The sequence below is a fragment of the Pseudomonas sp. TE31087 genome (genome assembly GCF_057284075.1).
Window position 1 is genome coordinate 5,666,525 of the sequence record NZ_JBXVNN010000001.1, and the last position, 111,894, is coordinate 5,778,418.

At 64.0% G+C, this 111,894-nt stretch carries 99 protein-coding genes, 2 tRNA genes and 6 pseudogenes (2 of these 107 only partly in view); 55 read left to right on the top strand and 52 right to left on the bottom strand.

Going from position 1 to position 111,894, the window contains the following annotated elements; genetic code table 11:
- Positions 1-364, top strand: the 3' portion of a protein-coding gene (gene queC / locus ACZ899_RS25725; protein WP_234560219.1) for a 7-cyano-7-deazaguanine synthase QueC. 311 nt of this gene lie to the left of the window's left edge; only the last 364 of its 675 coding nucleotides appear in the window; its start codon lies off the left edge, out of view; it ends in the stop codon at positions 362-364.
- A 61-nt stretch (positions 365-425) separates the two neighbouring features.
- A tRNA-Lys gene (locus ACZ899_RS25730) sits at positions 426-501 on the top strand.
- A gap of 427 nt (positions 502-928) precedes the next feature.
- Here the strand turns inward: ACZ899_RS25730 and ACZ899_RS25735 are convergent.
- The 11 genes and pseudogenes from ACZ899_RS25735 to ACZ899_RS25785 form a co-directional block, all read right to left on the bottom strand.
- A pseudogene (locus tag ACZ899_RS25735) lies at positions 929-1,269 on the bottom strand (site-specific integrase); the annotation flags it as partial.
- Between the two features lie 3 nt (positions 1,270-1,272).
- Complete coding sequence (locus tag ACZ899_RS25740; protein WP_234560220.1) at positions 1,273-1,866, bottom strand: TetR/AcrR family transcriptional regulator; 594 nt, start codon at positions 1,864-1,866, stop codon at positions 1,273-1,275.
- 117 nt (positions 1,867-1,983) lie between these two features.
- A complete protein-coding gene (locus ACZ899_RS25745) occupies positions 1,984-2,994 on the bottom strand; it encodes an alpha/beta fold hydrolase (RefSeq protein WP_234560221.1) in 1,011 nt (336 codons plus the stop codon).
- 70 nt (positions 2,995-3,064) lie between these two features.
- On the bottom strand, positions 3,065-5,419 hold the full coding sequence (locus tag ACZ899_RS25750) for a membrane-bound PQQ-dependent dehydrogenase, glucose/quinate/shikimate family (protein WP_234560222.1): 2,355 nt from the start codon (positions 5,417-5,419) through the stop codon (positions 3,065-3,067).
- Between the two features lie 195 nt (positions 5,420-5,614).
- On the bottom strand, positions 5,615-6,835 hold the full coding sequence (locus tag ACZ899_RS25755; RefSeq protein WP_234560223.1) for an MFS transporter: 1,221 nt from the start codon (positions 6,833-6,835) through the stop codon (positions 5,615-5,617).
- A gap of 211 nt (positions 6,836-7,046) precedes the next feature.
- On the bottom strand, positions 7,047-7,760 hold the full coding sequence (locus ACZ899_RS25760) for a 4'-phosphopantetheinyl transferase family protein (RefSeq protein WP_234560224.1): 714 nt from the start codon (positions 7,758-7,760) through the stop codon (positions 7,047-7,049).
- Entirely contained in the window at positions 7,757-9,451 is a 1,695-nt protein-coding gene (locus ACZ899_RS25765; protein ID WP_234560225.1) for an aldehyde dehydrogenase family protein, read from the bottom strand. The genes ACZ899_RS25760 and ACZ899_RS25765 overlap by 4 nt, the downstream gene beginning before the upstream one ends.
- Positions 9,448-10,329, bottom strand: coding sequence for an SDR family oxidoreductase (locus ACZ899_RS25770; protein ID WP_234560226.1), 882 nt, complete (start codon positions 10,327-10,329; stop codon positions 9,448-9,450). The genes ACZ899_RS25765 and ACZ899_RS25770 overlap by 4 nt, the downstream gene beginning before the upstream one ends.
- On the bottom strand, positions 10,326-11,534 hold the full coding sequence (locus ACZ899_RS25775) for an FAD-dependent monooxygenase (protein WP_485627945.1): 1,209 nt from the start codon (positions 11,532-11,534) through the stop codon (positions 10,326-10,328). The genes ACZ899_RS25770 and ACZ899_RS25775 overlap by 4 nt, the downstream gene beginning before the upstream one ends.
- Positions 11,531-16,093, bottom strand: coding sequence for an amino acid adenylation domain-containing protein (locus ACZ899_RS25780; RefSeq protein ID WP_485628019.1), 4,563 nt, complete (start codon positions 16,091-16,093; stop codon positions 11,531-11,533). The genes ACZ899_RS25775 and ACZ899_RS25780 overlap by 4 nt, the downstream gene beginning before the upstream one ends.
- A gap of 4 nt (positions 16,094-16,097) precedes the next feature.
- Positions 16,098-18,698 (bottom strand): annotated as a pseudogene (locus ACZ899_RS25785) (amino acid adenylation domain-containing protein); the annotation flags it as partial.
- 267 nt (positions 18,699-18,965) lie between these two features.
- Between ACZ899_RS25785 and ACZ899_RS25790 the strand changes: the two are divergent.
- The gene (locus tag ACZ899_RS25790) at positions 18,966-19,586 is read left to right on the top strand and encodes a TetR family transcriptional regulator (protein ID WP_234560229.1); all 621 of its coding nucleotides are present in this window, start codon (positions 18,966-18,968) and stop codon (positions 19,584-19,586) included.
- A gap of 370 nt (positions 19,587-19,956) precedes the next feature.
- On the opposite strand, the pseudogene ACZ899_RS25795 reads toward ACZ899_RS25790, so the two are convergent.
- From ACZ899_RS25795 to ACZ899_RS25825, 7 genes and pseudogenes are all read right to left on the bottom strand, one after another.
- Positions 19,957-21,060 (bottom strand): annotated as a pseudogene (locus ACZ899_RS25795) (carbohydrate porin).
- On the bottom strand, positions 21,053-22,339 hold the full coding sequence (locus ACZ899_RS25800) for an NAD(P)/FAD-dependent oxidoreductase (protein WP_234560230.1): 1,287 nt from the start codon (positions 22,337-22,339) through the stop codon (positions 21,053-21,055). Before ACZ899_RS25800 ends, ACZ899_RS25795 begins: the two are co-directional and overlap by 8 nt.
- Positions 22,340-22,392: 53 nt before the next feature.
- Positions 22,393-23,946, bottom strand: a complete 1,554-nt coding sequence (locus tag ACZ899_RS25805) for an amino acid permease (protein WP_442799867.1) — start codon at positions 23,944-23,946, stop codon at positions 22,393-22,395.
- A 484-nt stretch (positions 23,947-24,430) separates the two neighbouring features.
- Positions 24,431-26,200: a phosphoethanolamine transferase CptA gene (locus tag ACZ899_RS25810; protein WP_234560232.1), complete on the bottom strand. Its 1,770-nt coding sequence runs from the start codon at positions 26,198-26,200 to the stop codon at positions 24,431-24,433.
- Positions 26,201-27,112: 912 nt separating this feature from the next.
- Complete coding sequence (locus ACZ899_RS25815; protein WP_442799872.1) at positions 27,113-27,868, bottom strand: methyl-accepting chemotaxis protein; 756 nt, start codon at positions 27,866-27,868, stop codon at positions 27,113-27,115.
- A gap of 102 nt (positions 27,869-27,970) precedes the next feature.
- Positions 27,971-29,239, bottom strand: a pseudogene (locus ACZ899_RS25820) (methyl-accepting chemotaxis protein); the annotation flags it as partial.
- 56 nt (positions 29,240-29,295) lie between these two features.
- Positions 29,296-30,649: pseudogene (locus tag ACZ899_RS25825) on the bottom strand (APC family permease).
- Positions 30,650-31,076: 427 nt separating this feature from the next.
- Between ACZ899_RS25825 and ACZ899_RS25830 the strand changes: the two are divergent.
- The gene (locus ACZ899_RS25830; protein ID WP_203651279.1) at positions 31,077-32,588 is read left to right on the top strand and encodes a YdgA family protein; all 1,512 of its coding nucleotides are present in this window, start codon (positions 31,077-31,079) and stop codon (positions 32,586-32,588) included.
- A 280-nt stretch (positions 32,589-32,868) separates the two neighbouring features.
- The gene (nadA, locus tag ACZ899_RS25835; protein ID WP_234560235.1) at positions 32,869-33,927 is read left to right on the top strand and encodes a quinolinate synthase NadA; all 1,059 of its coding nucleotides are present in this window, start codon (positions 32,869-32,871) and stop codon (positions 33,925-33,927) included.
- 75 nt (positions 33,928-34,002) lie between these two features.
- On the opposite strand, the gene ACZ899_RS25840 is transcribed toward nadA, so the two are convergent.
- Positions 34,003-35,439, bottom strand: coding sequence for a M48 family metalloprotease (locus ACZ899_RS25840; protein ID WP_203651283.1), 1,437 nt, complete (start codon positions 35,437-35,439; stop codon positions 34,003-34,005).
- A 107-nt stretch (positions 35,440-35,546) separates the two neighbouring features.
- Here ACZ899_RS25840 and ACZ899_RS25845 point away from each other — a divergent pair, with 107 nt between their 5' ends.
- Together ACZ899_RS25845 and ACZ899_RS25850 are read left to right on the top strand one after the other, a co-directional pair.
- The gene (locus ACZ899_RS25845; protein WP_028692991.1) at positions 35,547-35,786 is read left to right on the top strand and encodes a sulfurtransferase TusA family protein; all 240 of its coding nucleotides are present in this window, start codon (positions 35,547-35,549) and stop codon (positions 35,784-35,786) included.
- Between the two features lie 20 nt (positions 35,787-35,806).
- Positions 35,807-36,877 (top strand): AI-2E family transporter, encoded by a 1,071-nt coding sequence (locus ACZ899_RS25850; RefSeq protein ID WP_232857170.1) that lies wholly within the window; start codon positions 35,807-35,809, stop codon positions 36,875-36,877.
- Between the two features lie 112 nt (positions 36,878-36,989).
- Here the strand turns inward: ACZ899_RS25850 and ACZ899_RS25855 are convergent, their stop codons facing one another.
- Positions 36,990-37,463, bottom strand: a complete 474-nt coding sequence (locus ACZ899_RS25855) for a peroxiredoxin (RefSeq protein ID WP_203651287.1) — start codon at positions 37,461-37,463, stop codon at positions 36,990-36,992.
- Between the two features lie 10 nt (positions 37,464-37,473).
- A complete protein-coding gene (locus tag ACZ899_RS25860) occupies positions 37,474-38,034 on the bottom strand; it encodes a glycine cleavage system transcriptional repressor (RefSeq protein ID WP_028692994.1) in 561 nt (186 codons plus the stop codon).
- A 261-nt stretch (positions 38,035-38,295) separates the two neighbouring features.
- Here ACZ899_RS25860 and dapA point away from each other — a divergent pair, with 261 nt between their 5' ends.
- The 5 genes from dapA (at position 38,296) to ACZ899_RS25885 (ending at position 41,996) form a co-directional block, all read left to right on the top strand.
- Positions 38,296-39,183, top strand: a complete 888-nt coding sequence (dapA, locus tag ACZ899_RS25865; protein ID WP_203651288.1) for a 4-hydroxy-tetrahydrodipicolinate synthase — start codon at positions 38,296-38,298, stop codon at positions 39,181-39,183.
- A 17-nt stretch (positions 39,184-39,200) separates the two neighbouring features.
- A complete protein-coding gene (gene bamC / locus ACZ899_RS25870; protein ID WP_232857173.1) occupies positions 39,201-40,316 on the top strand; it encodes an outer membrane protein assembly factor BamC in 1,116 nt (371 codons plus the stop codon).
- A complete protein-coding gene (locus tag ACZ899_RS25875; protein ID WP_232857174.1) occupies positions 40,317-41,075 on the top strand; it encodes an MBL fold metallo-hydrolase in 759 nt (252 codons plus the stop codon). It abuts the gene before it with no gap.
- Between the two features lie 29 nt (positions 41,076-41,104).
- Positions 41,105-41,815 carry a phosphoribosylaminoimidazolesuccinocarboxamide synthase gene (gene purC, locus ACZ899_RS25880; protein ID WP_016392503.1) on the top strand — a complete coding sequence of 237 codons (711 nt, stop codon included), beginning with the start codon at positions 41,105-41,107 and terminating at the stop codon, positions 41,813-41,815.
- A gap of 91 nt (positions 41,816-41,906) precedes the next feature.
- Positions 41,907-41,996, top strand: a tRNA-Ser gene (locus ACZ899_RS25885).
- Positions 41,997-42,100: 104 nt separating this feature from the next.
- Here the strand turns inward: ACZ899_RS25885 and ACZ899_RS25890 are convergent.
- On the bottom strand, positions 42,101-42,583 hold the full coding sequence (locus ACZ899_RS25890) for a hypothetical protein (protein ID WP_234560236.1): 483 nt from the start codon (positions 42,581-42,583) through the stop codon (positions 42,101-42,103).
- Positions 42,584-42,895: 312 nt separating this feature from the next.
- Between ACZ899_RS25890 and ACZ899_RS25895 the strand changes: the two genes are divergently transcribed.
- Both ACZ899_RS25895 and ACZ899_RS25900 read left to right on the top strand, forming a co-directional pair.
- Entirely contained in the window at positions 42,896-43,375 is a 480-nt protein-coding gene (locus ACZ899_RS25895) for a hypothetical protein (RefSeq protein ID WP_186715496.1), read from the top strand.
- 11 nt (positions 43,376-43,386) lie between these two features.
- Positions 43,387-43,629 carry a hypothetical protein gene (locus ACZ899_RS25900; protein ID WP_234560237.1) on the top strand — a complete coding sequence of 81 codons (243 nt, stop codon included), beginning with the start codon at positions 43,387-43,389 and terminating at the stop codon, positions 43,627-43,629.
- A gap of 190 nt (positions 43,630-43,819) precedes the next feature.
- Here ACZ899_RS25900 and ACZ899_RS25905 read toward each other — a convergent pair.
- A protein-coding gene (locus ACZ899_RS25905; RefSeq protein WP_234560238.1) for an IS5-like element ISPsp10 family transposase occupies positions 43,820-44,673 on the bottom strand; the annotation gives its coding sequence in 2 pieces (ribosomal slippage) (positions 43,820-44,329 and positions 44,332-44,673; 852 coding nt in all).
- A gap of 93 nt (positions 44,674-44,766) precedes the next feature.
- Positions 44,767-45,000: pseudogene (locus tag ACZ899_RS25910) on the bottom strand (helix-turn-helix domain-containing transcriptional regulator); the annotation flags it as partial.
- Positions 45,001-45,473: 473 nt separating this feature from the next.
- On the opposite strand from ACZ899_RS25910, the gene ACZ899_RS25915 reads away from it, so the two are divergent.
- Together ACZ899_RS25915 and mqo are read left to right on the top strand one after the other, a co-directional pair.
- On the top strand, positions 45,474-45,665 hold the full coding sequence (locus ACZ899_RS25915; RefSeq protein WP_234560239.1) for a DUF4223 family protein: 192 nt from the start codon (positions 45,474-45,476) through the stop codon (positions 45,663-45,665).
- Positions 45,666-45,992: 327 nt separating this feature from the next.
- On the top strand, positions 45,993-47,630 hold the full coding sequence (mqo, locus tag ACZ899_RS25920; RefSeq protein ID WP_198744485.1) for a malate dehydrogenase (quinone): 1,638 nt from the start codon (positions 45,993-45,995) through the stop codon (positions 47,628-47,630).
- 267 nt (positions 47,631-47,897) lie between these two features.
- Here the strand turns inward: mqo and ACZ899_RS25925 are convergent, their stop codons facing one another.
- Positions 47,898-48,233: an ArsR/SmtB family transcription factor gene (locus ACZ899_RS25925; protein ID WP_052896291.1), complete on the bottom strand. Its 336-nt coding sequence runs from the start codon at positions 48,231-48,233 to the stop codon at positions 47,898-47,900.
- A 53-nt stretch (positions 48,234-48,286) separates the two neighbouring features.
- Between ACZ899_RS25925 and ACZ899_RS25930 the strand changes: the two genes are divergently transcribed.
- Positions 48,287-49,378: an NADH:flavin oxidoreductase/NADH oxidase gene (locus ACZ899_RS25930; RefSeq protein WP_232857177.1), complete on the top strand. Its 1,092-nt coding sequence runs from the start codon at positions 48,287-48,289 to the stop codon at positions 49,376-49,378.
- Positions 49,379-49,497: 119 nt separating this feature from the next.
- Here the strand turns inward: ACZ899_RS25930 and ACZ899_RS25935 are convergent, their stop codons facing one another.
- The 5 genes from ACZ899_RS25935 to ACZ899_RS25955 form a co-directional block, all read right to left on the bottom strand.
- Entirely contained in the window at positions 49,498-50,736 is a 1,239-nt protein-coding gene (locus ACZ899_RS25935) for an NAD(P)/FAD-dependent oxidoreductase (RefSeq protein WP_234560240.1), read from the bottom strand.
- Positions 50,737-50,739: 3 nt separating this feature from the next.
- Complete coding sequence (locus ACZ899_RS25940) at positions 50,740-52,317, bottom strand: aldehyde dehydrogenase (NADP(+)) (RefSeq protein WP_234560241.1); 1,578 nt, start codon at positions 52,315-52,317, stop codon at positions 50,740-50,742.
- 107 nt (positions 52,318-52,424) lie between these two features.
- Positions 52,425-53,372: a dihydrodipicolinate synthase family protein gene (locus ACZ899_RS25945; protein WP_234560242.1), complete on the bottom strand. Its 948-nt coding sequence runs from the start codon at positions 53,370-53,372 to the stop codon at positions 52,425-52,427.
- 40 nt (positions 53,373-53,412) lie between these two features.
- On the bottom strand, positions 53,413-54,339 hold the full coding sequence (locus ACZ899_RS25950) for a 4-hydroxyproline epimerase (RefSeq protein ID WP_234560243.1): 927 nt from the start codon (positions 54,337-54,339) through the stop codon (positions 53,413-53,415).
- A 112-nt stretch (positions 54,340-54,451) separates the two neighbouring features.
- Positions 54,452-56,068, bottom strand: a complete 1,617-nt coding sequence (locus tag ACZ899_RS25955) for an APC family permease (protein ID WP_234560244.1) — start codon at positions 56,066-56,068, stop codon at positions 54,452-54,454.
- 322 nt (positions 56,069-56,390) lie between these two features.
- Here ACZ899_RS25955 and ACZ899_RS25960 point away from each other — a divergent pair, with 322 nt between their 5' ends.
- Together ACZ899_RS25960 and ACZ899_RS25965 are read left to right on the top strand one after the other, a co-directional pair.
- Positions 56,391-57,161, top strand: coding sequence for an AraC family transcriptional regulator (locus tag ACZ899_RS25960; RefSeq protein ID WP_234560245.1), 771 nt, complete (start codon positions 56,391-56,393; stop codon positions 57,159-57,161).
- Between the two features lie 104 nt (positions 57,162-57,265).
- On the top strand, positions 57,266-58,114 hold the full coding sequence (locus ACZ899_RS25965; RefSeq protein ID WP_050704303.1) for a tail fiber protein: 849 nt from the start codon (positions 57,266-57,268) through the stop codon (positions 58,112-58,114).
- Here ACZ899_RS25965 and ACZ899_RS25970 read toward each other — a convergent pair whose 3' ends face one another.
- Complete coding sequence (locus tag ACZ899_RS25970) at positions 58,115-59,002, bottom strand: LysR family transcriptional regulator (protein ID WP_234560246.1); 888 nt, start codon at positions 59,000-59,002, stop codon at positions 58,115-58,117.
- A gap of 201 nt (positions 59,003-59,203) precedes the next feature.
- Between ACZ899_RS25970 and moaB the strand changes: the two genes are divergently transcribed.
- On the top strand, positions 59,204-59,743 hold the full coding sequence (moaB, locus tag ACZ899_RS25975; protein ID WP_203651311.1) for a molybdenum cofactor biosynthesis protein B: 540 nt from the start codon (positions 59,204-59,206) through the stop codon (positions 59,741-59,743).
- 93 nt (positions 59,744-59,836) lie between these two features.
- On the opposite strand, the gene ACZ899_RS25980 is transcribed toward moaB, so the two are convergent.
- The gene (locus ACZ899_RS25980; RefSeq protein WP_267967032.1) at positions 59,837-60,736 is read right to left on the bottom strand and encodes a bestrophin family protein; all 900 of its coding nucleotides are present in this window, start codon (positions 60,734-60,736) and stop codon (positions 59,837-59,839) included.
- Positions 60,737-60,757: 21 nt separating this feature from the next.
- On the bottom strand, positions 60,758-61,762 hold the full coding sequence (gene moaA, locus ACZ899_RS25985; protein WP_234560247.1) for a GTP 3',8-cyclase MoaA: 1,005 nt from the start codon (positions 61,760-61,762) through the stop codon (positions 60,758-60,760).
- A gap of 255 nt (positions 61,763-62,017) precedes the next feature.
- Between moaA and ACZ899_RS25990 the strand changes: the two genes are divergently transcribed.
- The gene (locus ACZ899_RS25990) at positions 62,018-64,348 is read left to right on the top strand and encodes an FdhF/YdeP family oxidoreductase (protein WP_234560248.1); all 2,331 of its coding nucleotides are present in this window, start codon (positions 62,018-62,020) and stop codon (positions 64,346-64,348) included.
- A 134-nt stretch (positions 64,349-64,482) separates the two neighbouring features.
- Here the strand turns inward: ACZ899_RS25990 and ACZ899_RS25995 are convergent, their stop codons facing one another.
- Entirely contained in the window at positions 64,483-64,941 is a 459-nt protein-coding gene (locus ACZ899_RS25995; RefSeq protein WP_050704309.1) for an Lrp/AsnC family transcriptional regulator, read from the bottom strand.
- Between the two features lie 152 nt (positions 64,942-65,093).
- Between ACZ899_RS25995 and ACZ899_RS26000 the strand changes: the two genes are divergently transcribed.
- Positions 65,094-66,275, top strand: coding sequence for a trans-sulfuration enzyme family protein (locus ACZ899_RS26000; RefSeq protein ID WP_203651326.1), 1,182 nt, complete (start codon positions 65,094-65,096; stop codon positions 66,273-66,275).
- Between the two features lie 121 nt (positions 66,276-66,396).
- Here ACZ899_RS26000 and ACZ899_RS26005 read toward each other — a convergent pair whose 3' ends face one another.
- Complete coding sequence (locus ACZ899_RS26005; protein WP_081100331.1) at positions 66,397-66,636, bottom strand: HP1242/YdcH family protein; 240 nt, start codon at positions 66,634-66,636, stop codon at positions 66,397-66,399.
- A 116-nt stretch (positions 66,637-66,752) separates the two neighbouring features.
- Between ACZ899_RS26005 and ACZ899_RS26010 the strand changes: the two genes are divergently transcribed.
- From ACZ899_RS26010 to ACZ899_RS26030, 5 genes are all read left to right on the top strand, one after another.
- On the top strand, positions 66,753-67,118 hold the full coding sequence (locus tag ACZ899_RS26010; RefSeq protein ID WP_050704312.1) for a 5-carboxymethyl-2-hydroxymuconate Delta-isomerase: 366 nt from the start codon (positions 66,753-66,755) through the stop codon (positions 67,116-67,118).
- 164 nt (positions 67,119-67,282) lie between these two features.
- Positions 67,283-68,920 (top strand): phosphoethanolamine transferase, encoded by a 1,638-nt coding sequence (locus tag ACZ899_RS26015; protein ID WP_234560249.1) that lies wholly within the window; start codon positions 67,283-67,285, stop codon positions 68,918-68,920.
- A gap of 93 nt (positions 68,921-69,013) precedes the next feature.
- Positions 69,014-70,147 carry a ribonuclease D gene (gene rnd / locus ACZ899_RS26020; protein ID WP_234560250.1) on the top strand — a complete coding sequence of 378 codons (1,134 nt, stop codon included), beginning with the start codon at positions 69,014-69,016 and terminating at the stop codon, positions 70,145-70,147.
- On the top strand, positions 70,144-70,437 hold the full coding sequence (locus tag ACZ899_RS26025; protein ID WP_234560251.1) for a YcgL domain-containing protein: 294 nt from the start codon (positions 70,144-70,146) through the stop codon (positions 70,435-70,437). The genes rnd and ACZ899_RS26025 overlap by 4 nt, the downstream gene beginning before the upstream one ends.
- Before the next feature lie 75 nt (positions 70,438-70,512).
- On the top strand, positions 70,513-71,445 hold the full coding sequence (locus ACZ899_RS26030) for a D-2-hydroxyacid dehydrogenase (protein WP_234560252.1): 933 nt from the start codon (positions 70,513-70,515) through the stop codon (positions 71,443-71,445).
- 120 nt (positions 71,446-71,565) lie between these two features.
- On the opposite strand, the gene ACZ899_RS26035 is transcribed toward ACZ899_RS26030, so the two are convergent.
- Complete coding sequence (locus tag ACZ899_RS26035) at positions 71,566-72,159, bottom strand: nitroreductase family protein (RefSeq protein ID WP_203651331.1); 594 nt, start codon at positions 72,157-72,159, stop codon at positions 71,566-71,568.
- Between the two features lie 145 nt (positions 72,160-72,304).
- Here ACZ899_RS26035 and ACZ899_RS26040 point away from each other — a divergent pair, with 145 nt between their 5' ends.
- Both ACZ899_RS26040 and ACZ899_RS26045 read left to right on the top strand, forming a co-directional pair.
- Positions 72,305-72,754 (top strand): YcgN family cysteine cluster protein, encoded by a 450-nt coding sequence (locus ACZ899_RS26040; RefSeq protein WP_203651332.1) that lies wholly within the window; start codon positions 72,305-72,307, stop codon positions 72,752-72,754.
- Between the two features lie 25 nt (positions 72,755-72,779).
- Positions 72,780-73,988: a hypothetical protein gene (locus ACZ899_RS26045; RefSeq protein ID WP_234560253.1), complete on the top strand. Its 1,209-nt coding sequence runs from the start codon at positions 72,780-72,782 to the stop codon at positions 73,986-73,988.
- Between the two features lie 93 nt (positions 73,989-74,081).
- On the opposite strand, the gene ACZ899_RS26050 is transcribed toward ACZ899_RS26045, so the two are convergent.
- Positions 74,082-74,405 (bottom strand): YgaP-like transmembrane domain, encoded by a 324-nt coding sequence (locus tag ACZ899_RS26050; protein ID WP_232857193.1) that lies wholly within the window; start codon positions 74,403-74,405, stop codon positions 74,082-74,084.
- Positions 74,406-74,655: 250 nt separating this feature from the next.
- On the opposite strand from ACZ899_RS26050, the gene ACZ899_RS26055 reads away from it, so the two are divergent.
- A complete protein-coding gene (locus ACZ899_RS26055; protein ID WP_485627958.1) occupies positions 74,656-74,922 on the top strand; it encodes a hypothetical protein in 267 nt (88 codons plus the stop codon).
- 268 nt (positions 74,923-75,190) lie between these two features.
- On the opposite strand, the gene ACZ899_RS26060 is transcribed toward ACZ899_RS26055, so the two are convergent.
- Positions 75,191-75,661: an RNA methyltransferase gene (locus ACZ899_RS26060; protein ID WP_016711941.1), complete on the bottom strand. Its 471-nt coding sequence runs from the start codon at positions 75,659-75,661 to the stop codon at positions 75,191-75,193.
- A gap of 73 nt (positions 75,662-75,734) precedes the next feature.
- Positions 75,735-76,100: a YajD family HNH nuclease gene (locus ACZ899_RS26065; RefSeq protein WP_050704320.1), complete on the bottom strand. Its 366-nt coding sequence runs from the start codon at positions 76,098-76,100 to the stop codon at positions 75,735-75,737.
- A 132-nt stretch (positions 76,101-76,232) separates the two neighbouring features.
- Here ACZ899_RS26065 and ACZ899_RS26070 point away from each other — a divergent pair, with 132 nt between their 5' ends.
- The gene (locus ACZ899_RS26070) at positions 76,233-76,508 is read left to right on the top strand and encodes a hypothetical protein (protein ID WP_234560255.1); all 276 of its coding nucleotides are present in this window, start codon (positions 76,233-76,235) and stop codon (positions 76,506-76,508) included.
- Here the strand turns inward: ACZ899_RS26070 and ACZ899_RS26075 are convergent.
- On the bottom strand, positions 76,505-76,978 hold the full coding sequence (locus tag ACZ899_RS26075) for a cyclic nucleotide-binding domain-containing protein (RefSeq protein WP_050704322.1): 474 nt from the start codon (positions 76,976-76,978) through the stop codon (positions 76,505-76,507). The genes ACZ899_RS26070 and ACZ899_RS26075 overlap by 4 nt on opposite strands.
- 183 nt (positions 76,979-77,161) lie before the next feature.
- Positions 77,162-79,204 (bottom strand): S9 family peptidase, encoded by a 2,043-nt coding sequence (locus ACZ899_RS26080; protein WP_234560256.1) that lies wholly within the window; start codon positions 79,202-79,204, stop codon positions 77,162-77,164.
- Between the two features lie 185 nt (positions 79,205-79,389).
- On the opposite strand from ACZ899_RS26080, the gene ACZ899_RS26085 reads away from it, so the two are divergent.
- Genes ACZ899_RS26085 through ACZ899_RS26095 form a run of 3 tightly spaced genes read left to right on the top strand, consistent with a single transcriptional unit; the run spans position 79,390 to position 81,219 of the window.
- Positions 79,390-79,899 (top strand): hypothetical protein, encoded by a 510-nt coding sequence (locus tag ACZ899_RS26085; protein WP_062360569.1) that lies wholly within the window; start codon positions 79,390-79,392, stop codon positions 79,897-79,899.
- Positions 79,900-79,914: 15 nt separating this feature from the next.
- Positions 79,915-80,688 (top strand): class II glutamine amidotransferase, encoded by a 774-nt coding sequence (locus tag ACZ899_RS26090; protein ID WP_234560257.1) that lies wholly within the window; start codon positions 79,915-79,917, stop codon positions 80,686-80,688.
- A 9-nt stretch (positions 80,689-80,697) separates the two neighbouring features.
- On the top strand, positions 80,698-81,219 hold the full coding sequence (locus tag ACZ899_RS26095; protein ID WP_234560258.1) for a DUF2937 family protein: 522 nt from the start codon (positions 80,698-80,700) through the stop codon (positions 81,217-81,219).
- 160 nt (positions 81,220-81,379) lie between these two features.
- Here ACZ899_RS26095 and ACZ899_RS26100 read toward each other — a convergent pair whose 3' ends face one another.
- The 3 genes from ACZ899_RS26100 to ACZ899_RS26110 all read right to left on the bottom strand — a co-directional run bounded on the left by ACZ899_RS26100 (position 81,380) and on the right by ACZ899_RS26110 (position 86,491).
- Positions 81,380-82,183, bottom strand: coding sequence for a DUF6708 domain-containing protein (locus ACZ899_RS26100; RefSeq protein ID WP_234560259.1), 804 nt, complete (start codon positions 82,181-82,183; stop codon positions 81,380-81,382).
- Between the two features lie 2 nt (positions 82,184-82,185).
- A complete protein-coding gene (locus ACZ899_RS26105) occupies positions 82,186-85,344 on the bottom strand; it encodes a T6SS effector BTH_I2691 family protein (protein WP_485627962.1) in 3,159 nt (1,052 codons plus the stop codon).
- Positions 85,345-85,579: 235 nt separating this feature from the next.
- The gene (locus tag ACZ899_RS26110; RefSeq protein WP_050706836.1) at positions 85,580-86,491 is read right to left on the bottom strand and encodes a LysR family transcriptional regulator; all 912 of its coding nucleotides are present in this window, start codon (positions 86,489-86,491) and stop codon (positions 85,580-85,582) included.
- Between the two features lie 129 nt (positions 86,492-86,620).
- Between ACZ899_RS26110 and ACZ899_RS26115 the strand changes: the two genes are divergently transcribed.
- The 5 genes from ACZ899_RS26115 (at position 86,621) to ACZ899_RS26135 (ending at position 91,325) form a co-directional block, all read left to right on the top strand.
- Positions 86,621-87,907 carry an MFS transporter gene (locus ACZ899_RS26115; protein WP_050706835.1) on the top strand — a complete coding sequence of 429 codons (1,287 nt, stop codon included), beginning with the start codon at positions 86,621-86,623 and terminating at the stop codon, positions 87,905-87,907.
- A 10-nt stretch (positions 87,908-87,917) separates the two neighbouring features.
- Positions 87,918-88,697, top strand: a complete 780-nt coding sequence (locus ACZ899_RS26120; protein WP_198745408.1) for a 5-oxoprolinase subunit PxpA — start codon at positions 87,918-87,920, stop codon at positions 88,695-88,697.
- Positions 88,694-89,389 carry a 5-oxoprolinase subunit PxpB gene (pxpB, locus tag ACZ899_RS26125; RefSeq protein ID WP_203651345.1) on the top strand — a complete coding sequence of 232 codons (696 nt, stop codon included), beginning with the start codon at positions 88,694-88,696 and terminating at the stop codon, positions 89,387-89,389. The genes ACZ899_RS26120 and pxpB overlap by 4 nt, the downstream gene beginning before the upstream one ends.
- Positions 89,386-90,309 (top strand): 5-oxoprolinase subunit C family protein, encoded by a 924-nt coding sequence (locus ACZ899_RS26130; RefSeq protein WP_234560261.1) that lies wholly within the window; start codon positions 89,386-89,388, stop codon positions 90,307-90,309. The genes pxpB and ACZ899_RS26130 overlap by 4 nt, the downstream gene beginning before the upstream one ends.
- 119 nt (positions 90,310-90,428) lie before the next feature.
- Positions 90,429-91,325 (top strand): RHS repeat-associated core domain-containing protein, encoded by an 897-nt coding sequence (locus ACZ899_RS26135; RefSeq protein ID WP_485627965.1) that lies wholly within the window; start codon positions 90,429-90,431, stop codon positions 91,323-91,325.
- A gap of 61 nt (positions 91,326-91,386) precedes the next feature.
- Here the strand turns inward: ACZ899_RS26135 and ACZ899_RS26140 are convergent, their stop codons facing one another.
- Both ACZ899_RS26140 and ACZ899_RS26145 read right to left on the bottom strand, forming a co-directional pair.
- On the bottom strand, positions 91,387-92,565 hold the full coding sequence (locus ACZ899_RS26140) for a vWA domain-containing protein (RefSeq protein WP_050706827.1): 1,179 nt from the start codon (positions 92,563-92,565) through the stop codon (positions 91,387-91,389).
- 13 nt (positions 92,566-92,578) lie between these two features.
- On the bottom strand, positions 92,579-93,424 hold the full coding sequence (locus tag ACZ899_RS26145) for an AAA family ATPase (protein WP_011535085.1): 846 nt from the start codon (positions 93,422-93,424) through the stop codon (positions 92,579-92,581).
- Between the two features lie 294 nt (positions 93,425-93,718).
- On the opposite strand from ACZ899_RS26145, the gene cysK reads away from it, so the two are divergent.
- The 3 genes from cysK to ACZ899_RS26160 all read left to right on the top strand — a co-directional run bounded on the left by cysK (position 93,719) and on the right by ACZ899_RS26160 (position 97,154).
- Complete coding sequence (gene cysK / locus ACZ899_RS26150; protein WP_203651363.1) at positions 93,719-94,693, top strand: cysteine synthase A; 975 nt, start codon at positions 93,719-93,721, stop codon at positions 94,691-94,693.
- 261 nt (positions 94,694-94,954) lie between these two features.
- Complete coding sequence (locus tag ACZ899_RS26155; RefSeq protein WP_234560263.1) at positions 94,955-95,890, top strand: aspartyl/asparaginyl beta-hydroxylase domain-containing protein; 936 nt, start codon at positions 94,955-94,957, stop codon at positions 95,888-95,890.
- 382 nt (positions 95,891-96,272) lie between these two features.
- Entirely contained in the window at positions 96,273-97,154 is an 882-nt protein-coding gene (locus ACZ899_RS26160; protein WP_234560264.1) for a DMT family transporter, read from the top strand.
- Between the two features lie 39 nt (positions 97,155-97,193).
- Here the strand turns inward: ACZ899_RS26160 and ACZ899_RS26165 are convergent, their stop codons facing one another.
- On the bottom strand, positions 97,194-98,069 hold the full coding sequence (locus ACZ899_RS26165) for a DMT family transporter (RefSeq protein WP_110739181.1): 876 nt from the start codon (positions 98,067-98,069) through the stop codon (positions 97,194-97,196).
- 224 nt (positions 98,070-98,293) lie between these two features.
- On the opposite strand from ACZ899_RS26165, the gene aceK reads away from it, so the two are divergent.
- The gene (gene aceK / locus ACZ899_RS26170; RefSeq protein ID WP_234560265.1) at positions 98,294-100,009 is read left to right on the top strand and encodes a bifunctional isocitrate dehydrogenase kinase/phosphatase; all 1,716 of its coding nucleotides are present in this window, start codon (positions 98,294-98,296) and stop codon (positions 100,007-100,009) included.
- A gap of 170 nt (positions 100,010-100,179) precedes the next feature.
- Here aceK and ACZ899_RS26175 read toward each other — a convergent pair whose 3' ends face one another.
- Entirely contained in the window at positions 100,180-101,040 is an 861-nt protein-coding gene (locus ACZ899_RS26175; protein WP_234560266.1) for a DUF6279 family lipoprotein, read from the bottom strand.
- Positions 101,041-101,170: 130 nt separating this feature from the next.
- Between ACZ899_RS26175 and ACZ899_RS26180 the strand changes: the two genes are divergently transcribed.
- Positions 101,171-102,007, top strand: coding sequence for a CvfB family protein (locus ACZ899_RS26180; RefSeq protein ID WP_110739178.1), 837 nt, complete (start codon positions 101,171-101,173; stop codon positions 102,005-102,007).
- Here the strand turns inward: ACZ899_RS26180 and ACZ899_RS26185 are convergent, their stop codons facing one another.
- On the bottom strand, positions 102,008-102,388 hold the full coding sequence (locus ACZ899_RS26185; protein ID WP_050706820.1) for a hypothetical protein: 381 nt from the start codon (positions 102,386-102,388) through the stop codon (positions 102,008-102,010).
- 212 nt (positions 102,389-102,600) lie between these two features.
- Here ACZ899_RS26185 and ACZ899_RS26190 point away from each other — a divergent pair, with 212 nt between their 5' ends.
- The 3 genes from ACZ899_RS26190 (at position 102,601) to def (ending at position 104,438) form a co-directional block, all read left to right on the top strand.
- Positions 102,601-102,780, top strand: coding sequence for a CsbD family protein (locus tag ACZ899_RS26190; RefSeq protein WP_050706819.1), 180 nt, complete (start codon positions 102,601-102,603; stop codon positions 102,778-102,780).
- A gap of 165 nt (positions 102,781-102,945) precedes the next feature.
- Positions 102,946-103,902, top strand: coding sequence for a YihY/virulence factor BrkB family protein (locus tag ACZ899_RS26195; protein WP_234560267.1), 957 nt, complete (start codon positions 102,946-102,948; stop codon positions 103,900-103,902).
- Positions 103,902-104,438 (top strand): peptide deformylase, encoded by a 537-nt coding sequence (gene def, locus ACZ899_RS26200; RefSeq protein WP_186733041.1) that lies wholly within the window; start codon positions 103,902-103,904, stop codon positions 104,436-104,438. The genes ACZ899_RS26195 and def overlap by 1 nt, the downstream gene beginning before the upstream one ends.
- On the opposite strand, the gene ACZ899_RS26205 is transcribed toward def, so the two are convergent.
- Positions 104,393-104,842, bottom strand: a complete 450-nt coding sequence (locus ACZ899_RS26205; protein WP_234560268.1) for a GNAT family N-acetyltransferase — start codon at positions 104,840-104,842, stop codon at positions 104,393-104,395. The two genes, def and ACZ899_RS26205, sit on opposite strands and share 46 nt — an antisense overlap.
- Positions 104,843-105,174: 332 nt before the next feature.
- Here ACZ899_RS26205 and ACZ899_RS26210 point away from each other — a divergent pair, with 332 nt between their 5' ends.
- Positions 105,175-105,432 carry a DUF2790 domain-containing protein gene (locus ACZ899_RS26210; protein ID WP_028693053.1) on the top strand — a complete coding sequence of 86 codons (258 nt, stop codon included), beginning with the start codon at positions 105,175-105,177 and terminating at the stop codon, positions 105,430-105,432.
- 126 nt (positions 105,433-105,558) lie between these two features.
- On the opposite strand, the gene ACZ899_RS26215 is transcribed toward ACZ899_RS26210, so the two are convergent.
- Positions 105,559-106,920 carry an aminotransferase-like domain-containing protein gene (locus ACZ899_RS26215; RefSeq protein ID WP_234560269.1) on the bottom strand — a complete coding sequence of 454 codons (1,362 nt, stop codon included), beginning with the start codon at positions 106,918-106,920 and terminating at the stop codon, positions 105,559-105,561.
- Between the two features lie 75 nt (positions 106,921-106,995).
- Between ACZ899_RS26215 and ACZ899_RS26220 the strand changes: the two genes are divergently transcribed.
- The 7 genes from ACZ899_RS26220 (at position 106,996) to ACZ899_RS26250 (ending at position 111,528) form a co-directional block, all read left to right on the top strand.
- On the top strand, positions 106,996-107,961 hold the full coding sequence (locus tag ACZ899_RS26220) for a threonine dehydratase (protein ID WP_203651375.1): 966 nt from the start codon (positions 106,996-106,998) through the stop codon (positions 107,959-107,961).
- A gap of 48 nt (positions 107,962-108,009) precedes the next feature.
- A complete protein-coding gene (locus tag ACZ899_RS26225) occupies positions 108,010-108,264 on the top strand; it encodes a type II toxin-antitoxin system HicA family toxin (RefSeq protein ID WP_203651377.1) in 255 nt (84 codons plus the stop codon).
- Complete coding sequence (locus ACZ899_RS26230; RefSeq protein WP_203651385.1) at positions 108,261-108,593, top strand: type II toxin-antitoxin system HicB family antitoxin; 333 nt, start codon at positions 108,261-108,263, stop codon at positions 108,591-108,593. Before ACZ899_RS26225 ends, ACZ899_RS26230 begins: the two co-directional genes overlap by 4 nt.
- 78 nt (positions 108,594-108,671) lie before the next feature.
- On the top strand, positions 108,672-109,313 hold the full coding sequence (locus ACZ899_RS26235) for a LysE family translocator (protein WP_234560270.1): 642 nt from the start codon (positions 108,672-108,674) through the stop codon (positions 109,311-109,313).
- A 122-nt stretch (positions 109,314-109,435) separates the two neighbouring features.
- The gene (locus tag ACZ899_RS26240) at positions 109,436-109,861 is read left to right on the top strand and encodes a YybH family protein (RefSeq protein WP_234560271.1); all 426 of its coding nucleotides are present in this window, start codon (positions 109,436-109,438) and stop codon (positions 109,859-109,861) included.
- A gap of 42 nt (positions 109,862-109,903) precedes the next feature.
- Positions 109,904-110,248 (top strand): YciI family protein, encoded by a 345-nt coding sequence (locus tag ACZ899_RS26245; protein ID WP_203651392.1) that lies wholly within the window; start codon positions 109,904-109,906, stop codon positions 110,246-110,248.
- 41 nt (positions 110,249-110,289) lie between these two features.
- Positions 110,290-111,528 carry an RNA polymerase sigma factor gene (locus ACZ899_RS26250; protein ID WP_203651394.1) on the top strand — a complete coding sequence of 413 codons (1,239 nt, stop codon included), beginning with the start codon at positions 110,290-110,292 and terminating at the stop codon, positions 111,526-111,528.
- 164 nt (positions 111,529-111,692) lie between these two features.
- Here the strand turns inward: ACZ899_RS26250 and ACZ899_RS26255 are convergent, their stop codons facing one another.
- Positions 111,693-111,894 carry the 3' end of a MaoC family dehydratase gene (locus ACZ899_RS26255; protein ID WP_062574831.1) on the bottom strand. 269 nt of this gene lie beyond the right edge of the window, so only the last 202 of its 471 coding nucleotides appear in the window; its start codon lies beyond the right edge, outside the window; its stop codon occupies positions 111,693-111,695.

Consider the following 111,894-nt stretch of genomic DNA (forward strand, 5'->3'; position numbering starts at 1 on the left):
CCTGGCCCTGGGCTGGGCGGAGGTGCTCGAAGCCCGTGACATCTTCATTGGTGTCAATGCCGTGGACTACTCCGGTTATCCGGACTGCCGCCCGGAATTCGTCGAAGCCTTCGAGCGCATGGCCAACCTGGCCACCAAGGCCGGCGTGGAAGGGCAGGGCTTCCGCATCCAGGCGCCGTTGCAGAACCTGAGCAAGGCGCAGATCGTCCAGGCGGGTATCGCCCGTGGCGTGGACTACAGCCTGACCGTTTCCTGCTACCAGGCCGACGACGACGGGCGTGCCTGCGGCAAGTGCGACAGCTGCCGCCTGCGTGCCGACGGCTTCAAGGCGGCCGGCGTAGAGGACCCCACCCGGTATTTCTGAAAAATTTCGCGATGGGGTGTTGATTTCCTCTGAGAAATCAGTAATATACGCGCCATCCAACGGGTCGTTAGCTCAGTTGGTAGAGCAGTTGGCTTTTAACCAATTGGTCGTAGGTTCGAATCCTACACGACCCACCATATTCACAGCGGTTCGTGAGTGCTAGAGAGGGGGCTTACCACAGCCATGTCTAGTCTTGCAGCCGTATGGAGCGAACCTTAGGCACGCTTCAACGTGATTTCTATATGAAATAGCCCACCGCTTATGGTGGGTTTTTTCGTTTTTGGGTAAAAAAACTCAAAGACTTAGCGCATTTTCGAGCTGCAACAGCTCATCCAAAGGATCACTAGAACGGATCCCAAATCCCGCGCAGCCAAAGGCATGACATCATCACCTGGGGCAGAGCTTTGCTGCTTGAAGCTGTTTCAGTTATTCGTGCGGTGGCTGATTGCCATTCGTCGTTTTATCTCAATGGGGATGCCCGCGCGCTGTACGCGCATCCTGCTCCAGTTGCTGTAGAGCGCATGAAAGGTTTGGCACACATGCCCGTGGCCATCAGGCTGAACAACAGGGTGTGAGGTGGATGTTCCTTTCGGGCTGCTTCATCAGATCGGTCGCCAGCGTGTGCCGGAAGCGATGCGGCGTCAAGCGAACCCCGAGCCTGTCAATCAGCTTCTTGTACATCGCTTCGACCTGATCGGAATTCATCTCTCGACGTTTGTAATATCGAGAGATGCGATTGACGTTGAGCAGTTGGTCTTCGGCGGCGAAGTCAGCTCGGCCAGCCTCTTCCACGAGCCGTAGAATGTGCGGCGCTAACCCATCCATGATGGGGCGCGAAACTCGCGGGGTGTTTTCTCAGTCTCGCCGCGGACTAAGATCAGCTGCCGGTCCCAGTCCACATCCTGAAGTCAGGCGTGTGGTTTGAGCAACAACCCGGCGAGCAGTAGGTCTAGCGCGGCCACGCTTTCCGTGAGTCGCGGCATGCCGTCGTCGGTCTCGGCGATCCAAAAGGCCGCCTCAGCCAGGCTGCCATAAATCAGCGCGGCCAGTGCTTGTGGATTGACAGGGGCTACGATCCCCTGGCGAATCAAGTTGGCAACCAGCAGTTGCATCGAGTCCACGCAATAGCGCTGCGCGTCTGGCGATGCCCCTCCCAGAATTGCGCGGGCGTCGCGCAATACGATTCGCTGGATGGGCGGTTCCGTTGCCATCTCCAGATAGGCGCGGCAACGCTTGCAGAAACCCTCCCAAGCATCGTCCGCGGTGTCGGTGATCGCACGCAGGCGTGCGTCCATTTCCGCATCCAGCTGCTCGACCACCGCCGCCAACAGCCCTTGCTTGTCGCCGAAGTGGTGGTACAGCGCCCCTCGGGTGAGTTGCACCTGGGCTGTCAGGTCGTCCATCGATGTCTGCGCGTACCCGCGCTCACTGAACATCTTGCGCGCTATCGCCAGGAGTGTGGCGCGGGTTTCTTCCATTTCGGCACGGGTACGGCGGGCCATCAGGCATTTCCTTTTTCAGAAGGGACAGGGCGGTGAACAACTGCCGCCACTGACGTGATCCGTGCATTTTCCGGTGCCGGGTTTGCAGAGACAAGTCCAGCGCCGTAGTGGGTCGCATCAGCGCGCGAGCAGCTCGCCGATGGCCCTCTCGATGGCCTGGGTATCCCTGTCATTCAAGCCTTCACCGGCAACGTGTCCCCAGTCGGACTCGAGCACGCGCAATTCGGCCCGGGCGATGCTCCTGGCTTCCTGCTCGGCATCCTGCACCGGGAAATACATATCGCTGGAGGAGGGCATGATAAGGGTCTGGGCCTTGATCGATGCCAGCGCTTTGTCGATATCTCCCTGGTAACGGGCATTGGCGCTGATGTCGGCATGCTGACCGGTCCATAGCTGGGCGAGCAGGTTGTTTGCGTCGCGCTTGAGGAACCAGCCTTCCCAGAAGTCGATCAGGAAGTCTTCGATCGACGCATAACCCAGCACCCGTTGATCCAGGCGTTCGCGATAGAACGCCTGGGAGAATCCCCAGCCCGCGTAGATCCGTGCCGCCACGCGCAGGCCGCGATGCGGGGGCTGTGCGTAGAATCCTTCCTTGAAGTCAGGGTCGAGCTCAATCGCCGCGCGCACGCTGTCGAAGAACACATGGAAGTGTCGCGAGGTCCGCGCTGCGCTTTGGAAGGTGAACAGCCGTTCCACCTGCTCAGGATAGGCCGCCGCCCATTCGAACGCTTGGGAGCCCCCCAGAGACCAGCCGATTGCCAGCCTGATCCGATTGATCCCGAATTTCTCGGTCAGCAGGCGGTGTTGCTGAATCACGTTGTCATGCACCGTGATGCGCGGAAAGCGATTGCCGTTCTGTGGTGCCGGAGTGTTGCTGGGCGAGCTCGACAGACCATTGCCGAAGGCATCAGGCACGATTATGAAGTACTTGCATGGGTCAAGCGCCCGACCTTCGCCGATTAGCCAGGCGGTATCGTCGTGGGTGGCAGCGAACGAGGTCGGGTAGATGATGACGTTGTCCTTCGCAGCGTTGAGCTTGCCGTAGGTCTGGTAAGCGAGCTTGGCCTGGCGCAGACAGCGGCCGGACTGCAACTGGATGTCACCTAGTTCGAAGATTTCGTGGGGCATGGAGTTTTCTCTTGGTCGGAGCGAATAGCGGTTGATGATCTAGGGCCAGATGATCGACCCCTGCAGTCAATCAAGGCAGTCGATAGGCGATTACGTAATCGCCACGTGTTTTGCCTGGGCCTTGCGCGCCACCTGCCGTGACAACAACGTACTGGCGTCCGGTGCTGTTTCCCTGGTAGCTGATCGGGGTCGCTTGGCTGCCCACCGGCAGGCGGCTTTTCCACAGCACCTGGCCAGTGCGGCTGTCCATTGCCCGCAGGTAGTAGTCCATGGAGCCCGAAAAGAAGACCAGGCCTCCTTGGGTCACCAACGGCCCGCCCATGGTCGGCATGCCAATCGGCATAGGTAGACCGGGAACGCCGCCGGGCAGAGTGGTGTCCTCTGTGCTTCCCATGGGGACTTGCCAGACGATCTGTCCCGACTTGAGATCGATGGCGGTCAGGGTGCCGTAGGGGGGGGCGGTGCACGGCAAGCCGAGCGGTGAGGTGAACATGCCGTGGATGACGCCGAACGGCGCGCCGCGCTGCTCGGCATAGTTGCCTGAAGCCCCTGTTGGGTTGTAGCCGGCAGCCATGGCTTGCTCGTGCTTGATGAACTGTGCCCAGTGGGCGATACGGATATCATTGACCACCAGCAGGCCAGAAGCCTCGTCGATCGCGCCACCGCCCCAGTTGATACCGCCGTAGTAGCCGGGGTACATGAGTGTTCGGCGAGTGCTGAGTGGAGTGAAGTCGCCGACGTAGTGCATGCGCTTGAACTGGATGCGGCAATACAGTTGGTCGAGAGCCGTCATTCCCCACATGCCTTGCTCGGTCAGTGGCGAATACCCGAGTGATACGCTGGAGTAAGGTTGCGTCGGCGCCGGTTGTTGGCCAGGTGGCGCGCCTTCGGCGCTGACACTGCGCGTCTCGATCGGGAAGACAGGTCGACCGTCACGCCGGTCGAGGACAAAAACCTGGCCGGTTTTGGTAAGCACGATCACGACAGGGGTCGTGTCGCCATTTCCCGTGGGAAGATCGTGAAGGATGGGCTGCGCGGCTACGTCGTAGTCGTGCAGATCATGGTTGACGGTTCTGAAGTGCCAGCGGTCGATACCAGTCTTCACGTCGATGGCGACCACCGAGGCGTTGTACGTTTCAGACGCCTCCAAGCGATTGGCCCCCCAGAAGTCCGGCGTCTGGTTGCCGGTGGGGATATAGACCAGCCCAAGTTCAGGATCGTATGAGGCTGTTCCCCAGAAGTTCGGGGTCTGGTCCGGATAGGTTTCGCCTGGCGGCAGTGGCTGCCCGCGTTTCGGTGCGGCTGGATCCCAGGCCCAGATCAGCTTACCGCTGCGTACGTCCCAGCCGCGCACCACGCCCGAAGGTTCGCCGCTCGCGGCCCAGTCTTGCATGCGTGCGCCAGTGACGATCACGTCCCCAGCCACCAGCGGCGCCGAGGTAGGATAGTAGGAGTCTTTGGCCCGTTCGCTTAAGCCGTTGAGAAGGTTCACTTCGCCCTTTTCGCCGAAAGTCGGGCAGACAGTGCCGCTGTGAGCGTCCAGGGTGATCAGACGGGCATCGAGGGTCGTGAGGACTATACGTGTGTGGCAAAGTCCGCTGGCTTGCACTGAGGAGACTCCTGGCTCGCTCCAGGATGCAAGGCCGCGACACCTTTGCCACTCCTTCGATTTCACCTTTGGGTCAAAGGCCCATTTCTGCTCGCCTGTTTCGGCATCGACCGCCACTACTTTGCTGTAGGGGGTACAGATGTACAACATGTCGCCCAGTTTGATTGGCGTTCCTTGGAATGCAGCCTCGCCGCTGGGTACATCCCCTGTTCGGTATTGCCAAGCCACTTCTAGGCCAGCGACATTCGACGTATCGATCTCGCTCAACGAAGAATAACGGCTGCCACGCGTATTTTGGCCATACTGTGGCCAGTCGGGGTTGCCGCTTTCCTTGGTGTCGCTGCTCGCTGCTGCGAGCGCGTCCTGGAAAGCGGGACGCGGCGCGGCGCCAGAGTGGGGGTAAAAGCCGGCGATCGTGCCGGCCACGATCATCGCCAGCAGTACCGGCAGTGCCAGCTTGCGGACTCCACGCGACCCGGATCTGCCCTTGCCGTCCTTCAGCCGCGGGTAGAGTGTGGCTACGATGCATGCCACGACCAGAAACATCGAGACGCGCGGTACCCACTGCCAGTAGTCCAGCCTGACTTCCTGCCAGGCCCACGCCATGCTCAGGACCAGCAGCGCCATGGCAACGCCGAACGCGTAGCTGCGTTGCCACCACAGGCCAGTGGCGACTGCCGCAAGCAGCAGCCCCGCCACCAGGTAGAAGCCACTGCCACCGAGCAGCACCAGCCAGGTGCCGCCAACCAGCATCGCCAGGCCGAGCAGTGCCAGGCAGGCCCCGGCTATGCGCATCAACATCCGTGTACCACTCATTGCGGCCATCTCCCTAGCCATTCAGAAACCGACACGGGTACATACCGGCCGCCCGTACGGCCCGCCATGACAGCGCAGTTAGGTGAAGCGCAACCCATTCTTCCCAAGCAGGTGCGACCAAGCCTGCGCCTTGTGCGGGAGCGTGATCGTTCAGGGGAGCGAACGCCCGGGCGTGGAACCGCCCGGGCAAATCTTTCATTTTGCGGCGTTGGCCTGCGCGGACAGGTCTTGCTGCTTCTGCCCGGAAATGCCCATGCCCAAGGCCAACAGCAGCCCTAGCGCGGCAAGGCCGGCGGCCAGCCACAACGTGGTGGGCAGGCCGAGGATATCCACGGTCTGTCCACCGGCCCATGAGCCCAGCGAGATACCGACGTTGAATACACCGACATAAAGCGCGGTGGCGACCTCCACGGCCTTCGGCGCGGCTTTCATCATCCAGGTCATCAGACCCACCGACACACCGCCGTAGGCCAAACCCCAGGCAATAAGTACCACGGCGCCGCCAACTGGCGTGTCGCCGACTGTCAGGAACAGTATCGGCGTCAGCAACAGGCCCAGGGCGATGGTGGTCAAGGTCAGTGTGGTGCGCCGCGCCGCACTGATGCCAGCCAGGAAATTACCAATGATACCGGCGATACCGTAGGTGAATAGCAAGGCGCCGATCCATTGCGGGTCGAAACCGGACACCGACAGCAACAGTGGGCGAACGAAGGTGAATGCCATGAAGTGCCCGGCCACCAGCAACAGGGTCAACAGCAAGCCGGCCTGTACGCCGCGGTTGGCGAACTGCGCGACGAACTGGCGCACGGTAACCGAACTGTGCACCGGCAGGGACGGAATCACAGCCAGGTGAATCAACAGAACCACGCCACTGAGTATGGCCATGCTGCCAAACGCCCAACGCCAGCCGGCAAACTCTCCGATCAGCGCCCCCAGCGGCACGCCGAGCACGGAGGCTGCCGCCACGCCGCCGAAGATGATTGAGGTGGCCAAGCCGATCGAGTGCCCAGGGACGAGTCGCGCGGCCAGGCCGCCCGCGATGGCCCAGACGCCACCCATGCAGAAACCGACCAACACCCGTGCGGCTAGCATCCAGGCCATGCTCGTGGCCATCGCCGAGGCAACGTTGGCGATCACCAGCAGGCCCAGCAAACCACACAGAATCCAGCGCCGGTCGAGGTTGCCTGCCGCAATCACGACCAGCGGCGCGAAGATGGCCGCCAGCAGTGCCGGCAAGGTGATCATGAGGCCTGCGCTACCGGTAGTGGTGCCCAGTGCCTCGGCGATGGTCGTGAGCAGGCCGACCGGCAGCATTTCAGTCGTTACCACGGAGAACGTGGCAAGCCCTGCGGCTATTACCGCCAGCCAGGGGTGGCGGGCGGTCGTTGCATTGGCAGCGTTTGCAGATGAGCTCATGGTTGCAAATCCCTTGAATGATAATCAGACGTCGCCGGTTCCACGAGGTCCCCGTGGCGCCACGGATCATTGAAACTTCCCTACGGCCAAGCATGGCCGCTCACTTTAATTATACATTCAGAATGTATAAAAATAGAACGCTATCATTGACCGCTCACACCGACAATCGGTGCGTACTGTCAGGCACAGACGTTCAGCTGAATTCAGGCGGTCAACCTGTTTTTTCGAGCGGGATGATAGTTAACAAGGTGCCTTCCTCCATTGCCCAGAAACCATGGAAGTTATGGCCATCGGCAAAGTACTCGCTCAACCGCTCGGAGCGCAGGGTCAACACGAAGTGGCCCTGATTATCCCAAATAACGAGTTCTGCCTCGCTCATCTCCAAATCGACATGGCACAGAGGAAACAACGCCTTGTATAAAGACTCCTTGGCACTGAAGCATAAGTAAAAGAACTGCAGCGCCGGAATGCCTTCCATGTTCTGGAAACGTTTGTGCTCCTCCGGGCGCATAACGTGCGCGGCCAGAGCCCCCAACTCGGGGTGCCAGATGACTTCCTCGATGTCGATACCCACGCCGATGAAACAGGCGGCATCGGCCGCGCATGCTAGCGCCTGGCTCCGGTTGTGCGAGATGGATCCTACGGCTCCCGCTGGAAACAGGGCATAACGGTACGGCCGCGCGATCGGCAGCCAGTCGTCGAGGAGGCCAAGCGCTGTGAGTGCGGCCGCGGCGCACACCCGGCCGCCGGCGAACTCGCGGCGCCGCAGCGGCAGTGCCTGGCCCAGCCAGCGACTGTCCATGAGCACCGCGTCACACGGCGGCTCGTAACCGTCGAGGGGCAGGGCGAACATCGCCAGGCCAGGCAGCGCCTTCTGTCGGAACGGCCACATGGGCGTCGGTTGGGCCACGGTCCGGCAGTTCACAACAGCTTCCTCTGCTCGGTCACACGCAGGCGGGCATGGTAGAACGCAGGCGCGCCATAGGTGACGTTCGCCGCCGCTCCTGTGCTGCCTCCGTGGATGTCGGTGAACACCGCGCATTGGCTGATGTAGAAGTTCTTGCTGAAGTTGATCGACAACAGCACGCCCATCTCCTGGGATACCTGGCGCAGGGCATGCTCCACCCCTGAATCGAGGGTATAGAGGCCCAGGCCGAGCGCGCCGTGGTGTTGGCCAACCTCGCGCAGTTCGGCGAGCAGGGCGCGCAGGTCGGGTTTCTGAATGATGAACGAAACCGGCCCGCGTATTTCCCGGGCGTAGTGATCGACGCTGCTGGCAAACCCCTGGCGGACGGCGATCACCGAAGGCGTGACGATGCAGGCCTGTGGATAGTCGGGGTCGTGCACCTCCTCGGCATGACGCAGCACCCTGGCGAAGCGCGCTGTTTCACAGGCTCGGATTTCGCTCAGGCTCGTCGGTGCCACCAGGGCCCCCAGCAGTTCGCGTGGGCTGGAGAAGCGCCCGAGCACCTGGTCGATCCGTGCGACCAGGTCGCGTTCGAACTGCTCAACCGGTACCACGCCGTCGACCAGGCCGATGCCCTCGGGCAGCACATACAAGGTCTGCGGTGACGTGCACAGCTGCGCGGAATAGGAGCACAGGCCAAAGGCCAGATTGTCGAGCATGCCGTCGTAGTCTGCCGTCGAATGCAGTACCACCGCCGTCTGCGCGCTCTGTTGGGTCATGACCTGCGCCTGCCACGCATGCTGACGCAGCCAGCCGCCGAATTCAGCGCCGCCCATGTAGTCGATCAGGCGCACGTCGGGGTGCAGCGCGGCTTGTCGATAGGCAGCCAGCTCATCGCTGTAGAACAGGTTGACGATATCGTGCGGTACACCCGCCTGCGCGCATGCGGCCTTGATTGTCTTGATGGTCAGGGCCATCGGCAGCACGGCATTGCCATGGGGGACGACAATTGCCGCGCAGCCCGCCGCGAGGGAAGCGAACAACCCAGGGTAGGCGCCCCAGGTCGGTACCACCTGGCCCGCGAAGACCAGCGACAGCCCCGTGGGCATGGCCGCGAAGTCCCGTGACAGTGCTTGTCGCTCTCCTTGCCCCACCACCAGTGGCGCTTCGAACTGGCAGGTCAGTTCGCGAGACACTGCCAGCACACCGGCAACCGACTCCAGCGCGCGAGCCTGGGCATGCACGGCGTTGGCGTGGAAGCCCATGAACAGGCCATGTCCACTGGTATGCATGCCGACATGGGCGAACAGGAAGGTGTCGGCATGCAACCTCGCGATCACCTCGCAGAGCAAAGCGCTGCGCAGTTCGACGTCGACCTGGCGCCACTTGCGCATGGCCTTGTCCGCCTTGCTCGCCAGCACCTCGAATTCTTCGACCCGGTAGCTGATGCCCAGGTCGAAGCCGTATGGCGAGCGCTCGGCGCCAGCCCAGCGCGCCTGGCCCCCGGACGGTGGCTCGGGTTCGATGTGCAATGGCGCGCCCAGCAGACGCTTGAAACGGTAGGCGCCTTGTTCGACCTGTGCGTTGTCGTAGTCGACCATCTCATCGGAATAGGGTTGGTAAGGCTGGCGTGTGCGCGTCGCTTCGACCGCCTGGCGCAGCATGGCGGCATGCTGCGCCTGCCATGCCTTGAGCTTGCGCGCATTCATGGCGCGTCGCTCGTTTGCGCAACCTCGGCAAAGGCTTGCGCTGTTGGCATCTGGGCGATGAACAGCGCGTCAAGATCGCCGGTGCTCAGGGTTCGCGCCATCTGGACGAATTCGGCGGCATCGGCGCCGACGCAGTAGTGGGTGTCCGGGCTGGCGCTGCTGAGCACGGCGAGAATGGTGCGGGCGAAATCCGTTTCGCTGGTGCTGGCCTGGCTCGCCAGCGCCTCGCTCTGCTCGAGGAAGGTGCTGAACGACGGTCCGTAGATCTTCCGGGTCTCGCCGTCGGCCTGGGCCAGCACCTGCTGCCCGGTGCTGCTGAACTTGCCCCAGATCGGCGTATTGATCGCACCGGGCTGGACCACGCTGACGCTGACCCCGGAGTGTGCCAGCTCACGACGAAGGGCATCGCTGAAGGCCATCTTGGCGAACTGGGCGATGGAATAGGCGCCCAGGTAGGGCACCGCGATACTGCCCAGGCCCGACGTGACGTTGACGATCCGGCCACCGCTGCGGCGCAGATGCGGCAAGGCCGCCTGGGTGACCAGCAGCTGGCCGATCACGTTGGTGTCCAGCTGGCGCCGCAGTTCCTCGGCGCTCAGCAGTTCCAGGGGGCTGGGCACGCAGATCCCGGCGTTGTTCACCAAGCCCCACAACGGCTGTTCGGCGCAGGCCTGGTCGATACGTTCGAACGCGGCAGCGACCGAAACACTGCAGCTGACATCCAGGCTGATCGGCTCGATACCTTCGACATTGGCGAATACGCCCTCGATGTTGCGTGCCGCGGCGAAGACGCGAAAGCCGTTGTCCGCCAGCATCAGGGCGGCGGCATGGCCCAGGCCGCTGGAGGCGCCAGTAACGAGTACGGTTTTCTTGCTCATGACAGTTCCTTGTCTGGTGATGGCTGGATTACTGGCTCAGCACGGCGCGGTCGTCGAACAGCAGCGAGGCCTGCAAGCGCTCGCGCATGCTGTTGGCCGGCGCCAGCAGCATGCCGATGTCGCGTTTCAGGCGTGGAACGAAGCGATCGTATTGCTCCACTTCGCTCAGCGCCGCGCGAGGCATCGACGATGGTCCGGGCCCGGGGCTGACGGAGGGTCTGGTAACGCCCCAGGGCGGCTACGGGATCGGCTCCGTCCGCGAGCACATGCCCCAGCACCGCGGCATCCTCGATCGACAGCCCGGCGCCCTGACCGAGGCTGGTCAGCATCGGATGGGCGGCATCGCCAAGCAGTGTCACGCGCCCTTGCGACCAGGTGTCCGGGAACGAGCGGTCCTTGGCATCGACGGTGATAATCGACTCGCTCGGTGTGCTGTGGATGATGTCTGCGACGATCGGCGGCCAGCCGCTGTAGACCTTGGCGACATCCGCGCTCGATCCTTGCCAGCACTGGGCCTGATGGTTGGGCATGTTGGCCGTGCCCCACCAGTAGACCCAGCCACCACCGATATCGATGATGCCGACCCGCTTGCCCTTGCCCCAGTAGTGCACGACATAGCCTGGGGTGATCTGTGGATGGCTGTACTTCACCAGCGCCAGCCAGCAGATGTATCCAGCCTCCTGGACCACGCTGTGCACCCCCATGGCCTGGCGTACGGGGGAGTGGTAGCCATCGGCGCCCACCAGGATGTCGCCGCGCTCGATGCTGCCGTCCTCGAAGCGCACCTGCACCTCGTCATCCTGCTGAGTGAAGTCCATGAAGCGCTTGCCCAGGTGGATCGGTGTTTCGCCCAGCTTGTCCAGCAATGCCTGCTGCAGTTGCTGGCGCGAGATGCAGACGCTCGGCGCACCCTGCGCCTCGGCGATCTCCTGGAACGGCAGGCGCTTGAGCAGCAACCCGGAACTGTGGCGAATCTCGAAGTTCAGGATCGGTGCGCCGTAGCGCTCCAGGCCCAGGTCGATATCCAGCAACTTCTTCATGGCCGCGCTCGCGTTCGACATGACCGACAGGCCCGATCCGGATGCACGCAGCGTCTGCGACTTCTCGAACAGCCTGACCGCCCAGCCCGCCTTCTTCAAGGCGATGCCGGCGGACAGCCCGCCGATACCGGTGCCGATGATCAGTGCGACAGGTTTATCGCTCATTGCTCGTTCCCTCGTTGAATTTCATCCATGATTGCCTTGACCAGAGGCCCGACATAGGGCTCCTCCATGATGGTCAGATGGTCACCGTCGACCTCTACCAGGCGTACCTTGCCAGAGGTCTTGCCGGTCCAGCCATTGAGCGGGTCGTTGTACTCGCTGCGAATGGTGTCGTGCATATCCCGCAGAATCCTTGGCAGTGGCTCGCGGGCACGCACCAGGGTGATGTCCAGGGCCGGGCGCTTGGACTGGTAGTTGTACTCCGTGGCCGCATCCCAGTTGTTGCGATACACCGCGAACAACCGCTGCATCACGGCCTTGGTGCTGCCCTCGGGGATTGCGCCGATCGAGATCGCGTGGTCGGTGATGAAGTCGAAGCGCTCCTGCAGGCTTTCGATATGAGCCGGTACCAGTTGCACGGGGAGCTCCGAACCACGCGACGTCCATAGCAGTTCCCAGAAGAACCAGCTGAGCAGGCCGTCGTCACTGGCCTTGCCCTTGGCCTGGTCGCTCAGTGCCATGGTGTCGAGCACCAGCACGTTGTCCACCTGCTCGCCGGCAGCGATCAGCTGGTTGGCGATCTCGAACGCGACGAAGCCGCCATACGACCAGCCACCGATCAGGTACGGCCCCTGCGGCTGGACGGCGCGCATAGAGGCGATGTACAAGGCCGCCTGCGCCTCGACGCTGGGAATCGGCTGCGAGCCCAGGTCCACCCCGGACGCCTGTAGGGCATACAACGGTTGGTCTTCCGGCAAGTGCGGCAGCATCCGCAGATAGGACAGGATGTTGCCGCCCATGGGGTGGACCAGGAACAGTGGCTTGCGAAGGCCCGTTCGACGCAGCGGCACCAGAGGGTCGAACTTGAATTCGCCGCCGTGGCGTTCGATCAGCAGCGCCAGTTTCTCCATGGTCGGGGCGCTGACGAACGCTGACAGTGGCACGTTGATCCCGTACAGCTTCTCCACCAGCACCACCAGGCGCATGGCCGTCAGTGAGGTGGCTCCACAGTCGAAGATGCTCTGCTCGGGAGCGATGCGCGGGATCTTCAGCAGCTCGGCCGCCAGCTGGCACAGCCGCGCTTCGTACTCGCCCTGCGCCTCGCGGTAGTCCTGGCCGTTGTCCACCTGCAACGGCAGCGCGCGCAGGGCGGCGTCGTCGCGTTTGCCGCTGGGGGTGGTGGGCATGCGTTCGATGGCCACGATATGGGTCGGTACCATGTAGGCGGGTAACTGTCCGGCGAGTTCGCCGCGCAATGCGTCCAGATGCTCGGGCCGCTGTGCCGCCTGGCCCACCAGATAGGCGACCAGGTAGGCATCGAGCTGGTCGCGCGGGCGAGCGATCACCGCCACTTCGACCGGCGCGCCAAGGGCCTGGAAGAAACCGAGTATCTTCAGTTCGATCTCCGAAGGTTCCACCCGATAGCCGCGCACTTTCACCTGGCTGTCGTTGCGGCCCAGGCTGATGACGTCCCCCCCCAGCGAGCGGATGCCGATGTCGCCGGTACGGTAATAGACACGGCCGGGCACATGGGGCTGCGCGACAAACTTCTCGGCGCTCATTTCCGGCGCGCGATGGTAGCCGGTGGCCAATGCCTGGCCGTACACGCAGATCTCCCCTGGCACGCCATCCGGCTGGACCTCGCCCGCGCTGTCGAGGATGAGCAGGCCGACGCCGTCGATCGGCCGCCCGATCGGTGGCAGCGTCGGGAAATGCTGTGGGTCGCCGCTCATGGTGAAGCGGGTGACCACGTGGGTCTCGGTCGGGCCGTACTGATTCTCCAGCAGGCTGGCCGGCAGTCGTTTCATCAGCGCGCGAATCTCCGGCGTGACGCGCAACTGCTCACCGGATGAACCGACCACCCGCAGGCGGCCTGGGTACAGGTCGAGGGTGGCGGCGGTCTCGGCCAGTTGCTGCAGCGCCACGTAAGGCAGGAAGACCCGCTCCACGGCATGTTCGTCAAGGTAGCGCAGCAGGACCGCCGGATTGCGGCGCTCGGCCTCGCCGATCACGTGCAGGGTGGCACCGGCGCTGAGCGTCGCGAAGATCTCCTGGAACGACACGTCGAAGCTCAGCGGCGCATACTGCAGGGTCGATGCCACGGCGCCACTGCCCGTCCGGTTCTGCCAGTCCACCAGGTTGCCCAGCCCACGGTGGGGCATGGTCACGCCCTTGGGGGTGCCGGTGGAGCCGGAGGTAAACAGGATGTAGGCCGGATCCTGGGCTTCGATCGATGCGACCTGGGTCCAGGGCGCGAGCCCAGCGGGGACGGCTGCGTCGAGCGCCAGGCGGGGCACCAGGTCGGGCAGCCCGTCGACATCGGCCATGGTGACCAGCAGCTTCGGCGTGGCCATGCGCAGGATCAGCTCGATGCGGTGAGCGGGGTAAGCCAGGTCGATCGGCAGGCACACCGCGCCCACGGCGCTGATCGCAACGACCGTGGCAATCTGCTCGAACGATCGGGGCAGGGCCACACCGATCACATCCCCCTGGGCCACACCTTGCTCGACCAGGCGCGCGGCCAGCGTCTCCACCGAGCGCCACAGCTTGGCATAGTCCCACTGTTCGCCGGCGCTCGCCAGCGCAATGGCCTGCGGCGCGCGACGTGCCGCCGCGGCGATGCGTTGCGGCACCGCCTCGAACGTCTCCTCGCGGCTTGCGCCGAGCCACTGGCCAGCCTGGGAAATCGCTCGTCCCACGCCCACGGCTGCCTGCGGGGTATGGGCCATGCCCGCCAGCGCCTGGTTGAACAACCCGGCATACACCTGCGCCTGTTCGCGGGCATAGCGGGAGGCGTCCATGTCGACGCGCACGCTCACCCCCTCGCCGGAGAAATCACGCATCACGTTGGCCAGGATGGCAAAGCTGGTTTCTTCCAGCGGGTCGAACTCGCTGATGTGGATACCGGCCTTGTCCAGCACGTCGTGCAGGACATGGAAGTGGATGTAGTTGAAGGCGGTGCCCAGGGTCACCGACGGGCTGTCTTCCTGGATGACGCTCAGCGGCAAGCGACGGTGCTTGTGGCTGCGCTTTTCGAGCAGGTGCAGACGCTCAACGAACGCCTGCCAGCTGCCCTCCAGTTCGGCACGCAGCGGCAGGGTGTTGAGGAACAGGCCCAGGATATGTTCCGAATGCTCGATTTCCGGCCGCGCGTGGGTTACCACGCCGGTGGTCACCTCGGGCAGGCCGCTCATGGCGCCGATCGCCAGGCAGTGGGCAGCCAGGTAGTACAGCTTGATCGGCAGGTGCGCAGCGCGGGCCGCCCGCGCCAGGGCGGCGTCCAGCTGCCTGTCGATCTCGAAGCGGTAGGAGAACACGCCGGATGCCGGCGCATCGAGGTGACCGGCGAGGCCGACCGGCAAGGTATTGCCCGCGCCTTCGAGGTAACCGCGCCAGTACTGACGGTGCTCTTCGCCGCTCATGGCGTTGCGTTCGTCCTCGACGAACAGCGACGGGTTGGGCAGCGCTTGCGGCGGGTATTGCAAGTCAGGGCGGCCGCCGTTGGCATAGGCCAGCAGTAGTTCGCGCATCAGGTTGGCCACGCTGCCGCCATCGAGGATCGCGTGGTGGAAGCTCAGGATCAGGTCGATGCCGCCTGCCGGCGCGTCCGGGAACACCGTTATGTTGAACAGCGGCCCCTCAGCGAATCGATAGTCGTGGCAGGCCCATGCCTGCATGTGCCGGGCTATCTCGAGTTCATGCCGCCCTGGTGCGCAGGTGGCCACCGCCATCACGTCATCCACGGGCAACGACTTGCCGATCAGTTGCAGCGGGCGACCAAGATCGTTGAGGTTGAAGCGTGTGCGCAGTGCCGGGTGACGCTCGATCACACCGGCCAAAGCCAGGCGCATGGCGGCTTCATTCCAGGCACAGTCGAGGCTGTAGCGGAACACGTCCTTGTAGGTCCTGGCCCGTTGGGTCTCACGGCTGTGAAACAGCAGGCCCAGCTGCAACTGCGAAATCGGGTAGGCGTCGACGCAGGTCTCGCCCAGCCGCTTGCGCTCCACCTCGCTCACCAGGGCGAATGGCGCCAGCGCCTGGCGCGCATGGACGGCGCCATGGGCATGCTGCTCGAGCAGCTGCGCAAGGGTCTCGAGCATGGTGTGTTCAGCCAGCGTGGACAGGTCGATCTCGTAGCCATGGCGCTCCAGCTCGGAGCGCACCTTGAGCATCAGGATGGAGTCGCCGCCGAGTGAGTAGAAGTCGTCATCGCAGGCGATGTCCTGCTGGCCGAGAATTCTGCGCCAGATATCGGCAACCAGTGCCTGATGCTCGCCGTGCAATTGCGTCGGTGCGGTGACCGTCTCGCCGACGGTTACCTGCAAGGCCTGGGCACGGTCGAACTTGCCGTTGGGGGTAAGCGGCATATGTTCCAGGGCCACGAAGCGCGCCGGGACCATGAAGGCGGGGAGGGTGGAGGCCAGTTGTCGGCGCAGAGCGCGTTCGTCCAGGGGCTGGCGGCTCACGTAGACGGCGACCAGGTGCTTGCCACGCACTTCATCGTCTTCCACCAGTACTTCGGCATTGAGGATCTGCGCCTGGGCCAGCATGGCGCTCTTGATTTCACCCAGCTCGATTCGGTTGCCACGAATCTTCACCTGCCCGTCCATGCGTCCCAGGTACAGGATCGAGCCGTCCTCGGCCCAGCAGGCCAGGTCGCCGGAGCGGTACCAGCGGCGGTTGTCATGGGTGTCGGTGATGAAGCGCTCGGCAGTCAGCTCGGCGCGGTTGAGATAGCCGCGAGCCAGCTGCACGCCGCCGATCTGCAACTCGCCTGGAATACCAATCGGCTGGCGCACGCCGTGCTGCGAGACGATACGGATCGAGGTGTTGTTGATGGGGTAGCCGATGGGCACCGCGTCGATATCGTTCGGGGCGCCCAGGTCGAGCTCGTAGTAGGTCACATCGACCGTCGCCTCTGTCGGCCCGTACAGGTTGATCAGCCGCGGCGCAGGGGCGCCCTTGCGGAACAACGCGCGGAAGCGATTGACCACCGCCGGGCTGAGCGCCTCGCCGCTGGTGAACAGGCAACGCAGGCTGCGAACCGAATCCATCAGCCGGCGATCGTCCAGCAAGGCCTGGACATAAGGTTCGAGCATCGATGGCACGAAATGGGCGATCGTCACATCCTGCTGGCGAATTGCCTCGATCAAGGCCCTGGGGTCCCGTTGCGCGCCGGGTGCCAGCAGCGCCACGCTGGCGCCGGTCATGCTCCACCAGAACAGTTCCCAGACCGAAACGTCGAACGAGACCGGCGTCTTCTGCAGGATGACGTCGCTGCTGTCCAAGGGGTGGGCCTGCTGCATCCACTCCAGCCGGTTGACCACGCTGTGATGCTCGATCACCACACCTTTTGGGCGGCCCGTGGAGCCGGAGGTATAGATGACGTAAGCCGGATCGCGAGGCCGTGCCTTGCTGGTGCCGGCGCCGGAGGACGGGCGCTCGGTGGACACCGCATCGATGTCGAACCAGCCGGGGATCGTCATGGGCGATGACTTGCGGCAGATCGGAAATGATCCGCTTCGCCTGGCTGTCTTCAAGCATGTACTGAATGCGGTCCTGCGGGTACTCGCTGTCGATCGGCAGGTACGCCGCGCCGGTCTTCAGCACGCCGAAGATCGCGGCGAGCATGCGCGGCGAACGCGCCAGCGACACCGCGACAATGTCGCCACGGCCAACGCCGCAGTCTTCTAGTGCCACGGCCACTGCAGAGGCCCAGGCATCGAGCTGGGCATAGCTGAGTACCTCGCCATCATGCGAAACCACGGCCTTTTGCCCGGGATGACGGGCTGTGGTGGTTTCGAACAACGACATTAAGGTTTCTTGCTCCTGGTACGGTACGCACGGGCCATCCTCGAAGCGCGCCAGGGTCTCGGCCTGATCTTGGGTCAGCAGGTTCATGGCCGCCACAGGCTGGTCAAGATGGTCCCTGAAGCATTCGACCAGTAGCATGAACGTATCGAGGAACTCGGTGGCGCAACGTTCATTGGCGAACGCGCTGCTGTTCAGGCACACCTCGCCACACACTTCGGCGCAATCGCCGTAGGTGTGAAGATGGATCGCCACGGCATCCTGCTCATGCACGTGGGCGATGCTGCGCAGGTCATCCACCCCCAGGCCGTCGATGTTGTGAGCCGGGTAGCGCAGGTAGGAAATAGTGGCGTCGAACAGTTGCCGTGGCTGACCCGAGCGAGCCAGTGCCGACACCAGCCGACCATACGGCAGCGACTGGTGTTTCTGAAGGCACGCCGCCTCGTGCTTGATCGCGTTGGCGATCTCGCGGAAGGTCTGCTGCTCGGTGACTTCGACCGCGAGCGCCAGGGTGTTGGCGCGCTGTTCGATGTCGGTGATGCTATCGCTGTCGCGGTTGAGGAACGGCACACCGATGAAAAACCGCTCGCTGCCGTACTGGCAGGACAGCAGCACGGCCAGCGCCGCCGAGACGCTCATGAACGGCGTGATACCGCCCTCCAGCGCATGTTGCACATCGGCCGCGGCCAGTCGGAACGCGCGGCGATAGGTCCGTGCAGTGGAGCAGCTGGCACCGGTCTTGGCGAACAGCATCGGCACCGTCTCACCGTGACGGCCAGCCAGTTGCTCGATGGCTTGGTCGTACTCGGCGGGCGCGAGCGATGCTGTGCTGCCGGCATGCCGCGCAGCCTGACGTAGCCGATGACTGTCGCCATCGCACGCATCGAGAATCTTGCGAGCCAGTACGTCCAGCGCCCAGCTGTCAGCCACCATGTGATGGGCGCGCAGCATCAGCCAGGTGTGATCCGGCGACTGACCCAGGGTGACGTTGACCAGCGGTTCGCCGGACAGGTCCCAGACCTTGCGCGCCCACTCCTCGAAGAAGGCTTGCGCGCCGGCCTGATCGACGAATTCGAACTGCTCTACGACGCACGGCCCGGCCTGCAGCAGCGCTTCGGCGAGCCCTTCGCGCTCGATGTGCAGGCGGGTGCACACAGGGTTGTCCTGCATCACCTGGTGGGCGGACTGGCGCAGCGTTTCCAGGCCCACCGCCCGCGGCAGACGCAGACTCAGTGCCACTGTGAATTGATGGTTCGGCAGCCCACGTTGCGCTTCCACCCAGACATCAAGGGCGAAGGGGCTCAATGACACCGATTCGTGGAGGGCCGGATTGCTGGCATTGATCGCGACGTTCATGAATAACCCTAACTCCCTTTAGATGGTTGATTCCTACGGAGGACTGCACCGTGTAGCTCCCTTGCCCAGCAAATCCGCCGGGTTGATCCGGCTCGCTTCCTGAGATCGCGCGAATAATGTCGCTCACTGACAATTTGTGTCAAGAGGCATATTTTCTTTAGTGATATTTAATAAAATTGCGCGAATGTCATAAAGGGGAAATAATGTTCAATTGTCCAAAGGTCTTAGACCGAATGCGGGGGAGCGGGTGTGCCGGGAAAAGAGGAAGTGGGTCGTCGCGAACGGAAGAAGCTGCAACTGCGTGAAGCGCTCATAACCGCGGCTTATGAGCTCTTTGCCGTGAAAGGTTTCGATGAGACCCGCGTCGAAGACATCACGGAGAAGGTCGACGTGTCCACGCGTACCTTCTTTCGCTATTTCGCTTCCAAGGAGGATGTGGTGCTCGACTACCAGGAGGCCGAGCATCAGGACTTCATGACCGCCTTGTCGAAGAGGCCCCCTCACGAGCCCGCGCTGACTGCCCTGCACCATGCGGCGGTCGAGGTGGTCCGCGGGTGTGAGAACGGATCGTACGGTTTCAACGCGGATCGCTTCATGACGCTGCAGGAGTTGCTGCGCAGCCACCCGTTGGTCAGGGCCAAGAACCTTCAGAATTGCGTCGGCAAGCGTGACTCGGTCGTCGCGCTGATCGCCCGGCGAATGGGCACGGATCCGGCGCAGGACATTCGCCCGAATGTGCTTGTCTGGGCCTTGGACTATGCGCACGTCGCGGCTCACGACCTATGGAAGAGGAACGCTTCGGCGGCTTATTCAGATTTGCTCGATGAGATTTTTCGAATCATCGAACAAGGTTTGAATTTTCCGGTGTGTGATGATGGACGGGAGTAAGCGTCCGCCCAACTCACCTTGCTACGGACGCCTTGCCGACCTCTACATACCTAGTGTCCTGTCTCGGAAATACGTTCTCTATTGGCGAGTGGCTTGGGTGTTCGGGCAAGGCGCCACGACGAGTCATAGCAGGGCTATGGCGAGGAGTGGCAACGCAGGCCGGGCGCCCAAGACGCCGCCAAAAGTGAACAGCTTATTTCCGAGACAGGACACTAGACCCAGAAATGCACATCCTTACCCTGGAGTTCGCTTCGCGTCACGTACCCAAGGCAGGAGTCGCATGCGGTAGTTCCGCACATTCGGATCTGTGCAGGGGGCGGCAGGCAACTGCCGTTCCTGCCGCGACCTTCCATTATCGGCTGGCAAGTGGTTAAAACGTTGCTTTGACCTGTAGACCCACGACCAGGGCATTACCGTTTCTCTTTCCGGAAAATGCGCCGGGTTCGATGTAGTACTGCAAGTCCGGTCGAAGAAGTAGTCAGGGCGTCACCTGTGCGCCGTAGTTCAGTTCAAGTACTTGTTCACCGTAATCGAGGCTGGCGATCATATGGGCCTCGTCGAGGCTGGGTGCCTTGGCTTGTTGCACGTCCCGCATGCGCGGGTTGGGCACGGCGCGGCCATACCCCAGCGAAATGGTGTCATTCGCACGGCTCGCGAAGGGTTTTTTCTTGACCAGCCCTACCGAATACCAACGGCGCATCGGCGAGGTCGCAGCGTTGCTGGTGGCCGCTTGGCCAAACAGGCGCAGCATGTTGGCAGGGTCTTGCGCGTCCCGCCAGATGGCTTGATCCACCAGCATGTATGCGCCGGTACGTCCGCTGCTTTTGCCATCACTGCCGATTTTCGGGTAGTCAGAGCTATCGTAATACCAGCCTGCCTTGTACTGGCCGTTCAGAAAGGCGTTGTTATTGATGATCGCCTCCACAGGCATGATCGCCCCGGTACTGCCGTTGATGGGCATGGCGAAGGCCTTGGACGAACGCATGTTGTAGTCCGGATTGACCTGGAACAATGCGGTTTGCAGTGTCAGCGAAGGGGTGGCGTTGTAGCGCAACCGACCACCCCAGTGTGCCGTTGGGTAGTTGCCCCAGCCGCTACCGCTGGCCATTGTCAGCGGGTGGGCGCAAAAGCCGGCACTGACGAAGTTGGCCAGGATCGGCATGCCGCCGAAGTCGGTACCCATCACCATGAAGCCGATCTTCGAGGAAAGGTCTGGCGAGAACAGATTGCGCTCATAGCTGAGCTCGGTCAGCCGGGTGTACTCGCCACCATAAATCTCCTGCGCCGACATGCGATTGCCGAGCAGATCTTCCGTGGCGGAGTGCCCACGGCGGTCATTGATGAGCACCTGCACCTGTCCTGCATCCGGGCTATCGAGCAGTTTTTCCAGATCAAACCGGGTGCCGAGGCGTATCTGCTGCGCGTAACGGGTACCGCGTTTGAGGCCACCGCGCAGGTGAGATGGCTTACCGATTCAGCCGCCGGGCATCGAAGGCATCGCGCGCCTGGTAGGCGGTATAGGTGGCTTGCGCAGCCACCAGGCCGGCCAGGCCAAAGGTGCGGTCGAGGCCGAACTGGCTGAAACCGCTCGGGATCGGCAGGCGGCGGGCGATGGCGTCCGCCAGCACTTCGCCGGCGACCGTGGTCGGCGCCATGCCATGGCCGCCGAAGCCGACCGCGTGCCAGATGCCGTTACCGTCCTGGCCGATCTGCGCCATCTGGTGGCGCCCATAGCTCATCAGGCCGCCCCAGGAATACTCCAGCTCCACGTCCTCGAGTTGCGGGTAGACGCTTGCCAGGTCGGCCTTGAGCAGCTTGGCGATGGCCTGCGGCCCGCGATCGAGGATGGATATGCGTCCACCCCAGAGGATCCGGGTGTCTTTCAGTGGACGGTAGTAATCGAAGGCGAAGCGTGTGTCGTAGATGGCCGACTGGCAGTTGATGGTCTCCGACAGGCGATCGCCCAATGGTGGGGTGGTCACCACGTAGGTGGCGATCGGCAGAACGGCGCGTTCGATTGGGGCGTAGACGCCGCGGGCATAGCCGCCTGCGCTGAACACCACCTCCTCGGCATGGACTTCGCCCTGGCCGGTGCGCACGATGTAGCCGCCGGCCGTCTTCTCGATGCCGGTCACCGGCGACTGCTCAAAGATCGTCACCCCGGCCTGGGACGCGGCCTGGGCGAGGCCGCAGACGTACTTGAGCGGGTGGAAGTGGAAGGCGTTGCGCTCCAGCAACCCGCCGTAATAGCGCTCGGTCCTGAGCTGTTCCTTCAGCTCGCCGGGTGCGATGTATTCCCAGTCGACGCCATAGGCCTGCTTCATCAGCTGGCGCGGTTTCTCCAGGCGCGACGGGTCGTTGAACCAGTTGGCGAGGATCACGCCCTGGTCGACCAGGTCGCAGTCGATGGTGTAGCGGCGGGTGCGTTCGCGGATCAGGTCGACGGCGTCGAGTGTCAGTCGATACAGCTTGCGGGCCTCATGGGCGCCCAGCGCCGACAGCAGGTCGGCGTTGCCGAGGCTGTAGCCGCCGAAGACAAAGCCGCCGTTGCGTCCCGAGGCGCCATGGCCGACACGTTGCGACTCGAGGAGCGTCACATCGCTCACCCCGCGCTCGGCCAGCCCTATCGCGGTCGACAGACCGGCCAGGCCGCCACCGAGGATGCATACGCGGGTATCGGTGCGGCCGCTTTGGGCGGGGTAGAAGGTTCTGCTGGCGGTGGCTTCGTAGTAGGAGTCGAAGGTGCTGTTCATCAGGGTCCCGGAGCAGTGATGGGCGGACCGGGGCGAGTCCGCCAATGGAGTGTTCAGGCGGGCTGCTGGCTGGTCGCGAGCGCATCGCCGGCGGGCTCTGCCTTGCTGCGTTGGGTCTTGCGCATCTCGATACTGGAGAAGTCCATTTCCCTGTAGCGCACCACCCTGGAGCCTGTGACCAGCTTGTGGCCGAACCAGACCACTACGAACAGCACCAGGCCGACGTAGGTGGCGAAGGCGCCGATCCAGTCGATCTGCCCGCCGATGAACGCCTGGTAGTTCTGTCCGAGCATCACCACCATGCACAGGCCGAAGGCGAACAGTGGGCCGAACGGGAAGTACTTCGACACATACGGCAGTTTCGCCAGGTCGTTGCCATGGAACAGGTAGCCGCGGCGGAAGCGGTAATGGCTGATCGCGATACCCAGCCAGGCGATGAAGCCAAGCATGCCGGAGGTGTTCAGTAGCCACAGGTAGAGCTTGCCGGGGCTGAACAGGAAGCTCAGCAGGCACAGGCCGGCGACTGCGGCGGTGGCCAGCAGCGCCCAGACCGGCGTGCCGCTGCGAGTTACCCTGGCGAAGATGGCCGGCGCCTTGCGCTCCAGCGCCAGGCTGTAGAGCATGCGCGAGGAGGCGTACATGCCCGAGTTGCCGGCGGACAGCACCGAGGTCAGGATCACCGCGTTCATCACGGCGGCGGCGGCAAGCATGTCGGCCTTGGTGAAGATCAGGGTGAACGGGCTGATGGTGACGTCCGACAGTCCGTCCTTGAGCAGTCGTGGGTCGGTGTAGGGGATCAGCAGGCCGATCACGACGATGGTCAGCACGTAGAACAGCAGGATGCGCCAGAAGATCTGGCGTACGGCCTTGGGAATGTTGCGCCCCGGGTTTTCCGTTTCGCCAGCAGCGATGCCCACGAACTCGGTGCCCTGGAACGAGAAGCCGACGATCATCGCCACGCCGATCAGCGCCGGCAGGCCGCCGGCGATGGGCGCGTCGCCGATCTGCCAGAGGTGGGCGCCGCCGTCCTGGCCGCCTTCGAGGATGCCCAGCAGCATCAGCACGCCCACGGCGATGAAGATGATGATGGTGATGACCTTGATCAGGGCGAACCAGAACTCGGCCTCGCCGAAGAAGCGCACCGAGGCGACGTTGAGGGCGAACAGCAGCACCAGGAAGGCCGCGCTCCAGATCACCCCGGGCGTGTCCGGGAACCAGTAGAGCATGATGATCTGCACGGCCACCAGGTCCACGGCGATGGTCACGGCCCAGGAGTACCAATAGTTCCAGCCCAGGGCGAAGCCGAAGCTTTCTTCCACGTAGCGCGAGGCATAGGTGGAGAACGAGCCGCTGACCGGCATGCACGCGGCCATTTCGCCGAGGCTGGTCATCAGGAAGTACACCATCAGGCCGATCACCGCGAAGGCCAGCAGCGCGCCGCCGGGGCCGGACTGGGCGATGGTGGCGCCGGAGGAGACGAACAGGCCGGTGCCGATGGAGCCGCCGATGGCGATCATGTTCAGGTGGCGGCTGGTGAGCGTGCGTTTGAGGTGTCCGGAAGGCGGGGTTGCGGCAGTCAAACTTGCATTGTTGTTCGAATGGGTCATGGGCAACCTATTGGATCTGCATTCGGGTGAGTTGTTGTTTTTGTTGTGATCTGACCACTTCCAGTTGCAGGTGACGGGCGCGGGCTGTGCGCCGGTCGGCCGGCGGCTTCTCCAGTGCCGCGGCGGTCGCGATTGCATTGATTGAAATCAGTATTGGCGTTGAAAGGCGTTCTCAACAAACGACAATTAGTTGCTACATCATTCCTTTTTGGAATGTTTAATTTCGTCGTTTTGATTGTGTGCCTAAGCGGTTGTTTGCACGTGTTCATTTGAATTGCCCATGATTACTGGGGTGTATTGACGTCATTCTGGAGTGGAATATTGTCGTTTTGTAATTGTCATGAAATGTACGAAACAATATGGCAGAAATTTATTCATCATTGATGCAGCAAAAAACCGATACCTGGGGGCCAGATATCGGTTCTTGGGGGCGTGTCCCTTCAAGCGGAGGGACTGGTGTGAGGGGTGGCCTTGTCGCGGGCCGTCAGCCTTCGTCAGGGCGAACCGTGCTGCTGCTGGCGGTCCGCTGTTGCTGTTTCGCCAGGGTGTCGGGCAGGTTGTCGAACGCGTGCAGCCCGTTTTTCGCGTACGGGTCGCCGATCCAGCGTGGGCTGGCGGTGAACGCTTCGTTGACCAGGCTCTTGGCCGGCTCGTAGCGGTCGTAGCTCAGGCCCGCCAGGTCGGACAGGGTGTGGATCAGGTGTGCGCTACTATAGGGGCGGATGGCCATCGATTGCAGGTCGCGCGGGTGCGCCGCCTGCCAGCTGGGCGAGGTCCAGAGCAGGAAGGGGATGGTGTACATCGGCCGGGTCGGGGCGGCCTCGTTGCGGCCGAGGCGATCATGATTGCCGGAGCTGTAGACGTCCTCGCCATGGTCGGAGAGGTACAGCAGGAAGCCGTTCGGTGTGCTGGCCGAATAGCGCTTGATCAGGTCGGACACGACGAAGTCGTTGTAGCGCACGGCGTTGTCATAGAAGTTGTAGGTTCGTACCTGGTCGGGGGACAGCGCCGCCGGCGCGCCGGTGTTGTCCTTGAAGTGGTCGAAACCGGCCGGATAGCGGTAGCGGTAATCCATGTGCGTGCCGAGCAGGTGGACGATGATCAGCTTCTTGCCGGCCGGGTCCTGCAGGGCTTTTTCGAAGGGCTCCAGCACCACGCTGTCGTACTGGCTGGCGTTCTGGTTGCGCTGGTTGTTCAGGTAGACCGGCACGTCCGTCTGCTGCGAGAAGGTGGTGAGCATGGTGTTGCGCTTGGTCATCGTCTGCTGGTTGGTGATCCAGAAGGTCTTGTAGCCGGCCTGTTTCATCAGGTTGATCAGCGATGGATCGGTGAGGAAGCGGTCGGGGTGCTGTTGATCGCCGAAGGTGAGGATCTGCTGCATCACCTCGATGGTGTACGGGCGTGGCGAGACGACGTTGCGGAACACGGTGAGGCCCTTGTCGCGGGCGGCCAGGGCATCGAGGTTCGGTGTGGTGTCGCGGTTGTAGCCGTACAGGTGCATGTGTTCGCGGGTGGTGGACTCGCCCAGTACCAGCACCAGGGTGCGCGGCGCGTCGCCGCTGTTGTCCTTGAGGTCCTGCAGCGGCGGCAGGGCGGCATTCTGTTCCAGCAGGGCCTGCATGTTGTCGAGCTGCTGGCGGTACTGCCGGTAGCCGACCACCAGTTGCCAGGGCACCGCGGCCGCCATGCGCTGTTCGACCTTTTCCTGGGCGTCGGCGAAGCTGCGTTGCTGGGAGACCATCTGTTTGTAGAACGGGTAGCCCAGGGTCGCTGTCAGCAACAGGACGACCACCGGCAGGCGGCTGTACCGTGGCAGGGTGACCGGGCGTATGCGTCGCCACAGCAGCACGGCGATCGCGCTGTAGAGCAGCAGCCCCAGGCACAGCCAGATACTGAAGTACTGGCTGAAGTATTCCCCGGCTTCGGCGGTGTTGGACTCGAACATCACGAAGATGACGCTTTGCGAGAACTCCTGGCGGTAGATGCCGAAATAGCTCAGGCCTACCAGCGAGCTGGCCCACAACACCAGCCCGATCAGCGCGGCGAGGGGGCGGGTCAGGCGTGGCAGCAGCAGTACTGGGGCCAGCCACAGGCTGCTGAGGAACAAGGCGTCGCGAAAGCCGGCAAAGCCGGTGGTGCCGCTGAACAGCAGCAGGGCCTGGGTGACGCCGGAGAAGTACCAGAAGAACAGCAGGAGCCAGCCGAGGCCAGACCAGTCGATGGATTTGCTAGCGGGGGGAGTTGTACGGGACACGTGTGCCTCAGAGAGCGGTTGCCTGCCGGATCGGTTGGCAGGCGACGCTAAAGGGGGGAGCGTGAAAAGATCGTCAACAATTCATGAAAGTCCCGGAGAGACCGACGAGTGAGATACAAGTAACTTGCTCTTGTTGTTCGCTCTTGTTGTTCGCTCTTGTTGTTCGCTCTTGTAGTTGCTGTTTGCTTTTGCTTCTAAGCGCGCGGTAGATCAGGCAACACCAATTGCGACTTCAGGAGGCCGAGCGGAGTTCTTGCGAAGGGAGGTGACGGGCATGGATGCCCGTCAAGCGCTGCGCCCCAGGATGGGGCGTTCAGCGCGGTCCTCCCGGGAGCAAGAACGGAGCGAGGGAACCCCGGAGCGAAGCGTAGGGGCCGGATGATGGAGCGAGGATTTTTTGGTTCCTTTTTGATCCTTCAAAAAGGGACCCGCCGTAAGGGCGGAAAGGTGACTATGCGTCACCATCGCAAATGAATGCGCATATAGATTTCAAAACAGACTATTTAAAAGTCAAAGTCAAAGTCAAAGTCAAAGTCAAATGCGGTCGGCGTCGGTTTTAATAGTTGTAAGTGCATTCATTTGCGATGTCGACGCATAGTCACCTTTTCGCCCTTACGGCGAGTTCCTTTTTGAAGAAGGATCAAAAAGGAACCAAAAAATCCTCGCTCCATTCATCCGGCCCTACGCTTCGCTCCGGGTACCCTCACTCCGGCCTTGCTCCCGGGAGGGCCGCGCTGCAGGGCCCATCCTGGGCCCCAGCGCTTGACGGGCATCCATGCCCGTCACCTCCCTTCGCAAGGCCTGCGTTCGGCCTCCTGAAGTCGCGAAGTTACGGGCGGCGCCTGGGCTGACGCAGCTGTCGCTAGTGGGGAAGGGGTTAACCTTGCGATCAAGATCAAGATCAACCAACGGCTACACTCGGAACTGCTCCATCAATACCTGCTGCTGGTTGGCCAAACGGTTCAGTGCCTGGCTGATCCGCGCCGACTCATCGGCCTGACCTGCCAACGACTCGGTCACATCACGTATCCCCGCCACGTTACGGTTGACCTCCTCGGCCACGGCGCTCTGTTCCTCGGCCGCCGAGGCGATCTGCAGGTTCATGTCGGTGATCACCGCCACCGCCTCGCCGATCCGCTGCAGCGCCGGCAACGTCTGCTCCATCTGCGCGGCGCTGTCCTGGGCCTGACGCTGGCCGGCGTGCATCGCGCCGACCACGTCCTGGGTACCTTGCTGCAGCCCCTCGATCACCTGGCGGATCTCCTCCACCGAGACCTGCGTACGCTGGGCCAGGTTGCGCACCTCGTCAGCGACCACCGCAAAACCACGCCCGGCTTCGCCCGCGCGGGCAGCCTCGATGGCGGCGTTGAGCGCCAGCAGGTTGGTCTGCTCGGCGATGGCGCGAATCACCTCGAGCACCGAGCCGATCTGCTCGCCACGGCTTTCCAGGGCGCGGGCCTCGTCCATGGCCGCATTCATGCCGCCGGCCAGCTCGCCGATCGCCTCGCGGGTGGCGGACACTCGCGCCAGGCCATCACGGGTTGCCTGGTCGGCGCCGCGCGCCGCTTGTGCCGCCTGGGCGGCATTGTGGGCGACGTCGTGGGCCGTGGCGCTCATCTCGTTGGCGGCGGTGGCCACCTGCTCGATCTCGCGGTGCTGTTGCTGCATGCCGTCACTGGTCTGGCTGGCGATCAGCGCCGACTGGTCGGCGGTGCCGCGGGCCTCCTGCAAGGAGCCCTTGAGCTGGGCGATCACCGGCTGGAGCTTGTCGAGGAAACGGTTGAACCAGCCGGTCAGCTGGCCCAGTTCGTCGTTGCGGGCATAGTCCAGGCGTCGGGTCAGGTCGCCTTCGCCACTGGCAATGTCCTTCAGGCGCGCGGCCACGGCCAGGATCGGCCGGGTCACGCCACGGGCGGTCAGCCACACCAGCAGCAGCCCCAGCACGGCAGCGCCCAGGCCGATCAGCAGGCTGACCAGGTTGGCGCTCTGGTTCTGGCTGTCCAGGCGTTGGTTGAGGGCGACGGCGGGGGCCTGCAGCACCTGTTCGGGCAGCTCGAGCAGGACCTGCCACGGCGCCGCGCCGGGGATCGGGGCGAAAGGCCGGGAAATGCGCATGGTGCCGCCGTCCAGACGCTCGACCGCCTGCCCGGCGTGCAGCGAGTCGGCCAGGGCGGTGGCGCTGGCGCCGAAGGCCTGCTGCACGGTCTTGCTCAGCTGGCTGGCGTCCTGGCTGTGGCCGGCGAGCAGGCCCGAAGGGCTGACGATGCTGACCTGGCCCTGGCCATCGAACAGCTCCTGGCGGCCGGCCAGGCTCAGTTGCTGCAGATTGTCCAGGCCGATGTCCAGGCCGACCACGCCCACCACCTTGCCGTTTTCCAGCAGCGGCAGGGCGATGCTGGTCATCAGCACCTGGTGGCCGTTGACCTCGTCGAAGTACGGGTCGAGCACACAGGCCTTGGCGGTCTCCAGCGGGCAGGTCAGCCAGCGGTTGTAGGGCGAACCGTTGGCGCCGATGCTGGTGTCGGCGAGCATCGACTCGGGCATCGCCTCCACCTCGAGGTTGCCGGTGCCGGGCTGCGACCAGTACAGGGAGAAGCGGCCGCTGTCGTTGCTGCCGTTGTCGACCTGGCCGACGAAGCGGGCGTCCTGCTGGTCCAGGGCATTGGGCTGGAACACCAGATACAGGCCGATCAGGTCGGCGTTGCCAGCCAGGGCGGCACGGGCCTCGCGGCTGAGTTCCGTGCGCAGGTCGGCGCCGCCACGGGCCTTGAGTGCCTGCACCAGGCGGGCGAAGCCGTTGCCGTACTGGTAGGCGTCCATGAAATAGCGCTGGATTCGCAGGGCCTGGGTCTCGCCGTGGGCCTGCAGGCGCAGACGGGCGCTGTGGTCGAGCAGCTCGGTGTTGGCCTGGAACACCTGCTCGGCGCTGCGTCGGGCCTGGGTGAGCGAGGTGGCCACCAGCAGGGCGACGATGGCCAGCAGGCACAGGCCGGCAAGCAGGGTGATCTTCCACTGGATGGAGAGACGGCGCAGCAACATGGGCTTTTCCTTCTCGGGCAAACAGGACGCCCGCGGTCAGGCGGGCGTCGGCGGGGTCAGTCGGCGATGCAGTTCGGTGGCGCTACCCTGAAGGCCTTGGTCAGCCAGGCCAGGTAGAGCACGCCAAGCAGGGCCCAGACACCGCCGAACAACAACGAGTGTTCGTTCAGGTCCAGCCACAGCGAGACGATGATGCAGAAGCCTATCGTCGGCGCCACCAGATACTTGAGGTTGTTCGTCAGGCCCTTGTTCCGGCCCTCGCGGATGTAGCAATGGTTGATCACCGACAGGTTGACGAAGCTGAAGGCCACCAGCGCGCCGAAGTTGATCACCGAGGTGGCGGTGACCAGGTCGAAGAAGATCGCCGACAGCGAGATCAGGCCGACCACGGCAATGTTCAGCACCGGGGTCTTGTAGCGCGGGTGCAGGCGGGCGAATACCCCGGCCGGGATCACGTTGTCGCGGCCCATCGCGTATAGCAGGCGCGACACGCTGGTCTGCGAGGCCAGGCCCGAGGCGATGGTGTTGATCACCGTGCAGGCGATGAACACCGATTGGAACAGCTTGCCGCCGACGTACAGGGCGATTTCCGGCAGGGCCGCTTCCTGGTCATGGAAGCGCGCCATGGTCGGGAAGTAGGCCTGGATGAAGTAGGACACGCCGATGAACACCACGCCGCCGATCAGCGCGGTGAGGAAGATCGCCCGGGGGATGGTCTTGCCCGGGTCGCGGGTCTCTTCCGACAGGCAGGTCACCGCGTCGAAGCCCAGGAACGAGAAGCACAGGATGGTCGCGCCGGCGGCCAGGGCGGCGAACTGGGTCTGGTCGTCGGCGAACGGCACCAGGCTCCAGGCGGTGCCCAGCCCTTCGCCGTGGTCCAGGCCACGCCAGCACAGGTAGATGAATACACCGATGATCGCCACCTGCACGGCGACGAACAACAGGTTGAAGTGCGCCACCAGGTTGACGCTGCGCATGTTGATCAGGCTGATCAGGGTGACGAAACCGGCCACCCACACCCAGGCCGCTACCTCGGGGAACATCGCCGAGAGGTAGAGCTTGGCCAGCAGCGCGTTGACCATGGGCAGCAGCAGGTAGTCCAGCAGCGACGACCAGCCCACCAGGAAGCCCACGTGCGGGTTGATGGCGCGCTGGGTGTAGGTATAGGCCGAGCCCGATTGCGGGAAGCGCCGCACCAGGGTGCCGTAGCTCACGGCGGTGAACAGGATACCGGCCAGGGCCAGGAGGTAGGCGCTGGGCACGTGCCCCGGCGGTGATGCCGGAGACGATGCCGAAGGTGTCGAACACGGTCATCGGGGTGAGGTAGGCCAGGCCGATGATCACCACATGCCAGAGACGCAGGGACTTGCGGAATTGGGCGTTGCCGGGGGCGCTGTGGTCAGGCTGCATGCGGGCGCTGCTCCTTGATCGAAACAACGGGCACGGCGTATGACGGGCACGACAAGGTCGAGCGGATGGGCTCCATGTTGTTCACCTTTTATGTTGGAGCTGCGGGGTGCGCGAAATAAACAACGATGGTCGTTTGAGTGTCAAGTTAAACATGACAGAGTGCCAAGTGGATGGAAGGTGAATCGGTTTATTTGGCCGTTATGCATTGCTTTTGGCCGATTGAGCAGATCGTAAGTCGATTTTGATGTTCGTAAAAATTGACAATTTTTCTTTGGCAAACCAAGTGCCAGGCTGTGCGTCGACACACAAAATGCCTCACGCATTACCGCGTGGGCCGGGTGCCAATGGTATTCTTGCCATCTGCGCGCGACCTCGTTTCCGTGGACCGCTCAAACGACCTCCTTATGGACAGCAATCGGTTCTATTCATGAAGAAATCAGTAGGCATCCTTTCCGGTCTGGCCGTGGCCATCGCCGTCGCAACCACCACTGGCGCCTGGTACACCGGCAAGCAGTTGCCCGCGGAGCTGGAGCGTTCCGTCGCCCGCGGCAACGAAGAGCTGAAGAAAGCCCTGGCCGGCAACGGCGGCAGCATGACCATCGAGCTGGTCTCGCTGGACCAGCACTTCTTCACCAGCACCGCGCACTACCGCCTGAAGGCCGAGAATGTGCAGCTCGGCGAAGCCGAGGCATTGAACTTCCAGGTGGGCGTGACCGACCAGATCGAGCACGGCCCGTTCCCCTGGTCGCGGGTCAAGGCCTTCAAGTTGATGCCGGTCATGGCCACCAGCAACAGCACGCTGGACAAGGATGACTTCACCAGCGGTTGGTTCGCCGCCGCCGGCGACAAGCCGCCGGTCACCGCCCAGGTCAGCCTCGGCTATGGCGGCAGCGTCGACAGCGACATCCGCCTGGCGCCAGTCACGATCAAAGAGGACGGCGGCAATGTCCTGGACTTCTCCGGCCTGCAGCTCGCGCTGCGCGGCGACCGCGAAGGCAAGGCAGTGGAGATCCACAGCAGCGCCGAGCACCTCGAGCTGAACTTCGTCGACGAGCAGCAGGCGCCGGTGAAGATCCTGCTCAACGGCTTCAAGGCCGGTGGCAAGCTCACTGAGACCGCCCACGACATGGTCTATGTCGGCAACTTCGACCTGGCCCTGGCCGACACCCAGGTGACCTTCGGGCCGAAGCAGGAAGTGCTGGTGCTCAAGGGCCTGCAGCAGAACAACTTGTACAACGCCGAGGGCGAGGCCAAGGACAAGCTGGCCGGGCGCCTGGAATACAAGGTCGACGACATCAGCTACGCCGGCCGCAAGGTGGGCAGCGCAGAGATGGTCCTGACCATGAAGTCCATCGACATTCCGGCCATGCAGGCGCTGATGGAGTGGTACCAGACCCAGCTGCCGCAGATGCAGCAGGCCGCCGCTGATGGCGAGGCTCCAGCGCTGGAGATGAGCCCCGAGGAGCAGGCCAAGGTCCAGGGCGACCTGCAGAAGCTGCTGGTGGCCAAGCCGCAGGTGGCGGTGGAGAAGCTGGCGTTCAAGACCGCCAATGGCGAGAGCCACTTCAATCTGGCGATGGATTTTGCCAGCCCGAGCTCGTTCGACCTGCCGCCTGACCAGTTGGGCAAGCAGCTGCTGACGCAACTGAAGGCCAAGCTCAGCGTTTCCAAGCCGATGGTCGCCGACCTGGCCACCTTGCAGGCGCTGCTCGAGGGCGAGACCGATGCCCAGGCCATCGCCCAGCAGTCCAGCCAGGCCGGTGAGATGGTCGGCATGATGGCGCTGCAGAGCGGCATGGCCACGGTGCAGGGAAGTGATGTGGTGTCGAGCCTGCAATACGCCGACGGCATGGTCGACTTCAACGGCAAGAAGATGACCGTCGAAGAGTTCGCCATGCTGATCAGCGGCCACCTGGCGGCACTCCAGCCGCAGGGCTGATCGCTGGCTCGCGGTCCCTTTCGCGGGGCAAGCCCGCTCCCACGAAGTCGCCATGAACTGGATGGCTTCGTGGGAGCGGGCTTGCCCCGCGACTGCATTGGGGCGGCCAACGCAAAAACCCCTTTTGCATCCCTCCGATTGCCTGTAGCCTTCGCGTCCGATAAGAATCCGCGCCCGCAGAGGGGCCGAGACGCTGGCCGTCCGGCACCATTAGCCGATCTGCCAGGGCCGGGTGATACACTCGACTGACGCGCTCAAGCGCCCCGCAGGTCCAGCGATCATGACCCAGATTTCCGAACGCCTGTTGGTCCAGGCCCACCTCGATGCCAAGCAGCCCAACCCGCTGACGCCCGCGCAGGAGGCCGAATACCGTGCGGCCATCGCCGCCGAGCTGAAAAAGCAGAACGCCGTGCTGGTAGCCCACTACTATTGCGACCCGGTGATCCAGGCCCTGGCCGAGGAAACCGGCGGCTGCGTGTCCGACTCGCTGGAGATGGCGCGTTTCGGCAAGAACCACCCGGCGCAGACCGTGGTGGTGGCGGGTGTGCGTTTCATGGGCGAAACCGCGAAGATCCTCACCCCGGAAAAACGTGTGTTGATGCCCACCCTGGAGGCGACCTGCTCCCTCGACCTGGGCTGCCCGGTCAAGGAGTTCTCGGATTTCTGCGACCAGCATCCCGAGCGCACCGTGGTGGTTTACGCCAACACTTCCGCGGCGGTGAAAGCACGAGCCGACTGGGTGGTGACCTCCAGCTGCGCCCTGGAGATCGTCGAAAGCCTGATGGACAACGGCGAGACCATCATCTGGGGGCCGGACCAGCACCTGGGCCGCTATATCCAGAAGCAGACCGGGGCCGACATGCTGCTGTGGGACGGTGCCTGCATCGTTCACGAAGAGTTCAAGTCGCGCCAGCTGGCCGACATGAAGGCGCTGTACCCGAACGCGGCGATCCTGGTTCACCCGGAGTCGCCGGAAGCGGTGATCGAACTGGCCGACGCGGTGGGTTCCACCAGCCAGCTGATCAAGGCGGCGCAGACCCTGCCGAACAAGACCTTCATCGTCGCCACCGACCGCGGCATCTTCTACAAGATGCAGCAGCTGTGTCCGGACAAGGAATTCGTCGAGGCGCCGACCGCCGGCAACGGCGCGGCCTGCCGCAGCTGCGCGCATTGCCCGTGGATGGCGATGAACACCCTGGAACGCACGCTCGACTGCCTGCGCAAGGGCAGTAACGAGATCTTCGTCGAGCCTGCGCTGATTCCCAAGGCGATCAAGCCGCTGAACCGCATGCTCGACTTCACCCAGGCGGCGCGGTTGAAGTTATCAGGCAACGCCTGACATCACCTTGTAGGAGCGGCCTTGCGCCGCGAAAGGGCCGCAAGGCCGCTCCTACAGGGTTATCGGTTCTGACGCCTAGCGGCCCATCATCTCCTTGACCATCCGCTGCTGCTCCATGATCTCGCGCTGGCGCTGGTCGATCTGCGAGGCCAGCGGGAAGTTGCTGCCCGAGCGGCGCTTGGCGTAGTCGAGCTGCTGGATCGCCTGGTCGAAGTCGCCAACCAGGGTGAAGTACTCGGCGCGGGCGCGGTGCAGGCCGATGGTGTTGCCCGACAGCCCTCGCACTTCGGCGACGTCGTACCACACGTCCGGGTCGTCCGGGCGGTTCTTGACCAGGTCGTCCAGCACCTTCTCCGCCTCGGCCGGCTTGTTCTGCTTGATCAGCAGGTCGGCGCGCACCTGTTTCAACGGATAGTTGGCCGGGTACAGCGCCTGCATGCGCTGGGCGCGTTGCTGAGCGTCGGCCAGGCGGTTGTTGGTGATGTCCAGGTCGATCTGCGCGAGGTTGTAGGTAATGTCGTTGGGCGCCTTGGCCAGCAGCGGCTTGAGGTTCTCCCGCGCTTCGTTGAGCTGGCCACCCTTGATCTGTGCCAGCGCCAGGCCATAGCGCGCGGCGTCCATCTGGGGATTCTCGTCGAGCTGGGCGCGGAAGCGCTTGGCGGCCAGGCCCGGGGTGCCTTCATAGGTGAGCTGTACCCGTGCACGAATCAGCTGGTAACGCAGGCTGTCCTCGACGCCCCCCTTGGGCGCCTGCTCGGCACGGTTACGGGTATCGGCTACCCGCGACTCGGTCACCGGGTGGGTAAGGAGGAATTCAGGCGGCTTGGCGTCATAGCGGTACTGGCGCGCCAGGCGTTCGAACATGCTGGGCATGTTGCGTGGGTCGTAACCGGCCTTTTCCAGGTTCTGGATACCAATACGGTCGGCTTCCTGTTCGTTCTGTCGGGAGAAGCGCCGCTGCTCCTGGATCGCCGCCGCCTGGGTGCCGGCAATCACACCGATGCCGGCATCGCCGCCACCGCCGGCGGCCAGGACGATACCGGCAAGCAGCGCGGCCATCATGGGCAACTGCATGCGCTGCTGGGCTTCGACGCCACGGGCGAAGTGGCGCTGCGACAAGTGCGCCAGTTCGTGAGCCAGCACCGAAGCATACTCGCCTTCGGTCTGCGCATTGAGGAACAGACCGCCGTTGACCCCGACGATGCCGCCGGGCGCGGCGAAGGCGTTGAGTTCCTTGCTGTCGATGAGGATGAACTCCAGGCGCCGGTCCTGCAGCTGGCTGGTCTCGGCCAGTTTGTACACGCTGGTCTCGACGAAGTCTTTGAGCTGCGGGTCGTTCAGCTGGTTGACCTGGCCGCGCAACAGGCTCAGCCAGGCGCGACCGAGCTGGTGTTCCTGTTGCGGCGAGACGATCGCGGAGCTGGCGTCGCCCAGTGACGGCAGGTCGTCGGCGTGGCCGGGAAGGGCCATCAGGCAGGCCAGCGTCAACAGGGTAGGGCGCAGTAGATTCATGCAGAAGCTCGCGTCGGTCAAAAGCCTTACTGTAGCCGGGTCGCGCGATGCCGACCAGTGGCGGTATCCTACCAGACCTTTCTGTCCATACCCCGGAGACGCGCCCGATGAGTGACACCCCGACCAGCGACGCCGAGCTCGACGCCAGCGGGCTGAACTGCCCGTTGCCGCTGCTCAAGGCCAAGATGGAACTCAATCGCCTGGCCAGTGGCGCGGTGCTCAAGGTGATCGCCACCGACGGCGGCTCCCAGCGCGACTTCCGCACTTTCGCCCAGCTGGCCGGTCATACGCTGCTGCACGAAACGGCCGAGGCCGGCGTGTACACCTACTGGCTGCGCAAGGCCTGAGTCTTTCCCAAGGATCGTCAATGTTCAAAGTGCTTCGCGACTGGATGCAGCGCTACTTCTCCGACGAGGAGGCCGTGGTGCTGGCGGTCCTGCTGTTCCTGGCCTTCACCGTGGTGCTGACCCTGGGCGGCATGCTTGCGCCAGTGCTGGCGGGCATGGTCCTGGCGTTCCTCATGCAGGGGCTGGTCAATGCCCTGGAGCGTTTGAGGGTGCCCTCCAGGCTGGCGGTCTGGATGGTGTTTGCCCTGTTCATGGGCGCCCTGGCGGTGTTCATGCTGGTGCTGGTGCCGCTGCTCTGGCATCAGCTGATCACCCTGTTCAACGAACTGCCGGGGATGCTTGGCAAGTGGCAGTCGCTGTTGCTGCTGCTGCCCGAGCGCTATCCGCACCTGGTGTCGGACGAGCAGGTGCTGCGCGCCATCGAATCGGTGCGCGGCGAGATCGGCAAGTTCGGCCAATGGGCGCTGACCTTCTCGCTGTCGAGCCTGCCGTTGCTGGTCAACGCCATGATCTACCTGGTGCTGGTGCCGATCCTGGTGTTCTTCTTCCTCAAGGACCGCGAACTGATCGGGCGCTGGGTCAGCGGCTATCTGCCGCGTGAGCGCACGCTGCTCAACCGGGTGGGCGATGAGATGAACCGGCAGATCGCCAACTATATCCGCGGCAAGGGCATCGAGATCCTGATTTGCGGGATCGCCACCTATATCGCCTTCATCAGCCTGGGCCTGAACTATGCCGCCTTGCTGGCGCTGCTGGTGGGCCTGTCGGTGGTGGTGCCCTATGTCGGCGCGGTGGTGGTGACGGTGCCGGTGACGCTGATCGCGCTGTTCCAGTGGGGCTGGGGCGACCAGTTCATCTACCTGATGGCGGTGTACGCAATCATCCAGGCGCTCGATGGCAACGTGCTGGTGCCGCTGCTGTTCTCCGAGGCGGTGAGCCTGCACCCGGTGGCGATCATCTGCGCGGTGCTGCTTTTCGGCGGGCTGTGGGGGTTCTGGGGGATCTTCTTCGCGATCCCGCTGGCGACGCTGTTCAAGGCAGTGCTGGACGCGTGGCCGCGGCAGGACAGGTCTGTGGCGCCGATGTTGTAGGTCTGGGGCTGCTTTGCAGCCCTATCGCGGCACAAGGCCGCTCCTACAGGGGAACGCGATTCCTGTAGGAGCGGCCTTGTGCCGCGATAGGGCGCAAAGCGCCCTCAAGATCTCAAGCCTTATCGAGATTTTGCGCCGCCGCCAACACCGCATCCACATGCCCCGGCACCTTCACCCCGCGCCATTCCTGGCGCAGCACACCGTCCTTGTCGATCAGGAAGGTGCTGCGGTCCACGCCCAGGTATTCCTTGCCGTACAGCTTCTTCAGCTTGATCACGTCGAACAGTTGGCACAGCGCCTCGTCCTTGTCGCTGATCAGCTCGAAGGGAAACGCCTGCTTGGCCTTGAAGTTCTCGTGCGACTTGATGCCATCGCGCGACACGCCGAACACCACAGTGTTGGCGGCCCGGAACGCCGCGTGCTGGTCGCGGAATCCCTGGCCCTCGGTGGTGCAGCCCGGGGTGCTGTCCTTGGGGTAGAAGTACAGCACCACCTGCTGACCCTTCAGGTCAGCCAGGCTGACGGTCTGGCCGCTGGTGGCCTGGACCTGGAAATCGGCGACGGGTTGGTCGAGTGCTACGGCCATGGGGGCTTCCTTACATGGGGTTCTGTGGGCGCCACGGTTCGATCAGCGCGTCCAGGTTCAGAGCGTCGGCGAAGTCGAGGAACTGGTCGCGCAGCCAGCTGATCTGGGTGCCGGCCGGCAGGATCACGGTGAACTGGGCGTTGAGCATGCTGCTGCCGGTTTGCGGCGCGAGGTAGGTGTCGCAGGTCATCGCTTCGAGCTCGACGCGGTGGTCGAGGAAGAACTGGCACAGCTCGTTGATGATGTCCGGGCGATAGGCGGCGCTGACGTAGGCCACGTAGGGCAGGGCCTGCGGGCGCACTTCCTGATCGGCGCTGCGCACCACGTCCAGGGTCAGGCCGTGCTTCTTGCCCAGGCCCGGCAGGGTGGCTTCGAGGCGGGCCAGGGCATCCCAGCTGCCGCCGACCTGCAGCACCAGGGCGCTGGTCTCGCCGTGGCGCGACAGGCGCGAGGTGACCACCGCACAGCGGTTGTCGAAGGCCGCGCGGCTGAGAACGTTGGCCAGCTCCATGGGGTTGGGGCCCAGGGCGCTGATGACGAGGAATTGTTCGCGAACGGTGGGGGTGGACATGCAGCATTCCTAAAGCGATGAGCGGTCGATGCAGGACGGGGGCAAAGCCTCCTTTTTCAGCAGGGCCCGGGCCGGTTTTGGCGGCTGTGGACGCAGGCCGGGAGCACTGTCGACGGCCCGGCGGGCCGTGCTGCACCGATCAAAGGATCAAGGGTAGCGAAAAGCGGCGCGAAGGGGAATGCTCCGCCCGCCTGCTTCGCTTGTGCAAGGCCGATGGCGCCAGTACCATTACCGCTCTCTTTTTCCGGCAGGAGCAGTTACATGATTGCGGGCAGTATGGTGGCATTGGTCACTCCCATGGATGCACAAGGGCGTCTGGACTGGGACAGCCTCGACAAGCTTGTAGACTTCCACCTGGAAAACGGCACCCACGCGATCGTAGCTGTCGGCACCACCGGCGAGTCCGCCACGCTGGATGTCGAAGAACACATCCTGGTCATCAAGCACGTGGTCGAGCGGGTCAAGCACAGCAAGAAGCGGATCCCGGTGATCGCCGGTACCGGTGCCAACTCCACTGCCGAAGCCGTGCACCTGACCAAGAACGCCAAGAATGCCGGCGCCGACGCCTGCCTGCTGGTGGTCCCGTACTACAACAAGCCGACCCAGGAAGGCCTGTACCAGCACTTCAAGCACATCGCCGAAGCCGTCGACATCCCGCAGATCCTCTACAACGTGCCCGGCCGCACCTCCTGCGACATGCAGGCCGACACCGTGATCCGTCTGTCGAAGGTCAAGAACATCATCGGCATCAAGGAAGCCACCGGCGACCTGGTCCGTGCCAAGGCCATCCTGGACGGCGTCGACAAGGACTTCATCGTCCTGTCCGGCGACGATCCGACCGCCGTCGAGCTGATCCTGATGGGCGGCAAGGGCAACATCTCCGTCACCGCCAACGTCGCCCCGCGCGAAATGGCCGACCTGTGCGAGGCCGCCCTTGAGGGCAATGCCGAGAAGGCCCGCGCGATCAACGAAAAACTCATGCCGCTGCACAAAGACCTGTTCTGCGAAGCCAACCCGATTCCGGTGAAATGGGCGCTGGTGCAAATGGGCCTGATGCAGCAGGGCATTCGCCTGCCACTGACCTGGCTGAGCGAAGGCTGTCACGAAAAAGTCCGTACTGCCTTGCGCCAGTCCGGCGTACTGGTTTAATCGAGGAAGTACACCGCATGAAGCGACTGGCTGGTCTTTCCGCTCTCGCCCTGATCATCTCCAGCACCAGCGGGTGCGGCTGGCTGTGGGGCGAGGATGGCTATTTCCGCGACCGTGGCAGCGACTACCTGCAGGCGCAACCGACCGCGCCGATGCAGCTGCCGCCGGACGCCAGCAACGTCAAGCGCCTGGATCCGCTGCTGCCGATCCCGCGCAACGTGGCCGATGATCGCGCCACCGGCGAGTTCGAGGTACCCCGTCCACAGCCGCTGTCGGCCACCGCCGGCATCAGCGATTTCAGCCTGCAGCGCAGCGGCAACAGCCGTTGGGTGCTGGCCCAGCGCTCGCCCGCCGAAGTCTGGCCGGTGACTCGCCAGTTCTTCGAGGACAACGGTTTCCGCATTGCCGAAGAACGTCCGCAGACTGGCGAATTCAACACCACCTGGCAGCGTTTCGATGAGCTGTCGGCCTCCCTCGGCCAGCGCCTGGCCAGCACCTCCAGCAGCCCGGACAGCGAAGTCCGTGTGCGGGTGCGCATGGAGCCCGGCGTGCAGCGCAACACCTCCGAGGTGTATGTGGTCAGCGTCGAGCGTCCGGCCGGCAGCACTGCCGAGCCTGACTTCCCGTCCGCCTCCAGCAACACCGGCACCGACGCCCTGCTGGTCGACGAAATGCTTGCCAGCATGAACCGCAGCGCCGAGAAGGGCGGTTCGGTCTCGCTGCTGGCCGCGCGCGACTTCGATGCCCCGAGCCAGGTCAGCCTGAGCGAGGACGGCAGCGGCAACCCGGTGCTGTTCCTGGGTTCGGACCTGGACCGCGCCTGGTCCGGCGTCGGCCGCGCCCTGGAACAGGGCGAGTGGCGTGTCGAGGACATCAACCGCAGCCTGGGCCTGTATTACATCAACCTGTCCGAGAAGCCTGACGACAAGCAGAAGGAGCCTGGCTTCTTCAGCCGTCTGTTCGGCAGCGAGCCGAGCAAGGAAGAGCGTGAAGCCCGTGCCGAGCGCTACCAGGTGCGCCTGAGCAAGGTCGGCGACAACGTCCAGGTGACCGTCGAGAAGAACATCAACACCGTGGCCCCGGCCGATGTCGCCCGCCGCGTGCTGAGCGCGATCCAGGACCACCTGGGCTAAGTGCGCTTCGCGGTTCTAGGAAGCGGTAGCCAGGGAAACGGCACGCTCATCGCCAGTGGTGAAACCTTCATCCTGGTCGACTGCGGCTTTTCCCTGCGCGAGACCGAGCGGCGCCTGGCGCTGCTCGGGGTGTCGGCCGCGCAACTGAGCGCGGTGCTGGTGACCCACGAACATGCCGACCACGTGCATGGGGTGGGGTTGCTCTCGCGCCGCTACAATGTACCGGTCTACCTCAGCCAGGGCACATTGCGCGGCATGCGCAAGCCGGTCGAGGTGGCCGGTTTTCTCGGTTGTGGCGATGTGTTGCAGATCGGCGATCTCAAGGTCAGCGCGGCACGGGTCGAGCATGATGCCTACGAGCCGCTGCAGTACGTGATCAGCGATGGTCGTCGACGTTTCGGCATGCTCACCGACCTGGGCAGCTACGACGCCCGGCTGTTGGAGCGCTATCAGGGGCTCGATGCCCTGCTGATCGAGGCCAACCACTGCCGCGACCTGCTGGCCCGTGGGCATTACCCGCATTTTCTAAAGCTGCGGGTCGGCGGCAGCCAGGGACATTTGAACAACCACCAGGCCGCGAGCCTGGTGGCCGAGTTGGGCTGGCAGAACCTGCAGCACCTGGTGCTGGCCCACCTCAGCAGCAAGAACAACCTGCCACATCTGGCCCGCCAGTGCTTCGTCGACGCCCTCGGGTGCGATCCGGACTGGCTCCAGGTGGCGAATCAGGAACATGGGCTCGACTGGCGCCAAATCGCCTAGCCCACCCACTCAAGCAAGCGGAGCCCATCATGGAAAAACGCGACGAACTCTACCGCGGCAAGGCCAAATCGGTTTACCAGACCGACGACGCCGACCGCTTGATCCTGCTGTTCCGTAACGACACCTCGGCGTTCGACGGCAAGCGCATCGAACAACTCGACCGCAAGGGCATGGTGAACAACAAGTTCAATGCCTTCATCATGCAGAAGCTCGAAGAAGCCGGCGTGCCGACTCAGTTCGACAAGCTGCTGGGCGACAACGAGTGCCTGGTGAAGAAGCTCGACATGATCCCGGTCGAGTGCGTGGTGCGTAACTACGCCGCCGGCAGCCTGGTCAAGCGCCTGGGCGTGGAGGAGGGCATCAAGCTGGAGCCGTCCACCTTCGAGCTATTCCTGAAGAACGACGAGAAGGGTGATCCGTTCATCAACGAATCCCACGTTGTCGCCTTCGGCTGGGGCACCGCCGAGCAACTGGTCGAGATGAAGAAGCTGTCGCTGAAGGTCAACGAAGTGCTGAGCAAGCTGTTCGACGACGCAGGCCTGCTGCTGGTCGACTTCAAGCTGGAGTTCGGCGTGTTCCACGGCCAGATCGTCCTGGGCGACGAATTCAGCCCGGACGGCTGCCGCCTGTGGGACAAAGAGACCCGCAAGAAGATGGACAAGGACCGCTTCCGCCAGGGCCTGGGCGACGTGATCGAAGCCTACGAAGAAGTTGCCAAACGCCTGGGCGTGCCGCTGTAAGCGGCGCGTTCACGCAAGCGCCTGATACCACGCGAATTTTTTTCAAAAAAGGTTTTCCAGAAACGAAATCGCTGGTATGATGCGCGCCATTGGAGAGATGCCGGAGTGGTCGAACGGGACGGATTCGAAATCCGTTGTACTGGCAACAGTACCTAGGGTTCAAATCCCTATCTCTCCGCCATATGCGAAGTAGTCGAAGCCCCCGAAAACGTTGAGTTTTCGGGGGCTTCGTCGTTTCAGGGGGGCGCATGAGGGCAGTTTTAGGGCAGATGGAGCGGTTTGCCTTTACTCGTCGGCAGCGATGTGAACTGAGCCGGGGGCCTCTATCGCGAGTGATGACAGGGGCGGGATAGCGATGTCGCCTTTACCTGTTTGATAGAACGTCACGCTCAGAGCCGCCACCGTTACGCCCAGCGCAACAGCGGTAAGCATGGCTCCCCAGATATTCAGCTTCAGACTCCCCAATCGATCGATGTCGCGGCGCACACCTGCGATCGAGTCGTCCAAGCGCTTGTCGCGCTCACTCTGGGCAACGAGAAAACCATCGATTTTCGACGCGATGGCTTCTACCCGCGCGTCCATCTTGATCTCGATGGTCTCGAGCTTGGCGTTGAGTTCGTCACGGGGCAGGTCATTCATGGTTGCGGTATCAATCTTCTCTGATGGCGAGTCATGTCTACCCAGGCTCATGCCTGCTGCATAAAGCCGTTGAAAATAGTTGGCCCAGGGCGCCTGCAGCCGGCTGTCTGGCATATCGTTTTGAGACATCTACGCCCTCCGCTTCGAATAGCGCCTGAAGCACCACGCTCTGCTCGTCCATGGTCTTCGATGCTGTTGGGCATCGTCCATACGGCTTGTGGGGCATCTGCAATGTTCTTGATGGTGCTGTCGATGTGGCAGCGATGAACAGAGCCTAGAGCGGTACCTGGTCAACGGCAATGCTTCGGCGGGCCTGGAAGCCCGATTCGGAAATGGACTACTCGCAACAGGGCGATAGGCTGGTATAGCCAAATGCCACCGTTTGCGTACCTGCCGCGCCTTGTAGAGAATCGCACCCTTTGCCTCGAAAGGATGCGTGCAATGAAGTTCGAAGGGACTTTCCAATACATGGGCAATCACGGGATCGTCTTCAACGTCTCGCAGATCACCCTGACCGACAGCGAGCGTGGACGCTTGCGCGAGCTGCATTTCGGTGAGGCGAGAAGCGCCCATTACGAGGTCAACAGCAAGGTTGTCGAGACCTACGACAGGATGCTGGCCAAGGGGCTGCCTTGCGTGATGAAGATCGGTATCTCCAAGCCGCTGACCCGCCAGCAGGGCGATACCCTCAATGCCCAGCGCACCAAGGTCGCCAACCTTGCCGCCTCGGCGTTCGCCGCCGCCGCGAGTTCTGTGGCATCGCCCTATGTTGGCGTGCCGGTGGGCGCTGGGGTGCGTGCCTATGCCAATGACATCCTGCCCACCTACCATGCCGGCGATGTACTGGTCAGCATCGAGGCGCAGGTCAATGGCGGCATCGGGCCGCAGCACACCACCTCGACCCTGATCATCAAGACCTGAGGGAGACGCCTGTGTCCGAAATTACCTATGCGGTCATCGCCCTGGTGCTTTACGGCTTGCTAGATCGTTTTCTCAGGCCTTACGCGCTGCGCAAGTGGCTCGGGGTGGCGTTGGCGGTGGTCGGTGTCGTTGGTTGCATCGTTGTCAGCCAGGCCCGTTCGTTCGGGTTGGACCTGGGATTGCTGTCGGTGCTTGCCACGGGGTTGGGCGTGGGCCTGTTCGTGAGGCGGCGACGATTCGAGCAAGTTGGTTGATACGATAAAGATCCTTGCCGGTATCTTGGTTGAGGTTTTTCAAGATGTTCGACGTTAGCGTTGCAGCGCCTATCAGATCGAGCGCCGCCCGCGCGGCGCATCGCGACGCAAGGTGTCGCGAAAGGGCTGCAAAGCAGCCCCGGCAAGTCCAAGCCGAACGCCAATTATCAACACCTTAAAAGGGTTGCTCCTAGGCACTGTACGAAAAGTAATGTCGTAAACACCGCCGCCAGCAAGCCAACGTGACCATTGCAGCAAAGCTTTCCGCTAGCTTGCAATAGCGTGTACCCAGGCGGCGGTGCTCCTTCAACCAACCAAATAGCCGTTCGATAGCGTTCCGCTGCCGATACTTGGGCTTGTCAAACAGGCGCGGTAAGCCCGGCTTCGGCTTGCGCTTCATGTCACGCAGCGGAATCACCGGCTGCATCCGATAGCGGTCGCAGTATTGCCGCAAGGATTCTGCGTCATAGCCTTTGTCGGCCAGGAGCCAGCGGCAGCGCTTGCGTGGCCTACCTCGATTCGAAGGGATGCGGACACCGTCCAGCAGTCGCTGAGCATGGGAGATGTCGCTGGCGTTACCACCTGAGAGCGTGAAGTGGAGTGGGATGCCACGGGCGTCACTGACCATGTGAATTTTCGTCGTCAACCCGCCCCGGCTTCGTCCAAGTGCGTGGTCCGTTGGTTCTTCAGCCCCCCTTTTTTGCCTGCTCCGGCAGAGGCACGGGTGGCCCTCACGGCGGTTGAGTCGATGCACCAGGTGGTCAAGTCAATCTGGCCCTGTGCATTGAGTTTGAGGTGTAACCGCTTGAGCATCTTGTTGAAGGTTCCTTGGTTTCGCCAGTCTCGAAATCGTTGATAGACCGTCGACCAAGGCCCGAATCGTTCAGGCATGTCCCGCCAGGTTGCACCAGAGCACAGCACCCACAACACGCCGTTGAGCATCAAGCGATCATCGACTCTTGGGCGTCCTGTACGTCGATGTGCGGTGAAGAGGTCCGCGACTATTTCCCATTCTTCGTCGGAAAGTTCGTATCGCTTGGACATGGCAGAATCCTTCGCCTAAAAAGCGAGAACTCTACGGAAAATCAGGCCTCCAGAGGCTCCGGTGAGGTTTCAAAGGTTTTCATACAGAACCTAGAGCGACTCGCGGTTGCCGCTTGCATCTTGGGTAAGCTGATTCGCATCGATGGTCTTGGCGACTTCGCCGATGGCCTGTGTCAGCGCCTGGGCATCATTGCTCTGCATGGCTTCTGCCAGGAAAGCGGCAATTGTTTTGGGGTGGTCGAGGAAGCGGGAGGCCTCGAAGCGGGTGGTGTTGCTCAGTTCCAGGTCAAGGATTGGCATAACGCTAGAATCGGCTTTTCTACTCATCTTCTTTTACCTCGCAGTGCGCATCGAGAATGTCTTCCGCACGCGTGATGTCTTGATCTGCCCGGTGTGGGAAGGTGATTGGACCAAGCGTCAAGCCTGGCGGCACTAAGCTTCGCTTCAAAGCCGTGTCGCCCTGAGGCTAGAGAGCGATTCGGGCGGTTGCAATGCTTTGAAGGAAGGGGACATCCGACTCGGAAAAGGACTACGGACAGAGGGAAGTCCATGCTTTTCACTCGGGATAGGCATCAGTCCCAGGGAATCGAGCTATTTCCGGTAAGGGCGATCTGTGCGAACCACGCCAACCTGTAACGTTTTAGCAAGTAGATAAATACGCTTAGTTGCCGTGTCGACAACTTGTTAGTTGACCCTCGTCAACTAGTGCAACTGTACTAACGCCTTTCGCTCACACCCCCTTTTCCCGTATGATCCGCGCGCCATCAGTTTGATGGTGGATCATGGACTAAAGGATTTTTATGAAAAAGCTGATCAAAGCTACTGTCGCTGTTGCTGTCGTTTCGGGCGTTGCCCTGCTGTCCGGCTGCACCGGCCAGGTCTACAACCAGCCTAAGAACTGCTCGTACGACTACCTGTTCCACCCATCGGTTTCCATCTCCAAGATCATCGGCGGCTGCGGCGCGATCGATAAACTGCCTCAGCAGCAGTAATCTTGGAAATACCCTGATCGGGTCGTTCACGGCCTGATCCAAGACCCCCGGCCATGGATGTGGCCGGGGGTTTTTGTTTTCCGGGGCGTGGTGGCTTGTCGCGTGGCAACCTGTCGTCTTGACGCCCTGGCGCGCGTTTGTTTGTGCTGGCAATTCGGTTACAATCCGTAAATCGTTTCAGCCTTGTCGGTCAATCCGACCAAAGGCTGGCGCGTCCAATGTCTCTCTGGCTGCTGAACAATGATCACAACAAGCCTGCGCTGAAGAACATGGAATACCTGGGCCAGCCACAGGCCCACCCTCCGTTCTACTGACTGGAATCGATCAATGTTCAAGAAAGCTGGCAAGACCTTGCTGGGTCTGGCAGTCGCGGCGAGCTTCATGCAAGCGCACGCCGAAGACACCAAGAAAGTCGACGTGCTGCTGGTTGGCGGCGGCATCATGAGTTCCACCCTGGCGGTCTGGCTCAACGAGCTGGAACCGAGCTGGTCGATGGAAATGGTCGAGCGCATGGACGGCGTCGCCGAAGAAAGCTCCAACGGCTGGAACAACGCCGGTACCGGCCACTCCGCGCTGGCCGAGCTGAACTACACCCCGATGGACAAAGATGGCAAGGTCAACATCACCAAGGCCATCGAGATCAACGAGTCGTTCCAGATCTCCCGCCAGTTCTGGTCCTGGCAGGTACGCCAGGGCGTGCTGAAGAACCCGCACTCGTTCATCAACACCACCCCGCACATGAGCTTCGTCTGGGGCGATGACAACATCAAGTTCCTGAAGCAGCGCTACGACGCCCTGCAGGCCAGCCCGCTGTTCCGTTCGATGCAGTACTCGGAAGACCACGCGCAGATCGCCAAGTGGGTCCCGCTGATGATGGAAGGCCGCGATCCAAGCCAGAAGCTGGCCGTGACCTGGAGCCCGATCGGCACCGACGTCAACTTCGGTGAGATCACCCGTCAGTTCGTTGGTCACCTGAAGACCAAAGAGAACTTCGACCTGAAGCTGTCCAGCGAAGTGCAGGACATCACCCGCAACGAAGACGGCTCCTGGCACGTCGAGTACAAGAACCTGAAGGATGGCACCGAGCACGCCACCGACGCCAAGTTCCTGTTCATCGGTGCCGGCGGCGGCGCGCTGAAGCTGCTGCAGAAGTCGGGCATCCCGGAAGCCAAGGAATACGCAGGCTTCCCGGTGGGCGGCTCGTTCCTGGTGACCGAGAACCCGACCGTTGCCATGCAGCACATGGCCAAGGCCTACGGCATCGCCTCGACCGGCGCGCCACCCATGTCGGTTCCGCACCTGGACACCCGCGTGCTGGACGGCAAGCGCGTGATCCTGTTCGGGCCATTCGCCACCTTCTCGACCAAGTTCCTGAAGAACGGCTCGTACCTGGACCTGCTGAGCAGCACCACCACCCACAACGTCTGGCCGATGGCCCGTGTCGGCATCGATCAGTACCCGCTGGTCGAGTACCTCGCCGGCCAGCTGATGCAGTCCGACGACGACCGTTTCGCCGCCCTGCAGACCTACTTCCCGAACGCCAAGAAGGAAGACTGGAAACTGTGGCAGGCCGGTCAGCGCGTGCAGATCATCAAGCGTGATGCCGACAAGGGCGGCGTGCTGAAGCTGGGCACCGAGGTCGTGGCTTCCGAAGACCGCACCATCGCCGGCCTGCTGGGCGCCTCGCCAGGTGCCTCGACCGCCGCGCCGATCATGCTCAACGTGCTGGAAACCGTGTTCAAGGAGAAGGTCGCTACCCCTGAGTGGCAGGCCAAGATCAAGGAGATCGTCCCGAGCTACGGTACCAAGCTGAACGATTCGGCCGCCGCCACCCAGAAAGAGTGGGACTACACCGCCGAAGTCCTGCAGCTGGAGAAGCCGCCGGTGATCGACCAGAGCGTCAAGACCAGCGTGGCGCCAGCCGCACCGGTCGAGAGCAAGCCTGCGAACGACATGGCGCTGTAAGGCCAGACGGTTGCCGGACTTGCCCGGCAACACCCACCACGAGCGTCGCCACCGGCGGCCTCGTGGTTTTTTTATGCCTGAGAATCGGGCAAGGGATTGACGCCTACCCCTGTAGGAGCGGCCTTGTGCCGCGAAAGGGCTGCGAAGCGGCCCCAGCATCTCGGCGTTGAGCAACGATCGCCGGGGTCGCAATGCGGCCCTTTCGCGGCACAAGGCCGCTCCTACAGGGATTGCGCAAGGCTTGAGGTTGGCGTGGCCGGGTGCACCTCAACGCTGCTCGAGAATACTGCCCAGCAACCCCGGAAAGCGGCTTTCGAGTTCTTCGCTGCGCAGCGAGTTCATATGCGTGGTGCCGACATTGCGGGTGTGCACCAGCCCGGAATCGCGCAATACGCGAAAGTGATGGGACATGCTCGACTTGGGCCGGCCGCCGTCCAGCTCGCCGCAGCTGGCTTCGGCGACACCGGCCAGGCGACGGACGATTTCCATGCGCACAGGGTCGCTCAGGGCGTAGAGCAGGCGCTCCAGCGTCAGGTCTTCGGGGTTGGGGTGGGTATAGGCTCGCATGGACGACATGATAACGGGGGTTTCACAAATTGCCATAGTTCGAATATGATCGAACAATCGTATCCAACCCCCGTCCCTGGAGTTACCTCATGGCCGCCTTGTTCGAACCCTATACCCTCAAAGATGTCACCCTGCGCAACCGCATTGCCATTCCGCCGATGTGCCAGTACATGGCCGAGAATGGCCTGATCAATGACTGGCACCAGGTGCATTACGCGAGCTTGGCCCGTGGTGGCGCCGGCCTGGTGGTGGTCGAGGCCACCGCGGTGTCCCCGGAAGGGCGCATCACCCCCGGCTGCGCCGGCATCTGGAACGACGCCCAGGCCCAGGCCTTCGTGCCGGTGGTCAAGGCGATCAAGGCTGCCGGTTCCGTGCCAGGCATCCAGATTGCCCACGCCGGCCGCAAGGCCAGTGCCAATCGCCCCTGGGAAGGTGACGACCATATCGCCGCCGACGATGCCCGTGGCTGGGACACCATCGCCCCGTCCGCCATCGCCTTTGGCGGCCACCTGCCGAAAGTGCCCAAGGCCATGACCCTGGACGATATCGCCCGGGTCAAGCAGGACTTCGTCGATGCCGCGCGCCGTGCCCGCGATGCCGGCTTCGAGTGGATCGAACTGCACTTCGCCCATGGCTACCTGGGCCAGAGTTTCTTCTCCGAGCACTCCAACCAGCGTACCGACGCCTATGGGGGCAGCTTCGACAACCGTACGCGTTTCCTGCTGGAAACCCTCGCTGCGGTACGTGAAGTGTGGCCGGAGAACCTGCCGCTGACCGCTCGCTTTGGCGTGGTGGAATACGATGGCCGTGACGAGCAGACCCTGCAGGAGTCCGTTGAACTGGCCCGTCGCTTCAAGGCCGGCGGCCTCGATCTGCTGAGCGTCAGTGTCGGCTTCACCATTCCCCAGACCAACATCCCATGGGGCCCGGCATTCCTGGGGCCGATCGCCGAGCGGGTGCGCCGCGAGGCGAAGCTGCCGGTGACCTCGGCCTGGGGCTTTGGCACGCCGGAGCTGGCCGAGGGCGCGTTGCAGGCCAACCAGCTCGACCTGGTGTCGGTGGGGCGTGCGCACCTGGCCGACCCGCACTGGCCGTATGCTGCAGCCAAGGCCCTGGGCGTGGACAAGGCGGCGTGGACGCTGCCGGCGCCTTATGCGCATTGGTTGGAGCGTTATCGCTGATATCGCATGGGGCCGCTCTACGGCCCTTTCGCGGCACAAGGCCGCTCCTACACGGAACGCATCCCCCTGTAGGAGCGGCCTTGTGCCGCGAAAGGGGCGCAAAGCGCCCCCCGGCAATCTCAGAACCGATCCAACCGGTATGCCTGTTCCACCTCGGCCCCCCCAGCCAACCGCCCCACCCACTCCGCCGTCACCGCCGCCTGGGTCAACCCCAGGTGCTGATGCCCGAACGCCAGCAGCACCTTGCCATCGGCCACCCGGTCGATCACCGGCAGCGAATCCGGCAACGAAGGCCGGAACCCCATCCACGGCGTCGCCCCCTCGGCATCCAGCTCACGCCGGAACAAACCCTTGCTCAACCGATGCAGTTGCCACGCCCGCTGCATGCTCGGCGGCGCCTCGAGCCCGGCGAACTCTACCGTGCCGGCCAGGCGCAGGCCGTCGGCCATGGGCGTCATGATGAACTTGCGCTCCAGCGAGGTGACGGCGAATGGCAGGCGTTGATGCTCCGCTGGCAGCATCAGGTGGTAGCCGCGCTCGGTATCCAGTGGTACCTGCCGACCGGTCAGGGCGGCCGTGAGCCTGGCCGAATGTGCGCCTGCGCTGATCAACACCTGGCGGGCCTCGAGGTTGCCCTGGTCGCTGGCGAGGCTGATGCCCTGGCCATGCACCCGGCCACCATCGACCTCGGCGCGCAGGAAGCGCACGCCGCTGGCCCTGGCGGCGCTGAACAGTTCGCAGACCACCTGGTAGGGGTCGAGGAAGTGACCGGTGCGCGGGAAGAACAGGCCACCCAGGATCGACGGACTCAACTGCGGCGCCGCTTCGCTTACCGCCTCAGCCGACCACAGGTCCACGGGCACGGCCTGTGCCAGCAGGCGGGCGTGCAATGCCGCGAGCGCCTGGCGCGACTCGTGGTGTTCGAACACCAGCAGCGAACCGTCTTCCTTGAGCAGGTGGCTGCGGTCGATGGATGCGAGCAGCCGTTGCCAGGCGCCGAGGCTGCTTTCATTCAGCGCACGAAGGCCCGCCACGCTGCGCTGGAATGGCGCCGGTCGCAGGTTGAGCAGCAGGCGGGTGAACCAGGGCAGGGCCCGTGGCAGGTACTTCCAGTCCAGGCGCAGCGGGCCCATCGGGTCCAGCAGCATGGCCGGCAGGCGCTTGAGAAGCGACAGGTCGGCGATGGGAAACACCTGCTCGGTGGCCAGGTGCCCGGCATTGCCAAACGAAGCGCCGTGGCCTGGCGCCTGGCGATCGATCAGCAGCACCCGGCGGCCCTGGCGGGCCAGCTGCAGGGCGCAGGCGACGCCGACAATGCCGGCGCCGACCACGGCGATATCCGTGTCAGTGGCGGTCATGATTCAGCCTTCCCGCCGGCCATCGAGCAAGCGGCGCAGGTGCAGCGGGTTGCCCTGTTGCAGCGCATCGGGCAGCAGAGCATCGGGGAAGTCCTGGTAGCACACCGGGCGCAGGAAACGCAGGATCGCCGCAGTGCCCACCGAGGTGCCGCGGGTGTCGGAGGTGGCCGGGAACGGGCCGCCGTGGACCATCGCGTCGCACACCTCGACCCCGGTCGGCCAGCCGTTGACCAGAATCCGCCCGGCCTTGCGTTCGAGGGTAGGCAGCAGCTGGCGGGCGCAGTCGAGGTCGGCGGCGTCCAGGTGCAGGGTGGCGGTCAGCTGCCCTTCCAGGTGTTCGGCGACTTGGCGGACCTGTTCATCGCTGTCGCAAGCGACCAGCAGCGAGGCGGAGCCGAATACTTCGGCCTGCAGTGCCGGGTCGGCGAGAAACGCCTGGGCCGAGGTAACGAACAGGTGCGCCTGGCATTGGTTCGGGCCTTGATGGGGCTGACCGCTGGCGATCTGTCGGGCATTGCGGTTCTCAGCCAGTGCGGCGACGCCATTGGCATAGGCGCTGGCAATGCCGGGTGTGAGCATGGTCTGCGCCGCGGTTTGCCGGACATGCTCGGCGGCAGCATTGATGAAGCGTTCGAGGGCCGGCCCCTGACGGGCGATCAGCAGCCCGGGGTTGGTACAGAACTGGCCGGCGCCCTGGGTCAGTGAAGCGACGAAGGCTTGGGCCAGAGGCTCCGCTCGGGCCTGCAGGGCGGCTTCGAAGAGGAACACCGGGTTGATCGAGCTCATTTCGGCATAGACGGGGATTGGCTCGGGACGTGCCTGGGCGGCCTGGCACAGCGCGAGACCGCCGCTGCGCGAACCGGTGAAGCCAACGGCCTTGATGCGTGGGTCGCTGACCAGACCGATACCGACCTCACGGCCGGCGCCGTACAGCAGCGAGAATACGCCTTCGGGCAGCTCGCACTGCGCGACCGCCAGGGCCACGGCCTGGCCGACCAGTTCGCTGGTGCCGGGGTGGGCGCCATGGGCCTTGACCACCACCGGGCAACCGGCGGCCAGTGCCGAGGCGGTGTCGCCGCCGGCCACCGAGAAGGCCAGCGGGAAATTGCTGGCGCCGAACACCGCCACCGGGCCCAGGGCAACCTGTCTTTGGCGCAGGTCGGGGCGTGGCAGTGGCTGGCGCTCGGGCAGGGCGTTGTCCACCCGTACATCCAGCCATTCACCGGCCCGTACCACGCGGGCGAAGGTGCGCAGTTGCGCGCAGGTGCGGCCGCGCTCGCCCAGCAGACGAGCCTTGGGCAGGCCGGTCTCGGCGTTGGCGCGGTCGATCAGGGCATCGCCCAGGGCTTCGATCTGCTCGGCGATGGTTTCGAGAAAGTGGGCGCGTTGTTCGAGGGTCGTTTCGCGGTAAATATCGAATGCCGCCCAGGCCAGGGCGCAGGCCTGGGTTACCTGTTCGGCGCTGGCGCCGGCGTAGGGTGGGGCGAGCGGGGTGTTGGTGGCCGGGTCGATGGCATGGATCGCGGCCTGGGTGCCTGTGACGGCGCGCTGGCCGATCAGTAGATTGCCGGTGAGGGTCATGGGGCGTCCTGGAGGATCTGGGTGAGGTCTGAAACTGCAGGGGGCGCTGCGCGCCCCTTTCGCGGCACAAGGCCGCTCCTACAAAGGGGCGCGTCGCTGCCAAGGGATCAGGCGATGTTCTGCTCGGCCGACCAACTGGCGTACCAGGTGCGGAACAGCGCGTACTGCTGTTCGGCGTAGTGGCGCTGGGCGTCGGTGAGGGCGTCGGTTTCGTTGAAGTGCAGGCGGTACTCGGTGTCGCCGTTGAGCACCATCAGGTGCTTGTAGTACAGCACCAGGTCGCAGCCTTCATCGAACGACGACAGCACCGCCAGCGCCGATTCCAGCTCCCGGGCCTGGCGTCGGGCCTTGGCATCACCCTTGGCGGCGCGCTTGCTCAAGCTGACCAGTTGCAGCACTTCGCGCGGCAGCGCGTTGCCGATGCCGGTGATGGCGCCGGTGGCGTTGCAGTTGACGAAACCATGCACCACTTGCGTGTCGACGCCGACCATCAGGGTCACGTCATCGTCCTGGGAGGTGATGTGTTCGGCGGCATAGCGCAGGTCGGCGGCGCCGCCGAACTCCTTGAAACCGATCAGGTTGGGGTACTCGCGACGCAGGGCGAAGAACAGGTCGGCGCGGGTGGCGAAACCGTAGTAGGGGCTGTTGTAGATCACCGCCGGCAGCTTCGGCGCGGCGCCGAGAATGGCCGAGAAGTGATGCTGCTGGGCGGTCAGCGAGGCGCCGCGGGACAGCACCCGGGGGATGACCATCAGGCCGGCGGCGCCGACCTTGGCGGCGTGGGCAGCGTGGGACACCGCTTCACGGGTGTTCACCGCGCCGGTGCCGACGATGGTCGGGATGCCGGCGGCCACCAGGCGCGCCACGCCCTCCTGGCGCTCGGCCTCGGTCAGCAGCGGCCAGTCGCCCATCGAGCCGCAGTACACCACCGCGCTCATGCCGGCGTCGATCAGTTCGCGGCCCTTGCGCACCAGGGCGTCGAAGTCCGGCTTGCGCGCGGCGGTGCAGGGGGTCATCAGGGCGGGCATGGTGCCGGTGAAGATGTTGTCGGTCATTGTTGTCACTCCTGGCGGTATTCAGTGGGAAATGAAGGGGTCAGATGCCCCAGGCGAACGGATCCTGCTCGTCGATCAGCAGGGTGCTGTCGGCGGTCATGTGGGCGCGGCCGGTGATGAACGGGCGAATGCGTTCGCCGTCGCGCTCGTAGCGGCCGTGGAACTGGCTGCCGGTGATGCTGGCCTGGACCCAGGGCTGGCCTTCGGCGAGCTTGCCGTCGGCGGCCAGGCACGCCAGCTTGGCGCTTGTGCCGGTGCCGCAGGGCGAGCGGTCGTAGGCCTTGCCGGGGCACATGACGAAGTTGCGGCTGTCGGCGTTGGCGTCGTCGGCGAACAGCTCGACATGGTCGATCGGGGCACCGTGTTCACCGGTGATGCCCTGGGCCTCGAGGGCCTTGAGCAGGGTCCAGGTGTAGTCGGTGAGGGCTTCGCGGTTGTCCAGTTCGATGCGCTGGCCGTGGTCGGAAACCAGGAAGAACCAGTTGCCGCCCCACGCGATGTCGCCATGCACCAGGCCATGGCCCGGCACGTCCACCGCCACCTGCCGGCGGTAGCGGTAGGACGGCACGTTGCCGACAGTGATGGCGCCGTCGTCATGCAGGGTGGCGCTGACCTGGCCGACCGGTGTGTCGATCTTGTGCATGCCCGGTTCGATCAGGCCAAGGTGGCGCAACGAGGCGACCAGGCCGATGGTGCCGTGGCCGCACATGTTCAGGTAGCCGGCGTTGTTGAAGAAAATCACCCCGCAGGTGGCATCCGCAGAGATCGGCGGGCAGTACAGCGCGCCCACCAGCACATCGTTGCCGCGAGGCTCCAGCAGGCAGGCGCGGCGCCAGTGGTCGTGCAGCTCGCGCAGTTCGTCGCGTTGCTCGGCCATGCTGCGGCCGTGCAGGGGCGGGAAGCCTTTCATCACCAGGCGGGTCGGTTCGCCGCCGGTGTGGGAGTCGATGACGTGAATCTCTTTCATAGGTCAGTTCGTTCCAAAGTGTGGGGCAATCGTGGGAGCGGGCTTGCCCCGCGATGAGGTCGCTTGCCCTGAATCGCGGGGCAAGCCCGCTCCCACGAGTTCCCGTCAGTTCTCAGGAGGCCAGTGCAGCCGGCTCGTGCCCGCGATTGGCTTCGGTACCCGCTTCGCTTTCATCCTCGCCATCGAGCCGCACCAGCCGGGCCGGCACGCCGGTGGCCGCGCCCCAGTAGTAGATGCCCAGGGCACTGGCGGCGACGATCACCGTGTCCAGCGGATGGCCGATCACACCCAGGCCGCCGAAGCTGCCCAGCCAGGACAGGAAAATGGTCACGGCGTAGAAGCCGATCAGCCAGGCCGACGAGCGCACCTGTTGGCCCAGCGACAGGTGTTCGGTGGGCACGAAGCGGCGGCACAGCAGGTGCAGCACGAACATCACGATCTGCAGCGCCAGCAGCCAGGACACGGTGTTCCAGCCCGACCAGTAGACGATCAGCGCGGCGATGATGAACGACAGCGGGCCGAGCACGCCCATGCCCATGACCCGGAACGGCCGGGCCATGTCCGGGGCATTGCGGCGCAAGGCGGCGACCGACACCGGGGCCACCGCGTAGCTCAGCACCAGGGCGGCGGACACCACGTTGATCAGCGCTTCCCAGGACGGGAACGGCAGGGTCCAGAACACCGCCAGGCCGAAGGTCAGCCACAGCGCCGGGCGCGGAATGCCGGACTGCTCGTCGATGCGGGTGAAGTACTTGAAGAAGGTGCCGGTCTGCGCCCAGCCATAGATCACCCGTGGGGTGGCATTCATGTAGATGTTGCCGCAGCCGCTGGGCGAGATCACCGCGTCAGCCACCACCAGGTAGGCCAGCCAGCCGATGCCCAGGGCCAGGGCGATGTCACGGTAGGGCAGGGCCAGCTCCTTGGTCACTCCGGCCCAGCCGTTGGCAATCATCTCGGTCGGCACGCTGCCGAGGAACGCCAGTTGCAGCAGGGCATAGATCGCGGTGGACAGCAGCACCGAGAGAATCAGCGCGATAGGGATGGTGCGCTGCGGGTTCTTCACCTCGCTGGCCACCGAGATGATCGGCGTAAGCCCCAGGTAGGCGAAGATGATGCCGCCGGCCGACACCGCCATTTCCACGCCGGACAGGCCGAACGGCGCAAAGCCCTGGACCTCGAAGTTCTCCGGTTTGAAGAAGGTGAACAGCACGCCGATCACCAGCAGCGGCACGATGAACTTGAACACGCTGACCAGGTTGTTGGCCTTGGCAAAGGTCTTCACGCTGCGGTAGTTGAGCAGGAAGAACAATCCGAGCAGGGCGAACTGCACCAGCCAGCCGAGCACCGTCGGGTCGCTGGAGCCGGTCTTGGTCAAGGCCGGGAACCAGGCTGCGGCGTACTGGCGCGAGGCGACCACCTCGATGGCGATCAGGCTGGAGAAGGCGATCAGGGTAATGAAACCCATCAGGTAGCCTAGCAGCGGGCCATGGGAGTACACCGGGTAGCGCACCACGCCACCGGCCCGCGGCAGGGCGGCGCCGAGCTCGCAGTAGACGATGCCCAGCAGCAGCACGGCGAAGCCGCCGAGGAACCAGGAGAGGATGCCGGCCGGGCCGGCGATGGCCGAGACGTGGCTGGCGGCGAACAGCCAGCCGGAGCCGAAGATGGCGCCCAGGCCGATGAAAGTGAGGTCCAGCAGGGACAGCTGTTTCTTGAATTTGCCTGACATGGTTGCGCCTTTTTGTAGGTTTTGGATAGGCAGGTCTGATGTCACGATGCGGCTTGGTCGGCCGCGCTCTTGTAGGTCGTGGGGCGGCTTGCGTGGGGCATAGAGTGGACCGATCGAGGCCGGGGTTCTTGATGGTTTTCTGCAGGGTGGGTGACGAAATCGGCACAGTCAGGCAGAAAGGCTGGTGCGGCAGGCTTGGGGTGATTTAGGTTGGCGTTGCCGGCCTATCGCGGGGCAAGCCCGCTCCCACGCGTGCTGTGTAGCTGGCGTGGGAGCGGGCTTGCCCCGCGATAGGGCCGGTAAACCCATTAGAGAAACCCTCATGCCCCAGACCCCACTGGCAACCCTGTACCAGACCCTCGACCAACACCGCCCCGAATCCCTCGAGGCCCTGCTCACCAGTGTGGTCTGGCTGCTGCCCATGCTCGACGTGATCGCCAATGCGGCGATCTTCATCAAGGACGACCAGGCCCGCTACGTCCTGGCCAACCGCACACTGGTCCAGCGCTGCGGCCTGAAACACCTGCAACCGCTGCTGGGCAAGACCAGCGCCGAGGTGTTCCCGGCGCGCCTGGGCCCCGGCTACACCGAGCAGGACCGACGGGTGCTGGAGCAGGGCCTGGTGCTGGAGGACCAGCTGGAGTTGCACCTGTACGGCAGCCGCGAACCGGGCTGGTGCCTGACCCACAAGCGTCCGCTGTACGATCCGGCGGGGACGATCATCGGCCTGGTGGGCATTTCCGTCGACCTGCAGTCAGCCGCCGACACCCACCCCGCCTACCAGCGCCTGGCGGCGGTGGATGCGCATATCCGCGCGCATTTCCACCAGCCGATCAGCATGGGCGAGCTGACCCGCATCGCCGGGATCTCGGTGGCGCAGCTGGAACGCTACTGCAAGCGGGTGTTCCACCTCACTCCCCGGCAGATGATCCACAAGGCCCGCCTGGAGCATGCGCACCAGTTGTTGCACAGCGACCTACCGATCATCGAGGTGGCCCTGCGCTGTGGCTACACCGACCACAGCGCCTTCAGCCGGCAGTTCAGGCAACTGACCGGGTTCACCCCGCGGCAGTACCGGATGGCAACGAATTAAAGGTCGATGCGTAAATGCATTGATTTATTATGCTTTTATGCATATATTGGGTTTCAACGCTACTCAGTAGCGTGCATAAACTCAATCGATACAGGATGTTCACGATGACAACCGCTTACACCGCCAAGAATTCCCTGCCTTTTGCAGCGCTACCCACTACCGATGGTGTCGTTCAGTACTTTCGTGCGACCAGCACCAACGTAGCGGATGCGTCCTATGCTCCCGATGGTCTGGCAGCCGCGCCGATCTACGGCCTCGGTGGCCAGCTGTTGCAAGGCAACGAGATTGTCGCTGGCGGCAATGTGACGCTGGTTTCCTACCTCGGTCCACTGCTCAACCAGGGGGCCCTGTGCTGGATCCTGCTGAACTGCGAGGGTGGTGCCCAGCAGGTGGCCAATGCCACGCATAGCCAGCATGCCGTGACGCTTGGCCAGATCATCGGATTCTCCGGAGCCGCGCCTGGTGACATCAAGTTCTCCGCAGCCAACGAGGCGCCGGTGGGCTGGCTGAAGGCCGATGGGGCATTGGTGTCTCGCGCCGAGCATGGCGCATTGTTCGCCGCCATCGGCACCACCTATGGCGCTGGCGATGGTGTCACGACCTTCGGTCTGCCTGACCTGCGCGGTGAGTTCATCCGTGGCTTCGATGACGGCCGTGGGGTAGACCAAGGCCGGGCGTTCGGCTCCTGGCAGAAGGGCAGCCTCTACCCTTACGACACCACCGAGAACATAGCCAACGGCGTCTGGAGTGCATCCACCACGCAGAACACAGGTCCCGCTTCGCAAGTCGCGATGGGCGTCGATGCCTACTCCACCGACGAGTATTCGACCATTTCGCTGGGTGGGGTCGATGCGCGGGTCAACTATGCATTGCCAGGTCTGTTCGGTGACCGTGGTTACTCCGGGATCACCCGCCCACGCAACATGGCCATGCTCGCATTGATCAAGTGCTGATCACTTGCTGCTGAACAGGGCACGCGCCTCGTCGAAACACTGCTCGGCGATGGCCGAGCGCGGCTCGCTGCGGCGCAGCAGCAGGCCGACCGGGCTGTGGATGCTGGCTTCCTGCACCGGGATGATGCGCATGTGCTTGCTGAGGTCTTCCAGGCCGCAGTCCAGCGGCATGATCGCGCAGCACACGCCGGTGTTGATCGCCTGGATCAGCTGGAAAGTCGAGTCGCTCTCGAGCACGGCATTGGGCGCAAGGCCCCGGCTGCGCAAGCTCAGGTCGAGGGACTGGCGGTAGTGCATGCCCTTGCTCAGCAGGCCCAGCGGCAGCTCGCCGAGGTCTTCCCAGCGCAGGCTATCGGCCTCGAACTGGAAGTGCCGGGTGTCGTGCAGCAGGCCCATGGTGGTGGTGCTCAGCTCGATCACTTCGAAGAAGCTGGTGTTGACCTGGTCGAGGTAGCAGATGCCCAGGTCGAGCTGGTTGCGGCTCAGGCCGTCGATCACCTGCTCGGAGCTCAGCGACGACAGCTGGAAGTGCAGCTCGGGGTACTTCTCGCGCAGCGGCATCAGCAGTTGCATGGGGTTGAAGCTGGCCAGCGGCACGGTGCCCAGGCGCAGGCTGCCGACCACCTGGCCGCGGCAGCTGGCGGCCTCGGCCTGCAGGCCGTCATGGGCGGCGAGCAGGGTGCGGGCCCAGGCCAGGATGCGCTCGCCGGCTTCGGTGAAACCTTCGAAGCGCTGGCCGCGCTTGACCAGCACCAGGTCCAGTTCGTCCTCGAGGTTGCGCAGGCGCATGGACAGGGTCGGCTGGGTAATGTGGCACAGCGCCGCGGCCTGGCCGAAGTGGCGGGTCTGATCGAGGGCGATGAGGAACTTGAGCTGTTTGATGTCCATGGTGCGGCCTGGGGTTGCGGGGTGGGTAGACCTTAACCAAGAGTGAAGCACCTGGCTAATCCTTGATGAACATTTCACCGACCCGGTCGCGGGGCCGATAGCGGCGATAGAAATCGTCGATCATCCGGTACGTCCTATCGATTGGACGCTGCCGGGGCTTGTCTCTACCGTGGCCGCGAAGCCAATCCTGGAGCAAAGGCCATGAGCGTGAAACCGGACGCGGTGTTCGTACCGCTGAACATCGCGGTGCTGACCGTCAGCGACACCCGCACCTACGACACCGACACTTCCGGCGAGCTGCTGGCCAGCCGCGCCGTCGGCGTGGGCCACCGCCTGGTGGCGCGGGAGCTGCTCAAGGACGACCTGTACAAGATCCGCGCCCAGGTCGCCACCTGGATTGCCGACGACCAGGTGCAGGTGGTGCTGATCACCGGCGGTACCGGCTTCACCGGGCGCGACAGCACGCCGGAGGCGGTGGACTGCCTGCTGGACAAGCGCATCGACGGGTTCGGCGAGCTGTTCCGTGCCCTGTCGATCCTCGATATCGGCACCTCGACCGTGCAGAGCCGGGCCCTGGCCGGCATGGCCAACGGCACCCTGGTGTGTTGCCTGCCGGGCTCGACCGGCGCCTGCCGCACGGCCTGGGAAGGTATCCTGGCCGAGCAGCTGGATGCGCGGCACCGGCCGTGCAACTTTGTCGCGCACCTGAAGCCGATCGCGGCCTGCGAAAGTCGCAGTTAATCTCCAGGACCTATCGCGGGGCAAGCCCGCTCCCACGCCAATACAGATCAGTGTCTTATTGGCGTGGGAGCGGGCTTGCCCCGCGATGGTTTTTCAGCTCAGTACATGATCCACCGGCACCAACGCCGGTGGCAGCGGCTCATGCCCCAGCGCCGCCAGGACATCGCGTTCGACGGTGCGCACCAGCGCATCGGTCGGCAGGTCGTTCTCGTCCCGGCCGAACGGGTCTTCCAGTTCGTTGCCGATCGCATCCAGGCCAAAGAACGTGTAACTGACAATGGTGGTGAACAACGGTGCCAGCCAGCCCAGCGGTTCTGCCAGGGCAAACGGCAGCAGCAGGCAGAAGATGTAGATGGTGCGGTGCAGCAGCAGGGTGTAGGGGAACGGCAGCGGCGTGCCCTTGATCCGCTCGCAGGTAGCCTGCACGTCCGACAGGCCGGCCAGGCGCTGTTCGAAGAGGGTGTAGCGGAATTCGCTGATCGCGCCGTCCTTCGCCAACCGTGAACACTGGGCACCGATATCGCGCAGGATGCCATCACACACGTTGTGCGCGGTGATCGGCGCACCCTCGGCCAGCCAGGTGCGTGCCAAGGGCAGTTCGTCTTCGTTGCGCAGTCGGGCATTCAGGGCATGGGCGAAGCCGCACAGGCCCCGCAGCATCTGCGCGCGCAACTGCTGATCCTCGATCGCCACGCTTTCGCGCACGAACGAGCGCACCTCGATGATCATCCGCCCCCAGGCCTTGCGACCCTCCCACCAGCGGTCGTAGCAGGCGTTGTTGCGAAAGCTCATGAAGATCGACAGCGACAGCCCCAGCAGGGTGAAGGGCGTGGCGCTGACCGGGTAGAACAGCGCCGGATAGTGCCGCTCGATCAGCACGATCAGCGCCGCCAGCAAGGTCACCGCCAGGCAGCGCAAGGCGATGCGCTGGACGATCGAGCCCTTGAGGGTGAACAGCACGCGCAGCATGTCGGGGCGTGAGTGGACGATCAAGACGGTTCCAGAGGCGGCCGATCAGCCGCCGGTCATGTTCATGAAGCGCAGGATCTGCACCTCGCCGCCCACTTCGAAGTGGTGGCGGTAGGGCTTGAGCTGCATGGCGTCGCGCAAGGCCTTCTCCAGGCGGGCGCTGTCGCCGGGATGCTGGCGCAGGACCTGCTTGAGGTCCACCGAGTGCTCGTTGCCCAGGCACAGCAGCAGGCGGCCTTCGACGGTCAGGCGCACGCGGTTGCAGGTGGCGCAGAAGTTGTGGCTGTGCGGCGAGATGAAGCCGACCCGGGTATCGGGTGCTTCGGCCAGGCGCCAGTAGCGCGCCGGGCCCTGGGAGGACTCGGCCGACTCGACCAGGGTGAAGTGCTCGGCCAGGCGGGCGCGCACGTCGTCGCTGGAGCAGAAGGACTCGCCGCGCTCGTGCTCGCTGATGACGCCCAGGGGCATTTCTTCGATGAAGGAGATGTCCAGCTCGCGGTCGATGGCGAAGCGCACCAGGTCGACGATTTCGTGGTCGTTGCGGCCCTTGAGCACCACCGCGTTGAGCTTGGTACGGCGAAAGCCCGCAGCACGCGCGGCGTCGATCCCCGCGATTACCTGCTTGAGGTCGCCGGTACGGGTCAGGGCGCGAAAACGCTCGGGGTCAAGGCTGTCGAGGCTGATGTTCAGGCGCGAGACGCCAGCATCGAACAGCGGCTGGGCCAGGCGGCCGAGCTGCGAGCCATTGCTGGTCAGGCACAGTTCGCGCAGGCCGGGCAGGGCGGCGATGCGCTCACACAGCCCGACGATGCCCTGGCGCACCAAGGGCTCGCCACCGGTCAGGCGGATCTTGCGGGTGCCCAGGGCGACGAAGCGCTCGGCGACCAGGTACAGCTCCTCGAGGCTGAGAATCTGCTGGCGCGGCAGGAACTGCATGTTTTCGGCCATGCAATAGACGCAACGAAAATCGCAGCGGTCGGTGACCGACATCCGCAGGTAATCGACTTTGCGGTTGAAACCGTCGATCAGGGCCTGGGGGTTCTTTTCCACGTTCGCGCTCGACCTGTGCAGTGGCTGGGGGCGGCGAAAGGCCGCAGACAAGGTTCAAGCTATAACCTGCGCCCAGTGACGTCAAATTGCTTTCCCCGACCGTTCGATCAGTCTCGTCTATCACGGCTGCAGGCCACGGAGCTCAAGGGCTATACCGGGTGATCGAGACGGTTTATCACGCTGTCATTTATTTCGATTGGACGCACTGGGAGCGGCTTCTTAGGCTGGAAAAAACACCGTGCGGAGAAGCGCAGCATGAGCCAGGACGAACACATCAGGGACTACAAGGGGCCGGCCGCCGGCTGGGGCGCGCTCAAAAGCGTGACCAAGAGCTGGCTGGGCAGCGAGAACGCCTTCAAGAACCTGCGGGCCATGCTCAAGACCAACCAGAACGGCGGTTTCGACTGCCCGGGCTGTGCCTGGGGCGAGTCGCCGGAAAGTGACATGGTCAAGTTCTGCGAGAACGGCGCCAAGGCGGTCAACTGGGAGGCCACCGGCCGCTCGGTGGATCCGGCGTTCTTCGCCCGCTACAGCGTCAGCGCCCTGCTCGAGCAGACCGACTACTGGCTCGAATACCAGGGCCGTATCACCCACCCGATGCGCTACGACGCGGCCACCGACCATTACGTCGAAACCAGCTGGGACGAAGCGTTTGCCCTGATCGCCCGGCACCTCAACGGCCTCGAGTCGCCGGACCAGGCCGAGTTCTACACCTCGGGTCGGGCCAGCAACGAGGCGGCGTTCCTCTACCAGTTGTTCGTGCGCGCCTATGGCACCAACAACTTCCCCGACTGCTCGAACATGTGCCACGAGGCCAGTGGAGTCGGCATGGCCGAAACCCTCGGCGTGGGCAAGGGCACCGTGGTGTTCCATGACCTGGAGCTGGCCGATGCGATCTTCGTCATCGGCCAGAACCCTGGCACCAACCACCCGCGCATGCTCGAACCGCTGCGCGAGGCGGTCAAGCGCGGCGCCCAGGTGGTCTGCTTCAACCCGCTCAAGGAGCGGGGCCTGGAGCGCTTCCAGCACCCGCAGCACCCGTTCGAGATGCTCAGCAACGGCTCCGAACCGACCAACACCGCCTACTTCCGTCCTGCACTGGGCGGCGACATGGCGGCCATGCGCGGGATCGCCAAGTTCCTCCTGCAGTGGGAGCGCGAGGCGCAGTTGAACGATGAGCCACCCGTGTTCGATCACGCGTTCATTGCCGAGCACACCAGCGGTGTCGAGGATTATCTGACGCTGGTTGATACCACGCCGTGGGAACACATCATCGAGCAGTCGGGCCTGAGCAAGGCCGAGATCGAGCTGGCCGCGCGCATGTACCGCAAGGCCGAGCGGGTGATCATGTGCTGGGCCATGGGCGTGACCCAGCACCGCCATTCGGTGCCGACCGTGCAGGAGATCGTCAACCTGCAGCTGTTGCGCGGCAACGTCGGCAAGCCAGGTGCCGGCCTGTCGCCGGTGCGTGGTCACAGCAACGTGCAGGGCGACCGCACCATGGGTATCGACGAGAAGCCCAAGGCGGCGCTGCTCGATGCACTCGAGAAACGCTTCCAGTTCAAGGTACCTCGCGAGCATGGCCACAATGCGGTGCTGGCGATCCAGGCCATGGAGGAGAGACGGGCCAAGGTGTTCATTGCCCTGGGCGGCAACTTCGCCCAGGCCACCCCGGATACGCCGCGCACCCATGAGGCCTTGCGCAACTGCGAACTGACCGTGCAGATTTCCACCAAGCTCAACCGCTCGCACCTGGTGACTGGGCGTGATGCGTTGATCCTGCCGTGCCTGGGCCGCACCGAGATCGACATCCAGGCCGAAGGGCCGCAAGGCGTCACTGTGGAAGACACCTTCAGCATGGTGCACATCTCCCATGGCCAGCTGAAACCGCGCTCGCCGCTGCTGCGCTCGGAGCCGGCCATCGTCGCCGGCATGGCCAAGGCCACCCTGGGCAGCAAGCCGATCGACTGGGACTACGCGATTGCCGACTACGCTCGCATCCGCAGCATGATCGCCGACGTCATCCCGGGCTTCAGCGAATTCAACGAGCGCCTGCAGCATCCTGGTGGCTTCCACCTGGGCAACAACGCCGCCGACCGCAACTTCCGCACCGCCACCGGCAAGGCGCGCTTCACCCCCAGCCCGCTGCCGGAGCAACTGGTCAACACCCAGGTACTGGCCCGTGGCGACAGGCCCGACCTGATCCTGCAGACCCTGCGTTCCCACGACCAGTACAACACCACGCTGTACGGTCTGGACGACCGCTACCGTGGGGTGTTCGGCCTGCGCGAGGTGGTGTTCGTCAATGAGGCGGACATCCGCCGGCTGGGCTTCGAGCCGGGCGAGCAGGTGGACCTGGTGTCGCTCTGGGAGGATGGCCGTGAGCGGCGGGTTTCGGGGTTCCGCCTGGTGGCCTATGACGTGCCGCAAGGCCAGGCGGCGGCCTACTATCCGGAGACCAACCCGCTGGTGCCGCTGGAGAGTTATGGCGAAGGGACCTATACGCCGACCTCGAAGTTCGTGGTGATCAAGCTGGAGAAGGCCAAACCTGGTAACCGCATCGAGGCGATCACCACGGCAGTGTAGGAGCGGCCTTGTGCCGCGAAAGGGCTGCGAAGCAGCCCCGACAATCTCGCATGATGCCGAAAACCCGGGGGCGCTGCGCGCCCCTTTCGCGGCACAAGGCCGCTCCTACAGAAGAGGGGCGTGCTGTTGCACTTTCAGCGACGTACCGGATACGCCGTGGTGTACTTCATCTGCTCCATGGCAAAGCTGGAGGTGATGTTCGACAGCCCGTCGGTGCTGGTAATCAGCTTCTTGTAGAAGCGGTCGTAAGCGGCGATGTCGCCCACCACCACCCGCAGCATGTAGTCCCAGTCACCGGACATGCGGTACACCTCCATCACCTCCTCGAATGCCGTCACCGTGGCGGCGAACTGCGCCAGCCAGGCGCTGTCGTGGCGCTGGGTCTTGAGCTGGACGAACACCGTCAGGCCCAGGCCCAGGCGCTCGGGGTCGAGCAGGGCGACGCGGCCGCGGATGTAGCCTTCCTCTTCCAGGCGCTTGACCCGCTTCCAGCACGGCGTGGTAGACAGGTTGACCGCCTCGGCCAGGTCCTTGAGGGACAGCGACGCATCACGTTGGAGCAGGGTGAGGATGTGCTGGTCGAAACTGTCCATGGCGTCATCTGGCAGGTTTGAGGGAAAGTTTTCCAAGGTTAGCCGTACGAGGCGAACGTTGAAAGCCTTTCGGCTGGTTCTTCGACAGCAACGTTCTGTTGGCGCCCGGGCCTTTCGGATATGAGATAGTGGCGGTTTTCCATCCTCAGTCAATGGACCCGACCATGTCCGACAAACCGCGCAATTTCGCCACCCGCACCATCCACGCCGGTGAGCAGTCCAGCGTCGCCGACAACGCCATCTTCCCGGCCATCGTCACTTCCAGCTCGTTCATCAAGCGCGGCCTGGACGACAACCCCGAATACGCCTACAGCCGTGTCAGCAACCCGACCCGACACGCCTACGAGACCTGCGTGGCCGCACTGGAGGAGGGCGTCGGCGCGGTCGCCTGCGCCTCGGGCGTCAGCGCCACCGCCACGGTGCTCGAGCTGCTGTCCAAGGACGCCCATGTGGTGGTGATGAACGGTGTCTACGGCGGCACCTTCCGCCTGCTGGAAGACTACCGCGGACGCACCTCGGGCCTGACCACCACCTATGTCGACCTCAACGACGTCGAGGCCGTGGCCGCGGCGATCCGCCCGGACACCCAACTGATCTGGATCGAGTCGCCGACCAACCCGCTGCTGCACCTGGTGGACATCAAGGCGGTCTGCGACCTGGCCCGCGCCCGTGGGGTGATGACCTGCATCGACAACACCTTCTGCTCGCCCTGGAACCAGCAGCCGATCACCCTGGGCGTGGACCTGGTGATGCATTCGGCGAGCAAGTACATCGGCGGCCACTCCGACCTGACCGGTGGCGTGGTGGTGGCGGCCAATCACGAACTGCTGGGCCGTTTGCGCAAGATCAGCATGGCGGTCGGCGCGATCCAGGGGCCGTTCGACTGCTACCTGGCGCTGCGCGGGCTGAAGACCCTCGACGTGCGCATGGAGCGCCAGAGCGCCAACGCCCTGCGCGTGGCGCAGTTCCTCGAACAGCATCCGCAGGTCGAGCAGGTCTACTACCCGGGGCTGGAAAGCCACCCGCAGCATGAGTTGAGCAAGCGCCAGATGCGCACCGGCGGTGCGGTGGTGGCGCTGCGCATCAAGGGGGATCGGGCCGCGGTCAACCGCCTGGTCGAGGCGCTGTCGATCTTTGTCCTGGCCGATTCGCTGGGTGGGGTGGAGAGCATGATCAACCACTCCTGGAGCATGTCGCACAACTCCCTGAGCCCGGAGCAGAAGGGCGTGATGGGGATCAGCGAGAACCTGGTGCGGTTGTCGATCGGGATCGAGGATTACCGGGACCTGATCGAGGACCTGGACGCGGCGCTGAAGGCTTCAGCTTCCGTGTGATGGCTGCCGGCCCATTCGCGGGTAAACCCGCTCCCACAGGTACTGTACTGATTTCAATGTGGGTGGTGGCCCTGTGGGAGCGGGTTTACCCGCGAAGAGGCCGGCAAATGTTCTGGTTCAGTCAGGATTTGGGCGGATGGACGATCCGTTCGATCTCTTCCTTGATCAGAGCGCGTTCTTTTCGAAGTCGATTGAGGTTGTCATCCGTAGTGAGGCCGGTTTTCTCAACGTTCTCAATGTCATGATCCTTTTCGGTGTAGCGTTTCTTCAGCTCTGCGAGTTTGTGGTTTTCCTTCGCAAGCGCATTGAAGTCATCTTCCTTTACGCCAAGGTCTTCAAATAGATTGTGCGGAACTGGCATTTCTCCACCTCTCTCAGGGTTGGTAAGCGAACCTGAACCAAGAGGATAGTCGCCTTTGCCGCATTGCGGGACTGGGTTAGGCTGTCGCCCATCCCTGCGTAACCGGAACCTGCGCCATGCCTCACCTGAACCTGGAATACAGCGACAACCTGCGCGAGCTCAATGTCGACGTGCTGCTGCTGCGCCTGAACCACGCCCTGGTCGGCAGCGGCCAGTTTGCCGAAGAGCTGGATATCAAGAGCCGTGCCCAGGCCTTCGCCCAGTACCGGGTCGGTACCGCGCCGGGCGAGCGAGCCTTCGCCCATGTGCGCCTGGCGATCCTCAGCGGGCGCACGCCGCAAGTTAAACAGCAGCTGTCCAACAGCTTGCTCGAGGTGCTGCGCGAGGCGATCCCCGGCCAACCCGGCCTGGACATCCAGCTGTGCGTCGAGGTTCTGGACATCGATCGTGAGCCGTACGCCAAACTTCGCCTGCCTGGCTGAATGGCAGCTGAATGAAAGTTGTTTAATGGATGAAAGACGTCGGCATACTAATTGTTGGCGTCTTTTTCACAAAAAATTGATGCTAGGCTTTCTAGAGTTCGGCCAACTTCCCAACCTGCCCGTCCGGGCGTGTTGGCCGCTGATGAACTCTTGTTGCGAACGCCATGCTGAAACTCAAATCCCTGCGGACCGAATGGGTCACGTTGCTGGCCAGCCTGTACCTGTTGATCGGCTTCAATAGCTTGCTTTGGCAACACCTGGAATCCATCGTGCCGCCGGGCATGGTGGGGCTGTGGCTGAGCCTGGCGTTCGCCGTGCTGATGCTGTTCGCCTTCAATCTCATACTTACCTTGCTGGCGTTTCGTTATGTCCTGAAACCGGTATTGATCGTGTTGTTCCTCAGCGGTGCAAGTGTCGCTTACTTCATGAATCAATATGGTGTGCTTATTGATGCCGGCATGTTCCGCAATGTTGCCGAAACCAATGTGGCAGAAGTACGCGATCTGCTCTCGCTGAAGTTTGCCCTGTATATCCTGCTGCTCGGTGTGCTGCCGTCGCTGCTGGTGTGGAAGGCCAGGATCGCCTATCGCCCCTGGCACCGCGAACTGCTGGGCAAGCTGGTGGTGAGTGGGGCCTGTGTCGCGGCCCTGGGTTCGGTGGCGCTGGTCAACTACCAGGGGTTGGCGTCGTTGTTTCGCAATCACCATGAACTGCGCCTGATGCTCACGCCGAGCAACATTGTCGGGGCCTCCATCGGTTATGTCAGCGAACAGGTGGGCAGCGCCACCCGGCCATTTCAGCGCTATGGCGAAGACGCCCGTCGCGATAGCGCCTGGCAGCAGCATGCGCGCAAGTCGCTGACCGTGCTGGTGGTCGGCGAGAGTGCCCGGGCGGACAACTTCGGCCTGCTCGGCTATGCCCGCAATACCACGCCGCGGCTGGCCAAGGAGCAGGGCCTGCTGAGCTTCACCGACGTCCACTCCTGCGGCACCGAGACCGCCGTGTCGGTGCCCTGCATGTTTTCCGGCATGCCGCGCAAGGACTACGACGCCCGCGTGGCCAAGAACCGCGAGGGCCTGCTCGACATCCTCCAGCGCGCGGGCCTGGCGGTGCAGTGGCGTGACAACCAGTCCGGCTGCAAGGGCACCTGCGACCGGGTGCAGTTCATCGATGTGAGCAACCTCAAGGACCCGGCGCTGTGCGCCAGTGGCGAGTGCCATGACGAGATCCTGCTGCAGGGCCTGGCCGAGCTGCTGGACAACCTCGACCAGGACACCGTGCTGGTGCTGCACCAGATGGGCAGCCATGGCCCCGAATACTTCAAGCGCTACCCCGCGGGCAACGAACCCTTCTCCCCGGTGTGCCGCAGCAACGCCCTGAACCAGTGCAGCCAGCAGGAGATCGTCAACGGCTACGACAACACCCTGGCCTACACCGACAAGGTGCTGGCCACCCTGATCGATACCTTGCGCAGCCGACAGGACAAGGTCGACACCGCGATGATCTATCTTTCAGACCATGGCGAGTCGCTGGGCGAGTACAACCTGTTCCTGCACGGCACGCCCTACATGATCGCGCCGGACCAGCAGAAGCATGTGCCGCTGCTGGCCTGGTTCTCCGACAGCTACCGCCAGGACTTCGGCCTGGACACCGATTGCCTGGGCAAGCTGCGCGATGCGCCGTTGTCCCAGGACAACCTGTTCCACTCGATGCTCGGCCTGCTGCAGGTGCGCACCGAGGTCTACCAGCGATCGCTGGACATGTTCGCCAGCTGCCGGCCGTGGCTGGCGGCCAAACGCTGAGCGGTCGACCGCCCGGCACCATGGATGGCGCGAGGTTTCACCCCCAGGGGCCGCGCCGTATATACTGCGCGCCAATGTTAGTGGGAGAGCCTCGTGGCCATCGAAATACACTGGATCCGTGACGACCAGACCCTGGCCGAACACTGCCGAAGCTGGCGCGAACAGCCCTTCGTGGCCCTCGACACCGAATTCATGCGGGTCGACACCTTCTACCCCAAGGCCGGCCTGATCCAGATCGGCGTCGGCCAGTGCGCCTATCTCATCGACCCCCTGCTGATCCGCGACTGGCAGCCGCTGGCCGGGCTGCTCGAGGACAGCGGCGTGGTCAAGGTGCTGCATGCCTGCAGCGAGGACCTGGAAGTGCTGCTGCGCCTGACCGGCAAGCTGCCCCAGCCGTTGTTCGACACCCAGCTGGCCGCCGGCTACCTGAACATCGGTTTCTCCATGGGCTATTCGCGCCTGGTGCAAGAGGTGCTGGGGCTCGAACTGCCCAAGGGCGAGACCCGCTCGGACTGGCTGCAACGCCCGCTGTCGGACACCCAGGTCAGCTACGCCGCCGAAGACGCCGTGCACCTGGCCGAACTGTTCGACGCCCTGCGCCCGCGCCTGTCGGATGACAAGTACGCCTGGGTGCTGGAAGACGGCGCCGAACTGGTCGCCGCGCTGCGCCGCGAAGTCGAGCCCGAAACCCTGTACCGCGACGTCAAGCTGGCCTGGAAGCTCGGTCGCCAGCAACTGGCCGTGCTGCGCGAACTGTGCGCCTGGCGCGAGCGCGAGGCCCGCAGCCGCGATGTGCCGCGCAACCGCATCCTCAAGGAACACTCGCTGTGGCCCATGGCCAGGAGCCAGCCAGACAGCCCGTCGGCGCTGGCGAAAATCGACGAGATGCACCCGCGCACCATCCGCCAGGACGGTGAGCAACTGATCCAGCTGATCAAGCGCGCCGCCAGCCAGCCTCAGGAGCAGTGGCCCGAGCCGCTGCCCGAGCCGCTGCCGATCGAAGCCGCAGGCATTCTCAAGCGCCTGCGCGCCATCGGCCAGGCCGAAGGCGAGCGGCTGGGCATCGCCCCGGAACTGATGCTGCGCAAGAAAGCCCTCGAAGCCCTGCTCAAGAGCGGCTACCCCGACGGTCCCTATCAACTGCCCGATGCGCTGCGCGGCTGGCGTCGCGAGCGCATGGGCCAGGCCCTGCTGGACGACCTGGCGGGCGCCGGAGATTCCCGATGAAACGTATCTGCTCGATCTACAAGAGCCCACGCAAGAACGAAATGTACCTCTACGTGCTCAAGGCCGAGGGCCTGGAGCGTGTGCCGGAGGCGCTGCTGCCGTTCTTCGGCACCCCGGTGCATGCCTTCGACCTGGTGCTGACGCCCGAGCGCAAGCTGGCCCGCGAGGACATCGCCAAGGTGCTGGAGAACCTCGACAACCAGGGCTACCACCTGCAGATGCCGCCGCCGGATGACGAGTACATCGAGCACCTGCCCGAAGAACTGCTGCGCCGCAACGACCCGGCCTGATCCAGGCGCGATCCCCTCTCTGACTGCGGCCCGCCTGGCGGGCCGCTTCCGTTGTTTGCCAAGGTTGTGTTTCACATGCGCGTTCTGATCGCTGAACAGGATCATGCCAACTATGCTCGCCTGCTGGGCGAGGCAGCGCCGGACCTTGAGGTCCTGACCAGTGGCGACTCCGCCGAACTGGCGCGCCTGGCCCCCGACTGTCCGGTGTGGCTGGGCCAGCCGGACCTGCTGGCCAGCCTGTTGCGCCAGGGCCACAAGCCCCGCTGGATGCAGTCGACCTGGGCTGGTATCACCCCGTTGCTGGCCGACGGCCTGCCACGCGATTACCGCCTGACACGGGCGGTGGGCATCTTCGGCCAGGTGATGGCCGAGTACATGCTGACCTACATGCTCGGCCATGAGCGCGATGTGCTGTCGCGCCTGGTCAGCCAGGTCGAGCGGCGCTGGGATGATCGCCCGGGGCGGACCCTGGAAGGGCGGCGGGTGCTGATCGTCGGTACCGGAGATATCGGTCAGCAAGTTGCCGAGTTTCTCGTGCCCTTTGGTGTCATCTTGTACGGGGTGGCCAGCAGTGCCCGTGAGCAGGCGCCCTTCGTCGAAGTGGCGGGCCTCGACCAGTTGCCGCGCCTGGTCGGCCAGGCCGACTACGTAATCAACCTGCTGCCCGATACCCCGGCCACCCACGACCTGTACGATGCGGCGCTGTTCAAGTGCTTCCGCCCCAGCGCCTTGTTCATCAATGCCGGGCGTGGCGTGGCGGTGGTCGATGCCGACCTGGTCGAGGCGCTCAAGCAGGGCCACCTGGCTGGCGCGGTGATCGATGTCTGTCGCCAGGAACCCTTGCCCCAGCGCCATCCGTTCTGGACCGCCTGGGGGCTGCTGCTGACCGGACACAGCTCGGCGCCGACCTCGCCGACGGCGATGGTGCGGTTGTTCGTCGCGAATGCGCGGGCGTATGTGGCGGAGCAGGCACTGCGGGGCGAGGTGGATTTCCAGCGAGGCTATTGACCTGAACCGGCCTCTTCGCGGGTAAACCCGCTCCCACAGGGATATCACCGCTCACAAGAGCAGTGACACACCTGTGGGAGCGGGCTTGCCCGCGAAGAGGCCGGCCCAGGCGACAGAGAATTACAGGCTGAACTCACCCTCGGCCGCCAGCTCGCTCAGCGGCCGGCGCGGGCTCGGCACTTCGCGGGCCTGCAGGCCTTCGGCCAGGGTCGCCTTGTCACCCAGCTTGCCGATCGCCACCATTGCATGCAGCGCGTAGCCCTCGGGAATTTTCAGCTCGCGGCGGGCCAGGTCCTGGTCGAAACCGGCCATGCCGTGGCTGTGCCAGCCGCTGATGCTCGCCTGCAGCGCCAGATGGCCCCAGGCCGAACCGGTATCGAAGGTGTGCCACAGTGCAGGCTTTTCCTCATCGGAGCCGGGCGCGGCGAAGGTGGTCTTGGAGATGATCAGCACCAGCGCCGAAGCGTGCTGCGCCCAGCTGCGGTTGAACTCGTTGAGGATACCCAGGTAGCGCTCCCAGCTTGGCGTATCGCGGCGGGCGTAGAGGAACCGCCACGGCTGCGAGTTGTAGGCCGAAGGCGCCCAGCGCGCGGCCTCGAGGAAGCTCAGCAGGGTTTCCTGGCTGATCGGCTCGGCGGTGAAGGCGCGGGGCGACCAGCGATTGATGAACTGCTCGTTGATGGCATAGTCGGCGATGCGTGGGGTGGCGCTCATGGGTGCTCCTGCAAGGGCGGGGGAAAATACCGCACGCTACTGCGTCCGGTGAGCACTGACAAGCGGTCTGGCGTTGCCGCCGGACTGCCTCTAGACTGGCGCCGCCGCGCGCCGCGGCTTGACGTTGACTGCAGGAAACCGTGTGATGATCGCCGATACCGCGCCCTTCTGGCGGCGCAAGACCCTCGACCAGCTCGATGACCAGGAGTGGGAGTCGCTCTGCGACGGCTGTGGCCTGTGCTGCCTGCAGAAACTCGAGGACGAGGAAGACAACAGCGTCTATTACACGAGCATCGCCTGCAAGCTGCTGGACCTGCAGACCTGCCAGTGCAGCGACTACCCCAATCGCTTCGAACACGTTCCCGACTGCATCCAGCTCACCCCCGGCAAGGCCGACCAGTTCAAGTGGCTGCCGCCCACCTGCGGCTATCGCCTGGTCAGCGAAGGACAGGACCTGCCGGCCTGGCACCACCTGATCAGCGGTGATCGCCAGCAGGTACACGAGCAGCGCATTTCCCGGTCGGGGCGCATGCTCAGCGAAAACGACGTGGATGAAGACGACTGGGAAGACCATCTGATCTTCCGCGCGGGTTGAGTGTCCGGGAAACAAGGAGTTTTTTATGCGTCGCCCGTTATTGCTGGTTGTCGGCCTGCTGGCCAGTTCGCAGGTCCTGGCGAAGAAAGTCGACCTCGATTATCAGGTGCGCCTGCTGCCGCAGAGCGGCCAGGCCGAGGTGCGCCTGACCCTGGCCGACGGCAGCGCGGTGCGCAGCCTGGACTTCGACCTGGGCAAGCCCGGTGCCTACAGCGATTTTCTCGCCGATGGCCAGTGGCAGGTGCAGAACGGGCGTGGCGTCTGGCACCCGGCGGCGGGCAAGACCAGCCTCAGTTACCGTGTGCTGCTCGACCAGCAACCCCGAGGCGCCGCCCATGAGGCACGCATCACGCCGCACTGGGCGCTGTTTCGCGGCGACCAGCTGGTGCCGCCGGCGCGCCTCGACCAGCAGGACGGCACCGAACTGGTCTCGCGGCTGACCTTCGACCTGCCGGCGGGCTGGAAAAGCGTCGAAACCGCCTGGCCACGCATCGGCCGGCAGAAATTCCGTATCGACGATGTGTCGCGGCTGTTCGACCGCCCCACCGGCTGGATGCTCGCCGGCAACCTGGGCAGCCGTCGGGCGCGCCTGGGCGACACCGAGGTGACCGTGGCCGCGCCGCAGGGCCAGGGTATGCGGCGCATGGACACGCTGACCTTGCTGACCTTCGTCTGGCCGCAGTTGCAGGCGGTGTTCCCGCGCAACCCGCCGAAGCTGCTGCTGGTCGGTGCCCGGGACGAGATGTGGCGGGGCGTGCTGGCTGGCAACAACTCGCTGTACCTGCACAGCACGCGCCCGCTGGTCAGCGAAAATGGCTCCAGCCCGGTGCTGCGCGAACTGGTGCAGTTGTTCGCCCAGATCAACGACCGCGACGGCAGCGACTGGCTGGGCGAGAGCCTGGCCGACTACTACGCCACCGAGCTGCTGCGCCGCGCTGGCGGCATGAGCGATGATCGCTACGAGGCGCTGCAGGCCCGTCAGCACAAGCTGGCGGCCAAGGTGACCCACCTGAAGGGTGCCAAGGCCGATGCCGCGCAGGTGGCCCGTGGCGTGCTGCTGCTCCAGGCGCTGGATCGCGAGATTCGCCTGCACCACCACGACAAGCGCTCGCTGGACGACGTCGCCCGCGCGCTGATGCGCCTGTCGAGCGTCAGCACCGAGGAGTTCGTGCAGATCAGCGAGAACGTGCTCGGGCGACAGTCCGAGGTGTTGCAGAGCAAGGTATTGCGCTAGGCGCAGGATCTATCGCGGGGCAAGCCCGTTCCCACGCCCCCGGACATCATTTTGAACGTGGGCTCGTGGGAGCGGGCTTGCCCCGCGATGCTTTCAACCGCCGGTTACCGTCGCGGTACGGGTCGCCGCCTCGGCGCTGGCCTTCAGCGCCTTGAGCTCGGCAGCGCCTCGTTCTATGTCGCGATGCAGGCGCAGGTATTCGGCGCGATGGCGCAACCACCACGCCTTGGTCGAGCAATGCCCGCTCACGCCACGGGCCAGCGCCAAGCCGCCGACGGCAACCTGCAACATCCCTATCAGGCCACCGTGGCGCAGCCCCTTGCTGATCATCAACGCGCCCCCAGCCAGGGAGCTGACGCGCTCCAGGCCGTGGACATTGTGTTTCGGTGCGTCCGTTGTCCAATGGGTATCGTGCATTGCCAGATCTCCTCAGGTTGGTGATATCCAGCAGACTTTGACCAGCGTGCAAGCGTTCAGTGTAATTTTCCGCGTGGTTGTCCCGGTCAACTTCGAGGCTATCCTGAGCAAGGTTGGTTTATAACACTTGGCTGTGGGTGCCGTTGGCGAGCATGTTGGTTGTAATGAAAATTTTGATCAGCGTATTTAATCAGTCGTGACATGGTTTGGCTGCCGTGGCTGAACGACTGTGGAGAATTTCTAAGTTTCGATGTTTCTGTTGCTGTTGCTGTTGCTGTTGCTGTTGCTGTTGCTGTTGCTGTTGCTGTTGCTGTTGCTGTTGCTGTTGCTGTTGCTGTTGCTGTTGCTGTTGCTGTTGCTGTTGCTGTTGCTGTTGCTGTTGCTGTTGCTGTTGCTGTTGCTGTTGCTGTTGCTGTTGCTGTTGCTGTTGCTGTTGCTGTTGCTGTTGCTGTTGCTGTTGTTGTTGTTGTTGTTGTTGTTGTTGTTGTTGTTGTTGTTCTTTTGCTTTTGCTTCTAAGCGCGCGATATCCCAGGCGATACAAGTTGCGACTTCAGGAGGCCGAACGCAGGGCTTGCGGAGGGAGGTGACGGGCATGGATGCCCGTCACCTCCCTCCGCAAGGCCTGCGTTCGGCCTCCTGAAGTCGCAATTTGTGTCGCCTGGGATATCGCGCGCTTAGAAGCAAAAGCAAAAGCACAACGGCAACGGCCTACGGTAGCGTTTATTTCGCCGCGTAGACGCCAGGATTGCACGGGAGCCGGATTGGGGAGCGCAAGGCGTGAGGGCTACTTGAACTTCGGCCCCGAACGGGTGTTCAAGCCTTTGGCCATGCGGTCGTACAGCACCACATTCACCGTCGCCGCCAGGTTCATGCAGCCCTCTGTCGGGATGTAGATCGTCTCTTCGCACCAGCCCCGCACGTCTTCGCTCAACGAGCCATCCTCAGGTCCGAAGATGTAGATCGCCCGGTCCGGGTGGGTGTACTCAGGCAATGGCCGTGCGCCTTCTACCAGCTCCACGGCCACCGGGGTGCAGCCCAGCGGAATGATGCGCTGCAGGTCGTCGATGCCGATCAGCGGGATGTCGTAGTGCACGCGCTTGGTGTCGGTGACGAAATCGCGGGCACGCTCATAGCGCTTGCCGGTGTAGAACACCGAGTTGACGCCATAGCAGCCCGCGGCACGCATCACCGAGCCTACGTTTTCCGGGGATTTGGGGTTGAACAGGCCGATGCAGCTGTACCGTTTGTTCGCCACGTGTCGGGGCCCTTCGCAAAAAAAGAGCGCGATTATACGGGCTTGCCGGCACGCCGGGGGCGCGAATCGACGTTCAGTCTTTCTTCATCAGCGCGGCCAGGTTGGCGAACGGGTTGTGGGTGGCCACGGCGACTTTCGGCGTGCTCAGCGAACCTTCGCTGAAATACTGCTGGTCGGTGTAGCGGGCGTGCTCGTTGTCGTGGCAGTACAGGCACAGCAGCTCCCAGTTGGAGCCGTCCTGGGGGTTGTTGTCGTGGTTGTGGTCGCGGTGGTGCACGGTCAGTTCCGACAGGCGCTTGCCGGAGAACTCGCGGGTGCAACGGCCACAGACGTGGGGGTACATCTTCAGCGCCTTGTCGCGGTAGCCCATTTCCTTGTCGCGCTTGGCATCGGCGAGGATGCGGTCGAGGCGGGCGGTGGCGTCGGAGGTGGAGCTCATGGTGTTACCTTTTTTCTGATCAGGGCAATGACGGTTATGCCTTTGAGTCTAGCGCGCCTGTGGGGCGGGCGGACAGGCAAAATCGCGCCATTGGGCGTAGCCTGTAGGGAGGTTTCTGACAGGAGGCTGCCGATGTTGCATGCGATCCTCGCCGCGCTGTTGCTTGGCGCTGTATCCACGGCCGACGCCGCGGGCCAGCAGCGGCCGCTCACGACGGTCCCCGGTGCGCCCGGCAACGCGACGCCGACACCTTACCCGCAGATCACCCCGAGCACGCCGCCCAAGGCCGGCGCCAACCGGCCGGGCGCGCCGCTGTTGCCGCCGATGCCGCTGCCGGGGCCGCCCAAGGGCCAGCCGTTGCCCGGGCTGACTCAGGATCCACCAAAACCGCCTGACAAGGGTCGCTAGACCTGCTGCGCCAGGCGTTGGCCATCCTGCATGCGCAGGCGCTTGGACAAGGCCACGGCAAGGGCGCGGATGATCCGTGCGGCGATGCGCGGCGCTTCGTTGAGCATCTTTTCCAGCGCGTCCTTGCCCAGGGTCAGCAGCTGGCAGTCGCTGGCGGCCACGCAGGTGGCCGAGCGGCGTTCGCCGTCGAGCACGGCCATCTCGCCGAAGGCCCGGCCTTTGCGCAGGGTAGCGATCTCCACCTGGGCGCCGTTGCCGTCGGTCTTGCGCACCGAGACCACGCCACGATGGAGGATGCACATGAAGGTGCCGGCGTCGCCTTCGCTGAACAGGGTCTGGCCCTGGGCGACGGCGGTGAGGCTGAAGTAGCCGGCGGCGGCGAGGAAATCACCGGGCTGCAGGGTGTCGAACAGGCCGCAGTCCATGAGCATGTCGCGGATCTCGGCGTTCAGGTGCTGGGTGTCGGGCATGTGTTGTTCTTCTTCGAATGTCTGGAAAGCGCCACAAACTGCTGGGTAAGTAGTGAGGCATCGTGGGAGCGGGCTTGACCCGCGATCAGGTTCGACCAGGCGATGGCGCTGCCTGGCCTGTCCGCATCGCGGGGCAAGCCCGCTCCCACGTCAGCTTGACGCTATGACAACGAAAATCGCGTTTTACGCCACGCCCAGCTCATTGAAGACGAACGCATACTCCAGCGCCACGTCGCGCAGCCCCTGGTAGCGCCCGCTCATGCCGCCGTGGCCCGCGCCCATCTCGGTCTTGAGCAGCAGCAGGTTGTCGTCGGTCTTGCGCGTGCGCAGGCGCGCCACCCACTTGGCAGCCTCCCAGTACTGCACGCGGCTGTCGTTGTAGCCGGCGACCACCAGCAGCGCCGGGTAGGCCTGCGCCTTGACGTTCTCGTAAGGGGCGTAGGCCTTGATCCGTTCGTACACCTCAGGCTCCTCGGGGTTGCCCCATTCGTCGTACTCGGTGACGGTCAGCGGCAGCTCGGGGTCGAGCATGGTGTTGAGCACATCGACGAACGGCACTTCGGCGATGGCGCAGCGGAACAGCTCGGGGCGCAGGTTGAGCACCGCGCCCATGAGCAGGCCACCGGCGCTGCCACCGCTGATCGCCAGGCGTTCGCGGGTAGTTACGCCTTCGGCGATCAGGTGTTCGGCGCAGGCGATGAAGTCGTCGAAGCTGTTGTGCTTGTGCTCCTGCTTGCCGGCCCGGTACCAGGCCTCGCCCAGCTCGCCGCCGCCGCGCACATGGGCGATGGCGAAGGCCACGCCACGCTCCAGCAGGCTCAGGCGAGCGTGGGAGAACCACGGGTCAAGGCTCTCGCCGTAGGCGCCGTAGCCGTAGAGGTAGAGCGGCACGCACTTGCCCTCGTCGACACGGCGGCGCACCAGGCTGATCGGCACCCGCGTGCCATCCTTGGCCAGCGCCCACAGGCGCTGGCTGACGTAGTCGTCGGCGTCGAAGGCGCCGAGCACCGGGGTCTGCTTGAGTACCTGCTGGTCACCCGTGGCCAGCTCCAGCTGGCGCACCTGGGCCGGGCGGTTGAGCGCTTCGTAGCGCAGACGGATGCGCGTGCTGGCGAATTCCAGGCTGTCCTGAACGTAAAGGCTGTAGGCGGCGTCTGGCAGTTCCACGCGGTAGGCCGGCAGGCCTTGCGGGTGCACTTCGATGATCGGCAGGCCGCCTTCGCGCAGGCTCAGGGACAGCGCCGTGGCATTGAGGCTCACCCCTTCGAGCATGACGTCGTCGCGGTGCGGTACCAGCACCTGCCACTGCGTGCGGGTCGGCACGCTCTCGGCCGGCGCGTGGTACAGGGCGAAGTTGATGCCGTCCTGGTTGCTGCGCACGAACCAGCGCCACTGGCCGTCGAGCTGGCCGTGGTCGGGGAAGTATTCATGGCCTTCGACCCGCGGCGCCAGGCAGGTGAAATCAGCCTGTGGCGTGGCGGCATCGAGCACCCAGGCCTCGCTGGTGGTCTTGCTGTTGAGCAGCAGCACCAGCTGGCGCTCGGAGCTGGCGCGGTAGCAGTGCAGGAAGAAGCGTCCGTCGGACTCCTCGAACACCGTGATGGCGCCAGCCTCGCCCAAGGTGTGGCGGCGCAGGCGCCAGGGGCGGTGGGTGTCGTCCAGTTCGGCGAAGAACAGCGTCTGGCTGTCGTTGGCCCAGGTCATGCTGCCGTCGCAGTCGTCGAAGGGCAGGGCGCTCAGCGCGCCGCTGGCCAGGTCCTTGACGTACAGGGTGTAGATCTCGTCGCCGCTGGTGTCCAGGCTGTAGGCCAGCAGGCGGTGGTCGGGGCTGACGCTGAAGGCGCCGAGGGAAAGAAAGCCGCCATTGGCCAGGGCGTTGGGGTCGAGCAGCAGCTCTTCGCGGCTTTCATCGACGGTGTTGCTGTCGTCGGCCGGGCGCGGGCAGCGGTAATGACGCGGGTATTCGTCGCCCGCGGTGGTACGGGTGTAGTAGAGGTACGGGCCCCAGGGCGAGGGCAGCGACAGGTCGGTCTCGAGGATGCGGCCCTTGATTTCTTCGAACAGCTGTTCACGCAGCGGCGCCTGGTCGGCGAGGACGGCTTGCTGGTAGGCGTTTTCCGCTTCCAGGTAGGCCAGGACCTCGGGGGTGTCGCGCTGCTGCAGCCAGGCGTAGGGGTCGTGGCCTTTGGCTTGATGGGCGATCGGGGCGGGAAGGGGTAGGGGCATGGGTGATCTCATCGATTGTGGACCCCATCGCGGGGCAAGCCCGCTCCCACGCCTGATCGAGGTCTGGAGGTGGGGGCGGGCTTGCCCCGCGAAGGGCCGCTGCAGGTCCCTTGCGGGGCGGGGGCAGCCTGCGCCGGGAAAAGTGTTTATCATAGGCATCTCTTTGCCTGGCTTGCACCCACACCATGACCGAACACGACTATACCCTCGCCTGGGGCCTGTACGCCGTTGCCGCCCTGGGCTGCCTGCTGGTGGGCTTCAAGCTGACCGGCTGGATGTGGCGCTGGCTGCGCGAGCCGCTGCGGGTGATCATCGCCGTATTGCTGTTCTCGCCGACCATCGTCGACCCGGTCAAGGAAAGCTTCGCCCCGGCCATCGCCATCACCGCGCTGGACGTCGCCTTCAAGGTCGGCAACAACGCCTGGCGCGCCGCCTCCGACCTGGCCATGTACGGCATGCTCGCCTTTGCCCTGTATATCGTCTTCGTGCTGATCCGCTGGCCGCTGGAAAAGCGTGCCCGCGAGCGCCGAGCCCAGCGTGAGGCCGCCGCCCAGCGCCAGGCCAAGGAAGAAGACGAGGTCGTGGCCGAAGCGTCCCTGGCCGCCAACCGTCAAGACCGCTACCGTGACGATCCTCCGCCCGCCCCTGTACGCCGCTCCGGCCCCGGGCAGGGCCGCGTCGAACCCCGTCTTTAAGCCAGGAGCCGCAACATGTGCGAACTGCTGGGCATGAGCGCTAACGTCCCCACCGACATCGTCTTCAGCTTCACCGGCCTGATGCAGCGCGGCGGGCGCACCGGCCCGCACCGCGATGGCTGGGGCATCGGTTTCTACGAAGGGCGCGGCCTGCGTCTGTTCCAGGATCCGGCGGCGAGCAGCGAGTCGGAAGTGGCCAACCTGGTGCAGCGTTACCCGATCAAGAGCGAAGTGGTCATCGGCCATATCCGCCAGGCCAACGTCGGCAAGGTCTGCCTGTCCAACACTCACCCGTTCGTGCGTGAGCTGTGGGGCCGCAACTGGTGCTTCGCGCACAACGGCCAGCTGGGCGATTTCAGCGGCCAGCGCATGTTCTACCGGCCGATCGGCGACACCGACAGCGAAGCGGCCTTCTGCGACCTGCTCAACCGCGTGCGTGAAGCCTTCCCCGAGCCGGTCGAGGTCGAGCAGTTGCTGCCGGTGCTGGTCGAAGCCTGTGCCGGTTACCGTGGCCAGGGCGTGTTCAACTGCCTGCTCAGCGATGGCGACTGGCTGTTCTGCTTCTGCTCGACCAAACTGGTGCATATCACCCGCCGCGCACCGTTCGGCGCGGCGCGGCTGAAGGATGTCGACCTGATCGTCGACTTCCACACGCAAACCACCCCCAACGACGTGGTCACGGTGATCGCCACCGAGCCGCTGACCGAGAACGAGACCTGGAACCGCTACGAGCCGGGTCAATGGGGGCTGTGGCGGCATGGCGAGTGCATTGCCCACGGCCATAGTTAAGGAAGCTGCATGTTCAGAAGTTACCTGCGTTTGCTGTTGTTCACCTTCGGCCTGCTGGCCGGTCTCCAGGTGCCGGGGCTGGTCAAGGACTACAGCCAGCGCGTCGAGGCGCACTTGCTCGAATCGCGCCAGGCGCTCGACGGCTTCCGCCAGACCGCGCAGCGCTTCTTCAACGGTGACCTGCAGGCGTTGGTGCGACATTACCGGGGCAGCGACGATCCGGTGTTCACCAGCGATGCCAACAGCATCGAGAGCCTGCTGATCCGCAACCAGTTGCTCGAGCATGAATGGCAGGCCCTGCAAGGCTCGTGGGTGAGCCGCACCTGGCATGTGCTGGTACAGCCGGAGCCGGCGCTGCGCGAGGAGACGCTCAAGGGCTACAGCTATCAGATCCTGCTGGTGCCCGAGGCGATCGGTTGGGGGATCGGCAGCGGGTTCGTGCTGGCGTTTATGGTCGAGAGCCTGTTGCTGGTGATTGGTTGGGTGATTCTTGGCGGGCGGCGCAAGGTGGTGAAGGAAAGCTGGCGCTAGCCTTCAGTGCCTGCTTACTCAAGAGTCCAGTTGTTGGGTGGCACGACCAGGTTTCACTGCACACTCGTGCAATCACACGAATAGGCGTACGCGTGGCATTGCTCTCGCTGATCCCGTCGCTAATTCCCTATGGATAGGGCCGGTGACGACTTCCGCGGCCTCATGGCAACTCAACCTTTTTAAGTGGAGCTGTGTGTGGGGCCGTGCGGGATTCGTGGTCTATAGCTTCTGGCCATTTGACCTCTGGTGCCAAGCGTTTGGCGAACTGATACCACAGGAGAAGGTTGTGATCTTCATTGTGTGGGGCAGGTGAAACAGCATCGAGACCATGTTGCATGTAAGTGCAGATGTAGACCCAGATGGACTCTTCCCCGTACGTATTACTCAAAGAGAACCGGTCGATTACCTTGTTGGTACCCGGTTCGACGACGGACAACATAATCCCTGTCTTCACGAGGTGCGAGCCTTGGTGGGTGACTGCCTGTTTTCTCCAGCGTTCGGCGCGTACATCCTTCCAATCGTAGCTGACGATTTTTATTGGCCATGGGGTGAAAGGGTTCCACCAACAGAACGTAAAGTTGTAAGCGTAGACTTTTTGACGGGCACGGTTGAAACGTATTGGCTCGTCGCGCGGGGCGGTGCGGACTAGGCGAAAATATATTGCTACCTGCCAAGTTATAATGGATATTAGTATTGATATGGTTAATAGTGACTCGTAGTTATTGTGCTGAATGCTGGTTGCTATTATTCTTGCGCCAAGAATGATTGTTGTAATGCTTAATGGAATGCACAGGGTTAATAGTCCTCCAGTGTTGACTGAGTTGCGAGGTATCTCTAGGTAGATGTCGTCTTGATGGTTTGAATTTAGCAGTATGGGAGAAGGGTCGACTTTAGTCGGTGCGTTTGGGAGGTTGAAGTCCTCTTTCCAGCCTGGGCACGGAGGAATCAGGATAGGTCTTTTCATTTTTATCCCCTTACGTCCAGTTTGTCCTGTTTTTTTACTAATTTCGCGAAATTTGTGGTGTCGTCCTTGTTGGGCCAATAGCTGACTGTTAACTCAAAGGCGTCGATAGTTTTGAAATCTGCGGTTGGTGTGCTTCCTTCTATTCTTAGAGTCTTTCCTTGGTGAGAACTATTCTCTGGACTGCCGATGCTCTCATGTAACTCGGTTTTTACCTTGTCGCTGTCTCCTGAGTACACGGTCGGTACAGTGTTTCTACCCGGTGAATAAACTGCCAGCGTCCATTCGTACCTTGCCTGTCCGTGAGCAAAGTTAGGAATGGTGATTGTGTAGTTCAGACGTGTTTCGAGTGGAACCGAGAAGCTGTCCCTCAGCGTGACGAACGGTTCTATCGTTTTCGGAGGGTGTGTTTCTTTGAATGTTATATCTATTGAGGCATGCGCAGTGATGCCCAATAGGGCAGCATTGAGAGCACCTATAGCGTTGTCATTGTCTTCTGCGACCTGCCATTCACGATGTGACGCTGGCAGCCCCCATCTGGACTGGCGAGCCCAGATTTCCAGTGGGGACGATTCGTTTTTCTTTGCGATCGTAGCAAGCGTGTAGGCCGAAAGTGCAAGTAGTAGTGCTATACCTACAGGGCCTAGGAATGCGGTCCCAAAGTAAAGTGTGCTTACTCCTACGAATGCTGAACCAATCGCAGATAGGCCTGCAATATTATATTTTTGGTTGGATGCTAGATCGCCTTGTGCACCTGTTCGTTGAGCCGCTAGTAAATAATTGGTTCCATCTGCTATACCGGCCACGGCAGCAATGGCACCACCGTACTTCACAAGTTGCGTCCCCTGCATCAATGTCGAGCCCGCCGTCACGGCAACCCGGGCAGGCCGCAATATCTCGATCGCTTTCCCTGTCGCCTCAATACTCAACCCCAAAACCCCGATGGACGACGACCAGACCGCCGCCAACGCTTCGGCCTCCGCATTGCCCGGGATCGCGATCAGCGCGTCATGATTCCTGCGCAGGCTGTCCTGCTGAAACCACAACCCACCCAGGCTTAACATCAAGTCCGCACGGCCCCGCCCCAGGCCAGACAAGCCACTGCGCAGGTTGCCCATGGCCTCACGGGCCAGGGCGCGGGTCTGCTCCGCGCTCAGGCTGAGCAGGCGCAGGCTGTGGGCGGCCTGGTATTGCAGGCTGTCTGCCCCTATGCGCACGCTGCGCAAGGCCTCGCCGGCGCCGGTACCCGCGCTGGCCTGCAGGTGCTGCAACCGGGCCTGCAGGTCCTCGGCGCTCTCCATGGTCCAGAGCACCAGCTCCACGACCTTGCCGTGCTTGCCGGACACTGCCGCGGTGATGGCGCCGCTGAGCAGCATGGCGTTGACCTTGTGCGCGGCGGGTTTGCGAAAGGCCTGGTCCAGCTGGCCGAGCAGCGCATCGGTGCGCGCCTGCAGGCCCTCGTTGAGCAGCTTCAGGTATTCGCCCGCCCTGAGCGGCACGACGAGCTGCGTCATGTGCTGCCCGGCAAAACGCAGCAGCGCCGCGCTGTGCACGTAGCCGATCATCTGCCTGGCGCCGGCGGACAGGTGTTGGTGGAGGGTGTTGCCGGCATTGGCGGTGGCGGCGAGCAGTTGGCCGATGGCGTCGCGCACCGGCTTGACCATCAACTGCTGGCCCTCGTAGCTGGTGGTGAGGCCCTTGACCGTGTCGTAGACCTTGCTCAGGTCCTGGCTGGTCAAGGCCTCCAGCAGTTGCCGGAGCAGGCCCTGGTGCTTGGCGACCAGGGCCTGGTACAGCAGGCTGTCGGGGTCTTCCAGTTCCTGTTGCCACAGCCGTTGGCTTGCGCCGAGCGCGGCGCCGTCCTGCGGCTGGGTTTCGCTGGGGCCGCCGTACAGGCAGGAACTCATCATGCCTACGAAGTACTCCGCCGAGCGCCAGTCGATGGCGCTGTAGTCGTTGTAGGCGATGCGTTGAAACGCCGGGGCGGCGTAGAGCTCGGCGTACAAGGTGGCGAGCTGGTCGATCAGCTGTTGGCGGTTGTGCAGTTCGGTCTCGTAGGCGCGGGCGAAGGCGCTGCGTGCGCCCTCGTCGTAGCGTTCCTCGAAGCGCTCCCGTGCCTCCTGCTGCTTGCGTTCGATCCGGCGCGGCAACTGGGCCTCGACATCCACGGCGGGGAGGGGAGCCTTGGCGGCGAGCAGGGGGCTGCTGTTCCAGCGCTCCACCTCCCGTGCTTCTCGCTCGACTTCGGTGGCGGCCTCGCCGGCGGCCAGCGTGGCGTTCAGCTCGCGAATGCCGAGCAGGGCCAGGGAGGTGAAATGCTCGAAGTGCCGTTGCGGCTCGGCGCGCCAGGCCTGCAGGGCCTGGGCCCAGGCGAGGCGTTGCGCGTTGCACTCCTGGACCATGCCGACGGGGTCTGGCACCGTCAGCGCGAGCACGCCGTCGGCGAGCTCTTCGCGTTGTATCAGGGCAGCGATGTACGTGCGCGTGGCCGCCAGGCGCTCGAGGCGAGGGTAGAAGCCATGGACGCTGGTGAAGGGGCCGGTGCTGGGCACGGCGTATTCCAGGACCTCGTCGAGTTGCAGGCGGTCTGCGTGCATGGCCCGGCCCACACTGCCGGGCGCTTCGCGGGCCGCTTTCAGGTCGAGTGCGAGGAAGCGGCTGGTGAGCTCGGGGTCGTTGTTCGCGATGGCGTGCTTGTACTGGTCCAGCACGGGTTTGGGCCAGGGGTCGTTGGCGAAGGCGATCCAGGCGGTCGAGTACAGCAGGGTGTTGATGTTGATGAACGACGCAATCACATCGTGATGTTCTTGCCGGCAGGCCGTGGACAAGGGTTTGCCGGCTTGCGGGGGTGGCTGGAAGGCCGGGAACTGGCGCAGTGCCCCTTCGGGGGTGACCTGGTAGGCGTGCCAGACCCGTTGGTCGAGCAGCACGTAGACATAGCCCTGGCGCAGGATGCGCAGCTGCTCGCTGTGCATGGGGATGCCGGCGACCCCATTGTAGTTGGGCAGGTTGCGCGTGCTCAGAGTCTTGGGGCTGGGGGCGTAGGCGGTACGCAGCAGGAGGATGGGCAGGCCGATACGCTGGCAGGCGGAGCAGCGGGGCTTGGGGACGGGGATGGCTTGGCGTTGTGCGTCCAGGATGGATTGACTGAGGCTGAGGGTCATGGATAGCTCCGTGCCAACGGCTCGAAGCGGCAATTCAGATCGGATTGAGTAGGCATGGAAAGTCCCTGTCCAGTTTTGCCGTGCTCTCCGGAGAAGGAGAAGCCGTTACAGGACAGTGACCTTAGGAGCGATACAGGAGGAAGTCTCGATCATGACTTCCTAAATGGTCGTGGGAAAATTCTCTGTTTTTAGCTTTATGGATTCGAGGGTCATGAGTTAGCCCGCGACGGGCCTTTCAGACCAGCACAATCCGCTGCCCGCCCACATCCCGCGCATAGCGCTCCAGCACCTGCCGGCACACGCCCACCACCTCGTCCACCAGCGCCACACCGGTCTGCCACGCCACCACCAGCTCCAGGCTCGGCGGTGGCTGCAAGCCTTCCAGCAACACCAGCTCGCCACGGCTTAGTTCGCCATCCACCAATGCCGGCGGCAATGCGCCAATACCGAAGCCGTCGCGCAGCAGGCGGGTGATGGCCGCCACCGAGTTCACGCAGTTCAGGCGCGGCGCCTCGGCTCCGGCGGCCTGCAGCAGGCCGAGCACTTCCTGGTGCGGCCGCGAGTTCTTCGAGAAGGTGACGATGCGCTCGCGGGCCAGCTCCGCCAGCGAGGCGTAGGTACGGTGGTGCGGCGAGCCGGCGGCGACGATCCAGCCCATCGGGTAGCGCGCCAGGTCGTGGCTGCGGATCGACTGCTCGCGCAGCAGGTCGGTCTGCAGGATCACGTCGAGAAAACCCTTCTGCAACTGCTCGCGCAGGTTCAGCGCGGTATCGGCCACCAGCTCGATCTCCACCTGCGGGTAGCGCTCGCCCAGCTCCGCCACCAGGGCGCTCATCCAGGTGTGGATGACCGTGTCCATCACCCCCAGGCGGATGCGCCCGGTCTTGGCCCGGTCGCTGTCCAGCGACTGCTTCATGGCCTTGGCGGTGTCGAGCATGCGCTCGGCGTACTCCAGCACCTTGGCGCCTTCCGGCGTCAGGCTGACCCCGCGGGAGTCGCGCAGCAGCAGTTTCACGCCCAGGTCGGCTTCCAGCGCGGCGATGCGGCTGGACACCGAGGCCTGGGTGGTGAACAGCTTCTCGGCGGTGAGGCGGAAGCTCCTGAGCCGGGCGACCCAGACGAAGGTTTCGAGGAAACGAAGGTTCATGATCAGTTTTTCTTGTTCCAGACCGGCGGTTTTTCTCGTTGGACGCAGGCGGCGCGGCCTCTGAACATGAAGCCCAGGCCGCGACGCCCGACGTCGCCCATAGAACAATACCAACAAGCCGAGGCAACCATGAACCCGACCGGCGTGCAGCAGCAGGCCCCCGCCCGAACCTCGAGCGGCCCCTTCGCCTGGTACCGCGACATCGACTCCCAGCAACGACGCACCTTCTGGAGCTGCAAGATCGGCTACGGCCTGGACGGCATGGACACCCAGATGCTGAGTTTCGTCATCCCCACCCTGATCATGGTGTGGGGCATCAGCACCGCCGAGGCCGGGTTGATCCACACCAGCACCTTGATCGCCTCGGCCCTGGGCGGCTGGATCGCCGGCATTCTGTCCGACCGCATCGGGCGGGTGCGCACCCTGCAGCTGACGGTGCTGTGGTTCGCCTTTTTCACCTTCCTCTGCGGCTTCGCCCAGAGTTACGAGCAACTGCTGATCGCCCGCACCCTGATGGGCTTCGGCTTCGGCGGCGAATGGACCGCCGGCGCGGTGCTGATCGGCGAGGTGATCCGTGCCCAGGACCGTGGCAAGGCGGTGGGCATGGTGCAGTCGGGCTGGGCCATCGGCTGGGGCCTGACGGCGATCCTCTATGCCCTGCTGTTCTCCTGGCTGCCGGCCGAGCAGGCCTGGCGCGCGCTGTTCCTGCTGGGCCTGCTGCCAGCGATCTTCGTGATCTTCGTCCGGCGCCTGGTCAAGGACCCGGAGATCTACCGTCAGGCCAAGGCCGTGGAACAGGCCGAGGCGCCTGCGCAGTTCTACGAGATCTTCGCCCCCGGCATGCTCTGGACCACGATCCGCGCCTCGCTGCTGACCACCGGCGCCCTGGGCGGCTACTACGCCATCACCTCGTGGCTGCCGACCTTCCTCAAGAACGAGCGCGGCCTGAGCGTGCTGGGCACCGGCGGCTACCTGGCGATGGTCATCGTCGGCTCCTACATCGGCTACGTGGTCAGCGCCTACCTGTGCGACCTGCTGGGGCGCAGGAAGAACTTCATCCTGTTCGCCGTGGGCTCGTTCGTCATCGTCCTGCTCTACACACAAATGCCGGTCAGCGACGGGGTGATGCTGTGGCTGGGCTTCCCCCTGGGCTTCTTTGCTTCGGGCATCTTCAGCGGCATGGGCTCGTTCCTCACCGAACTGTTCCCGACCCGGATCCGCGGATCGGGGCAGGGCTTCTGCTACAACATCGGCAAGGTGGTCGCGGCGATGTTCCCGTTGCTGATCGGCCTGCTCGGCGAGAAAGTGCCGTTGGGCCTGGGGATTGGCGCCTTCGCCGCGGTGTCCTACGGTGTGGTGATCCTGGCGGCCCTGAGCCTGCCGGAAACCCGCGGCAAAGCGCTCCAGGCGCGCTAAGGTAGGCATCATGAATATTGATACGGAGGTCCGCCAGGTGAAACGCCTGCTACTCAATTGCGACATGGGTGAGAGCTTCGGCAACTGGCGCATGGGCCAGGACGCCAAGGTCATGCCGTTCATCGACTGCGCCAACATCGCCTGCGGCTACCACGCCGGCGACCCGGGTACCATGCGCCGCACCGTGGCCCTGGCCCTGGAGCACCGGGTGGCCATCGGCGCGCACCCAGCCTATCCGGACCTGATGGGTTTCGGTCGCCGCTCCATGGCCTGCAGCAGCGACGAGATCCGCGACCTGCTGCATTACCAGATCGGCGCCCTGGACGGCATCTGCCGGGTGCTCGGCGGCCGGGTGGCCTACGTCAAGCCCCACGGCGCGCTGTACAACGACATGATGGCCAACCCGGACATCCTGCGCACCGTGCTCGAAGCGGTGGCGGCGTTCGACAGCGGTCTGCCGCTGATGCTCATGGCCACCGCCGACGACAGCGCCGCCCAGGCCCTGGGCGATGAAGTCGGCGTACCGCTGTGGTTCGAGGCCTTCGCCGACCGTGGCTACACCGCCAGCGGGCACCTGATGTCGCGGCGCCTGCCGAACGCGGTGCACCACGATCCGGCGCTGGTGGTCGAGCAGGCCTTGCGCCTGGCCAAGGGCGAGGCCCTGGTGGCTGACGACGGCAGCGACGTGCGCTTGAACGCCAGCACCCTGTGCGTGCACGGCGACAACGACGGCTCGGTGGCCGCCGTGCGCCAGATCCGCCAGGCCCTGGATGCACTGGAGCAAGCATGACGCCACGTATCGAGGTGGTGGCCATCGACAGCCTGATGGTGCGGCTGTTCGATGCCATCGATGAAGGCAACATGCCGTGGATCCTCGCCGCCAGCCAGCGCTTGCGGGAGGCTTTCGGCCAACAGTTGATCGACCTGGTGCCGTCCTACACCACGCTGATGGTGCAGTTCGACCTGGCGCCGGGCGAGGCGCGCCAGCGTATCCAGCACGCGCTGGAGGGCCTGCGGCCGGATGCCGGCCAGGCCGGGCGTCGGCACGAGATCCCGGTGTGGTACCACGCCAGTGTCGGCCCCGAGCTGCCGGTGCTGGCCGCGCGCGGCGGGATGAGCGAGGCCGAGGTGATCCGCCTGCATTGTGCTCGCGACTACCCGGTGTTCGCCCTGGGTTTCGCGCCGGGCTTCGGCTTCATGGGCCTGGTCGACGAACGCCTGGCCACGCCGCGCCTGAGCACCCCGCGCAAGCGCGTGGCAGCGGGCAGCGTCGGCATCGCCGAACGCCAGACTGCCGCCTATCCCGCCGTGTCGCCGGGCGGCTGGAACCTGATCGGTCGCACGCCGGTGCGCCTGTTCGACCGCGAGCGCGAGGGCTACAGCCTGCTGCAACCTGGCGATCGGGTGCGTTTCGTGGCCGTCGAGCGGGCCGAATTCATCAACCTGGGCGGTGACGACAGCCCGCTGGAGGCCCAGGCATGAGCCAGTTGCGAGTCGAGGCCAGCACCGCGCTGTGTCTGTTGCAGGATGCCGGGCGTTTCGGTGTGCGGCACCTGGGCGTGACCCAGGGTGGCGCGCTGGACTGGGTAGCGATGCGCTGGGCCAACTGGCTGCTGGGCAATGCCCTGGGCAGCGCCGTGGTGGAGATTGCGCTTGGCGGCTTCAGCGTGGTGGCCGAGCAGGACTGCGTGCTGGCGCTGGCCGGGGCTGACCTGGATGCGCAGATCGACGGGCAGGCCGTGGCGCCCTGGACCAGTTTCAATCTGGGCAAGGGCCAGCGCCTGACGCTGCGTCAGCCTCGCCAGGGGGTACGTGCTTACCTGGCGGTGCCGGGCGGGTTCGTGGGGGAGTCGGTGCTGGGGAGTTGCGCCACCGTGGTACGGGAAGAGCTGGGCGGGGTAGATGGCCAGGGCCGGGCGTTGGTGAAAGGGGAGGTACTGCATGCTGCTGGATCCATCGCGGAAGTAGCCCGCTCCCACGTGCCCGAAACGCTGCGGCCGGTGTATGCCGAGAAACCGGTATTGGACCTGGTGATGGGCGCGCAGATCGGTGACTTCAGCGGCATCAGCCTGTTCGAGGTGTTCAACCGTGACTGGACGCTGGACAGCCGTGCCGACCGCATGGGCATTCGCCTGCTCGGGCCACAACTGGTCTACCAGGGCGCGCCGATGATCTCCGAGGGGATCCCCCTCGGCGCCGTGCAGGTGCCGCCGGATGGACAGCCGATCGTGTTGCTCAATGACCGGCAGACGATCGGTGGATATCCGCGCCTGGGGGCGTTGACGCCGTTGGCGCTGGCGCAATTGGCGCAGTGCATGCCGGGGACTGCGGTGCGGTTTCGGGCAGTGGTGCAGGATTTGGCATGGACCGAGCTGAAAGCTTATAGCGAGCGCTGGCGGTAATCGCTGAGTTGGCAAGGATTGCTTGCAGGTAACTGGTAGTTTTGTCAGTTGCAGCTCCCCGGGCCTCTGGTCAGCATTTACCAATACCACTCAGGTGTGATCGGAACGGGAGGCAGCCGATGGCTGCGCGATGCAAGATTGAGCTGTTAGCTGTCGACAGGTCCCGCTCGATAATGGCTGGCCAGCCAGCAGCTAGGCAGCCTGCATACAGTGCGTACGGCTACTGCGCAGATGCCGGGGAGGCAGCTTTTCTTGCGTTCAATGGAGAGCATTGGGACGCAGATGCCGAGGGTTACCTGCTGGGTAACGGGTACCGTTTGTACAGCCCTTCCTTGTTGCGTTTTTTATCTGCGGATGAGATGAGTCCATTCGGCAAGGGGGGGACCAATGCTTATGCCTATTGTGGTGGGGATCCGATAAATAACGTCGACCCCTCCGGCCGAGGGATTTTGCCAGTGAAGTGGGCTCATGCAATCAATTCAAAGGCGCAAAGAACCCTTTTCGATGCGGGGGCGTTAATTCCGTTCAAAAACCTGGGTATGGCCAAAGGTGTGGATCCCTACCAACTAAAGCGCGACTTCAAGCGAGGTAATGTGGGGTCGGTAGTGGAGCGGGTGGGCATCGGCTATATCGGTTATTTGCTCGATGGTCATCCTAATCAGGCACGAAATGTTCTGATCGCCTCGACCAAAAACGCATTTGATTTGGTGGTGAGTGGCAATGTAAGTGTTGAGCTCGGCGAACGCTTTCTCCCCCCACCACAAGGTCCCTACGGTATAGCTTTTAACGACGCTGCGGTCTTGGCTTGGCTGGCTTCTGGTCAGTACTATGAGTCCGGACAGCGCCCAGAGCTAGCGCCGCAGGCGGCAAATGCGGTGAATGCACGAAATGCAGGGGATAAGGTCGAACGCATCCTTTCAAGGAGAATGGAGAGTCTGCGCAATGGGCAGGCTATAGCCGTCGACGACTGGTACGCCAGTGAGATCAATAGGTTGCTAAGTCTGACAAGCGCTTGAACTTCAGATGAGTGAGGGGCTGCTGTTTCTTCAGCGAAATAGCGCAGCCCCCTCCTGAAGTTTACTTGGACAGGTAACGCATCCCATCCTCCAACCCCTGCAAGGTCAGCGGAAACATCCTGTCCTCGATCAGGTCCCGCACCAGGTGGGTCGAAGCGGTGTACTCCCAGGCCTGCTTCGGATACGGGTTGATCCAGATGATCTTCCTGAATTTCTCCATGAAGCGCTGCATCCACACATACCCGGCTTCTTCGTTCCAGTGCTCGACGCTGCCGCCCGGCTGGGTGATCTCGTAGGGCGCCATGGCCGCGTCGCCGACGAACACCACCTTGTAGTCGTCACCGTACTTGTGCAGCAGGTCGAAGGTGGAGAAGCGCTCGGAAGTCCGGCGCAGGTTGTTCTTCCACACCGACTCGTAGATGAAGTTGTGGAAGTAGTAGTACTCCAGGTGCTTGAACTCGGTCTTGCAGGCCGAGAACAGTTCCTCGCAGACCTTCACGTGGGCGTCCATCGAACCGCCGATGTCGAACAGCAACAGCAGCTTGACCGTGTTGCGTCGCTCTGGGCGCATCTGGATGTTCAGCAGGCCTGCGTCACGGGCGGTGTGGTCGATGGTGCCGTCGATATCCAGCTCCTCGGCGGCGCCTTCGCGGGCGAACTTGCGCAGGCGGCGCAGGGCCAGCTTGATGTTGCGCGTGCCCAGCTCGACCTGGTCGTCGAGGTTCTTGTACTCGCGCTGGTCCCACACCTTCACCGCCTTGCCCTGGCGCTTGCCGGCCTCGCCGACGCGGATGCCCTCGGGGTTGAAGCCGCCGGAGCCGAACGGGCTGGTGCCGCCGGTGCCGATCCACTTGTTGCCCCCGGCGTGGCGCTCCTTCTGCTCCTCAAGGCGTTTCTTGAACTCCTCGATCAGCTTGTCCAGGCCGCCCAGGGACTGGATCTGCGCCCGTTCCTCGTCAGTCAGCGAGCGCTCGAACTCCTTGCGCAGCCAGTCGTCGGGAATCAGGGCCTCGATATGCCGGTCGAGGTTTTCCAAGCCCTTGAAGTAGGCGGCGAATGCGCGGTCGAACTTGTCGAAATGGCGCTCGTCCTTCACCAGGATGGCCCGGGCCAAGTAGTAGAAGGCGTCCATGTCGGCGAACACCACGCCCTTCTGCAGGGCATGGTGCAGGTCGAGCAGCTCGCGCACCGACACCGGTACCTTGGCCGCGCGCATTTCATTGAACAGGTTGAGCAGCATGGCCCGGCTCCTGTCAGCGGTTGCCGCGCCGGCTCATGAAGGCCAGGCGCTCGAGCAGTTGCACGTCTTGCTCGTTCTTGACCAGGGCACCGGCCAGCGGCGGGATGGCCTTGGTCGGGTCGCGTTCGCGCAGCACGGCCTCACCGATGTTGTCGGCCATCAGCAGCTTGAGCCAGTCGACCAGCTCGGAGGTGGACGGTTTTTTCTTCAGGCCCGGGACCTTGCGCACGTCGAAGAACACGTCCAGTGCCTCGCTGACCAGCGACTGGCTGATATTCGGGTAGTGCACGTCGACGATCTGCTGCAGGGTGGCGCGGTCGGGGAAGGCGATGTAGTGGAAGAAGCAGCGGCGCAGGAAGGCGTCGGGCAGTTCCTTCTCGTTGTTGGAAGTGATGATGATGATCGGGCGTTGCTTGGCCTTGATGGTCTCGTCGATCTCGTAGACGTAGAACTCCATCTTGTCGAGTTCCTGCAACAGGTCGTTGGGGAACTCGATGTCGGCCTTGTCGATCTCGTCGATCAGCAGGATCACCCGCTCGTCGGCCTCGAAGGCCTCCCACAGCTTGCCCTTCTTCAGGTAGTTGCGCACGTCGTGGACCTTGTCCACGCCCAGTTGCGAGTCGCGCAGGCGGCTGACCGCGTCGTACTCGTACAGGCCCTGGTGGGCCTTGGTGGTGGACTTGATGTGCCAGGTGATCAGGCGGGCGCCGAAGGAGGCGGCGAGCTGCTCGGCGAGCATGGTCTTGCCGGTGCCCGGCTCGCCCTTGACCAGCAGCGGGCGCTCCAGGGTGATGGCCGCGTTGACCGCTAGCTTCAGGTCGTCTGTGGCGACGTAGTCGCGGGTGCCTTCGAACTTCATGAACCGATCCTCTGGGTGGCTGGGCCCGACTCATCGCGGGGCAAGCCCGCTCCCACAGGATTTGAGCGCAACCTGTGGGAGCGGGCTTGTCCCGCGATGAGGGCAGTGCAGCCAACGCATGTTTATTGATGTGTCAGCGACTATAACCCCGCACCCGCCGCCTGCAAACGCAGACCGGGTATTCAGTCCCTGAATGGTCCGTCACCCCCGGTAACAGAGCAGGCTTTACGCCCCACCCCGGCAGGCTTACCCTTTTAGGTCCACCTGCCAGCCCTGCATTCAAGGACCCCTGCCATGAGCCGTATCTACGCCGACAACGCACATTCCATCGGCAACACGCCGCTGGTGCAGATCAACCGCATCGCCCCGCGCGGAGTGACCATCCTGGCCAAGATCGAGGGGCGCAACCCGGGTTATTCGGTGAAGTGCCGGATCGGCGCGAGCATGATCTGGGACGCCGAGGACAGCGGTAAGCTCAAGCCAGGCATGACCATCGTCGAGCCCACCTCGGGCAACACCGGCATCGGCCTGGCCTTCGTTGCCGCCGCCCGTGGCTACCGCTTGGTGCTGACCATGCCGGACTCGATGAGCCTGGAGCGGCGCAAGGTGTTAAAGGCTCTGGGCGCCGAGCTGGTGCTGACGGACAAGGCCAAGGGCATGAAGGGGGCCATCGAGAAGGCTAACGAAATCGTTGCTTCCGACCCTGCCAAACACTTTCTGCCGGGCCAGTTCGACAACCCGGCCAACCCGGCCATTCATGAGAAGACCACCGGCCCGGAAATCTGGAACGACACTGATGGCGCGGTTGACGTGCTGGTGGCCGGGGTCGGCACCGGCGGCACCATCACCGGGGTGTCGCGCTACATCAAGCACACCCAGGGCAAGCCGATCCTGTCGGTGGCTGTGGAACCGGTGAACTCGCCGCTGATCAGCCAGACCCTGGCCGGCGAGGAACTCAAGCCCAGCCCGCACAAGATCCAGGGCATCGGTGCCGGTTTCGTGCCGAAGAACCTCGACCTGTCGATCGTCGACCAGGTCGAGACCGTCACCGAGGACGAGTCCAAGGCCATGGCCATCCGCCTGATGCAGGAGGAGGGCATCCTCTGCGGCATTTCCTGTGGCGCGGCGATGGCGGCGGCGGTGCGCCTGGCCGAGAAACCCGAGATGCAGGGCAAGACCATCGTGGTGATCCTGCCGGACTCGGGCGAGCGCTACCTGTCGAGCATGCTGTTCAGCGACATGTTTACTGAACAGGAAAACCAGCAGTAAGCCAGGGACTTCTGCGCAGCCCATCGCGGCACAAGGCCGCTCCTACAAGGAGGTCGCGATCGCCTGTAGGAGCGGCCTTGTGCCGCGAACGGGGCCCGGGATATACGGGCCACCGCTGATCCGGCGCAATGTCGGCCTCTCTCGTTTATTGCACAATCCTTGACACTGCGATCCGGCACCGGTTGTTTTTACCCGGCCCGGATGGGTTTATGATGTCCGGCTATCTGGGGATGGCCAGATTTCCCCTCCAAGGAGTGTTGCATGACCTTTTCCTTCGTCGCCAAGGCAGGTGTCCTGCTGGTGTTCTTCGCCAGCGTGCTGTTCGTGCACCTGCGCGGCAAGGCACGCCTGCCGGTGCTGCGCCAGTTCGTCAACCATTCGGCGCTGTTCGCCCCCTACAACAGCCTGATGTACCTGTTCTCCGGCGTGCCTTCCAAGCCCTACCTGGACCGCCAGCGCTTCCCCGAGCTGGATGTGCTCAAGGACAACTGGGAAGTGATCCGCGAAGAGGCCATGCGCCTGTTCGACGAGGGTTATATTCGCGCTGCCGAGAAAGACAACGACGCAGGCTTTGGTTCGTTCTTCAAGAAAGGCTGGAAGCGTTTCTACCTGAAGTGGTACGACAAGCCGCTGCCGTCGGCCGAGGCGCTGTGCCCGAAGACCGTCGAACTGGTCAGTGGGATTCCCAACGTCAAGGGCGCGATGTTTGCCCTGTTGCCCGGCGGCAGCCACCTGAACCCGCACCGCGACCCGTTCGCAGGCTCCCTGCGCTATCACCTGGGCCTGTCCACGCCGAACTCGGACAACTGCCGCATCTACGTCGACGGCCAGCCCTACGCCTGGCGTGACGGCGAGGACGTGATGTTCGACGAGACCTTCGTGCACTGGGTCAAGAACGAGACCGATGTCACCCGCGTGATCCTGTTCTGCGACGTCGAGCGTCCGCTCAACAGCCCGCTGATGACCCGCATCAACCGCAAGGTCAGCGCCTTCCTCGGTCGCGCCACCGCGCCGCAGAACACCGATGACGAGCGCGTCGGCGGGATCAACCAGGCCTACGCCTGGAGCAAGCGCTTCAGCAATGTCGTCAGCACCCGGGTCAAGCAGTTCAAGCGCGCCAACCCCAAGGCCTACCGCGTGCTGCGGCCGGTGCTGGCGGTTGTCGTCGCCTACGCGCTGTACCGCTGGCTGTTCTGATCCGGTTGTGCAAGCTCGTTCCCGCTCCTGGTGGGAGCGGGCTTGCCCCGCGATGATTCCCCCGCTATATTCCGAAACACTCTCTTCCCAGAAGACCTGCTCATGCCCGCCATCCCTTCCACCACCGCTTACGTTCTCGCGCCTGTCGCGGGCGTGGTCGTGCGTGGCAGCCAGCAGCCGGCCATGATCAGTCACTACCCACCACCTGTCAGTGGCGTCGTAGGCGGCGTAGCTCCGCCTCCTTGCGCAGTCGTGGTGCTGGGCTGATCGGCCGCAGGCCGCTCCCCACCGCACTCGCAACCTACTGAACACGGTCGGCTATCCCCGCAAGACGCGATAGGCCCTCCGTACGGCTCATTTGCCCGTATACAGGTGGCAATACATGTCTGTTTTCAACAAAGCATCCGTGGCCTCGGCGGCCACCACCAGCCTGTTCGTCCTGCTGTGGAGCAGCGGGGCGATCGTTTCCAAGCTCGGCCTGGCCCAGGCCAGCCCTTTCGCCTTCCTGCTGCTGCGCTCGGCCCTGGCGCTTTTCGGTCTGTTGTTGATCGGACCGCTGCTCGGCTTGCGCTGGCCACGTACCCGGGGCGGCATTGTTCGCGCTTTGGGGACCGGCTGCGTGTTGCTGGGCGCCTACCAGATCTTCTACCTGCTGGCACTCAATACCCATGTCACCCCCGGCGTCATGGCCACGGTCATGGGCGTGCAACCGATCCTTACCGTGGTGCTGATGGAGCGCCAGCGCTCCTGGAACCGGCTATTCGGCCTGGGCCTGGGGCTTGGCGGCCTGGTGATGGTGGTCTACCAGGGCATCAACCTTGGCGGGGTGTCCCTGGCGGGCATGCTGTTCGCCCTGCTGGCACTGGCCAGCATGACCTTCGGCTCGATCCTGCAGAAGCGCATCACCGACAACCCGATGGGCACCTTGCCGCTGCAGTACCTGGCCGGTTTTGCCCTGTGCGCGCTGTTCGCGCCGTTCCAGCCGTTGCATGTCGAGTGGAACGCCAGCTTCGTCGGCGCGCTGCTGTGGATGGGGCTGGTGGTTTCGCTGCTGGCCACGCTGCTGCTGTACCGGCTGATCGCCCGTGGCAACCTGGTCAATGTCACCAGCCTGTTCTACCTGGTGCCGGCGGTGACGGCGGTGATGGACTTCGCCATCTTCGGTAACCGCCTGGCGCCGCTCAGCCTGCTGGGAATGGGGTTGATCGTGGTCGGGTTGCTGTTCGTGTTCCGCAAGCCGGCGTTGCGCGCGGCCGAGGCCTGAGTAAAGAAATGCTGGGAGCGGGGCAAGCCCGCTCCCACATCACGACCGTGCAGGGCGCAGCACCAGCCAGAGCGCCGCGGCGATCAGCAGGCCGCCGTACAGGTGCGCCATCGACAGCGGCTCATCCAGCAGCCACGCCCCCCACAGTACGCCGAACACCGGGATCAGGAAGGTCACGGTGCTGGCCTTGACCGGCCCGATTTCGTTCAGCAGGCGGAAGTACAAGATGTAGGCGAACGCCGTGCACAGTAGCCCCAGGCCCAAGAGCGACAGCCATACCTGCCAGCCGCCCCAGCTGGCAGGCGGCTGGGTCAGCGCGCTCCAGGCGAACAGCGGGCTCAGCAGCAGGGTGGCGCCGAGCATGCTGCCCAGGGCAGACAGACGGCTGTCCAGCGTTCCCACCCAGCGCCGCGCGAGGAAACCCGCGAAACCGTAGCAGGTGGTCGCCGCCAGGCACGCCAGGGCGCCTTGCACCAGGGCCATGTCCAGCGCCACCGGGCCGGCGCCGCTGAGGATGCCGACGCCGAACAGGCCGAGGAAGATCCCGCAGAGCTTGGGCAGGGTCATCGCCTCGCGGAAGAACAAGGTGCCGATCAGCACGCCCATCAGTGGCGTGGTGGCGTTGAAGATCGCCGAGTAGCCCGCCGGCAGCACCTGCGCCGCCACGGAATAGAACGTGGCCGGAATGCCGGAGTTGATCATGCCCAGCACCAGGCAGGCGCCCAGCTTGCCCTCGAAATTCCAGCGCACCCGGGCGGCGGCGAGGATGGCGATCAGCCCCAGGCAGGCGATCGACACGCGGAAAAAGGCGGTCGGCACGGTGCCGAGCTCGGGAGCGATGATGCGCATGAACAGGAAGCTGGCACCCCAGACGGCGGCAAGGGTCAACAGACGGGCAAGGGCGATGGGGCTCACGGGTGGTCTCCGGCGGTGGGGCAGGGGCGCGAGTGTACGTCAGTGGGCAAGCGGGATTCTTGTGCTTTCTTGCTGTGTAAGCCTTATCGCGGGGCAAGCCCGCTCCCACGTGTGGAACACTGGCGGCGTGGGAGCGGGCTTGCCCCGCGATAAGGTCCACACTGCCTGCGAGCCGCTTGCGGACGACTAAGCTATCTAACTCAACTTGCCATGAGATCCCGCGCATGACCCAACCCTGGCCCGCCGCCGACATCGCCCGGATGATCCTCGATGGCTTCGACGACTACCGCGAGCATTTTCGCCGCATCACCCTCGGTGCCCGCGAGCGTTTCGAGCAGGCGCGCTGGCAGGAAATCCAGCATGCCGCGGCGGCGCGGATCAATCTCTATGAAGAGAAGGTCGCCGAGGTCAACGGCTGGCTGCGCCAAGGCTTCGAGACCTCCCAACTGCTGGACGTCGAGCAGTGGCCATTGGTGAAGAACGCCTACATCCGCCTGATCGACCCGCGGCTGGACGATGAGCTGTCCGAGACCTGGTACAACTCGCTGTTCTGCAGCCTGTTCAGCCATGACCAGATCAGCGACGGCTGCATGTTCATCCACACCACTCGCCCGTCCATGCGCGGCCACGAGCGCGCGGCGCAGACCCGCACCTATGCGCTGGACGGTGGACTGAAGGGGCTGTTGCGGGCAATCTTCGCCGATTACCGCTTCAACGTGCCCTACGGGGACCTGGAGGGCGACCTGTCGCGGTTGCAGGACCAGCTGCGTGAATGCCTGCCCGACTGGGTGTGCAAGGACCCGGCGCTGGCAGTGGAGCTGTTCACCCCGGTGCTCTACCGCAACAAGGGCGCCTACCTGGTCGGGCGCCTGTACACCCCGGACGAGCAGTGGCCGCTGGTGATCCCGCTGCTGCACCGCGAAGGCCATGGCATCGAGGCCGATACGCTGATCACCGATGAGGCGGAGGTGTCGATCATCTTCTCCTTCACCCGTTCGTACTTCATGGTCGATGTGCCGGTGCCGGCGGAGTTCGTCAACTTCCTCAAGCGCATCCTGCCGGGCAAGCACATCGCCGAGCTGTACACCTCGATCGGCTTCTACAAACACGGCAAGTCGGAGTTCTACCGCGCACTGATCAACCACCTGGCCAGCAGCGACGACCGCTTCATCATGGCGCCGGGGGTGCGCGGGATGGTGATGAGCGTGTTCACCCTGCCGGGCTTCAACACGGTGTTCAAGATCATCAAGGATCGTTTCTCGCCGTCCAAGACTGTTGATCGCGCCACGGTGATTGAGAAATATCGCCTGGTGAAGAGCGTGGATCGCGTCGGACGCATGGCCGACACCCAGGAGTTCGCCGATTTTCGCTTCCCCCGCGCCAAGTTCGACCCCGACTGCCTTGCCGAGCTGCTGGAAGTGGCGCCCTCCACCGTGGCGCTGGAGGGGGACACGGTACTCATTCGTCACTGCTGGACCGAGCGACGCATGACCCCGCTCAATCTCTACCTTGAACAGGCCAGCGAAGCCCAGGTGCTGGAAGCGCTGGAGGACTACGGGCTGGCGATCAAGCAGCTGGCGGCGGCCAACATCTTCCCTGGTGACATGCTGCTGAAGAACTTCGGCGTTACTCGCCATGGCCGGGTGGTGTTCTACGATTACGACGAGATCAGCTACCTCACCGAGGTCAACTTCCGCCATATCCCGCCGCCGCGCTACCCCGAGGACGAGATGTCGGGCGAACCGTGGTACTCGATCGGGCCGCACGACGTGTTCCCCGAGGAGTTTCCGCCGTTCCTGTTCGCCGATATCGGCCAGCGCCGCTTGTTCAGCCGACTGCATGGCGAGTTGTATGACGCCGATTACTGGAAAGGGCTGCAGGAGGCGATCCGCGCGGGGAAGGTGATCGATGTTTTTCCGTATCGGCGCAAGGGGCGCTGAATGGCGCCCAAACATGTAACCCTGTAGGAGCGGCCTTGTGCCGCGAAAGGGCCGCAACGCGGCCCCGGCATTTTCGCTGCGAAGCTGAAATCCTGGGGCTGCTTTGCAGCCCTTTCGCGGCACAAGGCCGCTCCTACATGGGGGGTATGGCTTGAGCAGCCCAGCTAACTTCAACCTCTCAGGCACTTGAGCTCACTGAAATCCGCCCGCACCTTGCCCAGGCGCTGCTGCAGGAACTGCTTCTGCGCAAGGCTGCTTTGCTTCATCAAGTCGACCAGCAGGCTGCGCGCCTGCTGTTCACTGTTCTCATAGGCCTGGCGGTACTCCGCCGTCCACAAACTTTCCTTGCGCTGCAGCAGTTGCGCCAGGCGCGGTTCGAAGCCGGGCGTGGCGCGCTGGTCCATTGCCAGCACCAGCTGCTGCTGCCAGTGCGCGCGATTGGCGATCGACTGGCGGTTCTGGTCGCCCAGGGCCTGGGACCAGCTCATCACCCGCAAGCGTTGCTGGGCGCTGAGTTCACCCAGCCAGGGTTCCAGGCGCTTCTGCATGCGTGCGGCGCGTTGTTCGATCTGTTTGGGCAGCGGGGTTTCGTCGTAGGTTTTGCGGCGCTTGTCGATGTCGGCGCGAAACGCCTGGCGCATCTCGGCGACCTGGGTGTCGCTCATCCCGCGCAGCAGTTCGGTGGCCGAGGGGGTGATCGCCGTGGCCACCCGGCCGATGGCCTGGCGGGCTTCGAGGGTGCGTTGCTCCAGGGCCTGGTCGGTGACTGCGTCTTCGGCCACCATCAGCCGCACCCGGTCGAGCCAGTCGAGGTAGCCGGGCAGCTGCGTCTTGCAGTGCCAGGCCAGTTGTTCTCTGAGCCGTTCGTCAAGCAGCTGTTTCTGCTCGCGGTTCATGTCCAGGTAGTCGTCCAGCGACCAGGGCACCAGGCGGTCAAGGTTGCGGTAGGCCAGGTCGATGCGGCTGCAGGCCACAAGGGCCAGGGCGAAGCCGATGACGAGCAGCAGGGTTTGGGGCAGGCGTCGGGGCATGAGCGAATCCTTGCACAGGCTGGCCAGGCGGTGGACGCAAGGTGGGCCCGAGGGTTCCGGCGCATGCGCGCTCGGGCGGACGGGCGGGTCAAGTGTTAGAATAGCCGCCTTGTCTTGAGGATCTTCGGAAATGGCTCTGCTTGGGCGTTACAACAGTTTGCAAATCGTGAAACACGTGGAATTCGGCCTGTACCTGGACGGCGGTGCCGACGGCGAGATCCTCCTGCCACGGCGCTACTTCCCCAAGGATGCCGAACTCGAGCTGGACGACTGGCTCAACGTGTTCATCTACCTCGACAGCGAGGACCAGCTGATCGCCACCACCGAGAAGCCGAAGATGCAGGTGGGCGAGTTCGCCAGCCTCAAGGTCAAGGACATCAACGGCGCGGGCATCTTCCTCGACTGGGGCCTGTCCAAGGACCTGCTGATGCCCTACTCGGAAGAGTCCCGGCCACTGAAGATCGGTGACTACTGCGTGGTCCACGCCTACCTGGACAAACGCACCCGGCGCATCACCGCCACCGCCAAGCTGGACCGTTACCTCGACCGCACCCCGGTGGACTACCAGGTCGGCCAGCCGGTCGAGCTGCTGGTGGCCGGCGAGACGCCGATGGGCTTCAAGGCAATCATCAACAACCGCCACTGGGGCCTGATCCACAAGAACGAAGTGTTCAAGTTCCTGCGTTCGGGCATGCACGAGAAGGGCTTCATCAAGGAAGTGCGCGCCGATGGCAAGATCGCCCTGAGCCTGCAGCCGGTGGGCCAGGCCCTGGCCGACGGCTTGTCCGAGCAGATCATGCAGCGCCTTGAAGCCAATGGCGGCGTGCTGGCGGTGTGCGACAAGAGCGATCCGGCGCTGATCAGCCAGATGTTCAATGTCAGCAAGGGCAACTTCAAGAAAGCTATCGGCGCACTGTTCAAGCAGGGCCGGATCGTCATCCATGACGATCGCATCGAGCGGGCCTGATCAGGCCTGCACGAAGGTGCTGAAGTCCAGCTGCTCGCCACCCGGGCGGCTGTCGCGCAGCAGCGAGTCGCGGTCGGCGCTCAGGGCCAGGCTGATGGTCGAGCGGCGTTTACCGGCGTTGCGCACTTCCATCTGCTCCTGGTGAGCGCGCAGGAAGTTGGTCGGTACCTTCAGGTGCTGCAGTTCATCGGTTTCCGGGGTGTGCAGCAGCAGGTTGACCCAGTCTGGCTGGCCTTTGCGCAGCAGCGCCACCGGCACCTCGAACCACCACAGGTTGCGCTTCTTGTCGAGGATGGCGAACAGGGTGTTGTCGCGGTTGAGCACCGGCCGGGTCAGTGCTTCGTTGCGCCGGGCGATGGCGGTGGGTTTGTCGAGTTTCATGCAGGTTCCTGCGGGTTGACGCTAGATTGGCCTGATATTGTGCGGGTGGGCTCATCGCGGGGCAAGTCGCATCGGCACGCCGCCGCTCCCACGGGGAAAACGCGAGGCCGTTGGGCTGGGACCAGGCAAACTAATTGAAACTCCTGCGAGCGGCCGTGGGTCGATCAGGTGTCGACACGATTTCCCGTGTCTTTCCGGCAAGGAGACATCCCATGAGCGGCACCAAGGATAAAGCGAAAGGCCTGGCCAACGAGGCCGTGGGCAACATCAAGCAGGGCGTCGGCAAGGTGACCGACAACGACAGGCTGCGCGCCGAGGGCAAGGCCCAGGAGTTGAAGGGCGAGGCGCAGCAGGCCGTGGGCAAGGTCAAGGATGCCGTGAAGAAACCTTGATCGAAGTGGCATAGTCGCGGGGCAGTGCGCTCTCACGCGGTGGGAGTGGGCTTGCCCCGCGATTGCATTGTGCGTTCGGCAACGCGCCAGCGAACAGCACGCTCGCCGCCTGGTCTATTAGACTGGTTGCATTGCCACCCCGATCAAGCGGCGAAAGGAGACGCTATGATTTTCCCCGACCTGCGCGGCCTGCCCCTGCACCGCGTGCTGGTGCGCACCGTCAAGGAGTTCCTCGACGACGAGATGTCCACCTATGCCTCCGCGCTGGCCTACCAGATGCTGTTCTCGCTGTTCCCGTTCCTGCTGTTCCTGATCGCCCTGATCGGTTTTTTGCACCTGCCCGACTTCTTCTCCTGGCTGCGCCTGCAGTCCGAGCTGGTGCTGCCGCCCCAGGCCCTGGAGCAGGTCAACCCGGTGATCGACCAGTTGCAGCAGTCCAAGGGCGGATTGCTGTCGGTGGGTATCGTGATCGCCCTGTGGACCGCCTCGGCGGGCGTGCGCCTGATGATGAGCGCGATGAATGCCGCCTACGACGTACCCGAAGGGCGGCCGGTATGGAAGCGCATCCCGCTGTCGATCATCTATACCGTCGGCGTCGCCGGCATGCTCCTGGCGGCCGCCGCGCTGATGGTGCTGGGGCCGCAGGTCATGGGCTGGATCGCCTCCCAGGTGGGGCTGGAGGAGGCGGTGGTCATCGTCTGGACCATCCTGCGCTGGCCGGCGATCATCATCCTGATGATGGTGGCGGTGGCGCTGATCTACTACGTGATGCCCGATGTGAAGCAGAAATTCCGCTTCATCACCCCAGGCTCGGTGCTGGCGGTAGTGGTGTGGATCGTCGCGTCGCTGGGCTTTGCCTACTACGTGAAGACCTTTGCCGACTACAACGCCATGTATGGCAGTATCGGGGCGATCATCGTGCTGTTGCTGTACTTCTACATCTCTGCCGCGGTGCTGCTGCTGGGGGCCGAGATGAACGCGGTGATCGAGCATATGTCCGCCGAGGGCAAGAACCCCGGCGAGAAGGAGTTCGCCCAGGATAATCCACAACAGACCGTCACCGTGCTCGGCCATGAGCACCCGGTGACACCCGAACCCCAGACCCGCGAGCCGAATACCTGATGATCCGCGACATTCTCAAGATGGGCGATGAACGCCTGCTGCGCATCGCCCCGCCGGTGCCGGAGCACATGCTCGGCAGCCCTGAGCTCAAGCAACTGATCGACGACATGTTCGAGACCATGGCCCATGTCGGTGGCGTCGGCCTGGCCGCGCCGCAGATCGGCATCGACCTGCAACTGGTGATCTTCGGCTTCGAGCGCAGCGAGCGCTACCCGGACGCCGAGCCGGTGCCGCGGACCATCCTGCTCAACCCGGTGATCACGCCGCTGGCCACGGAAGTCGAGGACGGCTGGGAAGGCTGCCTGTCGGTGCCGGGCCTGCGCGGCGTGGTGCCGCGCTACAAGCACATCAGCTATTCGGGCATCGACCCCCAGGGCAACCCGATCAACCGCTTTGCCGATGGCTTTCATGCGCGGGTGGTGCAGCATGAGTGCGATCACCTGATCGGCCGGTTGTACCCCTCACGCATCCAGGACTTCAGCAAGTTCGGCTACACCGACGTGCTGTTCCCCGGGCTCGATGTGGCCGACGACTGATCCCGCATCAGCGCCACCAAGGGCTTGCTGCGCTGGTAACGGGCCAGGCGCGAGGCCAGGGCTTCGGGCAGTGTGGTGGCGGGCGTGAAGGCCAGGCGCTGGTAGAAGGGCGTCAGGTCCGGATGGCAGAACAGCCAGGTCGCGCAGGTGCTGTCGGCCAGCGCGGCCTCCAGCAACTGTGAAGCGATCTTCTGGCCACGCCATTGTGGGGCGACGAACAGGCCGGTCAGCCAGTAGCCGCCGTCTACGGGTGACAGGTTCATCCCGCCGACGATGTCACCGCTGCGCGCCACCCACTGCTCGCCATCACCGGCGGCGCGCATGCGCGAGCCGTGCTGGCGATAGAACTGCTCCAGCAGGCGGCGCTGGATAGGGGGCAGAAGGGTGCAGGTCAGGGGCGGCATGCGTGGCTCACGCTGTAGGGCTCATCGCGGGGCAAGCCCGCTCCCACAAGGTCGCATACAGCCTGTAGGAGCGGGCTTGTCCCGCGACAGGGCCCGTGCAGGAAAAATGACGGTTCTTTGTCGCAGATTGTTGCAAATCCGGCAAGGGTGAATAACCGACCCAGGGGTTCAACTATTCTGACTGCGGAGTAGACTTTCACTCATCCCCCCGGCAGTACGATAAAGCGGGATCGGTACTTCGTGTCATCTTCGCAGTCGATGACAACTTCTCCGCGCCATTGACGGCATCAGAAGTCACGCGATCAGCTTGATAGCCATCAAGGTCGTTATCCATGAAAGCCTTACTGATTCTTGCATTGGTCGGTATGTCCTCGCTCGCCTTCGCGGACCAGGTCAAGACCGCAGACACCCAACCCGTGGTCGAGCAGTACGACTATTCCACCAACCTCGACATCAAGCGCGTGATCAGCCTGTCGACGATTCCCAACGTCTGTGAAGTGGTGCCCGCCACCATGACCTACGAGGACCATCAGGGACAGGTGCACACCCTTCAGTACCGTGCCCTGGGTGAGGGTTGCCGGCTGAACTGAGCCGCGCACAATCCCTGTAGGAGCGGCCTTGTGCCGCGAAAGGGCCGCAAAGCGGCCCCGGCGATCTTTGCGCCAACACTGAAATCTGGGGCTGCTGCGCAGCCCTTTCGCGGCACAAGGCCGCTCCTACAGGGGCAGGTGTAAATCCCGGACGAGCTCCAGCCCCTGCTTCAACTGCGCGCGGCTGTGCGCCGCCGACAGGCTGACCCGCACTGCCCGCACACGCTCCGTGCCCACCGCGAACACACTGGCCGGCACGATCTCCACTCCTTGCGCCCGACACCGGGCAACCAGCGTCTCGGCTTCTGCAGACGTGGTCAGCCAGGCATGGGGCGAAGGCACGCCGTCCACCTGCAGTGCATTACCCAGCAACGCCCGCGCCAGGCGCCAGCGCTCGGCCAGCTCCTCCCGCTGCCAGGCCAGTCGCCGTGCGGCGGTCCCGTCCGAAATCCACTGGCAAGCGATGTGCAGGTTCAATGGCGACACCGACCAATGGGTGGCCTGGGCATAGGGGTCGATCTGCTCCAGCAACGCTGGCCGCGCCACGATCCAGCCCAGGCGCAGGCCGGCGGCCACGGTCTTGGACAAGCTGCTGATCAGCACGCCGCGGCCTTCGAGCAAAGGGTAGAGTGGCGGCCGGTCGGTCAAGGCGCCGTACACGTCATCCTCGATCACCAGCAAGTCGTGGCGCCTGGCGACTGCCGCCAGCGCCTGGCGCCGGGCCTCGCCCATGCAGGCCCCGGTCGGGTTGTGCAGGGTCGGGGTGGTCACCAGTACCCGCGCGCCACTGGCCCGCACGACGCGGTCCAGTTCGTCCGGGCGCAAACCCTGTTCATCCAGAGCCACCCCCTGCACCGGCAGGCGCAGCTGTCGACAGGCCGCCTTGATGCCCGGGGCGGTCAACGCTTCGACCATCACCGGCTCGCCTGCCTGGCACAGTGACTGCAGCACCAGGATCAAGGCCTGTTGGGCGCCACCGCAGAGCAGCACCTCCTCGGGCCTCAGGTCCAGGCCGCGATTTGCCAGCCAGCGGGCGCCCTGGATCCGCCCCAGTAACAATTGCTCCGGCCCCAGGTAATGGTCGAGCAGGGTGGTTTCACCCTGTTCGAGCAGTCTGCGCAGGCTGTGTTCGAGGTCAAGATTGTGCGGATCGGCCACTGGCACGTTGGTCGACAGGTCGATCACCGGGTGCTGGCGGTCGGGCTGCTTGAGGCGGAATAGTGTCGCCTCCTTGCTGCTGGCCAGCACGTAGGTGCCGCGCCCCACTTCACCGGACACCAGGTGCCGCGCCGCAGCCTCGCGGTACGCCTGTTGCGTGGTGCTTGGGTTCAGGCCCAGCGTCCAGGCCAGGCGACGCTGGGGCGGCAGGCGTTCGCCGGCTTTCAGCTCGCCCTGTTCGATGGCGCCGGCAATGGCTTCGACCAGCGCCAGGTAGCGCGGCTGGTCGTTGTCTGGCAGGGAGGGAATCCACACGAAATTGCTACCCATGCAATATATGTTTGGACCCATACAATGACCGGCGCTTAGGATCGGATCAAGCCCTACCGATGAAGGAAGATCGCCATGTTCGACTTGCCCGCCCTGCGTGAAGCCGCCGACTTTGTTCACCAGCACGTTCCGCCGACCCCGCAGCATGCCTGGCCGCTGCTGGCCGAGCGGCTAGGTTGCCAGCTCTGGGTCAAGCATGAGAACCATGCCCCCACCGGTGCCTTCAAGGTGCGTGGTGGGCTGGTCTACGTGCGTTCCCTGCAGGCCGCTGGCGAAGTCCCCCGCGGGCTGGTCACCGCCACCCGCGGCAACCATGGCCAGAGCATGGCCCTGGCGGCGCGCCAGGCGGGCTTGCCGCTGGTGATCGTGGTGCCTGAAGGCAACTCGCGAGAGAAGAATGCCGCCATGCGCGCCCTGGGCGCGGAACTGGTGGAGCACGGCGTGGACTTCGACGTTGCCCGTGAAGAGGCGGCGCGCCTGGCCGAGGAACGCGGCTACCAGATGGTCCCATCGTTCCACCCAGAGCTGGTGCGCGGCGTGGCCACCTACGCCTTGGAGCTGTTCGAGGCGGTGGCCGACCTGGATTGCGTGTACGTGCCGATCGGCATGGGTTCGGGCATCTGCGGGCTGATCCAGGCGCGCAACCTGCTGGGGCTGGACACCGAGATCGTCGGCGTGGTCTCCAGTGCTGCGGATGCCTATGCCCAGAGCTTCGAGCGGGGTCGCATCGTTACCACCGCCAGCGCCGACACCTTCGCCGACGGCATGGCTTGCCGCGTGCCGCACCCCGATGCCTTCGCGCTGGTGCGCGAGCATGCCGCACGCATCGTGCGGGTGAGCGACGACGAGATCGCCGAGGCCATGCGCCTCTATCACGAGACCACCCACAACACCGCCGAAGGTGCCGGTGCCGCTGCCCTGGCCGCATTGATGCAGGAGCGTGGGCGTCAGGCCGGCAAGCGTGTGGCGGTGGTGCTCAGTGGCGCCAATGTGGATCGTGGGCGTTATGCGCAGGTGCTGATGGGGAATGAAAAATCCTGAATGAATGTTGGCAGTGGAGGTGCTATCTTTATTTGATAGCATTTTCCAATGAACACTCGATATCGCAAGATTCTGGAGTGCATCTTCAGAACACCGACCACGCCTACATTGCCGTTCGCCGAGATCGAGGCCCTGGTGCTGCACCTTGGCGGCCAGATCCACGAGCGCCAGGGATCCAGGGTCAAGATCCTGCTGGCTGGGCAGTGCTGGCGGTGTCATCGCCCACATCCTGGCAAGGAGGCCAGGCGATATCAGATAGAAGAAGCCCGCGAATTCCTGCTGCGGGCGGGAGTCCGACCATGAGCTGCATGCGATACAAAGGGTACGCCGCCCGCATCGAGTACGACGCGCGTGACGACATTTTCGTCGGCCGCGTACTTGGCCTGCGCGATATCATCAGCTTCCACGCCAGCTCCGTGCCCGCGTTGCACGAGGCGTTCCGCGAGGCACTCGACGACTACCTGGCCGACTGTGCCGAACAAGGTATCGCCCCAGAGAAGCCGGCCTCCGGCAAGGTCATGTTGCGCATCCGTCCCGAAGTCCACGCCGCCGCGAGCATCGCCGCCAGGGCTGCCGGCAAGAGTCTCAACCAATGGGCCGACGAGGTCTTCGAGCAGGCGGCAATGGCCTGAGCGGGCGCAAATTTTTCCTATACGCCTGTGGGCCGGCCACGGTTGAATGGCGTTCCCTTTCCCGGCTTCGAGTGCAGCATGCCTTTCTCCAACGGTTTTCTCCTCAGTCTTTCCCTGTGCCTGGACATCGGCATGGCCAATATAGCGATGATCACCCTGGCCATGCAGCGTGGGTTTCTCCAGGGTTTCTGGCTGGGCCTGGGTACGTGCGTCGGCGACCTGGTCTATGCCATCGCCGCACTGGCCGGGATGGCTGTGCTGCTGCAGTTCGAGGCCGTGCGCTGGACCTTGTGGCTGGGCGGCTCGGCGCTGCTGGTGTGGTTTGCCGTGAAGATGTTGCTGGCGGCCTGGCGCGGCGGGCACCTGGAGTCGCGGGGCGAAGTGGTGGTGGAGTCGGGCTGGCGTGAGTTTCTGCGCGGGATCTTCCTGGCCATGTCCTCGCCCAGCGCGATCCTCTGGTTCGCGGCGGCGGGTGGGGTGCTGATCTCCAGGTCCGGTGGCGGCAGTCTGCTCGACGCGGGTCTGTTCCTCGGGGGCTTCTTCGCCGCTGGGTTGGCCTGGTGCGTGTCGCTGTGCGGCATCGCCAGCCATGGTGGGCGCTTGCTCGGTGATCGGCTGCTGACGTGGTCCTACCTGCTGTCGGCGGCCATTTTCTGCTATTTCGCGGTGTATGTGATTCTCTCCGGTTACCGTGAGTTCATCTTGCCTGCACCCGTTTGAGTCTGGTCGGTCGCGCCCTTCGACTGAATTATTTCCAGGCGGCTGTCGATCTGCCGTTTTCCCGTTCGACCAGTGTTGAAAGCGTCACTACCAACCCTGATGAGTCTTCGGAGGAAACACCGATGAACACTGCAGCCGAGCGTGAACTGGAACAACTGATCGAGCATTGGATGCAAGCCGTGCGCAAGCGTGATGTGGACCGTATCGTTGCCCCCTACGCCGACGATATTGTCGCCTTCGACGCCATCCAGGCCCTGCAATTCAAGGGCAAGGCCGCCTACCGCGCTCATTGGGAGATGTGCATGGGCATGTGCACCGGACCGATGGTGTTCGAATTGGCGCAACTGACCGTGCATGCCGACGGTGACCTGGGCCTGGCCCACTGGCTCAATCGCTGCGGGCCGTCCGACGATGAGAGCCAGTGCGGTTTCATGCGCGCCACTGTCGGCTACCGGCGCAGCGGCGGCCAATGGCAGGTCATCCACGAACACTGGTCGGCACCGTTCGACATGGAAACGCAAAAAGCGCTGTTCGATCTCAAACCTTGAACGCCCTCGACCGCCTATCGCCACCTCGCCCCGGAGACGATCATGAAATACCTGTGCCTGGTCTATTGTGATGAAGCGCTGTTGCACAGCCTGCCCGACAGCCCCGAGGACGCCGAATGCATGGCCTACGCCGAGTCCATCCAGGGCTCCGGGCGGATGATCGCCGCCGAGGCGCTCAAGCCCGTGCAGACGGCCACCACGGTACGCGTGCGCGCCGGACACATGAGCCTGACCGACGGTCCGTTCGCCGAGACCAAGGAGCAGTTGGCCGGGTTCTACCTGGTCGATGCCCGCGACCTCAATGAAGCGTTGAACATCGCCAGGGGCATTCCGGCGGCGCGGGTCGGCAGCGTCGAGGTGCGTCCGGTGCGTGAGTTGCAACCCTGACCCAATAAGGAGAGCACGATGACCCAGGTATCGCCGGGCTGATGAATAGCGAAGGGCAAATCCGGGATGAAGTGGCGGCGGTCTACCGCCGCGACTCCCGGCGCATCCTGGCCACCCTGATCCGCCTGCTGGGAGACTTCGACCTGGCCGAGGAGGCCCTGCATGACGCCTTCTTCATTGCCGTCGAACGCTGGCAGCGCGATGGCATCCCGGACAATCCGCGGGCCTGGCTGGTCTCCGCCGGCCGTTTCAAGGCCATCGACGCTTTGCGCCGCCGTGCCCGCTTCGACCGCTCCCAGGCGGACCTGATCATGCTGCTGGAGGGCGAGGCCCAGGACCCGGGCGAGCAGGAGCTGCTGGTCGATGACCGGCTGCGCCTGATCTTCACCTGCTGCCACCCGGCCCTGGCCTTCGATGCCCAGGTACCGCTGACGTTGCGCGAGGTCTGCGACCTGACCACCGAGCAGATCGCCCGCGCCTTCCTGCAGAGCCCGGCGACCATCGCCCAGCGCATCGTGCGCGCCAAGGCCAAGATCCGCGATGCGCAGATCCCCTACCAGGTACCGGAGCTGGGCGAGTTGCCGGAGCGGCTGGAGAGTGTGCTGCGGGTGATCTACCTGGTGTTCAACGAGGGCTATTCGGCGTCGTCGGGCGAGGATGTGACCACGCGCGCGCTGACCGACGAAGCTATCCGCCTGGGCCGGTTGCTGGCGCAGTTGTTGCCGGATGCCGAAGTGCTGGGGCTGCTGGCGCTGATGCTGTTGCAGGCCTCGCGGCAGAACGCGCGCAGCGATACCGACGGCGAGCTGGTGCTGCTCGATGAACAGGACCGGAGCCTGTGGGACCGGACACAGATAGAGGAGGGCAGCCAGTTGGTGCGCCAGGCACTGAGCAGCCGGGAGTTCGGCCCCTACAGTGTGCAGGCGGCGATTGCCGCGCTGCATGCCGAAGCGCCCAGCGCCGAGGCCACCGACTGGGACGAGATCGTCGGCCTGTACGACGTGCTGCAGCGCCACTGGCCGTCACCGGTGGTGGAGCTGAACCGGGCGGCGGCACTGGCCCGGCGTGATGGCGCGCAGGTCGGGTTGCGGGCGGTCGAAGCAATTCTCGAGCGGGGCGAACTGGGCGAATACCACCTGGCCCATGCCGCGCGCGCCGAACTGCATCGGCAGCTGGGCAATACCGAACAGGCCCGCGAGGCCTGGCAGCAGGCATTGACGCTGACCCGGCAGGGGCCGGAACGCCGCCATATCGAGCGGCGCTTGCGAGAGCTGGGCTAAGCGCTCAGGCCGAGTGCAAGACCTGTAGGAGCGGCCTTGTGTCGCGAAAGGGCTGCAACGCAGCCCCAGGATTTCAGCGTTGGAGCAGAGATTGCCGGGGCCGCTTTGCGGCCCTTTCGCGACACAAGGCCGCTCCTACAGTGACCGTGTGTGCCGCTGTACTTTCAGCCGGCAACGAACTCCGGCGGGCTCACCAGCTCGACGGTCTGTTGCTTGCGCGGCGCGAGGATCTCGGCCTCGCCGGCAACCACCAGCTCGTCGTTCTGGTTGTACACGTTGGTGGCGATACGCACCTTGAACTTGGGCAGCTTCTCGAGGATTTCCAGGCGCACGGTCAGCTCGTCGCCGATCTTCACCGGCTTCTGG

Excerpts from the sequence above, each read along its gene's own strand:
- ACZ899_RS25740 (WP_234560220.1), bottom strand. The coding sequence starts at position 1,866 with ATGGCCCGCCGTACCCGTGCCGAAATGGAAGAAACCCGCGCCACACTC.
- ACZ899_RS25745 (WP_234560221.1), bottom strand. The coding sequence starts at position 2,994 with ATGCCCCACGAAATCTTCGAACTAGGTGACATCCAGTTGCAGTCCGGC.
- ACZ899_RS25750 (WP_234560222.1), bottom strand. The coding sequence starts at position 5,419 with ATGAGTGGTACACGGATGTTGATGCGCATAGCCGGGGCCTGCCTGGCA.
- ACZ899_RS25755 (WP_234560223.1), bottom strand. The coding sequence starts at position 6,835 with ATGAGCTCATCTGCAAACGCTGCCAATGCAACGACCGCCCGCCACCCC.
- ACZ899_RS25765 (WP_234560225.1), bottom strand. The coding sequence starts at position 9,451 with ATGAATGCGCGCAAGCTCAAGGCATGGCAGGCGCAGCATGCCGCCATG.
- ACZ899_RS25770 (WP_234560226.1), bottom strand. The coding sequence starts at position 10,329 with ATGAGCAAGAAAACCGTACTCGTTACTGGCGCCTCCAGCGGCCTGGGC.
- ACZ899_RS25775 (WP_485627945.1), bottom strand. The coding sequence starts at position 11,534 with ATGAGCGATAAACCTGTCGCACTGATCATCGGCACCGGTATCGGCGGG.
- ACZ899_RS25800 (WP_234560230.1), bottom strand. The coding sequence starts at position 22,339 with ATGAACAGCACCTTCGACTCCTACTACGAAGCCACCGCCAGCAGAACC.
- ACZ899_RS25805 (WP_442799867.1), bottom strand. The coding sequence starts at position 23,946 with ATGACCCATTCGAACAACAATGCAAGTTTGACTGCCGCAACCCCGCCT.
- ACZ899_RS25815 (WP_442799872.1), bottom strand. The coding sequence starts at position 27,868 with ATGCAGCAACAGCACCGCGAGATCGAGCAGGTGGCCACCGCCGCCAAC.
- ACZ899_RS25830 (WP_203651279.1), top strand. The coding sequence starts at position 31,077 with ATGAAGAAATCAGTAGGCATCCTTTCCGGTCTGGCCGTGGCCATCGCC.
- nadA (WP_234560235.1), top strand. The coding sequence starts at position 32,869 with ATGACCCAGATTTCCGAACGCCTGTTGGTCCAGGCCCACCTCGATGCC.
- ACZ899_RS25840 (WP_203651283.1), bottom strand. The coding sequence starts at position 35,439 with ATGAATCTACTGCGCCCTACCCTGTTGACGCTGGCCTGCCTGATGGCC.
- ACZ899_RS25845 (WP_028692991.1), top strand. The coding sequence starts at position 35,547 with ATGAGTGACACCCCGACCAGCGACGCCGAGCTCGACGCCAGCGGGCTG.
- ACZ899_RS25850 (WP_232857170.1), top strand. The coding sequence starts at position 35,807 with ATGTTCAAAGTGCTTCGCGACTGGATGCAGCGCTACTTCTCCGACGAG.
- ACZ899_RS25855 (WP_203651287.1), bottom strand. The coding sequence starts at position 37,463 with ATGGCCGTAGCACTCGACCAACCCGTCGCCGATTTCCAGGTCCAGGCC.
- ACZ899_RS25860 (WP_028692994.1), bottom strand. The coding sequence starts at position 38,034 with ATGTCCACCCCCACCGTTCGCGAACAATTCCTCGTCATCAGCGCCCTG.
- dapA (WP_203651288.1), top strand. The coding sequence starts at position 38,296 with ATGATTGCGGGCAGTATGGTGGCATTGGTCACTCCCATGGATGCACAA.
- bamC (WP_232857173.1), top strand. The coding sequence starts at position 39,201 with ATGAAGCGACTGGCTGGTCTTTCCGCTCTCGCCCTGATCATCTCCAGC.
- purC (WP_016392503.1), top strand. The coding sequence starts at position 41,105 with ATGGAAAAACGCGACGAACTCTACCGCGGCAAGGCCAAATCGGTTTAC.
- ACZ899_RS25890 (WP_234560236.1), bottom strand. The coding sequence starts at position 42,583 with ATGTCTCAAAACGATATGCCAGACAGCCGGCTGCAGGCGCCCTGGGCC.
- ACZ899_RS25895 (WP_186715496.1), top strand. The coding sequence starts at position 42,896 with ATGAAGTTCGAAGGGACTTTCCAATACATGGGCAATCACGGGATCGTC.
- ACZ899_RS25915 (WP_234560239.1), top strand. The coding sequence starts at position 45,474 with ATGAAAAAGCTGATCAAAGCTACTGTCGCTGTTGCTGTCGTTTCGGGC.
- mqo (WP_198744485.1), top strand. The coding sequence starts at position 45,993 with ATGTTCAAGAAAGCTGGCAAGACCTTGCTGGGTCTGGCAGTCGCGGCG.
- ACZ899_RS25925 (WP_052896291.1), bottom strand. The coding sequence starts at position 48,233 with ATGGCAATTTGTGAAACCCCCGTTATCATGTCGTCCATGCGAGCCTAT.
- ACZ899_RS25930 (WP_232857177.1), top strand. The coding sequence starts at position 48,287 with ATGGCCGCCTTGTTCGAACCCTATACCCTCAAAGATGTCACCCTGCGC.
- ACZ899_RS25935 (WP_234560240.1), bottom strand. The coding sequence starts at position 50,736 with ATGACCGCCACTGACACGGATATCGCCGTGGTCGGCGCCGGCATTGTC.
- ACZ899_RS25940 (WP_234560241.1), bottom strand. The coding sequence starts at position 52,317 with ATGACCCTCACCGGCAATCTACTGATCGGCCAGCGCGCCGTCACAGGC.
- ACZ899_RS25945 (WP_234560242.1), bottom strand. The coding sequence starts at position 53,372 with ATGACCGACAACATCTTCACCGGCACCATGCCCGCCCTGATGACCCCC.
- ACZ899_RS25950 (WP_234560243.1), bottom strand. The coding sequence starts at position 54,339 with ATGAAAGAGATTCACGTCATCGACTCCCACACCGGCGGCGAACCGACC.
- ACZ899_RS25955 (WP_234560244.1), bottom strand. The coding sequence starts at position 56,068 with ATGTCAGGCAAATTCAAGAAACAGCTGTCCCTGCTGGACCTCACTTTC.
- ACZ899_RS25960 (WP_234560245.1), top strand. The coding sequence starts at position 56,391 with ATGCCCCAGACCCCACTGGCAACCCTGTACCAGACCCTCGACCAACAC.
- ACZ899_RS25965 (WP_050704303.1), top strand. The coding sequence starts at position 57,266 with ATGACAACCGCTTACACCGCCAAGAATTCCCTGCCTTTTGCAGCGCTA.
- ACZ899_RS25970 (WP_234560246.1), bottom strand. The coding sequence starts at position 59,002 with ATGGACATCAAACAGCTCAAGTTCCTCATCGCCCTCGATCAGACCCGC.
- moaB (WP_203651311.1), top strand. The coding sequence starts at position 59,204 with ATGAGCGTGAAACCGGACGCGGTGTTCGTACCGCTGAACATCGCGGTG.
- ACZ899_RS25990 (WP_234560248.1), top strand. The coding sequence starts at position 62,018 with ATGAGCCAGGACGAACACATCAGGGACTACAAGGGGCCGGCCGCCGGC.
- ACZ899_RS25995 (WP_050704309.1), bottom strand. The coding sequence starts at position 64,941 with ATGGACAGTTTCGACCAGCACATCCTCACCCTGCTCCAACGTGATGCG.
- ACZ899_RS26000 (WP_203651326.1), top strand. The coding sequence starts at position 65,094 with ATGGACCCGACCATGTCCGACAAACCGCGCAATTTCGCCACCCGCACC.
- ACZ899_RS26005 (WP_081100331.1), bottom strand. The coding sequence starts at position 66,636 with ATGCCAGTTCCGCACAATCTATTTGAAGACCTTGGCGTAAAGGAAGAT.
- ACZ899_RS26010 (WP_050704312.1), top strand. The coding sequence starts at position 66,753 with ATGCCTCACCTGAACCTGGAATACAGCGACAACCTGCGCGAGCTCAAT.
- ACZ899_RS26015 (WP_234560249.1), top strand. The coding sequence starts at position 67,283 with ATGCTGAAACTCAAATCCCTGCGGACCGAATGGGTCACGTTGCTGGCC.
- ACZ899_RS26025 (WP_234560251.1), top strand. The coding sequence starts at position 70,144 with ATGAAACGTATCTGCTCGATCTACAAGAGCCCACGCAAGAACGAAATG.
- ACZ899_RS26030 (WP_234560252.1), top strand. The coding sequence starts at position 70,513 with ATGCGCGTTCTGATCGCTGAACAGGATCATGCCAACTATGCTCGCCTG.
- ACZ899_RS26035 (WP_203651331.1), bottom strand. The coding sequence starts at position 72,159 with ATGAGCGCCACCCCACGCATCGCCGACTATGCCATCAACGAGCAGTTC.
- ACZ899_RS26040 (WP_203651332.1), top strand. The coding sequence starts at position 72,305 with ATGATCGCCGATACCGCGCCCTTCTGGCGGCGCAAGACCCTCGACCAG.
- ACZ899_RS26045 (WP_234560253.1), top strand. The coding sequence starts at position 72,780 with ATGCGTCGCCCGTTATTGCTGGTTGTCGGCCTGCTGGCCAGTTCGCAG.
- ACZ899_RS26050 (WP_232857193.1), bottom strand. The coding sequence starts at position 74,405 with ATGCACGATACCCATTGGACAACGGACGCACCGAAACACAATGTCCAC.
- ACZ899_RS26055 (WP_485627958.1), top strand. The coding sequence starts at position 74,656 with ATGTTTCTGTTGCTGTTGCTGTTGCTGTTGCTGTTGCTGTTGCTGTTG.
- ACZ899_RS26065 (WP_050704320.1), bottom strand. The coding sequence starts at position 76,100 with ATGAGCTCCACCTCCGACGCCACCGCCCGCCTCGACCGCATCCTCGCC.
- ACZ899_RS26070 (WP_234560255.1), top strand. The coding sequence starts at position 76,233 with ATGTTGCATGCGATCCTCGCCGCGCTGTTGCTTGGCGCTGTATCCACG.
- ACZ899_RS26075 (WP_050704322.1), bottom strand. The coding sequence starts at position 76,978 with ATGCCCGACACCCAGCACCTGAACGCCGAGATCCGCGACATGCTCATG.
- ACZ899_RS26080 (WP_234560256.1), bottom strand. The coding sequence starts at position 79,204 with ATGCCCCTACCCCTTCCCGCCCCGATCGCCCATCAAGCCAAAGGCCAC.
- ACZ899_RS26085 (WP_062360569.1), top strand. The coding sequence starts at position 79,390 with ATGACCGAACACGACTATACCCTCGCCTGGGGCCTGTACGCCGTTGCC.
- ACZ899_RS26090 (WP_234560257.1), top strand. The coding sequence starts at position 79,915 with ATGTGCGAACTGCTGGGCATGAGCGCTAACGTCCCCACCGACATCGTC.
- ACZ899_RS26095 (WP_234560258.1), top strand. The coding sequence starts at position 80,698 with ATGTTCAGAAGTTACCTGCGTTTGCTGTTGTTCACCTTCGGCCTGCTG.
- ACZ899_RS26100 (WP_234560259.1), bottom strand. The coding sequence starts at position 82,183 with ATGAAAAGACCTATCCTGATTCCTCCGTGCCCAGGCTGGAAAGAGGAC.
- ACZ899_RS26105 (WP_485627962.1), bottom strand. The coding sequence starts at position 85,344 with ATGACCCTCAGCCTCAGTCAATCCATCCTGGACGCACAACGCCAAGCC.
- ACZ899_RS26110 (WP_050706836.1), bottom strand. The coding sequence starts at position 86,491 with ATGAACCTTCGTTTCCTCGAAACCTTCGTCTGGGTCGCCCGGCTCAGG.
- ACZ899_RS26115 (WP_050706835.1), top strand. The coding sequence starts at position 86,621 with ATGAACCCGACCGGCGTGCAGCAGCAGGCCCCCGCCCGAACCTCGAGC.
- ACZ899_RS26120 (WP_198745408.1), top strand. The coding sequence starts at position 87,918 with ATGAATATTGATACGGAGGTCCGCCAGGTGAAACGCCTGCTACTCAAT.
- pxpB (WP_203651345.1), top strand. The coding sequence starts at position 88,694 with ATGACGCCACGTATCGAGGTGGTGGCCATCGACAGCCTGATGGTGCGG.
- ACZ899_RS26130 (WP_234560261.1), top strand. The coding sequence starts at position 89,386 with ATGAGCCAGTTGCGAGTCGAGGCCAGCACCGCGCTGTGTCTGTTGCAG.
- ACZ899_RS26135 (WP_485627965.1), top strand. The coding sequence starts at position 90,429 with ATGGCTGCGCGATGCAAGATTGAGCTGTTAGCTGTCGACAGGTCCCGC.
- ACZ899_RS26140 (WP_050706827.1), bottom strand. The coding sequence starts at position 92,565 with ATGCTGCTCAACCTGTTCAATGAAATGCGCGCGGCCAAGGTACCGGTG.
- ACZ899_RS26145 (WP_011535085.1), bottom strand. The coding sequence starts at position 93,424 with ATGAAGTTCGAAGGCACCCGCGACTACGTCGCCACAGACGACCTGAAG.
- cysK (WP_203651363.1), top strand. The coding sequence starts at position 93,719 with ATGAGCCGTATCTACGCCGACAACGCACATTCCATCGGCAACACGCCG.
- ACZ899_RS26155 (WP_234560263.1), top strand. The coding sequence starts at position 94,955 with ATGACCTTTTCCTTCGTCGCCAAGGCAGGTGTCCTGCTGGTGTTCTTC.
- ACZ899_RS26160 (WP_234560264.1), top strand. The coding sequence starts at position 96,273 with ATGTCTGTTTTCAACAAAGCATCCGTGGCCTCGGCGGCCACCACCAGC.
- aceK (WP_234560265.1), top strand. The coding sequence starts at position 98,294 with ATGACCCAACCCTGGCCCGCCGCCGACATCGCCCGGATGATCCTCGAT.
- ACZ899_RS26175 (WP_234560266.1), bottom strand. The coding sequence starts at position 101,040 with ATGCCCCGACGCCTGCCCCAAACCCTGCTGCTCGTCATCGGCTTCGCC.
- ACZ899_RS26180 (WP_110739178.1), top strand. The coding sequence starts at position 101,171 with ATGGCTCTGCTTGGGCGTTACAACAGTTTGCAAATCGTGAAACACGTG.
- ACZ899_RS26185 (WP_050706820.1), bottom strand. The coding sequence starts at position 102,388 with ATGAAACTCGACAAACCCACCGCCATCGCCCGGCGCAACGAAGCACTG.
- ACZ899_RS26190 (WP_050706819.1), top strand. The coding sequence starts at position 102,601 with ATGAGCGGCACCAAGGATAAAGCGAAAGGCCTGGCCAACGAGGCCGTG.
- ACZ899_RS26195 (WP_234560267.1), top strand. The coding sequence starts at position 102,946 with ATGATTTTCCCCGACCTGCGCGGCCTGCCCCTGCACCGCGTGCTGGTG.
- def (WP_186733041.1), top strand. The coding sequence starts at position 103,902 with ATGATCCGCGACATTCTCAAGATGGGCGATGAACGCCTGCTGCGCATC.
- ACZ899_RS26205 (WP_234560268.1), bottom strand. The coding sequence starts at position 104,842 with ATGCCGCCCCTGACCTGCACCCTTCTGCCCCCTATCCAGCGCCGCCTG.
- ACZ899_RS26210 (WP_028693053.1), top strand. The coding sequence starts at position 105,175 with ATGAAAGCCTTACTGATTCTTGCATTGGTCGGTATGTCCTCGCTCGCC.
- ACZ899_RS26215 (WP_234560269.1), bottom strand. The coding sequence starts at position 106,920 with ATGGGTAGCAATTTCGTGTGGATTCCCTCCCTGCCAGACAACGACCAG.
- ACZ899_RS26220 (WP_203651375.1), top strand. The coding sequence starts at position 106,996 with ATGTTCGACTTGCCCGCCCTGCGTGAAGCCGCCGACTTTGTTCACCAG.
- ACZ899_RS26225 (WP_203651377.1), top strand. The coding sequence starts at position 108,010 with ATGAACACTCGATATCGCAAGATTCTGGAGTGCATCTTCAGAACACCG.
- ACZ899_RS26230 (WP_203651385.1), top strand. The coding sequence starts at position 108,261 with ATGAGCTGCATGCGATACAAAGGGTACGCCGCCCGCATCGAGTACGAC.
- ACZ899_RS26235 (WP_234560270.1), top strand. The coding sequence starts at position 108,672 with ATGCCTTTCTCCAACGGTTTTCTCCTCAGTCTTTCCCTGTGCCTGGAC.
- ACZ899_RS26240 (WP_234560271.1), top strand. The coding sequence starts at position 109,436 with ATGAACACTGCAGCCGAGCGTGAACTGGAACAACTGATCGAGCATTGG.
- ACZ899_RS26245 (WP_203651392.1), top strand. The coding sequence starts at position 109,904 with ATGAAATACCTGTGCCTGGTCTATTGTGATGAAGCGCTGTTGCACAGC.
- ACZ899_RS26250 (WP_203651394.1), top strand. The coding sequence starts at position 110,290 with ATGAATAGCGAAGGGCAAATCCGGGATGAAGTGGCGGCGGTCTACCGC.